A 115,343-nucleotide genomic window follows, 5' to 3' on the forward strand; every position below is an offset into this window, starting at 1 on the left:
TGTTGTTAGTGAGATTGATGGTGTGGTTGCATTTGGTAAGATTAAAAGAGGTAATCGTGAAATAATTGTTACTTCCAAAACTGATGAAGTTAAGAAGTATCTAGTTAAACTTTCTAATCAAATTCTTGTTCAAGAAAATGATTATGTTAGAGCTGGTATGCCTTTATCTGATGGTTCAATTACTCCTAAAGATATTCTTGCTATTAAAGGACCTAGTGCTGTACAGCAATATCTTGTGAACGAAGTTCAGGAAGTTTATCGTTTACAAGGTGTAAAGATAAATGATAAACATTTTGAGGTTGTCGTACGTCAAATGATGCGCAAAGTAAGGATAGTAGATCCAGGTGACGGAGTTTTCTTAGAGAATCAATTAATTCATACAGAAGATTTTATTGTTGAAAATGATAAACTTTACGGTATGAAAGTAGTTGAAGATGCTGGGGATTCTGATTCACTGAAATTAGGTCAATTAATCTCTTCAAGAGAATTAAGAGATGAGAATTCTCTATTACGCCGCGAAGATAAAGCGTTAGTAGTAGCTAGAGATGTAGTCCCTGCTACGGCCGAGCCTGTTTTACAAGGTATTACAAGAGCTTCACTACAAACTAAGTCATTTATTAGTGCTGCTTCATTCCAAGAAACTACTAAAGTACTAAATGAAGCTGCTGTAAGCGGTAAAGTTGATTCTCTAGAAGGTCTTAAGGAAAATGTAATTGTTGGACATAGAATTCCTGCTGGTACTGGAATGCGTAACTATGATGATATCATTGTAGGTTCTAAGGAGGAATTTGAAAAATTAATGGCTTCTAAAGAAGAGCCAACACCTAACTATAATTAAAATGGAGAAACAAGGTCCAAATAAATTGAACATAGAAATTGATGCTGAAGTGGCAGAAGGTCAATATAGTAACCTAGCTATTATTAATCATTCTATGTCTGAGTTTGTTGTAGATTTTGTGAATATAATGCCTGGTAATCCAAAGAGTAAGGTCAAATCGAGAATTGTTTTAACGCCGCAACATGCTAAGCGATTAGCTAAAGCTCTTGCCGAAAATGTTCGAAAATTTGAAAAAGCAAATGGAGATATTAAGGATTATGAACAACCTCCGATCCCGTTAAACTTTGGTCCAACGGGACAAGCGTAAAAAAAAGCCTGATAGTAATATCAGGTTTTTTTATTTTTTAATCAATTCCTTATCAATATTCGTTATAGCACTGTGTTTTTTGATCTATTTTAAGGCGTTGTAGTCTCTAAATAATTATAAAACAATATCTAGGTTGGATTTATATTAAGTGTGCTTGAAAATCTTTAAAATGGTTATTTGTAGATTAGTGCGATTTGATGGTATTTTTGAACTATTCTTTTTAACTTATGATAAATATTTAATTAGGAATCTTGTATTATTGGTCAATAAAATCATTGTAATACAGCGATAAAATATGGGTAATAAACGAATACTTCTTTTTATTCATTAAAATAATCATTCAAGCTGAAGCAATAGAATTATTTTTGCGGCTTAGTATATCTTGACTTTTGATTGTAATTGTTCGATATGCTTGATAATTTAATAAGGTATTTCAATATATGGACATTTTTACCTCCCCAAAAAATTCCAAAAACTTGTTTTTCAGGTTTTTGTCTTTTTCATTTATTCTAATTTTATTTTCAAGTAATTTATTGTATGCCGATGGTACCAAACAGGTAACTCCTTCTGCTACAGGTGTTGAGCCTACTAATGGAACAGCTCTTTATATTACTAATAGTATTAGAGGTTCTTATTTCAATGCGCCCAATTCTAATAGGATAAGATTCACAATTGCTGATAATGCGACTGAAAATTTCTATTTCGGTGTTCATTCTTTGCAACGTCTGGAAGCTGCAAATAATCCAGCTTTGGGTCGTTTTACATATTATCGAATTTATGATGAATCGAATACGTTAGTTCAGCAAGGAAGATTTAATGATGGTTCCGCAAATGATACGGATCCATCTGCTGGCGATTTAGGGTATATCGATACGTATTTAGAGGCGTTCAATGGTCCTAATGGAATAGGTGGTGTTACAAATGGTTATAATCCATTTGTTTTTGATCCAGCTACTAATGGTGACTTTTATATTGAGATTTACGTAAGTACCGATGGTGGTGCGACACCTTTTGTCTTTCCAAGTGGAAATGAGTTGAATTTTTTCATGCCTTATTTTGACTTTACGGTGGGAACAATTGCTGGTCCGATCTTAGGACGAGTGTGGTCTGATAAATGGAGTTTTATAGCTTATCTTTTTGACGATGCAGATCAGAATGCGGGTACTCCAGATGTAATCACACCTAGTTTGGATGCGTCTGTTGAAGGTGAGTTTTTTGCATTTACTGACGATGGTGTGATTGTTAAGGTTGATTTTGCTTCTGATTTTCGACCTTTGGCTTATGAGTTGTCTATGAATAGATTTGGTGTCGTTGAAGATGATACCGATCCAGCTAATGACTTTCTTACTTCTAGAATGTCTACTAATAGACCGTCTAGTACCTCGCCTGGACTTAATAATGGTTATAAAGTTTTTATTACTTCACCTGATCAAAATGTTTTTGTTCCAACTGCTGTTGCTGCCCCAGTGGTGACTGGTAATATATTAGGGTGTCCAGGGGCGTATTATATACCTTATAAGTTAGATGCTGCTGGTGATATTGCAATACTTTTAGATTTAAATGGTATTGCTGGGTATCAACCAAATACTGCAGATGTTGTTGTTGAATCTTTTGAAGAACAGCCTGGTGATAAAGTTTTGTTTTGGGATGGTGTCGATGGTAATGGTACTGTTGTGTCTGAAAATACAAGTGTAAGTGTAACGGTAACTACTTTTAGAGGTCGTACTAATTTACCAATGTATGATGCGGAATTCAATGTAGATGGATTGTCAATTGAGGCTATCGCTCCTGCTTTTTCAACTCAAAGCTTATATTGGGATGATTCGGGTCTTGCCGCTTTTGGATCATGTAATGATGTAAATGATAGTAATGGTAATAATATTACTGTAGGTTCTTATCAGAGAGTGGATTTGTTAGATCCATTATTAGGCCCTACTCATGGTTGGAACGGTTCTAATCCTGATCAAAATGTTCCTGCTGCTTCTGGCGGTCTAGGGAGTGATACTGTTTTACTTTGTGATGATTATGGGAATGATCGTGTAATAAATACTTGGTTTTATGGCTATGTTCAAGAATCTAATCCAGTTTCCTTAAGATTGCCTTCTTGTGATAAGGATGGTGATGGAATTGATGATAGTGTTGATATTGATGATGATAATGATGGTATTGCTGATGTTGACGAACTTTTTGGTGTATCTGGTGGAGATCCTTTAGGAGATGATGATGGTGATGGTCTATTTAACTACTTCGACCCTACCACTGGACCTGGCGATGATGGGCCAGCTAATCCTAATTTTGTAGATGTTAATGGTGACGGCGTTAGTGACCAATATGATGTTGATGGAGATGGTGTTATAGATCAATTTGATTTAGATTCAGATGGTGACGGTATTCCAGATAATAACGAGGCTCAAGGCACCCAGGATTTTACCTCTCAAGGTAGTGTGGTTGATTCTGATAATGATGGACTAGTTAATACATATGATAATGGTGCTACAGGGCTTTCGCCAGTAGATACTGATTCAGATGGGATACCTGATTATAAAGATACAGATAGTGATAATGATGGTGTTGTTGATACAACTGAAGCAGGGCTTACTTTGATTAATGCCGATTTAGATAATGACGGTCTTGATGATGCTGTTGATAGTACTTCTAATGATTACTTAGATCCGGATGGGACGATAAATAATACTTCTGGTTTACCAGATTCTGACGGTGATGTGAATGGAGGTGGAGATGTTGATTTTAGAGATACGGAATCTTCTATTGATTCTGATGGTGATGGAATATTTGATGAGGCAGATCTTGATGATGATAATGATGGTATTTTGGATTCTGTCGAATGTTTAACGCCTTCAACTGTTGTTGGTCCTTTGAACGCAGGTAATACTTCTTTCAATTTTACAGGGACAGGTGGAAATAATGATGCAAATTTAGATTTTATAACTATTAATGGAATTCAGTATTCTGAGTTTATTCTTCCAGACTCTTATGAAGAGAGTTTTTCAACAACAAGTGATAATGTAGTTTATAAAGTGTTGAATAATGTTTCTGGTCAGGGCGATGGTCCGGCTGGTGCTAATATTTCCAATCCTAATTGGAACGATATAATATTAAGCTCATTCAGAGATCCTAATTTTAATCATTTTCAAGGGCTTTCGGGAGCTGTGCTTGATTCTGATTTTTATACTCTAACTTATGATGTTCCAGTTGTTGTTTCAGGAGATTCTTTTTTACTAGTTTCAGAACGTGATGGAAATAATGCGTTTGATATTCAATTTTTTGATACTGCTGGCGTGCTTATTGGAAGTACACTGAATGTAGCTGTTACTGATTATATTAATTCAGGTTTAAATACTTCTGTTGGTCAGCCTATTACTATTGCAGCATTCCCTCTTTCTGATATTGCACCTTCAGGTGCTGTAATTAAAACGATACAAGTGTCACCAGCAGCTAATGGTGATGGAGGAGATGGTAAGGTGTTTATTGTTTCTGAAGCATTTCAGTGTAATGATAGTGATGGTGATGGGGTCATAGATAGTCTAGATTTAGATTCTGACAATGATGGGATTTACGATGCAGTAGAGGCCGGTCATGATCAAGTTAATGCAAATGGCCAATTGACGGGTCCAGTTGGCATGGATGGTGTTCCTGATAGTGTTCAAAACACTGGTGACGAGGATAGTGGTTTAGTAAATTATACTTTAGCAAATTCTGATAGCTTAGATAGTCCTGACTATTTAGATACAGATTCTGATAATGATGGATGTTCTGATGCTAATGAGGCGTATAATGATTCCTCAGCAGATGGTGGCGACTCTGGTGAATATGGTGCAGATCCAGCGACTGTAAATCCTGTTAATGGTTTAGTCGTTGCTGCGTCTTATGCAACCAATACTCCTCAAGACATTGATGGAAATGGTACTGCAGATTATAAAGAGGCAGGTCCTGATTTAAATAATGACGGTGTTTCAGATGCTTGTTTCCCTCCTGTTGATACGGATGGTGATGGAGTTTTTGATAATTTAGATATTGATGATGACAACGATGGTATTTTAGATGCTGTTGAGTCTCAAGGTCTTGGTGATCCTTCGGTAGACTCTGATGGTGATGGTATACTTAACTATCAAGATTCTGATTTCTGTAGCCTTAATGCTGATGGTGTCTGTACAGTTCTAGATCCAGACAATGATGGGGTTCCTAATCATTTAGATTTAGACTCAGACGGTGATGGAATTCCAGATAATAATGAAGCCCAATCTACCGGTGATTATACGGCACCTTTGGATTCAAATGGTGATGATGTTCCTGATGTCACAGCCAATGGTCTTCCTGTCACATATGATTACGGTGAAGAGCAAGGTATTTTGCCTGTAAATACTGATAATGTTGATAATCCTGACTATTTAGATCTTAACTCAGATAATCAAGGTTCTGATGATACTACTGAGGCTGCTCTTGTGCTTGCAAATAATGATGCAGACGGTGATGGACTTGATGATAATATTGATACTACTTCAGGTTACGGTGATCCTAATGGGACAATTAATTTAACCTCACAATTACCGGATACAGATGATGATTTAACTGAAGGAGGAAATGTAGATTTTAGAGATAGGACTTCTCCAGATGATGCTGATGGTGATGGTGTAAAAGATAAAGAGGATCGCGACGATGATAATGATGGTATTGATGATGTTACCGAAGGTTATGGTTTCTTCCCTGATTTTGAAAATGGCGGCGCAAATTGTACCGGTCAAGCTTATAATTTTACAGGAGGAACGTTAATTTCTGGTACAGCTGGTACTGTTGGTGCACAATATAGATTTAATACAACTACTGTAGGTATTGATGCAATTATTCAGATAACGCAACGCAGTACCGGTGTAACACTTAATAATATTGATACTAATGCTACAGATAACCTAGCTTGGCAGCCTGTATTAAATTATGCAAACGGTTCTACAGGAGATTTAACGATGTCATTCCAGGTAAGATTTGTAAATGCAGGAACTACTACACCGGCCGTTGTAAATAGGGTTGGTGGATTTATTCAAGATATTGATAGTAACGGTAATGGTACGGTACGTGAATTCTATCGCTTGCAAAATCTTGTTGGATATAGTATCGGTAATCCTACTCGCGTAGTTGCTCAAGAACTGCCAGCAGGTGTAATTCAATTAAGAGCTGATGGTTCTGGTAGTGCGCCTATTGAACCTATTGATATAGATAACAGGTATAGAGTTTTCTTTCAAAAAAGAGAAGTATCTCAATTTAGTTTTACCATAGGGGTAACTAAGAATACAACGGCAGCGTCTCAACGTTTTTACAGCGTTCGATTTGATGAATGTCGTATAAATTTATATAACGATCCCTCTCATTCTTTCGTAGATGCTCCAGATACTGATGGGGATTTAATACCAGACTATTTGGATTCTGATGCAGATGGTGATGGTTGTAATGATACCTTAGAGGCAGGTTATATTGATGCTTTCGCGAATGCAGATAGAGATGGCATTTTAGGTAATTCAGCACCAGAGACTGTAGATGGAAATGGATTAGTTACGTCAGGAGAAGGTTCTGAGGGTTATTCTGAACCAAATGACGTCGATAATAACGGTGTCTATGATTTTCTTGAGGCCTCATATTCAATGGCCTGTGATGATAATGATAATGATGGAATAGTGGATTCTATTGATATTGATGACGATAATGATGGTATTTTAGATACGGTAGAGAATGATGGCGTGGACCCATTTGGTGATACTGATAATGATGGAATTTTAAATTTTCAAGACGTAACTCCGGCTAATGATGCAAATGGAGATGGTGTTGTTGATAGTTTTGATACTGATAATGATGGTATCATTAATCAATACGATCAAGATGCTGACAACGATGGAATTCCAGATAATGTTGAAGGGCAAACAACTTCAGGTTATATAGCTCCTAGTGGTGTAGATAGTGACTTTAATGGATTAGATGACGTATATGAGTCAACGCCTGGTAGTGGTGATGGAGTGACTCCGGTTAATACAGATGCGTTAGATTCTCCAGATTATCTTGATGATGATTCAGATAATGATAATGTACCCGATTCTACTGAAGGTTTTGATATCAACAATGATGGTGCTCCTGATACTTTTCCTAGTGGAAATGATGTAGATAATGACGGTCTAGATGATGCTTTTGATAGTGACTTGACAGGTTATGGTGATCCTAATGGTATGCCTACTGTATCTGATCCAGGATCAGAACTTAATAATACGGATGGTACAGATGAACCAGATTATAGAGATCAGGATGATGATAATGATGGTCTTCCAACTGTAGGTGCCGGTGAGGATGCTAATAACGATGGGGACCCTACTAATGATGATGATGACTTAGATGGTATACCTAATTACCTAGATTTTCAAGATACGGATGGTGATGGTGTGCCTGATAGTGTAGATATTGACGATGATAATGATGGTATCATTGATACGGTAGAAGGTTGTGGTAATTTAATTATTAATGGGAATTTTGAAGATCAAGATTTTTCAAGTCTTACAGAATTTCCTAATACTACTAATACAGATGCATCAGGTACCTTCATAGGTACAAATCTTAACACTAACACATTAAAAGGTTGGGATTACACTCAAAATTTAGATGGATGGATAGGCAATGAATCTCCAGTTTGGTCTTCAAATAATTTTGCTAGTGCTTATAATGGAAACCAGTATGTTGATGTTTTAGGAAATAACAGTTTGTCAGGTGGTGTTAATAATGTTTTATCTCAAACTATTAATACTGAACCTGGAACAACATATACTTTATCTTTCTTATGGGGTGAAGATGTAGGGCATGCAACTGGACAGGATGTTACATTGGATGTAGGATTGGTGGATTCATCAAATAATGTGATTTTCAGTCAAACCTTAACTGCAATTGCTCAAGGTGAAGTTTCTGGGGTTATTGGTGCCAAAGCTTGGTATTATTTCACTCAAACTTTTACTGCAACTACAGCACAAACTACATTGCGATTTGAGGCAACGCCTCCTTCAGGAAGAACTGCAGATGGTGCTAATATTGATTTTGTTAGTATAACAAAAAATACTTGTACAGATTCTGATAACGATGGTATCCCAGATAGCTTAGACTTAGATGCTGACAATGATGGTATTCCAGATAACGTAGAAGCACAAACCACACCAGGTTACATAGCACCAGATGGTGTAGATAGTGACATGAATGGATTGGATGATGCTTATGAGACGACTCCAGGAAGTGGAGAAGGAATCACACCGGAGAACACAGATGGTGTAGACGAGCCAGATTACTTAGACGATGACAGTGATAATGACGGAGTAATAGATGCTATAGAAGGTTTTGATGTAGACAATGATGGAGTAGCAGACACAGTGCCAAGTGGTAATGACGTAGATAACGATGGATTAGATGATGCCTTTGATGGAGACACGACCGGTTATGGCGATCCAAACGGAACACCAACGACTACGGATCCAGCAACAGATCTGAATAATACAGATGGTACAGATGAGCCAGATTACAGAGATACGGACGATGATAATGATTTAATACCAACGGCAAATGAGATTCCAGATGCAGATGGAAACGGAACACCAGATTACTTGGAGATTCCAGACAATGATGGCGATGGTATCAATGACTTAGTAGATATCGATGATGATAACGATGGTATCTTAGATACGGTAGAGAATGGTGGAGTAGATCCACTAGGCGATGATGACAATGATGGTATTTTGAACTACCAAGATGTTACAGCGACTAATGATGCTAATGGCGATGGCGTAGTAGACAGTTTTGATAGTGATAATGACGGTATTATCGATCAGTTCGATCAAGATGCTGATAATGATGGTATTCCAGATAACGTAGAAGGCCAAGACACACCAGGTTACATAGCACCAGATGGTGTAGATAGTGACATGAATGGATTGGATGATGCTTATGAGACGACTCCAGGAAGTGGAGAAGGAATCACACCAGAGAACACAGATGGTGTAGACGAGCCAGATTACTTAGATGATGACAGTGATAATGATGGCGTAAGCGATCGTATCGAAGGAGATGATGTAGATAATGATGGAGTAGCAGATACTACTGAATTAGGTGATACTGATGGCGATGGTATTGATGATGCCTTTGACCCAGCTAATGCGACAGACCCATACAGCGATCCAAGTGGAGCTACAGTAGATATGGATCCAGCAACTGAGTTGAACAATACGGATGGTACAGATGAGCCAGATTACAGAGATACGGACGATGATAACGATTTAATACCAACGGTAAATGAGATTCCAGATGCAGATGGAAACGGAACACCAGATTACTTGGAGATTCCAGACAATGATGGCGATGGTATCAATGACTTAGTAGATATCGATGATGATAACGATGGTATCTTAGATACGGTAGAGAATGGTGGAGTAGATCCACTAGGCGATGATGACAATGATGGTATTTTAAACTACCAAGATGTTACAGCGACTAATGATGCTAATGGCGATGGCGTAGTAGACAGTTTTGATAGTGATAATGACGGTATTATCGATCAGTTCGATCAAGATGCTGATAATGATGGTATTCCAGATAACGTAGAAGCACAAACCACACCAGGTTACATAGCACCAGATGGTGTAGATAGTGACATGAATGGATTGGATGATGCTTATGAGACGACTCCAGGAAGTGGAGAAGGAATCACACCAGAGAACACAGATGGAGCAGATGAGCCAGATTACTTAGATGATGACAGTGATAATGACGGAGTAATAGATGCTATAGAAGGTTTTGATGTAGACAATGATGGAGTAGCTGACACGGTACCAAGTGGTAACGATGTAGATAACGACGGATTAGACGATGCCTTTGATGGAGACACGACCGGTTATGGCGATCCAAACGGAACACCAACGACTACGGATCCAGCAATGGATCTGAATAATACAGATGGTACAGATGAGCCAGATTACAGAGATACTGATGATGATAATGATTTAATACCAACGGCAAATGAGATTCCAGATGCAGATGGAAACGGAACACCAGATTACTTGGAGATTCCAGACAATGATGGCGATGGTATCAATGACTTAGTAGATATCGATGATGATAACGATGGTATCTTAGATACGGTAGAGAATGGTGGAGTAGATCCACTAGGCGATGATGACAATGATGGTATTTTAAACTACCAAGATGTTACAGCGACTAATGATGCTAATGGCGATGGCGTAGTAGACAGTTTTGATAGTGATAATGACGGTATTATCGATCAGTTCGATCAAGATGCTGATAATGATGGTATTCCAGATAACGTAGAAGCACAAACCACACTAGGTTACATAGCACCAGATGGTGTAGATAGTGACATGAATGGATTGGATGATGCTTATGAGACGACTCCAGGAAGTGGAGAAGGAATCACACCAGAGAACACAGATGGTGTAGACGAGCCAGATTACTTAGATGATGACAGTGATAATGATGGCGTAAGCGATCGTATCGAAGGAGATGATGTAGATAATGATGGAGTAGCAGATACTACTGAATTAGGTGATACTGATGGCGATGGTATTGATGATGCCTTTGACCCAGCTAATGCGACAGACCCATACAGCGATCCAAGTGGAGCTACAGTAGATATGGATCCAGCAACTGAGTTGAACAATACGGATGGTACAGATGAGCCAGATTACAGAGATACGGACGATGATAACGATTTAATACCAACGGCAAATGAGATTCCAGATGCAGATGGAAACGGAACACCAGATTACTTGGAGATTCCAGACAATGATGGCGATGGTATCAATGACTTAGTAGATATCGATGATGATAATGATGGTATCTTAGATACGGTAGAGAATGGTGGAGTAGATCCACTAGGCGATGATGACAATGATGGTATTTTGAACTACCAAGATGTTACAGCGACTAATGATGCTAATGGCGATGGCGTAGTAGACAGTTTTGATAGTGATAATGACGGTATTATCGATCAGTTCGATCAAGATGCTGATAATGATGGTATTCCAGATAACGTAGAAGCACAAACCACACCAGGTTACATAGCACCAGATGGTGTAGATAGTGACATGAATGGATTGGATGATGCTTATGAGACGACTCCAGGAAGTGGAGAAGGAATCACACCGGAGAACACAGATGGTGTAGACGAGCCAGATTACTTAGACGATGACAGTGATAATGACGGAGTAATAGATGCTATAGAAGGTTTTGATGTAGACAATGATGGAGTAGCAGACACAGTGCCAAGTGGTAATGACGTAGATAACGATGGATTAGATGATGCCTTTGATGGAGACACGACCGGTTATGGCGATCCAAACGGAACACCAACGACTACGGATCCAGCAACAGATCTGAATAATACAGATGGTACAGATGAGCCAGATTACAGAGATACGGACGATGATAATGATTTAATACCAACGGCAAATGAGATTCCAGATGCAGATGGAAACGGAACACCAGATTACTTGGAGATTCCAGACAATGATGGCGATGGTATCAATGACTTAGTAGATATCGATGATGATAACGATGGTATCTTAGATACGGTAGAGAATGGTGGAGTAGATCCACTAGGCGATGATGACAATGATGGTATTTTGAACTACCAAGATGTTACACCAGCCAATGATGCTAATGGCGATGGCGTAGTAGACAGTTTTGATAGTGATGGTGATGGTATTATCGATCAGTTCGATCAAGATGCTGACAATGATGGTATTCCAGATAACGTAGAAGGCCAAGACACACCAGGTTACACAGCACCAGATGGTGTAGATAGTGACATGAATGGATTGGATGATGCTTATGAGACGACTCCAGGAAGTGGAGAAGGAATCACACCAGAGAACACAGATGGAGCAGATGAGCCAGATTACTTAGATGATGACAGTGATAATGACGGAGTAATAGATGCTATAGAAGGTTTTGATGTAGACAATGATGGAGTAGCTGACACGGTACCAAGTGGTAACGATGTAGATAACGACGGATTAGACGATGCCTTTGATGGAGACACGACCGGTTATGGCGATCCAAACGGAACACCAACGACTACGGATCCAGCAATGGATCTGAATAATACGGATGGTACAGATGAGCCAGATTACAGAGATACTGATGATGATAATGATTTAATACCAACGGCAAATGAGATTCCAGATGCAGATGGAAACGGAACACCAGATTACTTGGAGATTCCAGACAATGATGGCGATGGTGTCAATGACTTAGTAGATATCGATGATGATAACGATGGTATCTTAGATACGGTAGAGAATGGTGGAGTAGATCCACTAGGCGATGATGACAATGATGGTATTTTGAACTACCAAGATGTTACACCAGCCAATGATGCTAATGGCGATGGCGTAGTAGACAGTTTTGATAGTGATGGTGATGGTATTATCGATCAGTTCGATCAAGATGCTGACAATGATGGTATTCCAGATAACGTAGAAGGCCAAGACACACCAGGTTACACAGCACCAGATGGTGTAGATAGTGACATGAATGGATTGGATGATGCTTATGAGACGACTCCAGGAAGTGGAGAAGGAATCACACCAGAGAACACAGATGGAGCAGATGAGCCAGATTACTTAGATGATGACAGTGATAATGACGGAGTAATAGATGCTATAGAAGGTTTTGATGTAGACAATGATGGAGTAGCTGACACGGTACCAAGTGGTAACGATGTAGATAACGACGGATTAGACGATGCCTTTGATGGAGACACGACCGGTTATGGTGATCCAAACGGAACACCAACGACTACGGATCCAGCAATGGATCTGAATAATACGGATGGTACAGATGAGCCAGATTACAGAGATACGGACGATGATAACGATTTAATACCAACGGTAAATGAGATTCCAGATGCAGATGGAAACGGAACACCAGATTACTTGGAGATTCCAGACAATGATGGCGATGGTATCAATGACTTAGTAGATATCGATGATGATAACGATGGTATCTTAGATACGGTAGAGAATGGTGGAGTAGATCCACTAGGCGATGATGACAATGATGGTATTTTAAACTACCAAGATGTTACAGCGACTAATGATGCTAATGGCGATGGCGTAGTAGACAGTTTTGATAGTGATAATGACGGTATTATCGATCAGTTCGATCAAGATGCTGATAATGATGGTATTCCAGATAACGTAGAAGCACAAACCACACCAGGTTACATAGCACCAGATGGTGTAGATAGTGACATGAATGGATTGGATGATGCTTATGAGACGACTCCAGGAAGTGGAGAAGGAATCACACCAGAGAACACAGATGGAGCAGATGAGCCAGATTACTTAGATGATGACAGTGATAATGACGGAGTAATAGATGCTATAGAAGGTTTTGATGTAGACAATGATGGAGTAGCTGACACGGTACCAAGTGGTAACGATGTAGATAACGACGGATTAGACGATGCCTTTGATGGAGACACGACCGGTTATGGTGATCCAAACGGAACACCAACGACTACGGATCCAGCAATGGATCTGAATAATACAGATGGTACAGATGAGCCAGATTACAGAGATACTGATGATGATAATGATTTAATACCAACGGCAAATGAGATTCCAGATGCAGATGGAAACGGAACACCAGATTACTTGGAGATTCCAGACAATGATGGCGATGGTATCAATGACTTAGTAGATATCGATGATGATAACGATGGTATCTTAGATACGGTAGAGAATGGTGGAGTAGATCCACTAGGCGATGATGACAATGATGGTATTTTGAACTACCAAGATGTTACACCAGCCAATGATGCTAATGGCGATGGCGTAGTAGACAGTTTTGATAGTGATGGTGATGGTATTATCGATCAGTTCGATCAAGATGCTGACAATGATGGTATTCCAGATAACGTAGAAGCACAAACCACACCAGGTTACATAGCACCAGATGGTGTAGATAGTGACATGAATGGATTGGATGATGCTTATGAGACGACTCCAGGAAGTGGAGAAGGAATCACACCAGAGAACACAGATGGAGCAGATGAGCCAGATTACTTAGATGATGACAGTGATAATGACGGAGTAATAGATGCTATAGAAGGTTTTGATGTAGACAATGATGGAGTAGCTGACACGGTACCAAGTGGTAACGATGTAGATAACGACGGATTAGACGATGCCTTTGATGGAGACACGACCGGTTATGGTGATCCAAACGGAACACCAACGACTACGGATCCAGCAATGGATCTGAATAATACAGATGGTACAGATGAGCCAGATTACAGAGATACGGACGATGATAACGATTTAATACCAACGGCAAATGAGATTCCAGATGCAGATGGAAACGGAACACCAGATTACTTGGAGATTCCAGACAATGATGGCGATGGTATCAATGACTTAGTAGATATCGATGATGATAATGATGGTATCTTAGATACGGTAGAGAATGGTGGAGTAGAACCACTAGGCGATGATGACAATGATGGTATTTTGAACTACCAAGATGTTACAGCGACTAATGATGCTAATGGCGATGGCGTAGTAGACAGTTTTGATAGTGATAATGACGGTATTATCGATCAGTTCGATCAAGATGCTGATAATGATGGTATTCCAGATAACGTAGAAGCACAAACCACACCAGGTTACATAGCACCAGATGGTGTAGATAGTGACATGAATGGATTGGATGATGCTTATGAGACGACTCCAGGAAGTGGAGAAGGAATCACACCGGAGAACACAGATGGTGTAGACGAGCCAGATTACTTAGACGATGACAGTGATAATGACGGAGTAATAGATGCTATAGAAGGTTTTGATGTAGACAATGATGGAGTAGCAGACACAGTGCCAAGTGGTAATGACGTAGATAACGATGGATTAGATGATGCCTTTGATGGAGACACGACCGGTTATGGCGATCCAAACGGAACACCAACGACTACGGATCCAGCAACAGCTCTGAATAATACAGATGGTACAGATGAGCCAGATTACAGAGATACGGACGATGATAATGATTTAATACCAACGGCAAATGAGATTCCAGATGCAGATGGAAACGGAACACCAGATTACTTGGAGATTCCAGACAATGATGGCGATGGTATCAATGACTTAGTAGATATCGATGATGATAACGATGGTATCTTAGATACGGTAGAGAATGGTGGAGTAGATCCACTAGGCGATGATGACAATGATGGTATTTTGAACTACCAAGATGTTACACCAGCCAATGATGCTAATGGCGATGGCGTAGTAGACAGTTTTGATAGTGATGGTGATGGTATTATCGATCAGTTCGATCAAGATGCTGACAATGATGGTATTCCAGATAACGTAGAAGGCCAAGACACACCAGGTTACACAGCACCAGATGGTGTAGATAGTGACATGAATGGATTGGATGATGCTTATGAGACGACTCCAGGAAGTGGAGAAGGAATCACACCAGAGAACACAGATGGTGTAGACGAGCCAGATTACTTAGATGATGACAGTGATAATGATGGCGTAAGCGATCGTATCGAAGGAGATGATGTAGATAATGATGGAGTAGCAGATACTACTGAATTAGGTGATACTGATGGCGATGGTATTGATGATGCCTTTGACCCAGCTAATGCGACAGACCCATACAGCGATCCAAGTGGAGCTACAGTAGATATGGATCCAGCAACTGAGTTGAACAATACGGATGGTACAGATGAGCCAGATTACAGAGATACTGATGATGATAATGATTTAATACCAACGGCAAATGAGATTCCAGATGCAGATGGAAACGGAACACCAGATTACTTGGAGATTCCAGACAATGATGGCGATGGTGTCAATGACTTAGTAGATATCGATGATGATAACGATGGTATCTTAGATACGGTAGAGAATGGTGGAGTAGATCCACTAGGCGATGATGACAATGATGGTATTTTGAACTACCAAGATGTTACACCAGCCAATGATGCTAATGGCGATGGCGTAGTAGACAGTTTTGATAGTGATAATGATGGTATTATCGATCAGTTCGATCAAGATGCTGACAATGATGGTATTCCAGATAACGTAGAAGGCCAAGACACACCAGGTTACACAGCACCAGATGGTGTAGATAGTGACATGAATGGATTGGATGATGCTTATGAGACGACTCCAGGAAGTGGAGAAGGAATCACACCAGAGAACACAGATGGAGCGGACGATCCAGATTACTTAGATGATGACAGTGATAATGACGGAGTAATAGATGCTATAGAAGGTTTTGATGTAGACAATGATGGAGTAGCTGACACGGTACCAAGTGGTAACGATGTAGATAACGACGGATTAGACGATGCCTTTGATGGAGACACGACCGGTTATGGTGATCCAAACGGAACACCAACGACTACGGATCCAGCAATGGATCTGAATAATACGGATGGTACAGATGAGCCAGATTACAGAGATACTGATGATGATAATGATTTAATACCAACGGCAAATGAGATTCCAGATGCAGATGGAAACGGAACACCAGATTACTTGGAGATTCCAGACAATGATGGCGATGGTATCAATGACTTAGTAGATATCGATGATGATAATGATGGTATCTTAGATACGGTAGAGAATGGTGGAGTAGATCCACTAGGCGATGATGACAATGATGGTATTTTGAACTACCAAGATGTTACAGCGACTAATGATGCTAATGGCGATGGCGTAGTAGACAGTTTTGATAGTGATAATGACGGTATTATCGATCAGTTCGATCAAGATGCTGATAATGATGGTATTCCAGATAACGTAGAAGCACAAACCACACCAGGTTACATAGCACCAGATGGTGTAGATAGTGACATGAATGGATTGGATGATGCTTATGAGACGACTCCAGGAAGTGGAGAAGGAATCACACCGGAGAACACAGATGGTGTAGACGAGCCAGATTACTTAGACGATGACAGTGATAATGACGGAGTAATAGATGCTATAGAAGGTTTTGATGTAGACAATGATGGAGTAGCAGACACAGTGCCAAGTGGTAATGACGTAGATAACGATGGATTAGATGATGCCTTTGATGGAGACACGACCGGTTATGGCGATCCAAACGGAACACCAACGACTACGGATCCAGCAACAGATCTGAATAATACAGATGGTACAGATGAGCCAGATTACAGAGATACGGACGATGATAATGATTTAATACCAACGGCAAATGAGATTCCAGATGCAGATGGAAACGGAACACCAGATTACTTGGAGATTCCAGACAATGATGGCGATGGTATCAATGACTTAGTAGATATCGATGATGATAACGATGGTATCTTAGATACGGTAGAGAATGGTGGAGTAGATCCACTAGGCGATGATGACAATGATGGTATTTTGAACTACCAAGATGTTACACCAGCCAATGATGCTAATGGCGATGGCGTAGTAGACAGTTTTGATAGTGATGGTGATGGTATTATCGATCAGTTCGATCAAGATGCTGACAATGATGGTATTCCAGATAACGTAGAAGGCCAAGACACACCAGGTTACACAGCACCAGATGGTGTAGATAGTGACATGAATGGATTGGATGATGCTTATGAGACGACTCCAGGAAGTGGAGAAGGAATCACACCGGAGAACACAGATGGTGTAGACGAGCCAGATTACTTAGACGATGACAGTGATAATGACGGAGTAATAGATGCTATAGAAGGTTTTGATGTAGACAATGATGGAGTAGCAGACACAGTGCCAAGTGGTAATGACGTAGATAACGATGGATTAGATGATGCCTTTGATGGAGACACGACCGGTTATGGTGATCCAAACGGAACACCAACGACTACGGATCCAGCAATGGGTCTGAATAATACGGATGGTACAGATGAGCCAGATTACAGAGATACTGATGATGATAATGATTTAATACCAACGGCAAATGAGATTCCAGATGCAGATGGAAACGGAACACCAGATTACTTGGAGATTCCAGACAATGATGGCGATGGTGTCAATGACTTAGTAGATATCGATGATGATAACGATGGTATCTTAGATACGGTAGAGAATGGTGGAGTAGATCCACTAGGCGATGATGACAATGATGGTATTTTGAACTACCAAGATGTTACACCAGCCAATGATGCTAATGGCGATGGCGTAGTAGACAGTTTTGATAGTGATAATGATGGTATTATCGATCAGTTCGATCAAGATGCTGACAATGATGGTATTCCAGATAACGTAGAAGGCCAAGACACACCAGGTTACACAGCACCAGATGGTGTAGATAGTGACATGAATGGATTGGATGATGCTTATGAGACGACTCCAGGAAGTGGAGAAGGAATCACACCAGAGAACACAGATGGAGCAGATGAGCCAGATTACTTAGATGATGACAGTGATAATGATGGCGTAAGCGATCGTATCGAAGGAGATGATGTAGATAATGATGGAGTAGCAGATACTACTGAATTAGGTGATACCGATGGCGATGGTATTGATGATGCTTTTGACCCAGCTAATGCGACAGACCCATACAGTGATCCAAGTGGAGCTACAGTAGATACGGATCCAGCAACTGAGTTGAACAATACGGATGGTACAGATGAGCCAGATTACAGAGATACTGATGATGATAATGATGGATTCCTGACAACAGACTTGGTTGAAGATACTGACGGTGATGGTGATCCTACTAATGATGATGATGATATGGACGGAACTCCTAATTACTTAGAAGTATTTAATCCTAATATAGTCTTAGTTAAAGATGGAATTTATCAAGACACTAACGGTGACGGTTTAGTGAATTTAGGAGACTCTATAATTTACACATTCACAGTTACTAACACTGGAAACTCTATAATTACTGGTTTAACTATTGATGATATAACTATTTCAGCAATGGCTTTAGCTGTTACACCAGATCCTCTTCTTCCTGGAGTAGCGACAACAGTCAATTACACTTATGCATTAACTCAGCCAGATATAAATGCTGGAGGCGTTACTAACAGTGCAGTAGTTAATGGACTAGATGATGGTTCAGGTAGTCCAATTTCTGATATATCTGATTCTGCAAACCCTGTAGATCAAGATAATGATGGTGATGGCGACTTGACAAATGATCCAACTATTACACCGCTAACTCCTACTCCAGAAATTACTCTTATAAAAACTGGAGTATATGTAGATGTTAACATGAATGGTGTGGTAGATGTTAATGACATGATCACTTATACATTTGAAGTTACAAATTCAGGGACTGTTCAAGTGAATTCTTTAGTTATTAATGATGCTACAGTAGGAGCAGTTAATGTTTCTGTTACTCCATCCACGTTAAACCCTTCTGAAATAGGAGTAGCAACGTTTGATTATACATTGACTCAAGCTGATATTGATAATGGTGAAGTTGTTAACACGGCAACAGCATCAGGTTTAGATTCTTTAGGTGATCCTGTGAGCGATGTATCTGATTCAGGTAACCCAGCAGATGAAACAGGCGCTCCAGATGATGATACTACCACAATACTTCCAGTTGAAGATAGTATCTCATTAACTAAAGCAGCAACCTATGTTGATGCAAATGGTGATGGCTTTATTAATGCAGGAGATACAGTTACTTATAATTTTGTAGTAACTAATACAGGAGATACTACAATCATTAATCCATTGATTGATGATTCACGTATAGGTGTTGCCGGTTTAGTAGTTACGCCTACTAGTTTGGCTCCTGGAGATATGGGTACAGCACAAGTAGTTTATACTATTCTTGCTTCAGATATTACATCTGGACAAATTGATAACAGTGCTATTGTGACTGGGCAGGATCCACAGGGTAATAATGTAACAGACACATCAGATGATCCAACTGTAGGAACAGATATTGATCTTAATGGAGATGGTGAACCAGATGATAGAACTGTATTAGACTTAAGTGAACCTAATCTCGCTTTCGCGAAAACGGATGTATACACCGATACGAATGGTAATGGTATAGTAGATGTTGGTGACATGTTGACTTATACATTTACAGTTACCAATTCAGGGAATACGGTTGTATCTAATCTAACAATAGATGATACCGTAATAGGAGTCTCAAATTTATCAGTTGTACCAGCAACCTTGAATCCTGGTCAAATGGGAACGGCTACTTCTATGTACTTGATAACCCAAGCAGATGTTGATGCAGGAAATGTTACTAACTCTGCAATTGTATCCGGTGATACTGTTGATAGTAATGGAGATCCTTTGGCGCAAGTAACCGATGTCTCTGATGACCCAGCAGATCTTACTGATCTAGATACGGACATGGATGGTGATGCAGAGGATCCTACAATATTTGTTATTACTCCACTTTCTGAAATTGAATTAACTAAAGTTGGTTTGTATGTGGATGTAAATATGGATGGTGTTATAAATGTTGGTGATAGAATTGATTACACATTTACTGTTAATAATACTGGTAATTTAGTTGTTTCAGGAACTGTTGTGGATGATACTACAATTGGAGTTACAGGATTGCTAGTGACGCCAGATCCAATTGATCCTGGGATGGCAGGTACAGCAACTGCATCATATGTACTTTCACAAATGGATATCGATAACGGTGGAGTTACTAATACCGCATTAGCAATCGGTACTACTAATGAAGGTCCAGTAAGTGATGTATCAGATAGTGATAACCCAGCCGATGAGGATAATGATATGGATGGTGATTTAACAAATGATCCAACGATCACACCGTTAACACCAAACGATGATATAACCTTAGTTAAAGGTGGTGTTTATGCAGATACGAATGGAGATGGAGTTATAAGTGTAGGAGATATGATCACATATACATTGACAGCGACCAACACAGGAACGACTACATTGACAGGTGTAACAGTAAGCGATGCTTTATTAGGAGTTGTAGCTCAGGCAACAACACCAGATACGTTATTACCAGGCGAGATGGGAACATTCACAGCAATGTATACAATCACTCAAATGGATATTGATAATGGAGAAGTAGAGAATACTGCGACAACAGATGCAACAAGTCCAAACGGTCCAGTAAGCGATGTGTCAGATAGTGATAACGCAGCCGATGAGGATAATGATATGGATGGTGATTTAACGAATGATCCAACGATCACACCGTTAACACCAAACGATGATATAACCTTAGTTAAAGGTGGTGTTTATGCAGATACGAATGGAGATGGAGTTGTAAGTGTAGGTGATATGATCACATATACATTGACAGCGACCAACACAGGAACGACTACATTGACAGGTGTAACAGTAAGCGATGCTTTATTAGGAGTTGTAGCTCAGGCAACAACACCAGATACGTTATTACCAGGCGAGATGGGAACATTCACAGCAATGTATACAATCACTCAAATGGATATTGATAATGGAGAAGTAGAGAATACTGCGACAACAGATGCAGCAAGTCCAAACGGTCCAGTAAGCGATGTGTCAGATAGTGATAACCCAGCCGATGAGGATAATGATATGGATGGTGATTTAACGAATGATCCAACGATCACACCGTTAACACCAAACGATGATATAACCTTAGTTAAAGGTGGTGTTTATGCAGATACGAATGGAGATGGAGTTGTAAGTGTAGGTGATATGATCACATATACATTGACAGCGACCAACACAGGAACGACTACATTGACAGGTGTAACAGTAAGCGATGCTTTATTAGGAGTTGTAGCTCAGGCAACAACACCAGATACGTTATTACCAGGCGAGATGGGAACATTTACAGCAATGTATACAATCACTCAAATGGATATTGATAATGGAGAAGTAGAGAATACTGCGACAACAGATGCAGCAAGTCCAAACGGTCCAGTAAGCGATGTGTCAGATAGTGATAACCCAGCCGATGAGGATAATGATATGGATGGTGATTTAACGAATGATCCAACGATCACACCGTTAACACCAAACGATGATATAACCTTAGTTAAAGGTGGTGTTTATGCAGATACGAATGGAGATGGAGTTGTAAGTGTAGGTGATATGATCACATATACATTGACAGCGACCAACACAGGAACGACTACATTGACAGGAGTAACAGTAAGCGATGCTTTATTAGGAGTTGTAGCTCAGGCAACAACACCAGATACATTATTACCAGGCGAGATGGGAACATTTACAGCAATGTATACAATCACTCAAATGGATATTGATAATGGAGAAGTAGAGAATACTGCGACAACAGATGCAGCAAGTCCAAACGGTCCAGTAAGCGATGTGTCAGATAGTGATAACCCAGCCGATGAGGATAATGATATGGATGGTGATTTAACGAATGATCCAACGATCACACCGTTAACACCAAACGATGATATAACCTTAGTTAAAGGTGGTGTTTATGCAGATACGAATGGAGATGGAGTTGTAAGTGTAGGTGATATGATCACATATACATTGACAGCGACCAACACAGGAACGACTACATTGACAGGTGTAACAGTAAGCGATGCTTTGTTAGGAGTTGTAGCTCAGGCAACAACACCAGATACGTTATTACCAGGCGAGATGGGAACATTTACAGCAATGTATACAATCACTCAAATGGATATTGATAATGGAGAAGTAGAGAATACTGCGACAACAGATGCAGCAAGTCCAAACGGTCCAGTAAGCGATGTGTCAGATAGTGATAATCCAGCCGATGAGGATAATGATATGGATGGTGATTTAACGAATGATCCAACGATCACACCGTTAACACCAAACGATGATATAACCTTAGTTAAAGGTGGTGTTTATGCAGATACGAATGGAGATGGAGTTATAAGTGTAGGTGATATGATCACATACACATTGACAGCGACCAACACAGGAACGACTACATTGACAGGTGTAACAGTAAGCGATGCTTTATTAGGAGTTGTAGCTCAGGCAACAACACCAGATACGTTATTACCAGGCGAGATGGGAACATTCACAGCAATGTATACAATCACTCAAATGGATATTGATAATGGAGAAGTAGAGAATACTGCGACAACAGATGCAACAAGTCCAAACGGTCCAGTAAGCGATGTGTCAGATAGTGATAACGCAGCCGATGAGGATAATGATATGGATGGTGATTTAACGAATGATCCAACGATCACACCGTTAACACCAAACGATGATATAACCTTAGTTAAAGGTGGTGTTTATGTAGATACGAATGGAGATGGAGTTGTAAGTGTAGGAGATATGATCACATATACATTGACAGCGACCAACACAGGAACGACTACATTGACAGGAGTAACAGTAAGCGATGCTTTATTAGGAGTTGTAGCTCAGGCAACAACACCAGATACATTATTACCAGGCGAGATGGGAACATTCACAGGAATGTATACAATCACTCAAATGGATATTGATAATGGAGAAGTAGAGAATACTGCGACAACAGATGCAACAAGTCCAAACGGTCCAGTAAGCGATGTATCAGATAGTGATAACCCAGCCGATGAGGATAATGATATGGATGGTGATTTAACGAATGATCCAACGATCACACCGTTAACACCAAACGATGATATAACCTTAGTTAAAGGTGGTGTTTATGCAGATACGAATGGAGATGGAGTTGTAAGTGTAGGAGATATGATCACATATACATTGACAGCGACCAACACAGGAACGACTACATTGACAGGTGTAACAGTAAGCGATGCTTTATTAGGAGTTGTAGCTCAGGCAACAACACCAGATACGTTATTACCAGGCGAGATGGGAACATTCACAGCAATGTATACAATCACTCAAATGGATATTGATAATGGAGAAGTAGAGAATACTGCGACAACAGATGCAACAAGTCCAAACGGTCCAGTAAGCGATGTGTCAGATAGTGATAATCCAGCCGATGAGGATAATGATATGGATGGTGATTTAACGAATGATCCAACGATCACACCGTTAACACCAAACGATGATATAACCTTAGTTAAAGGTGGTGTTTATGCAGATACGAATGGAGATGGAGTTATAAGTGTAGGTGATATGATCACATACACATTGACAGCGACCAACACAGGAACGACTACATTGACAGGTGTAACAGTAAGCGATGCTTTATTAGGAGTTGTAGCTCAGGCAACAACACCAGATACGTTATTACCAGGCGAGATGGGAACATTCACAGCAATGTATACAATCACTCAAATGGATATTGATAATGGAGAAGTAGAGAATACTGCGACAACAGATGCAACAAGTCCAAACGGTCCAGTAAGCGATGTGTCAGATAGTGATAACGCAGCCGATGAGGATAATGATATGGATGGTGATTTAACGAATGATCCAACGATCACACCGTTAACACCAAACGATGATATAACCTTAGTTAAAGGTGGTGTTTATGCAGATACGAATGGAGATGGAGTTGTAAGTGTAGGAGATATGATCACATATACATTGACAGCGACCAACACAGGAACGACTACATTGACAGGTGTAACAGTAAGCGATGCTTTGTTAGGAGTTGTAGCTCAGGCAACAACACCAGATACGTTATTACCAGGCGAGATGGGAACATTTACAGCAATGTATACAATCACTCAAATGGATATTGATAATGGAGAAGTAGAGAATACTGCGACAACAGATGCAGCAAGTCCAAACGGTCCAGTAAGCGATGTGTCAGATAGTGATAACCCAGCCGATGAGGATAATGATATGGATGGTGATTTAACGAATGATCCAACGATCACACCGTTAACACCAAACGATGATATAACCTTAGTTAAAGGTGGTGTTTATGCAGATACGAATGGAGATGGAGTTGTAAGTGTAGGTGATATGATCACATATACATTGACAGCGACCAACACAGGAACGACTACATTGACAGGAGTAACAGTAAGCGATGCTTTATTAGGAGTTGTAGCTCAGGCAACAACACCAGATACATTATTACCAGGCGAGATGGGAACATTTACAGCAATGTATACAATCACTCAAATGGATATTGATAATGGAGAAGTAGAGAATACTGCGACAACAGATGCAGCAAGTCCAAACGGTCCAGTAAGCGATGTGTCAGATAGTGATAACCCAGCCGATGAGGATAATGATATGGATGGTGATTTAACGAATGATCCAACGATCACACCGTTAACACCAAACGATGATATAACCTTAGTTAAAGGTGGTGTTTATGCAGATACGAATGGAGATGGAGTTGTAAGTGTAGGTGATATGATCACATATACATTGACAGCGACCAACACAGGAACGACTACATTGACAGGTGTAACAGTAAGCGATGCTTTGTTAGGAGTTGTAGCTCAGGCAACAACACCAGATACGTTATTACCAGGCGAGATGGGAACATTTACAGCAATGTATACAATCACTCAAATGGATATTGATAATGGAGAAGTAGAGAATACTGCGACAACAGATGCAGCAAGTCCAAACGGTCCAGTAAGCGATGTGTCAGATAGTGATAATCCAGCCGATGAGGATAATGATATGGATGGTGATTTAACGAATGATCCAACGATCACACCGTTAACACCAAACGATGATATAACCTTAGTTAAAGGTGGTGTTTATGCAGATACGAATGGAGATGGAGTTGTAAGTGTAGGTGATATGATCACATACACATTGACAGCGACCAACACAGGAACGACTACATTGACAGGTGTAACAGTAAGCGATGCTTTATTAGGAGTTGTAGCCCAAGCAACAACACCAGATACGTTATTACCAGGCGAGATGGGAACATTCACAGCAATGTATACAATCACTCAAATGGATATTGATAATGGAGAAGTAGAGAATACTGCGACAACAGATGCAGCAAGTCCAAACGGTCCAGTAAGCGATGTGTCAGATAGTGATAACCCAGCCGATGAGGATAATGATATGGATGGTGATTTAACGAATGATCCAACGATCACACCGTTAACACCAAACGATGATATAACCTTAGTTAAAGGTGGTGTTTATGCAGATACGAATGGAGATGGAGTTGTAAGTGTAGGAGATATGATCACATATACATTGACAGCGACCAACACAGGAACGACTACATTGACAGGTGTAACAGTAAGCGATGCTTTGTTAGGAGTTGTAGCTCAGGCAACAACACCAGATACGTTATTACCAGGCGAGATGGGAACATTTACAGCAATGTATACAATCACTCAAATGGATATTGATAATGGAGAAGTAGAGAATACTGCGACAACAGATGCAGCAAGTCCAAACGGTCCAGTAAGCGATGTGTCAGATAGTGATAACCCAGCCGATGAGGATAATGATATGGATGGTGATTTAACGAATGATCCAACGATCACACCGTTAACACCAAACGATGATATAACCTTAGTTAAAGGTGGTGTTTATGCAGATACGAATGGAGATGGAGTTGTAAGTGTAGGTGATATGATCACATATACATTGACAGCGACCAACACAGGAACGACTACATTGACAGGTGTAACAGTAAGCGATGCTTTATTAGGAGTTGTAGCTCAGGCAACAACACCAGATACGTTATTACCAGGCGAGATGGGAACATTTACAGCAATGTATACAATCACTCAAATGGATATTGATAATGGAGAAGTAGAGAATACTGCGACAACAGATGCAGCAAGTCCAAACGGTCCAGTAAGCGATGTGTCAGATAGTGATAACCCAGCCGATGAGGATAATGATATGGATGGTGATTTAACGAATGATCCAACGATCACACCGTTAACACCAAACGATGATATAACCTTAGTTAAAGGTGGTGTTTATGCAGATACGAATGGAGATGGAGTTGTAAGTGTAGGTGATATGATCACATATACATTGACAGCGACCAACACAGGAACGACTACATTGACAGGAGTAACAGTAAGCGATGCTTTATTAGGAGTTGTAGCTCAGGCAACAACACCAGATACATTATTACCAGGCGAGATGGGAACATTCACAGGAATGTATACAATCACTCAAATGGATATTGATAATGGAGAAGTAGAGAATACTGCGACAACAGATGCAACAAGTCCAAATGGTCCAGTAAGCGATGTATCAGATAGTGATAATCCAGCCGATGAGGATAATGATATGGATGGTGATCTAACGAATGATCCAACGATCACACCGTTAGCTACTCCAGGTAATGTGACAGGATTTGTATATATCGACTTTGATGGTGATGGCATGTATGATCCAACAATAGATATTCTTTTCCCTGCAGGAACTTTAGTGGAATTAACTGATGGGTTCGGTACAGTATTTACTGCTACTGTTGATGCGACAGGAAATTGGACAGCTACTGTTCCAGTCGGTGACTACACTGTTGAAGTAATAGAAACAACATTGCCAGCAGGTTATGTCTTAACAACTATAGGTTCTAATCCAGAGTCTATGGTGACAGTGACAGCCGGGACTACAACCACAACCTTAGATGATGGTTATCAAGGAAGTGGAACCCTTGAAGGATTTGTATATGAAGATGTGGATGGCGATGGTATGTATGATGCGGCCGTTGATATGTTATTCCCTGCAGGAACAGTGATTGATGTGACTGATGAATTTGGAAACGTTACATCTACAACCGTTGATGCTTTAGGTAACTGGGTTGTTACAGTTCCAGCTGGTAATTATACGGTAGATGTTGATGAGGATTCGTTACCATTTGGATATGATCTTACAACCATAGGTTCTGATCCAGAAGCTTTTGTAGTAGTAAGTGTAGGTGTAACAACTACAACAATAAGCGATGGATATATGCTATTAGCAGACAATGATGGTGATGGTATTCCAGATGTAGATGATATCGACGATGATAATGATGGTATATTAGATGTATTAGAAGGTGGTGGTGATTCTGATGGAGATGGTATTCCAGATTGGTTCGATCAAGATTCTGATAATGATGGTATTCCAGACAATGTTGAAGCACAACTTACTGTAGGTTATATTAACCCTAGTGGGGTTGATGCAGACGGTAATGGTTTAGATGATGCTTATGAGTCTGCTCCAGGTGCTGGTGAAGGAATTACACCTGTAAATACAGATGGTGCAGACAATCCTGATTATTTAGACAGTGATTCTGATAATGACGGTGTCCCTGATAGTACGGAAGGATTTGATTTCGATAATGACGGGTTCCCAGACATTACTCCATCTGGAATAGATGCTGATATGGATGGTCTAGATGATGCCTTTGATGGTGATTTAGGAGGCTATGAAGATCCTAATGGTTTAGTAGTAGGTGTGGATCCATTAACAGATCTAAACAATACTGACGGTACGGATGACGTTGATTATCGTGATACAGATGACGATAATGATATGATTGTAACTGGACCAGACGATATTGATGAGGATAACGATAATGATGGCATACCAGATTATCTCGATCCAGATCCTAGAGGTATCAATATTTACAACGCTGTTACTCCTGATGGAGATATGCAGAATGATTTCTTCCTAATTCAAGGAATTGAGAATTTTGATAATAATGTGAGTATCTTTAATCGTTGGGGTGTAGAAGTTTATAATGTTGATAACTATAACAATGCTAATCGTGCCTTTAGAGGTATTTCTGAAGGACGTGTAACTGTCGCTCAAGGAGAGGCTCTTCCAGAAGGGACTTACTTCTACGTTATTGAGTATATCAATGATCAGAACGAGACGAAGCAACTAGCAGGATATCTATATATTAACCGATAAATGTTATTGAACTCACCTAAATTTAATAGGTGAGTTCAATTCTTTATAACATAAGAAGAGATGAATAAATTATTAACGATTATATTATTGTTTGCTTTCGCGAAAGCGGTTACAGCACAACAGGATCCACAATACACACAGTACATGTATAATCCAATAACGATAAATCCGGCCTATGCAGGAAATCGTGGAGTGATGAGTATTGTCGGTCTTCATAGAAGTCAATGGGTAGGATTAGATGGCGCACCACGCACTCAAAGTTTGTCATTACATACACCTATAGAGAACAGTCGAGTAGGTTTGGGATTAAGTGTAGTAAATGATGAGATAGGACCTAGTGATGAGACTTATATAGCTGCCGACTTTAGTTATACTTTACCAGTAGGAGATGAGGCTCGATTAAGTTTTGGATTAAAAGGAGGAGTTCATTTATTAAATGTTGATTTTACAAAGCTGAATATCTTTAATACATCAGATCCTAGGTTGCAGGAAAATATTGATAATAAGTTATCACCTACAGTGGGACTGGGATTGTATTATCATACAGATCGTTTTTATGTAGGATTGAGTACGCCTAATGTGTTACAGACAAATCACTTTGATGATAGTAATGATACTAGTGCAACTACATTCATTGCAGAAGAGCGCATACATTATTTTGCAACCGCAGGATATGTATTTGATTTAAATGACGATATTAAGTTTAAACCAGCAACCTTAGTTAAGATGGTAAATGGATCACCGTTACAGGTGGACTTAACGGCAAACTTTTTATTCAATGAGAAATTGACTTTAGGAGCAGCCTATCGCTGGAGTGCTGCGATAAGTGGACTGGTAGGATTTCAATTAAGTGATCAAATGATGATAGGATTTGCATATGATCGTGAAACGACAGAACTGGGTAATGCCCTATACAATGATGGAAGTTATGAACTCTTTGTGAGGTTTGAACTTTTCAATAGCTACGATAGAATAATAACGCCTCGATTCTTTTAAATATAATCATAATGATGAAAAATATACTAATTACTCTTGTTTGCCTTGTCTCTTTAATAAGTTATGGACAAGTAAAAGATGTAAAAAAGGCAAATAAAGAATTTGAAAAATTTGCATTTATTGATGCACAACAGATTTACCTAAAAGTCGTAGAAAAGGGCTATAAAAATGTTGAAATTCTATCTAAGTTAGGTGATACCTACTACTTTAATGATGAACTTACTGAGTCTTATAAATGGTATAAGGAGTTATTTGATTTAAACTCAGAATCGCTAGCTCCAGAGTATTATTTTAGATATGCGCAATCACTTAAAGCTGTGAAACGATATGCCGAAGCTGACGAATTAATGGCTAAATTTAATTCATATAAAGGATTTGATTCCCGTTCAAAATCTTATAGTGAGCAACCAGATTACCTACAAATTATTGACTTTCAATCTGGTCGATTTGAAGTAGAAAATACTGTGGCTATTAACTCAAGTACTGCAGATTTTGGACCATCTTATTATGGTGGTGCAAATCAGGTGGTATATGCAACAGCTAGAGATACAAATTCATTTGTTAAAAGGACACACAGTTGGAATGATCAGGCATTTTTACAATTATATGTTGCAGATGCAGATGAGACTGGAAAACTTTCTAATGAAAAAAGGTTATCTAAAGTTTTAAATACTAGGTATCACGAGAGTACTCCTACATTTACTAGTGATGGGAATACAGTTTATTTTACCAGAAATAATTATAATGCAGGTGTTTACAGACAAGATATAGATGGTATAAATAAGTTAAAGATTTATAAATCAACAAAAAAAGGTAAATCATGGACTGCTCCAGTAGAATTACCTTTTAATAATGATGAATACTCTGTTGCCCATCCTGCTTTGTCTCCTGACGGCAAATACCTTTATTTTGCTAGTGATATGCCAGGTAGTATAGGTTATGATAGTAATGATGAGTTTACAAAATCAGATCTTTGGGTAGCTGCTATAAATGAGGATGGTAGCTTCGGAGAAATAAGAAACCTTACAGAGATTAATACTGAAGGTAGAGAGTCATTTCCGTTCGTATCTAAAAAAGGAATTTTATATTTTGCATCTACAGGTCATCAAGGCCTTGGTGGTCTAGATATATTTGCAAGTTCTATAAATCCTGATGGAACTTTAAGTTTACCTATTAATATTGGTAAACCTGCAAACACAGAAGACGATGATTTTGCGTTTATCATAAACGATGATACTAATATGGGATACTTTTCTTCTAACAGGCCAGGTGGTCAAGGAGATGATGATATCTATCGATTTGTTCAGCTAGAAGATCTTAAAGACTCTTGTGAAATTATATTAACAGGTACTGTTACTGATGAGAAAACAGGCCTGCCTATGGATAAGGCTACTGTTATGGTGATGGATGCAAATAATAATAAAGTAGATCAATTAATAACCAAAGCAAATGGTAAATACGTTTTCAAATTAGAATGTGGTAAACAATATTTTGTGAGAACCGAAAAGGAGGACTATTCATCAGATGAGGATCTTTTTACAACTCCTACACAAAGTGATTTCTTAGATGTTCCACTAGCTATGGTAAATGAGAAAATCCCTGTTGTAGATTGTGATGACATTGCCCCATTGCTTAATATTAAAGATATTTACTTTGACTTTGATAGGTTCAATATTAGGCCAGATGCGGCACTAGAACTATCTAAGATATTAGCCTTTATGGAACTGTATCCTCAGACCTCTGTAGAGATAAGATCTCACACAGATAGTAGAGCTCCTGATGCTTATAATGATGTGCTGTCAGAGAAAAGAGCACAAAGTACTAGAAAATGGTTGATAGAAAAAGGTATCAACGCTTCTAGACTTACGGCAAAAGGTTATGGTGAACGACAGTTAGTTAATAACTGTTCTAATGGAGTAGATTGTACACCAGAAGAACACCAGTTAAATAGAAGATCTGAATTTATAGTGACAGGTCTAGGTCAATACAGTGATTGTGACTAGTATTCTTTAAATATCAATAAACAAAAAAAGCCTACATTATTGTAGGCTTTTTTTATTTAATAAGTTGAAATGCAGTTAGCTATGCTTCCATAGGTTCAAACTCAGATACAAAATGAAATTTAATGCTAGGATATTTTTGTTGTGTCATTTGTAACGAGAAAGAAGAATCTGCTAGAAAAACTAGTTGATCTCGCTTATCATGAGCAAGAAACTTAGCCTTTACTCTTTTGAAATCTTTAAATTCAGCGCTGTTAACGTCCTTAGTTTCTATCCAGCAGGCCTTGTATACATTTAAGTTTTCATAGCTACAGGATGCGCCGTATTCGTGTTCTAGACGGTATTGTATAACCTCAAATTGCAGTGCGCCTACAGTACCTATTATTTTTCGGCCATTTAGCTCTAGAGTAAAAAGTTGTGCAACACCTTCATCCATTAATTGATCGATACCTTTTGCAAGCTGTTTAGACTTCATCGGGTCAGAATTATTAATGTATCTAAAGTGTTCTGGAGAAAAGGATGGTATTCCTTTATAATGTAACGTTTCACCAGACGTTAACGTGTCACCTATTTTAAAATTACCAGTATCATGCAGCCCTACTATGTCACCAGGGAAAGACTCATCTACAATTTCTTTTTTCTCTGCAAAAAAAGCATTAGGGCTAGAGAATTTAAGGTTCTTATCTAGTCTTATGTGTTTATAGGCCTTGTTTCTCTCAAATACACCACTTACTATTTTAATAAAAGCTAGACGATCTCTGTGCTTTGGATCCATATTAGCATGTATTTTAAAAACAAAACCGCTAAAATCAGATTCGTTAGGTTGTACTAAGCGTTCTTCTGCCTTTTTAGGTCTTGGAGCAGGAGCAATCTCTATAAATCCATCAAGTAATTCCTTAACACCAAAATTATGTAAAGCACTACCAAAAAAGACCGGTTGTAGATCTCCAGCTAGATACTCTTCTCTGTCAAAATCCGGATAAATCCCAGTAACTAGCTCTAGCTCATCTCTTAAAATTCCAGCGGCTTTATCACCTACCAGTTGATCCAGTAACTGGTCGTCTAAGTTCTCAATAGCAGTAGTACTGTGTATGTCTTTAGAAGATGCACCAGTGAATAGATTAATGTTTTGTTTATGAATGTTATAGATCCCTTTCAAATCATAACCCATTCCTATAGGGAAACTTAATGGGGTAACTCTCAAACCTAACTTTTGTTCGATTTCATCCATTAAGTCAAAAGCGTCTTTACCTTCACGATCCATTTTATTTATAAAAACAATCATTGGTATATTACGCATTCTACAAACTTCGACTAGTTTCTCAGTTTGCTCCTCTACACCTTTTGCTACATCTATTACTACAATGACACTATCTACAGCGGTTAGCGTTCTAAAAGTGTCTTCAGCAAAATCTTTGTGACCAGGTGTGTCTAAAATGTTGATTTTAATATTTTTATATTCAAAAGCTAGTACAGATGTTGCAACAGATATACCTCTCTGTCTCTCAATCTCCATAAAATCACTAGTAGCACCTTTCTTAATTTTATTGTTTTTCACGGCACCAGCTTCCTGTATGGCACCACCATATAACAACAGTTTTTCAGTTAAGGTCGTTTTTCCAGCATCTGGGTGAGATATAATACCAAAGGTCCTGCGTCTAGCGACCTCTTTCTCAAATTGTTTTTTATTCATAAGATCACAAAAATAGAGAATACTTCAACTTTAAAATAATTTTTTTTATCACGCTTTCGCGAAAGCGTATAATGGAAACAAAATGGTTGAAATGTTCTAGTTAAAGTTCGAACAATGTATTTTAACCACACTTAACTACAGTTAAACGATTAATGTTTTCTTAATGTTTCTTTTAAGGATATGTTTGCGATATTAATTTAGATTTACTAGTTATATATTCTTACAAAAGAATGTATTCTGATTTTAAATATCTGTTTATGGGAGTTTTTACTTTATTCAATTACCTTTTTAAAGTTTCTTTACAAAAGAGTAACCTTAGATTTTTCTCTTTATTATTATTGATGTTAGTTGGCTTTACTCAAGCCGCAGTTGCGCAGTGTGATATCACTAGTGTATCAACATCTATGATATCGGCATGTAACGATAACGGTACGACTCCAGATGCTAGCGATGATTTTTTCACAGCAGATGTTACCATACTTTTCCAGGCTACACCTGCTTCTGGTTTTTTGCAAATTACAGGTGATAATACTGTCGTTCAATCTGTAGATGTAACTACATTACCATCAGGAGCTACATCATATACTTTTCCCGCTGTGTCCTTTACAGCAGATGGTACTGCTATAGGTATAACAGCTTCATTTATTGGCGATCCTACATGTACGTTTTCTTTGGCAGAGCCATCTGCAGGTCTTGCACCTGCATCTTGTAGTCCTGATTGTGTAGTTTCTAATATAACAGTAAGTGATATTACTTCTTGTAATAATGGCGGTACTCAAGGTGATCCTTCAGACGATACTTTTACCGCAGATGTTACAGTTACTTTTTCAAATCCTCCGTCAGCAGGGACTTTAGCGTTAACAGGTGACGGTACTAATACAGTCGGTGTTGGGGCACTTAACTCTACTACTTCTCACACATTTCAAGATATATTGATGAGTGCTGATGGTGGCGCAATTGATTTAACAGCAACTTTCATAAATGGTACACCAGCATGTTCCATAAATGTGCCTATGGCTGGGACCGCTCCAGCAAGTTGTAGTACAGAGTGTATAATTACTAACATAGTAGAAAGTAATGTGTCCATCTGTAATGATGGCGGCACTTCTGGAGTTGGTCAAGATGGAGATGATACTTTCACAGCAGACATAACAGTGACATTTGATTTTGTTCCGGCTTCTGGGACATTAGATTTAACAGGTGATGGATCAGACTCAGTTGGTGTTTCAGGTTTAGATTCTCCTACATCTCATACATTTGTCGGTGTTGAATTTCCAGCAGATGGTGGACCAGTTAGTTTGTCGGCAGATTTTTCTGATGCATTTACCTCTTGTATTTTTACTTTACCAAATGTTTTTACAGCACAATCTCAATGTAGTGTACCTACAGGAGATGGTGGATTAGAGCTTACTAAAACCCATTGTGATTGGGGTTACACGACTAACGATAGATATAAGTTGCGTTATGAAGGTGTTTTAACAAATAGAGGTTCTAATCCTGTTTATAATGTAAGTATCACTGATGATTTAGGAGGTGCTTTTGGTAATGATGCGTTTATCGTCAATTTTATTTCTCGAACTGTTGGGCCTACCGTTGATGGATGGTCTTTAAATGGAGGTTTTAATGGTACGACAGATGAAGAGCTGTTAAGTGCGGCGGTTCTTAACGAGCTAGGGCCAGGTGAATCTATAGATTACGCTTTTTGTGTTGAAATAGCAGCAGATCCTTCATTAGATCAAACAACAGTGATTAATACAATAACGGCGACAGCAAACGACGCCAGTACTGGAGAGGCTTATTCAATATCTGCTACAGATTCTGAATTTTTTGAAGAGAACACGGTAATATTAAGTGCAGGTTTTGAGGTTAGTGATCCTAACCCAACAATTAATACTGATGGTACTTATGATTTTTCATATACTATCACCATTAGAAACTCAGGAACTAATGATGCTACAAATGTTCAGTACACAGATGTGTTTAATCATTTAGCTGGTGCTGGAGTTCCTATTAACACATTTGTTTTAAATTCTAGCTCTGGAGGTATTACGGCTAATCCTGGTTTTGATGGAGCATCTGGAACTTTAACAGGATCAACTTCAGATCTATTACCTACAGGTACTACACTTGCAGCTGGAGCTGTGGCTCAATGGACCTATGATTTAAATGTCGGACCTACGACAGTCACTTCGACTAGGAATTCTCAAGGTGTGATTACTGGAGTAGATGCTTCTTATACAACTAATAGAACTGTTAGTGATATATCTAGAAGAAATTTAGATGCTGCTCACGATAGTGAGCAATGTGGTTGTGAGCAAACTCCTGTAACTTTTAGATCAACTCCTTTGCCGGCAATTACAAAAACGGTATTAAATAATGACCCAGCTGGCACATTAGGGAATAGAGATATTACATTTCAAATAGAAATAGAGAATGGTCCGTTGTCACCGATTGATTTAAGTAATCTACAAATCACTGATAATATTGGAGCAATGTGTCCGGGTAATATTGTGAGTGTCTCAGCTCCTGTAATTACAACATCAACGGCGCTTACAGATCCAGTGTTAGATCCAACTTTTACAGGATTAGGTTCTAACGATATTTTTCAAAACAATACGGGTGTATTAAGACCTGGTGAAAGAGTAATAGTGCAGTATGAGGTAGAAATCACATTACCATGTACAGGTGATAATACCGCAATATTTAATGCAACAGATCCAGGTAATAATCCAGTGGCTTCTGTGTCATCATCTGTAGGTATTAATAATCCTCCAGAAGCAACAGATGACAATGACACGACTCAGGTGGATACACCAATTACTATTGATGTATTAAATAATGATTCTGATCCTGATATGGATCCTATCATGATAACAGAAGTTGATGGAATGGCTATATCTGATGGAGGATCACCAGTATTGCTTAGTGATGGTACTATTGTTCAGATTGTTTCTGGAGAGTTGGTGATTACACCACCACCAGGTAGTAGCGCTCCAGTTTCATTCCCTTATATAGTAGAGGATACTTTAGGGAATCGAGATACGGCAAATGTTTTTATAACTATAGTACCATGTACGGTTGCTGTGATTTCCTTAGATAATATTTCAGCCTGTAATTCCAATGGTACCTCGGGAGACCCAACGGATGATACTTTTACAGCAGATGTAGTTGTTCAATTCACAAATGCGCCTGGTTTAGGAAATTTAGATTTAACAGGTGCTGGAATTAACACTTTTGTTCCAGTAACTGGATTAGATAGTGCAACACAACATAGATTTACCAATTTAACATTCTCTGCAGATGGTGGTCCTGTTAATTTAACGGCAACGTTTGATAATCCTAGTGGATGTACCGATACACAAAATGCAGGAACTGCTCCAGACTCTTGTAGTGTGGCACAATCTGACATGGGTATTACTAAAACTTTAAATCAATCAGGTCCTTTTGCACCTGGTGATACGGTTTCATGGAACATTGTAGTTAGTAACTTAGGTACAGACTTAGCAACAAATGTTTTTGTAACTGATACTCCTACAAATGTTACAATAACAAATGTTACGGGTGGTGGATGTGTTACTTTCCCGTGTAACTTAGGATCCATAACAGCTAATACACCATTTAGTGACGTTACTATTGTCGTTACCGGTACTATAGACGGACCTGGGGTATTTACAAATATAACTGCAGTATCTGCAGATCAGGTAGATAGCGTTCCTGCTAACGATACGGACGATGGTAGTGATGGAAATAATGATGGGATTGCAGTTGGTAATGCAAACTTGGTGACAGTTAAAACTTTAATGAGCGGAGACAGTACGCCAGCAGAAGGTGATACTGTAGCCTTTGCAATAACGGTAACTAATAATGGTCCTGATGACGCTACAAATGTTTCGTTAGTAGATACTATTCCAGCTGGCCTTACGGCTACAATAAACAATGGAAATACTGGTGGAGATCAACCTTCAACTTATACAGATCCTAACTGGACAATTCCATTTATCGCTAGTGGACAATTTGTAACATTGAATATTGAAGGAGTAGTAGATGCTGGTGAGGATGGAAATACGATTACGAACAGCACAACTGCAGCTACAACGCCTGATCAAACAGATCCAACGACAGCTGGTGATGATTTGAATGAAAGCATTACTGTAGATGGCGCAATACCTGATCCTTGTGATGCTCTTGCTTCAGGGAATTCAGATAGTGATGGTGATGGAGTAAGTGATATTTGTGATGTAGATGATGATAATGATGGTATCTTAGATACGGAAGAATGTGAAGCTCCTATTGGATCAATTACAATGGGTGATGGGACAACAGTTTTAGATGGAAATTATAGCAATTCAACTGGTACTTCTGCTGAAATTACTATTACAAGTGATCACAATACTTCGGAGTTTACAAGTGGCGTTACGAGTGGTCTTCAATTAGTTTGGGATCAAGGTGCTGACGTAATACATAATATGTCATTGTCTATTGAACAACCTGTCTTAGGAACTGTAGGTAGTATAGTCGTGGCTAACAATGCTCCAGGTTCTAACTATGGAGCGGCAAATGCGACAAAAGAGGTGAATATAACGTGGCCTGGAGGTGGCTCTGCGATTCTTAATGATCCTAATGATGAAATTTCTGGATATAGTTCAGGTGACGTCATTACTTCTGGGGAAGTATTTGTCGTAAATACAGGCTCATTGGTGAGAGATTCAAGATGGACATTGTCTATTGATTTAACTGGATTAAATACTTATCCTGTAGTTATAGGTTATAATTCAGATGCTTCAATCGCTACGACGGGTATCGCTAATGAAGGTTTTGCATTCAATTTATTGTTAGATTGTGATTTTGACCAAGATGGTATTCCAAATAGAATAGATTTGGATAGTGATAATGATGGTTGTAATGATGTATTGGAATCAGAAGGAACAGATAATGATGATGATGGTGTACTTGGTGATACTGCTACAATAGTTGATTCAAGTGGGCAGGTGCTAACACCAGGAAGTGGTAACACTACTGGCGGTTATAACGGAGTAGATGGTAATGAATTTAATGCAACAGAAGTAGTTGTTGATTCGCCTCCTTCAGATCAAAGTGTGGAAAGTGGATCCAATGCTACTTTTACCGCAGTAGTGAGAGCAACGAGTACAATAGAATATGATGGATTTGCGCCAAGTACAACACCAGATTTTAACGATCTATCTGCAATAGATATTTCTGGGACTGCAACATACCAATGGTATTTGGGAGATCCTAATAGCGGTGGATCATTGCTAGCAGGTGAAACAGGTTCTTCGCTAACACTGACTACTGATCCTTCAATGGATGGGAATCAATATTGTGTAGTGATTACACATCCAGACAACATATGTTTTGTTCAAACAGAATGTGCTGTTTTAACCGTAACAATTCCTGTAGATCAATGTGATCCTGTTGCTTCGGGGAATCTAGATTCAGATTTAGATGGAGTGAGTAATATTTGTGATTTAGATGATGATAATGATGGGATTTTGGATACAGAAGAATGCCCGCCATTGATTGGTAGTATAACATCTGGTAACATAAGTAATGACTTAGAAGGTATTTATTCAAACGCGCAAAATACATCTATAGAATTTGGAATAACTACTACTCCTTGGCCTGTAAATAGAAACGGAGCTGGTGTTACAGAAGGTTTACAATTAGTTTGGGATCAAGATAGTACAGATCCTATGACTGGTGATAATGCAGTTCAGGACATTCAATTTACTTTGGAGCAACCAAGTAGAGGTTTAATCAGTAATTTCCGATTAGGTTCTTCTGCTCCTGGTTCAACATATACTGCTAATAACGCAGTTAAAGATATAACGGTATCGTGGACTTCTGTTGCTAGTGCTGTATTGGTTGATCCATTAGGTGAAATAACCTCACATAATAATGGTGATGTTATACCTTCTGGAACTACATTGCATCTAGATGGTCAGGCGGTAGGAGTTACCCAAGTAGGTCAATCGCAATGGTATTTGGATATAGATGTTTCTTCTGTTTCCTTTCCATGGATTTTTGATTATAGATCTTTTAATGCTCTAGGAACAGTTCGTTTTGAAGGTTTTGGCTTCTGGACGGTTACTGATTGTGATTTTGATCAAGATGGTGTGCCAAATTCTCAAGATTTAGATAGTGATAATGATGGGTGTAATGATGTAATTGAATCAAATGGTTTAGATAATGATGATGATGGTGTGTTAGGTGATACAGCTACGGTAGTTGATTCTAATGGACAGGTAACAAATGGAAGTGGAGATATAACAGGTGGTTATGATGGTGCAAACGGTAATGAAATATTAGCTACCGAAGTTATTGTAGATCAAGCACCTATGGGTCAAATAGTAAATAGTGGTTCTGATGCCACATTTATGGTAGCAGTTACAGCAACAAGTACAACAAATTATACAGGAGGTGCTCCTAGTACTTTCCCTGATTATACAACAGGTGCTCCGGCACCAGGTACAATGTACCAATGGTATTTAGGAGATCCTACAGTTCCAGCAAATGCAATAGCTGGAGAGACTAATGCCTCTCTTACCTTGACAAGCGTGGACAGCAGTCAAGATGGTAATGAATATTGTGTGGTGATTACACATCCAGACAATGTATGTTTTACACAAACTGAATGCGCTATATTAACTGTAATAACAACAGATTGTTCCCAAGTTATTGATGGAACAGTTGACGTTTGTGCTTTATTAGCTGCTAATCCGGCAGATCCTATAGGTCTAGAAGATTGTGATGGTGATGGAGAAACAAATTTAGACGAATGTAATGCAGGTTCTGATCCTACAGATCCTTGCTCGATTCCTTCAGGAAGTTCAGCAACGGCAGACACGAGTAATCCAATCTGGCAAGCCGCCGATTGTGATGGTGACGGAGAGACCAATGGAACAGAAGACATGAACGGATCCGATCCAACAGACCCATGTGATGTAAGCGGAATATCAACTGTTCCAGATGTAAGTGACTCAAACTATTCTGTATGGGCAGCTGCAGATTGTGATGGAGATGGTGAGACAAACGGAGAAGAAGTAATGAATGGTACAGAGCCATTTGATCCTTGTAGTGTAACAAATGCTACGATACCAACAAATCCAATGATGGCAGGAACTCCAGCTCAAAATGCATATGATGTATGGGCAGCAGCAGACTGTGATGGCGATGGAGACTCTAATGGAACGGATGCAGATCCAACAGATCCATGTGTGTTTACAGCCGGAAGTATAGCAGATACAAGTAATCCAATTTGGCAAGCAGCAGATTGTGATGGTGATGGAGATTCCAACGGAACCGATCCAGCACCAAATGATCCATGTGTGTTTACAGCAGGAAGTACAGCAGATACGAGTAATGCAATTTGGCAAGCCGCCGATTGTGATGGTGATGGAGATTCTAACGGAACCGATCCAGACCCAACAAATCCATGTGTATTTACAGCAGGAAGTACAGCAGACACGAGTAATCCAATCTGGCAAGCTGCCGATTGTGATGGTGATGGTGAGACTAATGGATCAGAAACAGCAAATGGTTCAGACCCAACAGATCCATGTGATGTAAGTGGAACAGCAACAGTACCAGATGTAAGTGATGCGAACTATGCCGTATGGGCAGCCGCTGACTGTGATGGTGATGGCGAGACTAACGGAGAAGAAGTAATGAATGGTACAGAGCCATTTGATCCATGTAGTGTAACCAATGCTACGATACCAACAAATCCAATGATGGCAGGAACTCCAGCTCAAAATGCATATGATGTATGGGCAGCAGCAGACTGTGATGGCGATGGAGACTCTAATGGAACGGATGCAGATCCAACAGATCCATGTGTGTTTACAGCCGGAAGTATAGCAGATACAAGTAATTCAATTTGGCAAGCAGCAGATTGTGATGGTGATGGAGATTCCAACGGAACCGATCCAGCACCAAATGATCCATGTGTGTTTACAGCAGGAAGTACAGCAGATACGAGTAATGCAATTTGGCAAGCTGCCGATTGTGATGGTGATGGAGATTCTAACGGAACCGATCCAGACCCAACAAATCCATGTGTATTCACAGCGGGAAGTACAGCCGATACAACAAATCCAATCTGGCAAGCCGCCGATTGTGATGGTGATGGTGAGACTAATGGAACAGAAATAATGAATGGATCAGATCCTACTGATCCATGTGATGTAAGTGGAACAGCAACAGTTCCAGATGTAAGTGATGAGAATTATGCCGTATGGGCAGCTGCCGATTGTGATGGAGATGGCGAGACTAACGGAGAAGAAGTGATGAATGGTACAGAACCATTTGATCCATGTAGTGTAACCAATGCCACGATACCAACAAATCCAATGATGGCAGGAACGCCAGCTCAAAATGCATATGATGTATGGGCAGCAGCTGATTGTGATGGCGATGGAGACTCCAATGGAACGGATACAGATCCAACAGATCCATGTGTATTTGCAGCAGGAAGTGTAGCAGATACGAGTAATGCAATTTGGCAAGCCGCCGATTGTGATGGAGATGGCGATTCTAACGGAACCGATCCAGACCCAACAGATCCATGTGTGTTTACAGCCGGAAGTACAGCCGATACGAGTAATGCAATTTGGCAAGCTGCCGATTGTGATGGAGATGGCGATCCTAACGGAACCGATCCAGACCCAGAAGATCCATGTGTGTTTACAGCCGGAAGTACAGCAGACACGAGTAATGCAATCTGGCAAGCCGCCGATTGTGATGGAGATGGAGAGACTAACGGAACAGAAATAATGAATGGATCAGATCCTACTGATCCATGTGATGTAAGTGGAACAGCAACAGTTCCAGATGTAAGTGATGAGAATTATGCCGTATGGGCAGCTGCCGATTGTGATGGAGATGGCGAGACTAACGGAGAAGAAGTGATGAATGGTACAGAACCATTTGATCCATGTAGTGTAACCAATGCCACGATACCAACAAATCCAATGATGGCAGGAACGCCAGCTCAAAATGCATATGATGTATGGGCAGCAGCAGACTGTGATGGCGATGGAGACTCTAATGGAACGGATGCAGATCCAACAGATCCATGTGTGTTTACAGCCGGAAGTATAGCAGATACAAGTAATTCAATTTGGCAAGCAGCAGATTGTGATGGTGATGGAGATTCCAACGGAACCGATCCAGCACCAAATGATCCATGTGTGTTTACAGCAGGAAGTACAGCAGATACGAGTAATGCAATTTGGCAAGCTGCCGATTGTGATGGTGATGGAGATTCTAACGGAACCGATCCAGACCCAGAAGATCCATGTGTGTTTACAGCCGGAAGTACAGCAGACACGAGTAATGCAATCTGGCAAGCCGCCGATTGTGATGGAGATGGAGAGACTAACGGAACAGAAATAATGAATGGATCAGATCCTACTGATCCATGTGATGTAAGTGGAACAGCAACAGTTCCAGATGTAAGTGATGAGAATTATGCCGTATGGGCAGCTGCCGATTGTGATGGAGATGGCGAGACTAACGGAGAAGAAGTGATGAATGGTACAGAACCATTTGATCCATGTAGTGTAACCAATGCCACGATACCAACAAATCCAATGATGGCAGGAACGCCAGCTCAAAATGCATATGATGTATGGGCAGCAGCTGATTGTGATGGCGATGGAGACTCCAATGGAACGGATACAGATCCAACAGATCCATGTGTATTTGCAGCAGGAAGTGTAGCAGATACGAGTAATGCAATTTGGCAAGCCGCCGATTGTGATGGAGATGGCGATTCTAACGGAACCGATCCAGACCCAACAGATCCATGTGTGTTTACAGCCGGAAGTACAGCCGATACGAGTAATGCAATTTGGCAAGCTGCCGATTGTGATGGAGATGGCGATCCTAACGGAACCGATCCAGACCCAGAAGATCCATGTGTGTTTACAGCCGGAAGTACAGCAGACACGAGTAATGCAATCTGGCAAGCCGCCGATTGTGATGGAGATGGAGAGACTAACGGAACAGAAATAATGAATGGATCAGATCCTACTGATCCATGTGATGTAAGTGGAACAGCAACAGTTCCAGATGTAAGTGATGAGAATTATGCCGTATGGGCAGCTGCCGATTGTGATGGAGATGGCGAGACTAACGGAGAAGAAGTGATGAATGGTACAGAACCATTTGATCCATGTAGTGTAACCAATGCCACGATACCAACAAATCCAATGATGGCAGGAACGCCAGCTCAAAATGCATATGATGTATGGGCAGCAGCTGATTGTGATGGCGATGGAGACTCCAATGGAACGGATACAGATCCAACAGATCCATGTGTATTTGCAGCAGGAAGTGTAGCAGATACGAGTAATGCAATTTGGCAAGCCGCCGATTGTGATGGAGATGGCGATTCTAACGGAACCGATCCAGACCCAACAGATCCATGTGTGTTTACAGCCGGAAGTACAGCCGATACGAGTAATGCAATTTGGCAAGCTGCCGATTGTGATGGAGATGGCGATCCTAACGGAACCGATCCAGACCCAGAAGATCCATGTGTGTTTACAGCCGGAAGTACAGCAGACACGAGTAATGCAATCTGGCAAGCCGCCGATTGTGATGGAGATGGAGAGACTAACGGAACAGAAATAATGAATGGATCAGATCCTACTGATCCATGTGATGTAAGTGGAACAGCAACAGTTCCAGATGTAAGTGATGAGAATTATGCCGTATGGGCAGCTGCCGATTGTGATGGAGATGGCGAGACTAACGGAGAAGAAGTGATGAATGGTACAGAACCATTTGATCCATGTAGTGTAACCAATGCCACGATACCAACAAATCCAATGATGGCAGGAACGCCAGCTCAAAATGCATATGATGTATGGGCAGCAGCTGATTGTGATGGCGATGGAGACTCCAATGGAACGGATACAGATCCAACAGATCCATGTGTATTTGCAGCAGGAAGTGTAGCAGATACGAGTAATGCAATTTGGCAAGCCGCCGATTGTGATGGAGATGGCGATTCTAACGGAACCGATCCAGACCCAACAGATCCATGTGTGTTTACAGCCGGAAGTACAGCCGATACGAGTAATGCAATTTGGCAAGCTGCCGATTGTGATGGAGATGGCGATCCTAACGGAACCGATCCAGACCCAGAAGATCCATGTGTGTTTACAGCCGGAAGTACAGCAGACACGAGTAATGCAATCTGGCAAGCCGCCGATTGTGATGGAGATGGAGAGACTAACGGAACAGAAATAATGAATGGATCAGATCCTACTGATCCATGTGATGTAAGTGGAACAGCAACAGTTCCAGATGTAAGTGATGAGAATTATGCCGTATGGGCAGCTGCCGATTGTGATGGAGATGGCGAGACTAACGGAGAAGAAGTGATGAATGGTACAGAACCATTTGATCCATGTAGTGTAACCAATGCCACGATACCAACAAATCCAATGATGGCAGGAACGCCAGCTCAAAATGCATATGATGTATGGGCAGCAGCTGATTGTGATGGCGATGGAGACTCCAATGGAACGGATACAGATCCAACAGATCCATGTGTATTTGCAGCAGGAAGTGTAGCAGATACGAGTAATGCAATTTGGCAAGCCGCCGATTGTGATGGAGATGGCGATTCTAACGGAACCGATCCAGACCCAACAGATCCATGTGTGTTTACAGCCGGAAGTACAGCCGATACGAGTAATGCAATTTGGCAAGCTGCCGATTGTGATGGAGATGGCGATCCTAACGGAACCGATCCAGACCCAGAAGATCCATGTGTGTTTACAGCCGGAAGTACAGCAGACACGAGTAATGCAATCTGGCAAGCCGCCGATTGTGATGGAGATGGAGAGACAAATGGAGATGATCCAGCTCCATTTGATCCTTGTGTAGGAATAGAGCTTGCTAACGTTGATTTGTCAGATAATAACACAAATTGGTATAACGCTGATTGTGATGGAGATGGTGTGATTAATGGTTTAGAACTAGATCCAGATATGGATGGTGTTGCTGGTCCTAATGGAACCGATTTAAATGATCCTTGTGATTACAATGATGAGGATGTGGTAGATGGAACTCAAGCGGAGCCATGGTTGTCCGCTGATTGTGATGGAGATGGTGTTCTAAATAGTGAAGAGATAGCAAATGGAACGGATCCAAATGATGCATGTGATTATATAGATGGAGCAGCAACCGTACCAGCTACGAGTATGGGAGACTGTGACGGCGATGGAGTAACGGATGCCGATGAGATTAATGGGCCAGATGGAGATCCAACGACACCAGACGGAACAGATAGTAATGACGCCTGTGATTATGAAGTAGCAGATATAAGTTTACCAGTAACTAGCACAGTAGATTGTGATGGTGATGGAGCAACCGATGCTGATGAAATCAACGGACCAGATGGTGATCCAGCTACAGCAGATGGAACCGATCCAAATGATCCATGTGATTATGATCCAGCAAGTGTGACGTTAGCAGTAACAAGTACCGTAGATTGTGATGGAGATGGAGTAACGGATGCCGACGAGATAGCAGCAGGAACCGATCCAAATGATCCATGTAGTTACAATGTTGCAGCTGTAACCGTAATAGCAACAAGTACAGTAGATTGTGATGGAGATGGAGTAACGGATGCAAATGAAGTAAATGGACCGGATGGAGATCCAACGACACCAGATGGAACCGATCCAAATGATGTATGTGATTATATAGATGGAGCAGCAACCGTACCAGCTACGAGTATGGGAGACTGTGACGGCGATGGAGTAACGGATGCCGATGAGATTAATGGACCAGATGGAGATCCAACGACACCAGATGGAACAGATAGTAATGATGCCTGTGATTATGAAGTATCAGATATAAGTTTACCAGTAACCAGCATTGTAGATTGTGATGGAGATGGAGTTACCGATGCCGATGAAATCAACGGACCAGATGGTAACCCAACTACAGCAGATGGAACAGATCCAAATGACCCATGTGATTATGATCCAGCAAGTGTAACGGTAACTGTAACAAGTACCGTAGATTGTGATGGAGATGGAGTAACGGATGCCGACGAGATAGCAGCGGGAACCGATCCAAACGATCCATGTAGTTACAATGTTGCAGCTGTAACCGTAGTAGCAACAAGCACAGTAGATTGTGATGGAGATGGAGTAACGGATGCAAATGAAGTAAATGGACCGGATGGAGATCCAACGACACCAGATGGAACCGATCCAAATGATGCATGTGATTATATAGATGGAGCAGCAACCGTACCAGCTACTAGCATGGGAGACTGTGACGGCGATGGAGTAACGGATGCCGATGAGATTAATGGACCAGATGGAGATCCAACGACACCAGACGGAACAGATAGTAATGACGCCTGTGATTATGAAGTAGCAGATATAAGTTTACCAGTAACTAGCACAGTAGATTGTGATGGTGATGGAGCAACCGATGCTGATGAAATCAACGGACCAGATGGTGATCCAGCTACAGCAGATGGAACCGATCCAAATGATCCATGTGATTATGATCCAGCAAGTGTGACGTTAGCAGTAACAAGTACCGTAGATTGTGATGGAGATGGAGTTACAGATGCAGATGAAATCGCTGATGGAACTGATCCAAACGATGCGTGTTCATACAACGTAGGAAGCGTAACTGTATCAGTAACAAGTATGGTAGATTGTGATGGAGATGGAGTAACGGATGCAAATGAAGTAAATGGACCAGATGGAGATCCAGCGACACCAGATGGAACCGATCCAAATGATGCATGTGATTATATAGATGGAGCAGCAACCGTACCAGCTACGAGTATGGGAGACTGTGACGGAGATGGAGTAACGGATGCCGATGAGATTAATGGACCAGATGGAGATCCAACGACACCAGACGGAACAGATAGTAATGACGCCTGTGATTATGAAGTAGCAGATATAAGTTTACCAGTAACTAGCACAGTAGATTGTGATGGTGATGGAGTAACCGATGCTGATGAAATCAACGGACCAGATGGTGATCCAGCTACAGCAGATGGAACCGATCCAAATGATCCATGTGATTATGATCCAGCAAGTGTGACGTTAGCAGTAACAAGTACCGTAGATTGTGATGGAGATGGAGTTACAGATGCAGATGAAATCGCTGATGGAACTGATCCAAACGATGCGTGTTCATACAACGTAGGAAGCGTAACTGTATCAGTAACAAGTATGGTAGATTGTGATGGAGATGGAGTAACGGATGCGAATGAGATAGCCGATGGAACTGATCCAAACGATGCGTGTTCATACAACGTAGGAAGCGTAAGTGTGCCAGTAACAAGTACAGTAGATTGTGATGGAGATGGGGTTACAGATGCAGATGAAATCGCTGATGGGACTGATCCTAATGACGCATGTTCTTACACAGTAGGAAGTATTAGTGTTCCAGTAACCAGCACAGTAGATTGTGATGGAGATGGAGTAACCGATGCTGATGAGATCAACGGACCAGATGGTGATCCAGCTACAGCAGATGGAACAGATCCAAATGATCCATGTGATTATGATCCAGCAAGTGTGACGTTAGCAGTTACCAGCACAGTAGATTGTGATGGAGATGGAGTTACAGATGCAGATGAAATCGCTGATGGAACTGATCCAAACGATCCTTGTTCTTACATAGTAGGAAGCGTAACTGTATCAGTAACAAGTATGGTAGATTGTGATGGAGATGGAGTAACGGATGCGAATGAAATAGCCGATGGAACTGATCCAAATGATGCTTGTTCATACAATGTAGGAAGCGTAAGTGTGCCAGTAACAAGTATGGTAGATTGTGATGGAGATGGAGTGACGGATGCAGATGAAATCGCTGATGGAACTGATCCTAACGACCCATGTTCTTACACAGTAGGAAGTATTAGTGTTCCAGTAACCAGCATTGTAGATTGTGATGGAGATGGAGTTACCGATGCCGATGAAATCAACGGACCAGATGGTAACCCAACTACAGCAGATGGAACAGATCCAAATGACCCATGTGACTACGATCCCGCAAGTGTAACGGTAACTGTAACAAGTACCGTAGATTGTGATGGAGATGGAGTAACGGATGCCGACGAGATAGCAGCGGGAACCGATCCAAATGATCCATGTAGTTACAATGTTGCAGCTGTAACCGTAGTAGCAACAAGCACAGTAGATTGTGATGGAGATGGAGTAACGGATGCAAATGAAGTAAATGGACCAGATGGAGATCCAGCGACACCAGATGGAACCGATCCAAATGATGCATGTGATTATATAGATGGAGCAGCAACCGTACCAGCTACGAGCATGGGAGACTGTGACGGCGATGGAGTAACGGATGCCGATGAGATTAATGGACCAGATGGAGATCCAACGACACCAGACGGAACAGATAGTAATGACGCCTGTGATTATGAAGTAGCAGATATAAGTTTACCAGTAACTAGCACAGTAGATTGTGATGGAGATGGAGTAACCGATGCTGATGAGATCAACGGACCAGATGGTGATCCAGCTACAGCAGATGGAACAGATCCAAATGATCCATGTGATTATGATCCAGCAAGTGTGAAGTTAGCAGTAACAAGTACCGTAGATTGTGATGGAGATGGAGTTACAGATGCAGATGAAATCGCTGATGGAACTGATCCAAACGATGCGTGTTCATACAACGTAGGAAGCGTAACTGTATCGGTAACAAGTATGGTAGATTGTGATGGAGATGGAGTAACGGATGCGAATGAGATAGCCGATGGAACTGATCCAAACGATGCGTGTTCATACAACGTAGGAAGCGTAAGTGTGCCAGTAACAAGTACAGTAGATTGTGATGGAGATGGGGTTACAGATGCAGATGAAATCGCTGATGGGACTGATCCTAATGACGCATGTTCTTACACAGTAGGAAGTATTAGTGTTCCAGTAACCAGCACAGTAGATTGTGATGGAGATGGAGTAACCGATGCTGATGAGATCAACGGACCAGATGGTGATCCAGCTACAGCAGATGGAACAGATCCAAATGATCCATGTGATTATGATCCAGCAAGTGTGACGTTAGCAGTTACCAGCACAGTAGATTGTGATGGAGATGGAGTTACAGATGCAGATGAAATCGCTGATGGAACTGATCCAAATGATGCGTGTTCATACAACGTAGGAAGCGTAACTGTATCAGTAACAAGTATGGTAGATTGTGATGGAGATGGAGTAACGGATGCGAATGAAATAGCCGATGGAACTGATCCAAATGATGCTTGTTCATACAATGTAGGAAGCGTAAGTGTGCCAGTAACAAGTATGGTAGATTGTGATGGAGATGGAGTGACGGATGCAGATGAAATCGCTGATGGAACTGATCCTAACGACCCATGTTCTTACACAGTAGGAAGTATTAGTGTTCCAGTAACCAGCATTGTAGATTGTGATGGAGATGGAGTTACAGATGCTGATGAAATCAACGGACCAGATGGTAACCCAACTACAGCAGATGGAACAGATCCAAATGACCCATGTGACTACGATCCCGCAAGTGTAACGGTAACTGTAACAAGTACCGTAGATTGTGATGGAGATGGAGTAACGGATGCCGACGAGATAGCAGCGGGAACCGATCCAAACGATCCATGTAGTTACAATGTTGCAGCTGTAACCGTAGTAGCAACAAGCACAGTAGATTGTGATGGAGATGGAGTAACGGATGCAAATGAAGTAAATGGACCAGATGGAGATCCAGCGACACCAGATGGAACCGATCCAAATGATGCATGTGATTATATAGATGGAGCAGCAACCGTACCAGCTACTAGCATGGGAGACTGTGACGGCGATGGAGTAACGGATGCCGATGAGATTAATGGACCAGATGGAGATCCAACGACACCAGACGGAACAGATAGTAATGACGCCTGTGATTATGAAGTAGCAGATATAAGTTTACCAGTAACTAGCACAGTAGATTGTGATGGTGATGGAGCAACCGATGCTGATGAAATCAACGGACCAGATGGTGATCCAGCTACAGCAGATGGAACCGATCCAAATGATCCATGTGATTATGATCCAGCAAGTGTGACGTTAGCAGTAACAAGTACCGTAGATTGTGATGGAGATGGAGTTACAGATGCAGATGAAATCGCTGATGGAACTGATCCAAACGATGCGTGTTCATACAACGTAGGAAGCGTAACTGTATCAGTAACAAGTATGGTAGATTGTGATGGAGATGGAGTAACGGATGCAAATGAAGTAAATGGACCAGATGGAGATCCAGCGACACCAGATGGAACCGATCCAAATGATGCATGTGATTATATAGATGGAGCAGCAACCGTACCAGCTACGAGTATGGGAGACTGTGACGGAGATGGAGTAACGGATGCCGATGAGATTAATGGACCAGATGGAGATCCAACGACACCAGACGGAACAGATAGTAATGACGCCTGTGATTATGAAGTAGCAGATATAAGTTTACCAGTAACTAGCACAGTAGATTGTGATGGTGATGGAGTAACCGATGCTGATGAAATCAACGGACCAGATGGTGATCCAGCTACAGCAGATGGAACCGATCCAAATGATCCATGTGATTATGATCCAGCAAGTGTGACGTTAGCAGTAACAAGTACCGTAGATTGTGATGGAGATGGAGTTACAGATGCAGATGAAATCGCTGATGGAACTGATCCAAACGATGCGTGTTCATACAACGTAGGAAGCGTAACTGTATCAGTAACAAGTATGGTAGATTGTGATGGAGATGGAGTAACGGATGCGAATGAGATAGCCGATGGAACTGATCCAAACGATGCGTGTTCATACAACGTAGGAAGCGTAAGTGTGCCAGTAACAAGTACAGTAGATTGTGATGGAGATGGGTTACAGATGCAGATGAAATCGCTGATGGGACTGATCCTAATGACGCATGTTCTTACACAGTAGGAAGTATTAGTGTTCCAGTAACCAGCACAGTAGATTGTGATGGAGATGGAGTAACCGATGCTGATGAGATCAACGGACCAGATGGTGATCCAGCTACAGCAGATGGAACAGATCCAAATGATCCATGTGATTATGATCCAGCAAGTGTGACGTTAGCAGTTACCAGCACAGTAGATTGTGATGGAGATGGAGTTACAGATGCAGATGAAATCGCTGATGGAACTGATCCAAACGATCCTTGTTCTTACATAGTAGGAAGCGTAACTGTATCAGTAACAAGTATGGTAGATTGTGATGGAGATGGAGTAACGGATGCGAATGAAATAGCCGATGGAACTGATCCAAATGATGCTTGTTCATACAATGTAGGAAGCGTAAGTGTGCCAGTAACAAGTATGGTAGATTGTGATGGAGATGGAGTGACGGATGCAGATGAAATCGCTGATGGAACTGATCCTAACGACCCATGTTCTTACACAGTAGGAAGTATTAGTGTTCCAGTAACCAGCATTGTAGATTGTGATGGAGATGGAGTTACCGATGCCGATGAAATCAACGGACCAGATGGTAACCCAACTACAGCAGATGGAACAGATCCAAATGACCCATGTGACTACGATCCCGCAAGTGTAACGGTAACTGTAACAAGTACCGTAGATTGTGATGGAGATGGAGTAACGGATGCCGACGAGATAGCAGCGGGAACCGATCCAAATGATCCATGTAGTTACAATGTTGCAGCTGTAACCGTAGTAGCAACAAGCACAGTAGATTGTGATGGAGATGGAGTAACGGATGCAAATGAAGTAAATGGACCAGATGGAGATCCAGCGACACCAGATGGAACCGATCCAAATGATGCATGTGATTATATAGATGGAGCAGCAACCGTACCAGCTACGAGCATGGGAGACTGTGACGGCGATGGAGTAACGGATGCCGATGAGATTAATGGACCAGATGGAGATCCAACGACACCAGACGGAACAGATAGTAATGACGCCTGTGATTATGAAGTAGCAGATATAAGTTTACCAGTAACTAGCACAGTAGATTGTGATGGAGATGGAGTAACCGATGCTGATGAGATCAACGGACCAGATGGTGATCCAGCTACAGCAGATGGAACAGATCCAAATGATCCATGTGATTATGATCCGGCAAGTGTGACGTTAGCAGTTACCAGCACAGTAGATTGTGATGGAGATGGAGTTACAGATGCAGATGAAATCGCTGATGGAACTGATCCAAACGATGCGTGTTCATACAACGTAGGAAGCGTAACTGTATCAGTAACAAGTATGGTAGATTGTGATGGAGATGGAGTAACGGATGCGAATGAAATAGCCGATGGAACTGATCCAAACGATGCGTGTTCATACAACGTAGGAAGCGTAAGTGTGCCAGTAACAAGTACAGTAGATTGTGATGGAGATGGGGTTACAGATGCAGATGAAATCGCTGATGGGACTGATCCTAATGACGCATGTTCTTACACAGTAGGAAGTATTAGTGTTCCAGTAACCAGCACAGTAGATTGTGATGGAGATGGAGTTACAGATGCCGATGAGATAGCAGCTGGGACTGATCCTAATGACGCATGTTCTTACACAGTAGGAAGTATTAGTGTTCCAGTAACCAGCACAGTAGATTGTGATGGAGATGGAGTTACAGATGCTGATGAAATTAACGGTCCAGACGGTGATCCGACAACTCCAGACGGAACAAATCCGAACGATCCATGTAGTTATGATGTTGCTAGTATTAGTCTAACTATTACCAGTATGGTAGATTGTGATGGAGATGGAGTAATTGATGCAGATGAAATCGCTGATGGAACGGATCCGAATGATCCATGTGATTTCAATTTAGCTAGTGTAACTGTTACACAAACGGGAGATTATTTAACCGCAGATTGTGATGGAGATGGTATTTCTAACGGAGATGAACTTGCACAAGGAACAGATCCAAATGATCCTTGTGACTATGATGCTTCAGCACAAAATATTAATAACGTTTCCACTCTTTGGTTAGGAGGAGATTGTGATGGTGACGGCGTATCGAATGGAACTGAAATAGGTGATGGTACGGACCCACAAGATCCATGTGATTTTGATGTGAATAGTCAAGTTATCGCAAATGTTACTAACGCATGGAATAGTTTAGATTGTGATGGTGATGGTGTAATAAATGGTGACGAAATGTTAGATATGACAGATCCACAAGATCCATGTGATTATGTTTTAGCTAGTCAAACATTAACACCTTCATTAGCATGGGAAGCTTTAGATTGTGATGGTGATGGTGTAAGTAATGGTGTTGAGATAATAGATGGTACAGATACGCAAGATCCTTGTGATTTACTGTATACCAGTCAAGATACTATTCCTTCAACGACTTGGAATAACTCTGATTGTGATGGTGATGGTGTTACAAATGGTGATGAAGTTATAGATGGAACAAATCCTATTGACCCTTGTGATTTTATGCTTGAAAATGTAACAGTGCCTCAGACAATGGCATGGGAAGCTTTAGATTGTGATGGTGATGGAGTAAGTAATGGACTAGAAGTTATAGACGGGACAGATCCTTTAGATCAATGTGACCTGAATGTTAGTAGTCAAGACTTAACTCCAAGCGCTGATTGGCAACTTCTAGACTGTGATGGTGATGGTGTTACTAATGCAGATGAAGTTGCAGATGCCACTAATCCAACTGACCCTTGTGAATTTGTTGTCGCTAGTCAAACAACACCAGTTGGTGGAGACTTTAATGATGCAGATTGTGATGGCGATGGTGTGACAAACGGTAATGAAATTATAGATGGAACTGATCCAAATGATCCATGTGATTTCTTAACAACTAGTCAGACAGTAGATACATCAGATGAATATGGTCAATTAGACTGTGATGGTGATGGAGTGTCCAATAGACAAGAGGAAATCGACGGAACAGATCCTCAAGATCCATGTAGTTATGAAGCAATCTCTCAAGATTTAGTTTCCGCAACAGGAGAATGGGATAATTTAGATTGTGATGGTGATGGAGTAAGCAATATTGATGAGCTATTACCACCAAATGGAGGTATTCCTACAAATCCTCAAGATCCTTGTAATGTTGATCTTGATAATCAAAATATGACGCCTGATCAAGCATGGTTAGATGCAGATTGTGACATGGATAATGTATCAAATGGAGATGAGCTAGGTCAAGGAGATACTGATGGTGATGGTATACCAGATGTGTTCGATATTGATGATGATGGCGACGGTGTTGCTACAATCTATGAGGACTATGATGGTGATAACGATCCGACTAATCAAGATTCTGACGGAGATGGAATTCCGGATTATCTAGATGTTGATGATGACGGTGATGGTCTTGCTACTGCAGATGAAGGAGCTAATCCAGATGGCGACCTTAATCCTAACACTGGTAATACTAGTGATATTGATGGAGATGGTATCCCAGATTACTTAGATCAGGATGCTAGAAGAGTTAGAGTTTGGAATGCAGTTACTCCAGATGGAGATGGTCAGAATGACTTCTTCTTCATTCAAGGTATTGAGAATTTTGAAAACACGGTTAGAATATTCAACCGTTGGGGAATTGAAGTTTTCAATGCAGATAATTATGATAACTCTACTAAGCGTTTTGTAGGAGTATCAGATGGAAGGACTACAATAGGTCAAGGAGATAAATTGCCTACAGGTACTTACTACTACGTGGTTGAGTATATCGATGACTTTGGTGGTGTTCAACAAATAGCAGGATACCTTTACGTACGATAAATAATTTCACGTATCCCGATTCGTTTTAACTTATCGGGATACATTAATTGAAACATAAGAAGAGATGAATAAATTATTAACGATTATATTATTGTTTGCTTTCGCGAAAGCGGTTACAGCACAACAGGATCCACAATACACACAGTACATGTATAATCCAATAACGATAAATCCGGCCTATGCAGGAAATCGTGGAGTGATGAGTATTGTCGGTCTTCATAGAAGTCAATGGGTAGGATTAGATGGCGCACCACGCACTCAAAGTTTGTCATTACATACACCTATAGAGAACAGTCGAGTAGGTTTGGGATTAAGTGTAGTAAATGATGAGATAGGACCTAGTGATGAGACTTATATAGCTGCCGACTTTAGTTATACTTTACCAGTAGGAGATGAGGCTCGATTAAGTTTTGGATTAAAAGGAGGAGTTCATTTATTAAATGTTGATTTTACAAAGCTGAATATCTTTAATACATCAGATCCTAGGTTGCAGGAAAATATTGATAATAAGTTATCACCTACAGTGGGACTGGGATTGTATTATCATACAGATCGTTTTTATGTAGGATTGAGTACGCCTAATGTGTTACAGACAAATCACTTTGATGATAGTAATGATACTAGTGCAACTACATTCATTGCAGAAGAGCGCATACATTATTTTGCAACCGCAGGATATGTATTTGATTTAAATGACGATATTAAGTTTAAACCAGCAACCTTAGTTAAGATGGTAAATGGATCACCGTTACAGGTGGACTTAACGGCAAACTTTTTATTCAATGAGAAATTGACTTTAGGAGCAGCCTATCGCTGGAGTGCTGCGATAAGTGGACTGGTAGGATTTCAATTAAGTGATCAAATGATGATAGGATTTGCATATGATCGTGAAACGACAGAACTGGGTAATGCCCTATACAATGATGGAAGTTATGAACTCTTTGTGAGGTTTGAACTTTTCAATAGCTACGATAGAATAATAACGCCTCGATTCTTTTAAAAATAAAGATTATGACTAAAAAACTATTTATACTATTTGTCTTGATTTCCACTGTGGTATTTGGGCAAAAGGAAAAGGTAAAAGAATCTAATCAAGATTATAAAGATCTTGCTTACATCGATGCTCAGAAAATGTATTTGAGTATAGTGAAAAACGGATATGAAAATAAAGAGGTTTTTGAAAAATTAGGTGATACTTATTACTACAATAATGATTATACAAATGCTAATTTATGGTACTCAAAAGTTTTTCAATATGATCCAGAATCAATTGATCGCAATTACTATTTTAAATACATTCAAACTTTAAAAGCCGTACGAGAATATGAAAAAGCTGATCAGATTTTAAACCTTTATGCAGAGGTGAAAGGAGAAGATCAGTATCTAGAGAATTATCTTAATCAGCCTAATTATCTAGAAAAGATTAAAAGGCAATCTGGTAGGTATGAAATTAAAAACCTTGAAATGAATAGTGAGATTCAAGATTTTGGAACGTCTTATTTACCTAATTCTAATAGTATTGTTTATGCAAGTTCTCAAGACACAGCGTCTTTAGTTAAAAGACGTCATAAGTGGAATGAAAGAGTTTTTCTGAATTTATATAAAGCGACTGCAGATTCAATTACACTAGAATTAAGTGATGCTGTAAAACTTAATAAAGCTCTTAACACAAAATTCCACGAGAGTAACGCAGTATTTACAAAGGATGGTAATACCATGTATTTCACTAGAAATAATTACATAAAACGTAACTATAAGACAAGTTCTGATGAAATAAATAAGCTTAAAATTTTAAAAGCAACCAGGGAGAATGCGACTTCTCCATGGGAAAACATCACAGAATTGCCATTTAATAGTGACGAGTTTTCTACGGCACATCCTGCATTAAGTAAGGATGGGAAAAGATTATTTTTTGCTAGTGATCGTCCAGGTAGTATGACTGATGGAAATAATAGATTGACATCAGACATCTGGTATGTTACCATCGATGAAAATGGTGATTTCAGTGAGCCTGTTAATGTGAATTCAGTGAATACAATTGGTAATGATTTATTTCCTTTTATAAGTGATAATGGCGATTTTTATTATTCTTCAACAGGTCATCAAGGTTTAGGAGGTTTAGATGTTTATGTCGTTCAAACTAATGATAAAGGAATGCCAGTCAAAGAAGTAATCAACATAGGTAAGCCAGTAAACAGTTCATATGATGATTTTGCTTTTATAATAAAGGATAGTTTAAAAACTGGATATTTTAGTTCTAACAGGAAATCAGGTAAAGGACTAGATGATATTTACAGTTTCAAACAAACTAAAGATCTGAAATGTGTTGTAGATATTAATGGTATCGTTACTAATGAAGAAAATGGAGAATTAATGCCGTTTGCAACAGTAACTCTATTAGATAAAGACAATAAGAAAATAAAATCTATCGTAGTAGGTGAAGATGCAGCTTACAGCTTTGTGTTAGAGTGTGGACAGAATTATTCAATAAGAGCGCAAAAAGAAGACTTCTCTATTGCTGAAGAGTTTGTTCAAACACCTAAAATTTCTACTACATTAGAGCAACCGCTTGCTGTTGCAAAAGCAGTAGAGGATAAGGTTGTCGATATTAAAGTAGGTGATGATTTAAATGATATACTAGATCTTAATATGATTTATTTTGATTTTGATAAACACAACATTAGGTATGATGCAGAGATTGAATTGCAAAAAGTGCTTGCGTTTATGAAAGCTTATCCTAACTCAATCATTGACATAAGATCACACACAGACAGTCGTGCGTCTGATGGTTATAATATTAAATTAAGTGATCGTAGAGCAAAAAGTACGAGAGCATACCTTATCATGAAGGGTATAAAAGCAAATCGCTTGACAGCTAGAGGCTATGGAGAGTATCAATTGGTAAATGAATGTTCTAATGGTGTGGATTGTACTGAAGAGCAACATCAACTCAACAGACGTTCAGAATTTATAATAATGAAATTGAAATAATAAATTTCTGTTCAACAAAAAAACCGTCAGACGATCTCTGACGGTTTTTTTTGTTAACATGGTGACTAGTAAAAGATATAACGTCATTTCGTAAATTTGAAACTATAATTAAAATAATGGATAATAAAGAGTACGTTATATTAGTAAATCCCGAGGATGAAAAAGTAGGCCTCATGGAAAAGATAGAGGCCCATGAAAAAGCACTTTTGCATAGAGCGTTTTCAGTGTTCATTATTAATGACAAGGATGAGATTTTACTTCAACAAAGAGCACTAAGTAAATATCACTCTCCTGGATTGTGGACTAACACATGTTGTAGTCATCAAAGAGATGGAGAAAGTAATATAGAGGCTGGTAAAAGAAGACTAGTGGAGGAAATGGGTATGACCGCAGATCTTAAAGAACTATTTCACTTTATATATATAGCACCATTTGACAATGGCCTTACAGAACATGAGCTTGATCATGTAATGGTAGGATACTCAAATGATGATCCTGTTATTAATCCAGATGAAGTAGCAAGCTTCAAATGGATGAAAGCAAACGACATTCAAGAAGATATGATCGCGCAACCAGATCTTTACACTGCGTGGTTTAAGATCATTTTTGACAAATATTATAATCATATCTCATGAGAATAACAGCCTATCGTAAAGCGCACTTTAACGCTGCGCACAGACTGCATAGACCAGACTGGAGTGATCAAAAAAATGCAGCTATCTTTGGTAAGTGCAATAACCCAAATTTTCATGGTCACAACTATGATCTTGAAGTAGGTGTGACAGGTGACGTGGATCCAGAAACAGGATATCTTATAGATTTGAAAATTTTAAAAGATGTTATCAAATCTGAAGTAGAGGAAGCCTTTGATCATAAAAATTTAAATATTGAAGTCCCAGATTTCAAAACATTAAATCCCACGGCAGAAAATATTGCTTATGTGATTTATAATAAAATAAAAGCAAAACTCGACTCAAAGTACGACATAGAAATAAAACTCTATGAAACAGAACGTAATTTTGTAGTCTATAAAGGAGAATAATGAAGTTATACCCGTTAAGTTTCGAGCCTATTTTAAAGGATAAAATATGGGGTGGAGATAAACTCAATAAGATAAAAAATATAGAGCCGCCCATATCAAAACTAGGAGAAAGCTGGGAGATTTCAGTTGTCGAAAATGATATAAGTGTCGTGAAATCAGGTGCTTATCGAGGTCTTAATCTTAATGAGTTGATTGAGAAATTCCCACAAGAATTACTAGGTGAAAAGGTTATTGAACAACACGGTAAACAGTTTCCACTACTTATTAAATATATCAATGCGGCACAAGATTTATCGATTCAGGTACATCCCGATGATGCTGTAGCTATGAAAAAGCACAACAGTTTTGGTAAAACTGAAATGTGGTATATTATGGATGCGCAACCAGATTCAAGATTGATTTTAGGATTTAAGGAAGAGAGTAATAAAGACGCTTTCGCGAAAGCGATATCTGAAAACACTGTAATGGATTTATTTAATCAAATCGAGGTTACAGAAGGTGATTCTTTCTTTATTAAACCGGGCTTAGTACATGCCATAGGTGCAGGGATTACCCTTGCTGAAATTCAACAGTCTAGCGATATTACCTATAGAGTATACGATTTTGATAGAAGAGATCATTTAGGGAATGCAAGAGAACTACACATAGACGACTCTATAGAAGTTAGTGATTATAAAGTGTCTCATAATCATGTGATTGATTATAATCCTAATCAATCAGGTGAACAGAATCTAGCCACTAATCAATATTTTACAACAGATTATCTTTTCTTTAAAGGATGCAAGCGTATCGAAGTGAATGTGCATAAAAGTTTTATGGTATTAATGAATGTAGGTAAGTCTTGCGATGTGTACTGTAATGGCATAAGTCATAAACTAGAGCCTGCACAGACTATTTTAATACCTGCTGCGGTACCCTATGTATTAGTAAAATCTAGTAATGAAGCAAAATTGTTGAGCGTTCATCTATAGCGTTTAATTTTGGTGTATTTTTGCACAAAATAATTTACCATGGCAAGTATTAGAGACCTTAAACAAGATATCAACTTTGTAATAGGAGATATTATAGACGCAGCACTAATTCAACAAGATACAAATCCAGATGCAGATGTTGCAGCTACTGAAGCAATTGTAGATGATAGTATCGTTGTATTTGATGAGTTGATCGCAAAAGTGAACGACAAAAGTGTAGAAAACCGTAAAGCTCACTTAAAGAGTGTACGTCAAGACCTTGAAACTAAAGGTGGAGAACTTATTGAGCGTATCAATAAATTATAATTCCTCTTTTCTTTCTTTAATAAATTCAGACAGTTGTTTTCCATAACGACTGCTCTGAATTTTTTTTGGCATCATGTTATAAGCACTATCTAGATATACTGGATTAGCTTCATAACCTTCTTTTAAAAGTATAAATGGGGCAATTTCATAGTCCTTATTAAGCATTGCAAAATTTAATGCATATCCTACTTTTCTTTTTAAATGCTTGTTGATGTCAGTAGATAGAGCATCAATAGAATCTTGATCTCTTACATCAGCTTGACTTAAATTCATACTGCGCTTAAATAAATCTGTATAACGTTCTGATAGTTGCCTATTCACCTCATTAAACTCATTATATAATTTTTGGTTTTTTGAACCAGTAACGACTGCGCTAGTTTCAAATTTATCAAGTGTTGTATTGATTGTGATGATTGTATCCTCTGCAAAAAATGTTAGTCTGTCATCATAGATGGTACCGTCTTTTTTATCTAGATATATGTACATTAATTGTGGTTCATCTATAGTCGCGCTCATTTGAAAAGGCGCTTCTCCATCTACAATAACAGAATCTACGTTTACTAAAGTAGTATCCTGCAATTGTTGCAAGTATAACTTACCTATCTTAAGTCCATCTACGGTACCATTAACAATCAGATTACCACTCTTATCATTACCGCAAGAGGTTAAAATTAATAAAGTGATTATGGCTATAAATGTGTTTTTCATGAGCTTTTTATTGGGCTGCAAATATGATATATAAGTTTGAATTATACCATAAAGTCATTTGAAATAGTTAAGAGAATATCTTTAAGATGTTGCGACAATTTGCATTAATACTGTACAGGCTATAGCACCTATAGTACCGACTACATAGCCAAAAACGGCTAGTAATACACCGACACTAGTCAGTGATGGATGAAACTCTGCAGCAACGATAGGAGCGCTGGCTGCACCACCGACATTTGCCTGTGAGCCTACGGCAAGGAAAAAATATGGAGCTTTAATTAACTTAGCCATAAGGATTAATAATCCAGCATGGATAGCCATCCATACAATACCTACTAGAATTAATAATGGGTTTTCTACGATTTGCGTTAAATCCATTTTCATTCCTATGGTCGCTACTAGTACATAAATGAAAATACTACCTATACTACTGGCGCCAGTACCTTCATAACTCTTTGCTGGTGTAAACGACAACAAGATTCCTATCATTGTCGCTATGGAAATCATCCAAAAGAACTGACTCGTTAAGAAGCTTAAATAGATATTATCAGATATCCCATCCATGTTACTTGTTAAATCAGATAGGTAATTTGCTCCAAAGTGAGCTATGGCGACAGCTCCAAAACCTATTCCTAACATCACCATGGTATCAGTAAAAGTAGCTTCTCGTTTTACACTTGCTGTATAATCAGAAACTCGTTTTTTAAGATCTTCTATCGCACGACTGTCAGCACCAAACCATCGATCTATTTTTGCAGCTTTCCCTATCCCAAAAAGAAGAATTCCCATCCACAAGTTTGCCACCACAATATCTACCAGTACCATACCGCCATATTTTGCTTGATTGAACTCATAAACTTCAAGCATGGCTGTTTGATTTGCACCACCACCTATCCAGCTTCCAGCAAGAGTAGAAAGTCCGCGCCATACTGCGTCAAAACCTTCGCCACCGACTGTTTCTGGAGAAAAGGAACCTATAATTAAAATAGCGATTGGTCCACCTATAACAATTCCTATAGTTCCAGTAAGAAACATAATAAGTGCTTTAGGGCCTAAGTTAAATACGGCCTTTAAGTCTATTGATAAAGTCATCAACACTAGTGCTGCTGGTAATAAGTAACGCGACGCCATGTAATATAGAGATGAGCTATTCTCAGTAACCGTTCCATCCTCATCTATAGTAGTCCATTCTGGAGCAATAATTCCCAGAGAACTTAAGATAGATGGTAATAAATAGCACATTAGTAAAGCCGGAACAATTTTATAAAATCCAGTCCAAAAGCCTTTTTTTAAAGAAGAAGAATAAAATACCAATGTGAGACATATCATCAATAAACCAAAAACGATAGTGTCTTTAGTGATGAAAGGAGTTGTGTCGATGGCATTTTCTACTAGCTCTTGAAAAATCATAAAGTCGTATTTTGAATGATTGCAAAATACGACTTTATATACATTGTGTGGTTGAAATCACGCTTTCGCGAAAGCGTAATTATTAAGAAGTTATCTCTTAATAAAAGCGACCATTTTTTCTATTAAAACAGGATGGATAGGGAAATTTACGTCAGTATAACTTTTTGCAGCTTCGATATCGTCTTTACCTACCTTTTTAAGTACATGATTCAATCCTTCAATGATTTCTAATTGACTAGAAGGTGCAGCAGCATGCAGCATTTTTGCCTGTTCTATAGATACTTGAAAATCACGATCTCCATTAATAATCAAAATAGGTGTTTTTAATTTTGCGATTTCTATGGCTGGATCATAAGCCATCCAGGACTCCATAAAAGGTTGCATTTGCGGACCTTGTAATTGCATCAGATAAGGATTTACATCTTCCACGATTTCTTCTTGGGCACGCATTTTATCAAAAGTAGTTCTCGCGATGGTGTCCAGTCCGGGACTTTGTGCTGCTATTTGAGAGACAATGACGTTATCAATAACTTCTCCGGCACCAGCTAGTGAAATAAACCCGTCAATATTTTTATTAACGGCTAGCATACCTACTAATGAGCCTTGACTATGACCGGCGATGTAAATCTTTGAAAAGCGTTTGTCTTTCTCAAAATAGGCAACGATATCACGCGCATCTTTAACAAAATCGTCAAAGCTAGTATCAGGATCTACTTTTTTCTTTTTCATCTGTGTTACTACACGCTTGTCATATCGATAGGTGGCAATACCTTCCTTTTTTAAAGCAAGAGCGAGTTGTTTATGACTATCGTTTTTAGTCATTACACTATTACCATCTCTGTCATTAGGGCCACTACCAGTTAACATAATTACTAGAGGTGGATTAGACACTCCATCTGGTAACCATAATGTTCCTTGAACATTTTCTGTAATGTTTAATTCTGTAGGGTCTTTTTCTACTTCTTTATTGCCTTTATTAAATAGGTTTTGTGAAAAACATAGTAGAGGAAGTAGTGCTATTAAAATGATTATTTTTTTCATGATTACTGTAGTTTTTTATAAAGTGTGTAACTGTAAATAAAGGTCCATGCCGCTATGACAAATGCTGTGCCAATCGTGGCATAAAAAGCGATTTGAAAATTAAGTAATAACGACGTAGTTAATATTATAACGCCTGATATGATAAATAATATAGCGCCTACACGATGTGTTTTGCGCCATACATTCTCATTATCAAGTGTCCATGGTGTTCTTATACCGACAAAATAGTTAGGTTTCATAGCTGGCATGTAATTGCCTATCACGATAAATAATAGCCCTATAAGCATAAAAATCCATGAAGGTGAACCGGTATCACCATCCTTATAAGTGGTAGACATATATATAATACCTACCGCAAGTGCAGTCTGAAATAAAGTGATGGCAACTCTTAAATGGCCAAATTTATTTCCCATTTTTTTAATTTGACCTTTTGGGTCTAGTTTAGGTACATATTTTAATATAACGTACATCAATCCAGTTAATAAGATGGGAATTAACCACAATTCTTGTTTACTGCCCATGCGGTCCACCTCGCCATTTGCATTCCAGTGCATCGGTAATATGTCTGGTAAGCTACTATAAACGAACCCTAAATATATAAATGGTATAAGAGTGAGGATGATAATAACCGTTTCTTGTAAAGATGAATTTCTCATTTTTTAATCTTTTAGTTTCATAATCCATTGAACTAACTCATCCATAACCGTTGTGTTAATAGAGTAGGTGATGTACTGCCCATTTTTTATAGCCGTTACTAAACCAGCTTGCTTTAATAAATCGAGATGATGCGATATGCTAGGTTTAGAAATATCAAAATGACTTGCTATTTCTCCAGCGTTGAGGTCTTCATCCTTAAGGATTTCAAGAATTTCTCGTCGCGTGTTATCATTTAAAGCTTTAAAAAGGCTGTTCACTTAATTAGGTATTTAGACAAATTTCTAAATAAGTAGATAATAAAACTAATTTGTTACAATTTATTTGATCATTTTTCAGAAAACAACCTAATTGAAAATAATAGCCATAAAAAAATGAGCAAACTTAGTTTGCTCATTTTGCTCCTTAAAATAATATTATAATTATCGTTTTGATACCTTATTATTAGATATATGACGTTGTCTAGAGCAGCGGAAACGGTCCATTTCTGGATCACGTTGTGCGACATGTTTAGTAGAACGACCTTGAACACGAGCTCGCCACATACGGAAACTACTTTCCTTCATCTGGTTGCGCATGATTTTAATGACTTGACTTTCTGTAACACCAAACTGTGCCTCGATAGCATCAAAAGGTGTACGGTCTTCCCAGCCCATTTCTATAATACGGTCTATTGCTCTGTCATCTAGGTCTTTTAAAATATCTTTTGCTCTTGCCATAAGTAAATAGTCGTAAACTAGATTACTAATTTACAATCACTAGATTTTTCTTAACGTTAATACTTATCTAAACTATGGTTTAACAATCTTTCTAAAGGTAAGGTTGATACGTTCATCAATAGGTCTTTTAGTTTTGGCAATTTGATGTTTATAGGTATGTTGTGTTTGACCTGCCATAACTAATAAGCTGCCGTGTTGTAGTGGGAATTTAAATTTCCAGTCTTTATTATTAAGATGTTTTAAATGAAAAAACCTTTCTTGACCTAGACTTATAGAAGCAATTACTGGATTGGTTCCTAGTTCTTTTTCATTATCTGCATGCCAGCCGTTAGAATCTTGCCCATTTCTATATCTATTTATGAGGCAAATATTAAATGTTGCACCTGTAGCATTTTCAACATCTTGCTTAATTTTTTGCAGTGTCTTGGTCCATGGTAACGCATTAAAAGAGATGTTGCTGTAACCGTAATTTATTCCTGGATCTCCATAGAGCTGGGTTAGTCTAGGTTCGTCATATTCTTTACCATAAACCGTAATCTTATTTTGTCTCCATGGTGTTTCTTTGATTAATATGGATAGTAGTTCTTGCGCTTCCGCGAAAGCGTAAAAATTACCATCATAATGCACTAGAGCATCTGGTATATCTGGAAAATCTGTCGGGAACAAATTGTTATGCATGCATATTAAATTAAAGAAAACTTCTAGTACCTTATGTAGGCTAGGTCTTATCTTGCGACCCTTACAAAGATAAATATGTATACTTCTCGCATTACCGGAATGGGAAAATATGTCCCAGAAAATATAGTTACTAACGACGATCTTTCCAAATTAATGGATACTAATGACGCCTGGATACAGGAACGTACAGGTATTAAAGAAAGACGTCATATTAAAATAGGTGATGGAAACTCTACCGCAGTAATGGGCGTTAAAGCAGCAGAGATTGCTCTAGAGCGTGCAAAAGTTTCTAAAGATGATATCGATATGATAGTGTTTGCCACCTTATCGCCAGATTATTATTTCCCTGGTTGTGGTGTACAAGTGCAGGAAATGATGGATATACATACTTGCCCAGCGATAGACGTGCGCAACCAGTGTAGTGGATTTGTATATGCACTATCAGTTGCAGATCAGTTTATTAAAACAGGTATGTATAAAAATGTGCTGGTAATAGGATCTGAGAATCATAGTGGTGGATTGGATTTTACGACTCGTGGTAGATCTGTTTCAGTAATTTTTGGTGATGGTGCAGGTGCTGCAGTTCTTTCAAGAAGTGAAGATGAAGGTCATGGAATTCTTTCTACGCACTTACATAGCGAAGGAAAGCATGCACTTGAGTTATCGCTTAAAGGTCCATCAACTAACCATTGGGTACCTCAATTAATTGAAGAAAACCCACAAGAGGACATTCCTTATTATCCTTATATGAATGGTCAGTTTGTATTTAAAAATGCCGTAGTGCGTTTTAGCGAGGTGATTATGGAAGGTTTAAAGGCAAACAATCTTGAGGTAAGTGATATCGATATGCTCGTACCACACCAGGCAAACTTGCGTATTTCTCAATTTATTCAAAAGAAATTTCAGTTATCAGACAATCAGGTGTACAATAATATCCAGAAGTATGGAAACACCACGGCAGCTTCCATTCCTATCGCATTATGTGAGGCATGGGAAGAAGGTAAGGTTAAGGAAGGTGATACGGTTGTATTAGCAGCCTTTGGTAGTGGATTTACATGGGCTAGTGCTGTGATCAAATGGTAAAATAATTACGATTTCTTATTTTATAAAATCAAAAACCCGAGCCTGCAAGCTCGGGTTTTCTAAATCGTATAATAACACTAACCATTAATTATGAACTATACGATTGTTATCTTGAACTTTTCTTTTTCATAAAATTCAATCTTAATCAAATAAATCAAAAGGTAATCAGCCTCTTCACCTAAAAGACGATACATTTGTATAATTGTTACAGCAATTATCTTAAAATATGTCTAAAAAAACATTAGTACTAGGAGCATCTCTTAAAGAAGAACGTTATTCTAATATTGCCATCTATCGACTACGCAAGTTTAATATTGAGACCGTGGCAATAGGTATGCGCACAGGTATGGTTGACGATGTTAAGATCCATAAGGAACTGTTGCCATTTATAGGTGTTGATACAGTGACGTTATATCTTAATGCACAACGACAACCACAGTACTATGACTATATTATAAGTTTAAAGCCTCAACGGGTCATATTTAATCCAGGAACTGAGAATCCAGAATTCTATGAGAAATTAAATCAAGCTGGTATTAAATCTGAGGTCGCTTGTACATTAGTACTTTTAGGTACAGGACAATACTAGTTTTTTGTAAATAAAGAAGCAATTAGTAAGCCTATAAAAGTGACCGCTCCATTAAGTAATAAGATAAAAAAGCCAAATTCAAATTCAAATATGTCAAGGGCAATCCAACTTAACAAGTAAGCAATAAATGGAGACGCTATAGCTATAAATGGCGTTGCGATATGGTGCACCTTGAGTCTAGTTAAGATTCCAAAAGAAAATAATCCCAGCAGTGGTCCATAGGTGTATCCAGCAAATGTAAATAGCTTGTTAATAACACTGGCGTCTTTTATCAAGTACTCAAAACTTACAATAACTAGTATAAGAACAGCTGAGAAGCCTACATGTATCAATTTACGCAGTAGATTTTGCTTTTTTACACCATAGCGTTCTTCTATTTTTAAGATGTCTACTGAAAATGAAGTGGTAAGTGATGTAAGTGCACTGTCTGCGCTAGAATAAGCCGCGGCAATTAAACCTAGTATAAATACCAGACCTAGACCTATGCCCATTTTAGTCTGTAATGCAATCGTAGGAAACAATGCATCTTTATGAGCATCTATTCCAGTTGATATAGCATACTCTGTTAATAGAACTCCTAATCCTAGAAATAATAAATTTACAAATGTCAATACTATGGTAAACCAGAACATGTTCTTCTGTGCGTCTTTTAAACTACGACAGGTTAAGTTCTTTTGCATCATATCTTGATCTAGTCCTGTCATAACTATAGCGATAAAAGCACCAGCCATAAATTGTTTGACAAAGTGTTGACCACTTTTCCAGTCATCCCAAAAGAATATTTGTGACATCTCACTGTCACTAATAAAAGAGGCAATTTCTCCTATACCATTTAAGCCTAGTCCGTCTGACACAAAATAGATGGCAACACCTACTGCGATAAGCATAAATAAAGTTTGCAAAGTGTCAGTCCAGACAATCGTTTTGATTCCAGATTTGAACGTATATAGCCATATAAGTATAACGGTTAACGTTACCGTTTGCCAGAACTGGATTCCCATACTTTCAAAAACAAAATCCTGTAGCACTCCTGCAATTAAGTATAGGCGGAAACTCGCACCTACAACTCTAGATAATAAAAAGAAACTAGAACCTGTATATTGTGCCGCACTACCATAGCGATCGTGTAAATAACTATAGATAGAAGTAAGATTCATTCTATAATATAGCGGTAGCAGTACTAATCCTATCACCACATAACCTAATATATAGCCCAGTACCACTTGAAAATAATTCATCGCGCCCAGTTCTACCGCGCCAGGAACAGATATAAAAGTCACGCCACTTAATGAAGCGCCTATCATCCCAAAAGCTACTACATACCACGGCGAGCTGCGATTACCTCTAAAAAATGTAGCGCTGTCACCTTTGCGACCTACAATAAATGAAATCAAGATAAGAACGGCAAAGTATACCGCAATAGTTATAAGAATTTGAGTAGAAGTCACAGGAATTATTTTGGCGCTAATGTAGGCATAGAAACTGAAAACACAAATGTAAGTCTCAGTCTAGTCAATAACTGAAATAAGAAAGTAATAAATCAAAATTTACATGTTTAGATCCTGTAAAAAAACCTTTTTCCTCATCGCTTATACCTAATTCCACAACCATTATATTTGTAGCACATGAATTTTTCCTCAAAAATATTAGAAGAAGCTGTTAATCAAGTCTCGCAATTACCAGGTATAGGTAAGCGCACGGCCTTGAGATTAGTATTACATTTAATGCGGCAGCCCGCAAACCAGACAGACGTTTTATCACAAGCGCTTACTAATATGCGTCATGATTTAAAATTTTGTAAGAACTGTCATAATGTAAGTGATGTCGATATCTGTGAGATATGTGCCAGTCATAATAGAGATAAAACCATCGTTTGTGTGGTAGAAGATATACGCGATGTAATGGCGATAGAAAATACCAGCCAGTATAGAGGTTTATACCATGTTCTTGGTGGAAAAATAAGCCCGATGGACGGTATAGGTCCACAAGATTTAAATATTAAGTCTTTGATACAACGCATTCAGAATGATGGAGTTCAAGAACTTATTTTTGCGCTTAGTCCAACTATAGAAGGTGACACGACTAATTTTTATATATTTAAACAGCTCAATGGTTTAGAGGTGAACACATCTACCATAGCCAGAGGAATCGCTGTAGGTGATGAACTAGAATTTGCAGATGAGGTTACTCTAGGGCGCAGTATCTTACATCGTGTTCCTTATGAAAACTCGCTAAAAAACTAAATTTGGATTTATCCATTATCATACTTAATTATAATGCTGCAGCTTTTCTTGAGCAGTGTTTATATAGTGTTCTTAAAGCGGTCAACAATATTGATGCAGAGGTTATTGTGGTTGATAACGACTCTACAGATCACAGTGTTGAAATGTTGCAAAACAATTTTCCACAAGTTAAGTTGGTTACAAATCAAGAGAATCTAGGCTTTTCAAAAGGTAATAATATTGGAGTGCAACACGCGCAAGGTGATTACTTAGGCATTCTTAATCCCGATACCATTGTTGGAGAAACGGTTTTTGATGAAGTTCTCGCTTTCGCGAAAGCGAATCCACAAATAGCATTCACTACCACACAATTGATAGACGGCATAGGATCTTATTTGCCAGAAAGCAAACGCAATGTCCCAACTCCACAAATCGCTAGACAGAAAATCTTAGGTAATGATTCTAAATATTATGCTAGTCATTTAAAAAAAGATGAGAATGGAGAGATAGAAGTGCTGGTAGGAGCGATGATGGTTTGTAAAAAGTCTGTTTACGAGAAGTTAGGTGGTTTTGACCCAATGTATTTCATGTATGGTGAGGACATTGATCTTAGCTACACAGCGTTGCAACATGGTTATCGCAATTATTATTTAGGCAAGCTTAAAGTCATACATTTTAAAGGAGAAAGTACGGTAAAGGATAGAAAATACTTAGAGCGCTTTTATGGTGCTATGGGATTATTTTATAACAAACATTTTAAGAAATCCAAAATAGAAAAAGCACTAGTAGATCTTGCCTTAAAAGGTATTATCGCTGCAAAATCTATAGAAAATGAAAATGTCGTAAATACAAATAGCTCCTATAAAGTCCTTGTTACTAATGATAATACACTTCAATTACAACTATGTGATGAGGTAATTACTTATGAGCAGTTATGTAGTCGTGAGCATAGTGCTCAAACTCAATTTATTTGGGATACGGCGACACTTTCCTTTGATGAAATAATCAATTTTATGGCCGGCAACACATCGTTACAGTATACTTATCGCTTCTTAAATGTAAAACGCAATTTAATTATAGGAAGTGATAGTAGTTCCTCTCGTGGAGAGGTTAAAGAGCTGATGCCTCAGTAGCTGAAACTTAAAATAGTCCTAACGCGAGATAAATTGTGCTTTTCTTTCTTTAGAATTCTTACTTTTGCAACTTCTAAGAAAACGATATAGTTACTATACGATATGGCAAAATTTGAACTTAAATTACCTAAAATGGGTGAATCTGTGGCTGAGGCCACAATTACTTCATGGCTTAAGAATGTAGGTGACACGATAGAGGCCGATGAGGCCATTCTTGAAATCGCAACAGATAAGGTAGATAGTGAAGTCCCTAGTGAGGTGGACGGTACGCTTGTAGAAGTACTTTTTCAAGTTGATGATGTAGTTCAAGTAGGCCAGACGATAGCTATTATTGAGACAGATGGCGATAACGCATCTGTTCCAGCACCAGCTGCAACAGAAACTACTGCACCAGCAGCGACAACTGTTGAGACAGCAAGTGCACAGGTAGAAAAAGGTATGGAAACTGCTGCACCAGTAGATTATACTGATTCAGATAGTTTTTACTCTCCATTAGTAAAAAACATTGCCAAAGAAGAAAATATTTCTTTGCAAGAACTAGAGTCTATAAAAGGTACTGGTAGTAATGGTCGTGTGACTAAAAATGATATGCTTAGTTACGTAGCAGATAAGAAAGCTGGTAAAACAACTACCGCTGCTGCACCACAAGCTAAAACAACTGCGCCAGCCAATGCGCCAGTTCAAAAACCAGCGGCGCCAGTTAGTGTAAACGGTGGTGATGAGATAATTGAAATGACGCGTATGGGAAAACTTATTTCTCATCACATGATTGCATCAGTTCAAACTAGTGCTCATGTTCAAAGTTTTATTGAGTGTGATGTTACTAATATCTGGAACTGGAGAAAGAAACATAAAGACGCCTTTGCAAAAAGAGAAGGAGAAAACCTTACGTTCACACCTATTTTTATGGAAGCCGTTGCTAAGGCTCTCAAGGAATTCCCGATGATGAACATAGCGGTAGATGGTGATAACATTATCAAGCGCAAGAATATTAATCTAGGTATGGCAGCTGCTCTACCAGATGGTAATTTAATTGTACCGGTTATTAAAAATGCTGATCAATTAAATCTTATGGGAATGGCAAAGGCTGTAAATGACCTGGCTAGAAGATCTAGAGATGGTAAGTTAAAACCAGATGATACACAAGGTGGAACTTATACAGTTACTAATGTCGGTACTTTCGGGTCTGTATTAGGAACTCCTATTATCAATCAACCGCAAGTAGGTATTCTTGCGCTAGGAGCAATCAGAAAAGTTCCTGCGGTTGTAGAAACACCACAAGGTGATTTTATAGGAATACGTATGAAGATGTTCTTATCACACAGTTATGATCACAGAGTAGTCAATGGAGCGCTAGGTGGACAATTTGTTCAACGAGTAGCGCAATTATTAGAAGGATTTGATGATAAACGTGAAATCTAGAATTAAATAATTACTTTATCATATTTTTATAGAAAAACCGCTTCAGTATTCTGAAGCGGTTTTTCAATTTACTTAGGTTTCATAACTCATGATTCATAAACAATTACTTAAAAACACCTTACCTTTGTCACATGGAAAAAGATATCTACTTACAGCAAATCGATTACTTTAAAGGTGCTAGGGTACTGCATTATTTTGAGTTTGTAGAGCCACAAGAAGTGAAGGACGAATATTTCAATGTTCATGAAATTCACGCTGTTGTTATCTGTGATTATGAAGGCGAAGAAACCATGTTGTTCTATCTAGATGATGGTCTAGAAGTGGTCTTAGAATTCGAATTTATGATTCCTAAACAGGCAAAAGAACAAGCTGCGACAGATTTTAATGGTATCGATATCCAGTGGAAGAATAGATAATCCACTTATTTTTGGATTTCTTTTTTAAGCGATATATAAAGCCTGATACTTTCTAGCAGTGTCAATAGCATTATGATGTCTCTCTACAAATTCTCTAGCTTCTTTACCTAATTTAAAAATTTCATCAGGATGTTCGATGAGGTTAGATAGTTCTTGCACTAGATAATCAACATCTGGTTTGGCATCTATAAGTGGAGCCTTTTCAAGTTGATAAGCTTTTAAAAATGGTATTCCAGCTCCTGCAAACACAACTTTACCTTGTGCCATTGCTTCTAGTGCATTATAACCTTGATCATAGCTAAGGACTTGATCTAGTAAGATGTGACTTTTTTGATAGGACTTGATGTATTCATCATAAGGCAAGTTTTCGGCAATGGTGATATTTACTTTTTGACTGTATTTAGATTTTAAAATATCAAGGGATTTTTCAAAATAAGGAATCCCTTTTTTAAAATAGTTTCCTCTATTAATCCCCATAAAGATTTCGATAGGTTGCGCGATATGATTTTGATGCAATTCAAGTTGCTCCATAATTACTGCACTGGGAATCATGTCAGCACATTTAGGTTCTTCAGTTAATGCCATTTGAAAATCAGTATGAGATGGTATGATGGCTTTGCACTTGCTTAATAATCGATCATAATTCTCTCGATATCCTTTTTTTAGGTATTTAAAAGTATGGAGATATTGGTTTTTTAGAGAAGTGTCTTCTAGATATGGTGTCAGTATACTGTAGCCTTGATGTTTTTCGGTTAGATACTGTGCATATGGATAGTCATCTCCACAAGCTACTAAAAAAGCTTTGTTATTATTTTTGAGAAGGTAATCAATCATTTGCCACTCGATCGGTGGTTCACAACCCAGCGCGTTTGAATTGATAAATTGAACGATATCATAATCTATCATAAGATGCTCGCTTTCGCGGAAGCGTGCTAAACGAATATTATCCTCAAGATTATGACCGGTAAGTTTCCACCAGGCTACTTTAACTTTTTCTCGCAACCAGTCTCTTCTAAAGTAATCACTACCTACTTCTATGTCTACAGGAAATTTTTTAAAACCATCACCATCGCCCACAAGAGTTACCTCGTGACCTAATTGTTGAAGTCCATATTTAAGAGAATTGTGAAAACCACTGTACTCGCCTATGAGCAAAATGCGCATAAAAGTTATCTTTGACGTAAAGATACACTGTTGAATTCATACACTAATCAAGATTTACAAATCCTTATCGCAACGATGAATAGGAGTGATCTATCTTTTCTTGAGACGATGTTTCAATGTAAGGTAAGTGAGATTAAGTATCGTCTTATTATTGTTAATCAGTCTAAAACGACAACTTTAAGGTCGGATTATCCCAATATACAAGTTTTTAATGAATCAAATTTTGGTTTATCTAGAAGTAGGAACATGGCGATTAGTAAAAGCGATGCTTCATATGCTTGGATACTTGATGATGATGTTCAAATTTTGCCTGGTGCCATTGATACTATTATAGATAGCATCAATATTTATGAAGGTGCTGATCTATTATTTTTTAAAATACGGACTCCAGAAGGATTTGATAAAAGAATATATCTCAACGAAGAGAAAAGTATTACAAGCAGAAGTGAATTAAATCATATACATTCTGTCGAAATGGTGCTTCATGTAAATTTTCTTAGAAAACACAATTTAAATTTTGATTTAAGATTTGGTTTAGGAGCACAATTTGAAATGGGAGAAGAATTCTTACTAGCACAAGAAATTTTTGAGACGAGTAAGCAAATTGTGTTTATACCTAAAGTTGTTGTATTACACGATGAGATGAGTACTGGAAATGATCCAGCAAATAATCGAGTGATTTATGCACGTGGAGCACTAGCGGCTAAAGAAAACCTATGGACTGCACAAATGAAGCAGTTTAAATATGTATTTTTCTTGTGGCGTAAAGGTTATGTGAAAGGTTGGCGCAATTTATATGATAAATACATGGTTTTTAATCACGGCATGAATGATTACTTAACTGGTTTTGAAGGTCATCGTATAGGTCATCCAGACTTATAGTTATATTTACCACATGGACATAAAAATTATCGATATTCCTAAAATTACAGACCCAAGAGGAAATCTTGCGGTCATAGAAGGTGACACCATTCCTTTTAAAATGGAACGCGTCTACTATTTATACGATGTTCCTAGCACCTCACAACGTGGTGGTCATGCGCATAAAGAGTTAAGACAGCTTATTATAGCGTTAAGTGGTAGCTTTGATGTGGTCCTAGATGATGGTAAAGAGCAAAAAACCATCACGTTGAATAAGCCAGATAAAGGTCTGTTAATACCAATAATGGTATGGCGCGAATTAGAGAATTTCTCTAGTGGCTCTGTCTGTATGGTTGTCGCTTCTATGGAATTTAGTGAAGATGACTACATTAGAGACTATAATGAATTTAAAGACTTAGCCAGTTCTTAAATCTAACCCAATTACTTCAAGAATTTTTTTGGTCTTGTGAAGCGCTTTAAGTTGCAAACGACTCATTTTTAATAACTGTAGCTGTTTACATGATAAATGGTCAAGGTCAATTTTTCTTTGATAAAACACCGCTCTTTCTATAAGGCCATGCATTCTATAATTAACAGCAATAGAAAACCTATTAATGTCTAGATATTTTTTTAATCCTTCAACTGCTCCATATTTCTCTTCATAACAGTCAAAGTTGGTTACCGTTCTTTTAAGAATGTGTACAGCATCAGATCTGTTATCTGCTTGTTTGTCAATAATTACAGTAGCTTTATTATTAAAAGCAACAGTTTTTGTTAACCCGACTTTTATTAAAAAATCAGTGTCCTCAGTATGTGTCAGTTCTTCGTTATAATAAATAGGATCGTTTCCTATTAAACGCATGCAGTAACTAGAAGAGCTTAAAATAGAGTTGAGGTAGTTTGCCTTAAAAAAAGGTTTCACTATTTGAGATTCTTGATCTTTAAGGTTGCTGAATTTAGTTCGGTTCCATCGCGATTCACCTATTTTAAGGTGATAGTTATTTGCAAATACAGAAGCTTCAGGAAATTTTTCAATCAGCTGTTCTATTTGCTCAATGTGATTATCTAACCAGTAATCGTCAGCGTCTAGAAATGCTATATATTCATAACCATTTTTTAGGGCAGTTTTAATTCCTCTATTTCTAGTAAAACTCACACCATGATTAAGCTGTGATGTATAGGATAGTCTAGGATTGTTGAATTTTTCAATAACAGATGCGCTATAGTCTGTAGAACCGTCATTTATTACAAGTAAATCACAAGAAACAGTCTGTTCTAAAACTGAATTGATAGCACGTTCAATAGTAGCCTGTTTATTGTATACAGGTATAATAACAAGTATGTTAGGGTTACTCATCGAGTTATTCTTGAAAACATTCCTTTCGTTATATTAAAAACAACTTTTAGTTTACTGTTTCTGTTTATTGCGTTAAGATAATACATTGAAATTAAGTCCTTTCTAAATTGATGATCCTTTGTTCTAGAACTGTAACCACCATCTGCATAATGCGCAATAACTCTGTTGAAATACTGATTTGTTATTTCAGAATTAAAAAACCAATTGATGTTATGAGCCCAGTCTGCGTGAGTTCTATATTTTAAATTGAAATAGCCGGTGAGTTCAAAAATTCTTCTGTGAAAAAAGATAGATTGATGCGCAATGTTTTTGTGAAATATCAATTGATCATCGCATTCACCCATGTAACTGGAGCCTAATGATGGGCTTAGTACATTACCATAAATAACATCTGTACTGGTTATGATGAGTTGCTGGTGAATGTCTGCTAGAACTGTATTGTCGATGAGGTAATCGTCTGCGCCCAAAAAATAAAAGTATAGGCCACGTGCCTTTTTAATTCCATTATTCATAGCATCATAAATTCCATCATCTGATTGAGAGATGATAGAAATAGGATGGTCAAAATTCAAAAAAGACTTAGCAATCTGTACAGTAGTATCGCTGGACTCGCCGTCCATGATTAAAATTTCAAAACTAGTAAAGGTTTGAGAAAGAATACTGTCTATAGCTTTAGCAAGAGTTGAAGACGCGTTATATGTTGGTATAATGATGCTAAAAAATGGGCGAATTTCTTGCATCTGTATGAACTTATAGTGTTTTTTGAACTACTTCAAAAACTTCGCCGCCATCACATTTTAAAGTTTTTGACGGATATTTCAATAGCAATGCATAATCATGTGTCGCCATAAGAATGGTATTCCCATTTTTATTGATTTGTTGTAGCACTTCCATAATCTCGACACTAGTTTGTGGATCTAGGTTTCCTGTAGGCTCATCTGCAATGATAAGTTCTGGGTCATTTAAAAGCGCTCTTGCAATGGCAATGCGCTGTTGTTCTCCACCAGATAGTTCATGTGGATATTTAAATCCGGTCGTTTTCATACCTACTTTATCCAGTACTTGATCTATTTTCTCTTCCATCTCTGCCTTTTTCTTCCAGCCAGTGGCCTTTAAAACAAATTTGAGATTGTCCTTAATGGTACGATCAGTTAAGAGTTTAAAATCTTGAAAAACCACACCTAGTTTACGTCTCAAATACGGTATGTCACGCTCTTTTAAGGTGGATAAATTATGTTCTACGATGGTTCCTTCGCCCTTTTTAAGTGGTATATCGCCATAAAGTGTCTTCATTAAAGAACTTTTACCACTACCTGTTTTACCTATTAAATAGACAAACTCACCTTTCTTAATACTCAAGTTAACGTCCTTAAGTATCAGATTTTCTTGCTGGTAGATGTCTACATGGTTCAATGATAAAACGTGGTCTGACATAAGTATAGGTTTTGCTGTAAAGTTACACAATGCTGTGAATAAGATTATGAATAATTAAACAGACTTTATGACGTTATAGTATCGTAAGATTTTAACTTTACTTTCCTATAAATAACATAACCCGTTATGAAAAAAATCGTGCTTACTCTGTTGCTGGCTGCTACTTCTTTTATAGAGGTTAACGCACAACAGTCCAAAATATTTACAGATGACCTGCGCACTTATAATCAGGCGATTGATTTATATCAAGAGCAGCAATACATTGCAGCGCAACGTTTATTTGAAAAAGTAAAAAATCAGGTAGAAGATGATGCCATTCAAGGTAATGCGGCATATTACATCGCAAATTGTGCCGTGCGTTTGAACCAGCGCAATGCAGACGCGCTTATGGAATCTTTCGTTGAAGAGTATCCTACTTCTACAAAACGCAATACGGCTTTTATTGATGTGGCAGATTTCTATTTTGATAATGGTAAATACAACCAGGCGGCAAAATGGTATGAAAAGGTTGATGAGAGCACGCTTTCGCGAAAGCAAAAAAGCAGATACTATTTCAATACTGGATATACTCTTGTGCAAAGCAAAAAGTATGAAGAGGCAAAACCTTATCTAAATCGAGTAAGTGATGATCCAGAATATGGATCGCAGGCAAAATATTATCTAGGGTACATCGCTTATGAAGGAGACGATTATCAAGAAGCTAGCGATTTATTTGATGAAGCTGGAGAATCACCTGATGAGGATGAAAAGCTTTCTTACTATCAGGCAGATTTAAATTATAAGTTAGGGAATTTTGATAAAGCTATTACTCTTGCAAATGAGCAACTATCTCGCTCTACACCACAAGAACAGTCTGAATTAAATAGAATCATAGGACAAAGTCTTTTTAATCAAGGTAAATATGATCAAGCACTACCTTATTTACAAGAATATAAAGGTGTGCGCGGCAGGTTGAATAATAATGATTACTATCAGTTAGGATATGCTTATTACAAACAAGGCGATTTTGAAAAGGCTGTAGAGACTTTTAATAAAATCGTAGATGGTGAGAATAAAACGGCACAAAATGCATACTACCATCTAGCGCAGAGCTATATTAAACTTAATAAAAGCGAAGATGCATTGACTGCTTTTAAGAAAGCGAGTGAGATGGATTTTGACGCTCAGATCCAGCAAGATGCTAGTTACAACTATGCTAAGATCAGTTATGAATACGGCAATCCATATGATAGTGTGCCTGCTGTAATACTGGCTTATCTAGAAAAATATCCAAACACTGATAAAAATGCAGAGATGAATGAATTCTTAATAGATTCATATTTCTCTTCAAAAAACTATACTGAGGCATTGCGTCTTATGGAAGATGGACGTATTGCTGGCAATGAAGATGTGTATGGTAAAGTGGCGCTTTATGAAGGTTTGAGTCAATTTAAATCAGGAGATTATAAAAAATCTATAGAGAACCTTAATAAAACCATTCAATATGCGCAGTCTGCAGATTTAAAAAAGAAAGCAACTTTTTGGAAGGCAGAAAGTTATTATGAACTCAATGATTTTCCGGCAGCACTTACTGCTTTTAATGCTGTAAAGAAAATGAATAATAGTATTGAAGAAGATGATTTATTGAACTATGACCTAGCTTATACACAGTTTAAACTTAAAAATTACACTAATGCCATCAATACATTCACCGCTTATACAAAGCAATCTGGTATTAATAATGAGCCAGCTAGATTGAATGATGCTTACCTGCGAATAGGTGATGCAAACTTTGTAAGTAAGCAATACTGGCCAGCAATGGAGGCTTATAATAAATCCATTTCAATGAATGGTTTTAATGCAGATTATGCGGCATTTCAAAAGGCTATTTCATATGGTTTTGTAGGTAAGAATGATCGTAAGATTGAAGACCTTAACGGGTTTTTAAATAAATTCAATAAATCTGCTTATCGCGATGACGTGTTGTATGAATTAGGTAATACATACATTAATACAAATAATGTTGATAAAGGTATACAGACCTATGACCGATTAATTAATGAATTTCCACAAAGTAGTTACACCTCGCAAGCGATGATGCGTAAAGGGTTACAGCTTTATAACGATTCAAAACTAGATGATGCATTAGTAGTGTTTAAAGATGTTGTAGCAAGATATCCAGGCACGCCACAAGCAAATGAAGCTGTAAGTAGTGCACGATTGATTTATGTGGATCAAAACCGTACTAATGACTATGCCGCATGGGTGCGCACACTGGACTTTGTAGATGTGAGCGATTCTGAGTTGGATGATACGGCTTATGAAAGTGCAGAGCAGCCTTATCTACAAAATGATATGTCTGGAACAACACGTTCTATGAGAAAATATCTAGCAGAATATCCTAATGGTAAACACACATTACAAGCACACTTTTATCTAGCACAAGCATTGTTTTCTCAAGATAAAAAACAAGAGTCTATCGCTAGTTATGAATATGTGATTAATAAAGAACGCAGTGAGTTTACAGAACAAGCTTTGGCACGTTTAAGTGAGATTTACTTGGGCGATAAAGCTTATGCAAAAGCGATTCCAGTGCTCACTCAATTAGAACAACTAGCAGATTTTCCTCAAAATGTGATTTATGCACAGTCTAACCTGATGAAAGCATATTATGAGCAAGAAAATTATAACCAGTCTGTGAGTTATGCAAATAAGGTGTTGTCAGACCTTACTATAAGTGATAATGTAAGATCAGATGCAAACGTGATTATTGCTCGCTCAAGTTGGAAAACAGGAAACGAAGCTGCTGCAAAAACAGCTTATGAAGCGGTAAGATTGAATGCAAGTGGTACACTAGCGGCAGAGGCTACTTACTTTAAAGCTTATTTTGAACATAAAGCAAGTAATTATGACGCTGCCATCGCTACTGTGCAAAGTCTTACTAAAAACTATGCTGGTTATAAATTATGGACTTCAAAAGGTTTAGTAATTATGGGTAAATGTTATAACGCACAAGGGCAAACATTAAATGCAACTACTATACTAGAATATGTCGTTGGTAATTTTGCTCAATACCCAGAAGTAGTCGCTAGCGCTCAAGCAGAATTAGACGCTATAAAAACTAACGCTGCCAAAACAAATTCATCAGTAGTTCCTGCAGGAAATTAATAAGAAGCATTATGAAATTATATCAATCATATATATCAGTTGTCATCGCATTAATAGCTTTTAGCAATGCGCAGGCACAAGTAGAAGAAGAAAGTGAATTGAATGGTGGAACCATTACGGTTGTAAAACCTTATGATCCTACCATTAGTGATGCCTTTAAAGTAAAAAGCACACCATCAGTAAATGACACGACCAAGGTTAAGAAAAAGCCAGTTACCTATAGCATTTTCTCTGTGCCGGTAGCATCTACTTTTACACCAGCCAAAGGAAAATTGTCTAGACGCAAAGCTCCTAAAAGAGCAAAATTCTTTGATAATTATGCACGATTAGGTGTTGGTAATTACGTGAACATCTTAGGAGAGTTTGCAGGTAATTTTGAGATAGATAGAGACTCAGACGTAGGCGTGTTTTTTAATCATAACTCATCGCAAGGTGGTATCGATGACATTGCTTTTGACGATGATTTTTCAGATACGTCTCTAGACATATCTTATGGAAAACGCAATCGCGATTCAAATTGGGGAATTACCGCTGGTGGTAGGTATCAAACCGCAAACTGGTATGGTGTAGCACCAGTAGCGTTATCTAGTGTTCCTACCGGTATAGAGGTAGATGCTGGGACTTCTTATTTAACCATAGGCCTGTCTGGTAAAGCACAGTTCTTTGATTCTGTTTTAGAAAAGGTTGAGGTAGGACTTTCTAATATAAGTTCTGGTAATGATGGTTCTGAAACTCGAGTAAGATTACAACCACAACTAGCATTTGAAGTACTTGAAGAAGAAATTGCACTAGGAGTTGAGGTAGATTACTTAACCGGTTCTTTTGATACACAAGGATCACTACCAGCGCCAGACGCTTATTCTTATTTAAACATAGGAGCAAATCCTAGTATCAATCTTTATGGCGATAAGTATAAAGTAGAATTAGGAGCTCGATTAAATTATATCACAGACAGTGAGAATTCTGAAAGTAACTTTTATGTCTATCCAGATATTAATGCCAGCTATATATTGATGGAAGAAAAAGTGATTGCTTATACGGTCATCGGTGGTGGATTAGATATGAATACATTACAAAATTTTGCAGATGAGAACGTATTTATCGCTCCAGCAATAACCGTAGCGCCTACTAATCGTCAGGTAGATGCACAATTAGGGATCAAAGGAAAGCTGTCTTCTAATTTTGGTTACAAGCTTTATGGAGGTTATAGCCTAGAAGAAAACAGATATTTCTATACTAAAGATAATAATGCCATTTTCACAGGAATCGGAGTTGAGCGACCATCCTACAATTATGCAAATACATTTGCGACTCAATATGGTGATTTAAACACATTGACTTTTGGAGGATCTGCAAGTGTGGATTTAAATACTCAATTCAATCTTACCTTAAATACTCAGTTCATGAGTTATGACGTCACTAATGGCGACGATTTTGATAACGTAGCATCGCAGTTACCAACCTTTACTGCAGATATTGTCGGTAACTATGATATCAATGATAAATGGAACATCGGGACAACGCTATACTTCGTCGGAGAGCGTGATGTTTTCAGAATCGGTAACACAACGGCAACAGAAACTTTAGATTCCTTTATAGACTTGAATCTAGATATCAATTATAAAATTAACCCTAAGTTGACCGCTTTCTTAAGAGGTCACAATCTTACTGGCGGCAACTACCAGTATTATCTAGACTATCCTGTACAGAATTTACAGATTTTAGGTGGTGCAGTCTATAAGTTTGATTTTTAAAATTTCGCTTTCGCGAAAGCGTATGACATATAATTAAGATGTTTTTATATAGTTAGTGGTATGAATGAAATATTTGAGTTAAGACATCAACCAGAATTGAAGTTCATTATAGGTGAAGACAGTTTTCAAATTATCGACGGCTATGATCTTGGGAATAATGGTGAATATCCATTTGAAATTTTCAAAAGCGCCTTGTTAAATAATGACAGAACGAACTGGTGGATTTCTATCGCAAGTATTGTTGTCGACCTATTTTCAGGAAGTGCTGTTGGTGGTAAGTTTAAGGATAAAGCAAACCTTATTCTTGAAATGAAAAATCAAAAAAATATCATCTATTTAATGGATGCTGATTTTGAAAAAGCAAAACAAGTTACTGAGCTTCTTAATTCTAAAAGTAAAATTTAATCTGGTATTATGAGATTGCTGTTTGTTTTATTATGTTCTACTTTCTTTCTATTTTCTTGTGAGGAGAAAATAGAAGGGTCAGAAGAGATGAGTTCGTATCTACGGCAGAGCTTTGAGTTTAATAATAGGATTCTAAATAAATATAAAGCCGAATACTGTCAATTAACCGAAAGTCAGCCTTCAAGGGAAATCGTAAGGTTAAATGAGTTGGATGCTAAGTTTAAGTCGCTCATTATTAAAATAGATGAAGCGATTTTGAATGACGCATACAATCTGAAAAATATAACTTCTGAATCTAAAGAAATTTTTAATGAACTTCCAAAAATTGTAGATAATAGAAAAGACTATTTGTTGAATCAATTAATAGAACCAAAAAACAATTCTCATGAATTGAGATTAAGGTATTTGAAGAATAGACTCGTGATTGCCATGGCTTATGCTTTTGAATATGGAAGTAGAAAAACACTCTCGGTAGACAGTTTTTATAAAGTAGAAATAGATAGTATCATTTCCAGAAAAATCGAAAATGGAATAAAACTAACCTTCACTTCTGAATATGGTCAAGCAATTAAAGAAAATAGACATATTATTATTAATCAAATGGAATTGAATGGTCAGCAAAAAATGATCGATTACAAATTGAAAGATAATTACTCTTTTGCCGATATTGAATTTCAATCGTTGCAAAAAGGCACATATGAAATCGACGGAGCTTTAAGGTTTTATGGAAGAGATGGAGAAATAGATATTCCATTTCACAAAACGATGGAAGTGAAATAAGTTGAGTGGTAATAATATTTAACTTTTTGATGTTAGGCATAAGAGAACTCAAAAACTTTCACAGCATTTTATATTTCTGTTCGTTTTCTATGGCTTAATTTTCGGTCATGAAAAAAATTTACCTACTCGCGCTATCTATTATTTTAATTTCTTGTAATAAGGAGCAACAAGCAACTGCTGACTTAATTATTACCAATGCAAAAATTTATACCGTAGATAATGACTTCTCTGTGGCAACAGCAATGGCTGTAAAAGATGGTAAAATACTCGCTACAGGAACTAATGCTGAGGTGCAAGTTTATAGCGCAACACAAACCATAGATGCACAAGGAAAAGCCATCGTTCCAGGATTAATCGATGGACATTGTCATTTCTATGGATTAGGACAACAGTTACAACGCGTAGATCTAGTAGGAACTAAAAGCTATGATGAGGTCCTAGAAAGAATCTCTAGTTTCCAAAAAGAGAAAAATAAATCTTTTATCATAGGTCGTGGTTGGGATCAAAACGACTGGGAAATTCAAGAATTCCCTTCAAATCAAGAGCTTAATGAAATGTTTCCTAACACACCAGTCGCCATTACTCGTATAGATGGTCACGCCATGATTGCAAATCAAGCAGCACTAGACGCAGCCGGAATAACCATAACTACAGACGCATCTGGCGGAGCTATTGAAATTAAAAATGGCGAACTCACAGGGATTTTAGTTGATAACCCTATGGAATTAGTAGAGGCTGTTTTTCCTAAAGAAACAACTCAAGAATCTATCGCATCGTTAATGGCGGCACAAGACATTAATTTGAGCTATGGATTAACCACCGTTGATGATGCGGGATTATTTAAAGAAACGATTGAATTAATAGATAGTTTGCAACAAGCTGGTGATTTAAAAGTTAAGATGTATGCGATGATTAGCAACACGCCAGAGAATCTAGACTATTACCTCAATAAAGGAATCATAAAAACAGATCGTTTAAATGTAAGATCTGTTAAGTTTTATGCAGATGGTGCTCTGGGAAGTCGTGGTGCAGCGATGAAAGAACCTTATTCTGATAGACACGATCATTATGGAGCGCTACTTAGCCCTATAGAAACCATTAAAGAAACCGCAGCTCGTATAGCAGCAACAGAGTATCAAATGAACACGCACGCCATAGGTGATAGTGCCAACTATGTGGTACTTAAAACTTATCAAGAATTATTAAAAGATAAAACAGACAGACGCTGGAGAATTGAGCATGCTCAAATCGTTGACTCTGCAGATTTCAATCTTTTTGACGAGCAAAATATTCTGCCATCTGTACAGCCTACACATGCGACCAGTGATATGTACTGGGCACAAGATCGAGTAGGAGCAGACCGAATTAAAGGTGCTTATGCTTATCAAACTCTTTTGAAACAATCGAAGAGAATCGCACTAGGAACAGATTATCCAGTAGAACAAGTAAATCCATTCTTGACATTTTATGCAGCCGTAGCTCGTCAAGATACGAGTGGTTATCCAGAAGGTGGCTTTTTACCAGAGCAAGCCTTGAGTAGAGAAGATGCCTTGAGAGGTATGACTATTTGGGCGGCTTATTTCAATTTTGAAGAAACAGAAAAAGGAAGTTTAGAGCCAGGAAAGGCTGCAGACTTTGTGATTCTTAATGATAACATTATGGAGATTCCAGTAACTCAATTACATCAGGCTACCGTAAAATCAACCTTCATAAATGGAGAACAGGTTTATGAGTCTAAGTAGCAAATACCTGACTCATATCCTTAAAGGCTTTGAATTCTAAGGCGTTTCCGCTTGGATCTTTAAAGAACATAGTGGCCTGCTCGCCTGGTAATCCTTCAAATCTTATGTACGGTTCTATGATGAACTCGATGCCTTTTTCTTGTACCGCTTTCGCGAAAGCGTGAAAAACATCCCACTCTAGCACCACACCAAAGTGAGGAACTGGCACCGCTTTTCCATCTACGGCATTTGTTGCGTTTACAGGAGCATTATCAGAAATATGAATCACTAGTTGATGACCGAAGAAATTAAAATCTACCCAATGGTCTGAACTGCGTCCTTCTTCACAACCTAAGGTGTCTCGATAAAATGCTCGTGTGGTAGTGATTTCTTTTACTGGGATAGCGAGGTGAAAAGGTGTGAGTTTCATAATTGCATATATTTAAAAAGCCACCCTAAAGATAAGGTGGCTTTTTAAAATATGTTGAATTGTTTTTAAACGATTCCGTCTACGATTCCGTATTCCACGGCTTCATCTGCGCCCATCCAGTAATCACGATTAAAGTCTTTCATTACCTTTTCAAATGTCTGACCACAATTGTCTGCAAGAATGTGAGCACTTAGTTCTTTAGTTTTAAGAATTTCGGCCGCTGTAATTTCTATATCTGCACTGGTTCCGCGTGCTCCACCACTAGGTTGGTGTATCATTACACGACCGTGTTTTTGAATAAAACGGCGTCCTTTTTCTCCTCCTGAAAGTAAAAGAGATCCCATAGATGCGGCAAGACCAGAGCATACAGTGCTTACTGGACTTTTAATTTGCTGCATCGTGTCATAAATGGAGAAACCTGAAGTCACATAACCACCTGGGCTATTGATGACAAATGTAATTTCTTCATGGTTTAATGAATCTAGATATAATAATCTATCTACACAATGCTTTGCAGTTTGATCATTAACCATTCCCCATATAAAAATTTTACGTTGTTCTATATGGACATTATCTATCTTATCTTGAAGTTTAGATGTTTTGCTCATTCAATTTTATTTAAGTGTTAAAAATAAGGAATCTAAAAAAATAATTACCGATTTAACAAGACTATATGGTCTCACCTTCTTTTCCGTATTCGTTTTTATAAATTTTTAGAAGTAGCAAAAATAAGCTAACTAAAAGTGGACCAAAAATTAAACCTATGAATCCAAATAAAGGTACACCTACAATGACACCTATCAATGTAACCAGTGGATGAACATCAGCTAATCGTTTTTGAACAACTAGCCTGAACAGGTTGTCAGTAGATCCTACCACAATCACACCGTATATTAATATACCGATTGCCGCTGCAGTTTCTCCTTGAGAAAATAATAATATGGTCACAGGTAATATACCCAATGCTGTTCCTACAAAAGGTATCATACTACCTATAACTGTAATTACAAACCAGAAAAACGGATTTTCAACTCCAAAAATGAAATAACCAATCAGTGCAACTATACCTTGCAATAAGGCTACTAAAGGGATGCCGATGGCATTAGATTTTACTAGATCAATACTTTCTTTTCCTATTATTTTTAAATTCTTTTCTTTTAATGGCATATAAATTAATGCTGCTTCAAGCCATTTTTTACGATCTACCAGCATAAAGTATAATAAGAAAAACATGATACCAATAGAAATGGAAACGGTAAGACTTGAGTTGGCTAGATTTTGCACGTTGCTCGATACCCAACTGCTCACTTCTTCTGTGTTAATGTTTTCGGATACATTAACTCCTATAAGATTTTCTGTTTCGGCAACTTTTGATTTTATAGTTTCTGTGATTTGTGTACTATTTTCAATTGCCGTTTTTACTTTTGAACTCATCATCAATCCTATTCCAACTATAGGTAATAGTATAATAACAAAAGAAAATGCGATAAGAAACGAAGAGGCTACAGACGGTTTCCATTTTTTTGCTTCTAACCATTTTTGCATTGGTTCTAATAGCACGTATAAAGTAATCGCACCTAGCAAACCACCTAAGTATGGTGCTAGCTCTTTACCAATAAGGTAAAGGATATACATTATCACAATCAGAATAAATATCTGACGTATTTTAATAGTTGGGATTTGATGGGACATAGGTTAGTTATTACGCAAGGCGTTTATAAGTTCTTGTTTATTCATATTTGACCTACCATCTATCCCTATTTCTTTAGCTTTTTGGTAGAGTTCATCTTTTGTTCTAGACTCATAGTTACTAGCTTTTCCACCCTTTTTGCCAGCGTTTTTAGTATTAGCTATGCGAGCGGCTTTTTCTTTAGAATATCCTTGATCGCGCAAAGCCTCATATTGATCTCTATTTTTAATTGAATCCATTTTTATTTTTAAGATAATTCAATCTCAATAATAAATCTGTTAAAATGACTCTAATTAAGCTTTTGATAAGAAATCGAGAATGTGCTTAGTGTTTTCTTCGGTATGCAAACTATGACCACCTGTTTGTGTCTCAATATAGATAGCATTTTTCATGCGTCCTGCAATAGCTTTACTCGCTGAGCATGGTACTATTGCGTCTTGTTGAGCATGTAATAACAAAGTGTTAGCCTCTATATTTACAGCAAAATCTGCCGCGTTAAATTTCTCTATTTCATAACCAAATTTCTCTTTTAGCGTTGCGTTTAACCCATTATAAACACGGTTATTGAAACTGAGTAACCTTTGATAGTCTTGCATGATCGTCTCTAGAGAATTAGGACCACCTAATAGAATTAATTTTTTGAGGCTAGGAGAAGGATGGTGATATTCATTATAAATGGTAGCCATCGCGCCTACACTATGAGAAATGATTATTTCTGGTTCATACAATTCAATGGTTGATTTGATAACCTTTGAGTACTTAATAGCGGTAAATAATTTGCCGCTAGAATTACCATGAGCAGGTCCATCTACAGCAATAATGTTTAAATCTAATCTCTTTAAATCATCAAATAGATATTTCCATCTAAAAGCGTTTGATTCCCATCCATGGTTTAATAAGACAGTAGGACCATTACCTTTCCAATGATAAAGCATATAGAGACAATCTTCAGACGTGATGCGCTGTTGACGTGCCGTGTTTAAAAATGGAGCTTGATGTTCTAGAATACGACCTCTACGTGGAGTACTGAAAACTTCTAGAGCTAGTTGTGCTGCCTTTTTCTTTGAGAATAGGCTTATGACGTTAAAATAAAAGCCATACAGTTTAGGTATGGCTTTTTGTAAAAATTGTTTCATGAAATAATTTTACCAGCTTACAAAAACAAATTTAGGTGTCGCTGTGTCCGGGATCATAGTTTTTTCAATAGGTGCTGCCATATCAAATCTGATTTCTGGTGGCAACAAGTCTTTACTGATGGTAAAGTAAAAATTTTGATCGTCTATTCTTACGACAGCATCTTTAATCATATTGTCAATACTAGATACTTTGTATGCTGTACTTATAGTCTTATAATCACTTTCAATCGTAATGCCTTTTTCAGTTGTAAAACGATTGTCTCTTATACGCACGTACTCGATTGTAGAAGTACTGTCTTCTTCTACAGGCGTAAGTGTTAATAAATGTTTGCCACCTTTTTCATAAATTTCAATAGCACTTGGGCCATTACTAAATTCATCACCTTTAATGTTTTTTACAATACTATCATTTGCATACAGACTATCTAATTGATAAACCATCATATCTTTAGTAAGGTGTCCTACACGATCCTTATTCCATTCAAATGGATTTTGTTTTTTAGTACAAGACGTTATAATGATAACCAGGATAAGTAATAAGAAAGTATTTTTCATATAGTGTGTTTTATGAGGTTGCAAAACTACTTTTAGTTATGATAACAAACGATTAAAATGATGATAAATTTTACTTGAGAGCTTTTCCTAGAATCCCCATGACTCCTCTTATAAAACTAGCGCTGGTAAGAACTTTAATTATAGGATTTTGTCTAGTGCTGGAGCGTCTGGATGTGCTTTTATTAGCTTTAGCTTTTTCTGCTTTGGCTTTCTCTTTTATTTCGTCTTCGTTTGCTTTTTCTATTTTCTCTTGAAGAATTTCCTCTGCGCTTTCACGATTGATTTCTTCATTGTACTTGTCAGTCAGTTCAGAGTCTGCGATGAGGTCGCTTAACTCTCTGTCGGTTAATACATCCATTCTACTCGCTGGTGCTCTTAAAAGAGCTGCCGCAAGTGGACTAGGTCTTCCTTTTTCATCTAGAGCAGATATTAAAGCTTCTCCAATTCCTAAAGAAGTTAATACTTCGGCAGTATCATAAAATTCTGTTTCAGGATAGTTTTGAGCAGTCAGTTTGATAGCTTTACGGTCCTTGGCTGTAAATGCACGTAATGCATGTTGAATTTTAAGACCTAACTGACTCAAAACACCTTCAGGTATATCTGTAGGATTTTGAGTTACAAAATATAGTCCTATACCTTTTGATCGTATTAACTTTACAATACTTTCTATTTGATCTAATAATGCACCGCTCGCTTGATCAAAAATCAAATGCGCTTCATCAATAAACATAATCAGTTCTGGTTGATCTGCATCGCCTTGCTCAGGGAATGTGCTGTAAATCTCGGCCAGTAAGCTCAACATAAACGTAGAAAATAATTTAGGTCTATCTTGTATATCTGTAAGACGTATTACATTTACATAACCACGACCTTCTCTGTCTCTACGTACTAGATCTTTTACTTCAAAACTGCGTTCTCCAAAGAATTGATCTGCGCCTTGTTGTTCTAGTTCAATAATTTTTCTTAAAATCGCTCCAGTTGAAGAGGTCGATATACGTCCATATTCTGCTTGAAATTCTTCTTTTCCTGCTCCTGTAGCATACTGTAATACCTTTTTTAAATCATCTAAATCTAGAAGTGGTAATTTATTGTCATCACAATATTTAAAAACCACAGATATTATTCCTGCTTGGGTTTCAGTTACATCTAATATTCGCGAAAGCAAAACTGGCCCGAACTCACTAACGGTTGCTCTCATTCTTATACCAGCTTGCTCAGAAATAGTCATGATTTCAACCGGTGAATTATGTGCAGTATATTCTAGGCCTATCTTTTCATGACGTTCATCAATCTTGGGATGTCCATCACTAGTGGCTGCTATTCCAGATAAATCACCTTTAATATCCATTAATAATGATGGAATTCCTTTTTGAGAAAGCTGTTCAGCTATGATTTGCAGTGTTTTAGTTTTTCCTGTTCCAGTAGCACCAGCAATAAGACCATGTCTATTCATGGTTTTAAGTGGGATTTTTACATGTGCACCAGTTAAGGTTTCCCCATTAAGCATTGCAGCGCCCATAATGATAGAGTCGCCTTTAGGGTTATAACCTTCAGTAATTATTTTATGTAAAGAATCTTTATCTGACATTATTAGTTGATTTAAAATCAAAAATAATCAAATTAAGACGTAACAAAGTTAGCCCGTACGGGAATTTGTAAATTTATAAGGTAGTGTCCTAGTTGATTTAATTCAGTTTTACGATACTGATATTACAAAAGTCTAGGGTTTCTGTACTGCCGCTATTTAACCAAAATTCTACTGTGATGGTTTGATTAGCATTAAGTTTAAGCGTTACTGTACCTGATGTGCCCCAGTAATCTGAACTAGGTAATGTGGTGTAACCTCTACTTAAATAACCTGATCGAGTTCCATTAATAAATGCTGCCAAAATATACTTATGAGTTCCCGCACTCATGTTGCGTATAGAGATACCGCCAGATATTTGATAAACGCCACTTTTTAAAACTGTAATGCTACCATCACCATTTACGGTAAAATCGGCAGTGTCTGTTTCAACAATTTCTGATGTAGATGCTCCTATAGGTAAAGAGTTGAAGGTGCTATTTGATGGAATCGTTTCAGAGCCAGCAAAACTCCTATTAAGTACAACACTAGAATTATTTTTATTTGATTCCCAACTTCCATTTTTAAAAATAAAAAGTACAGATTCTGTCGTGTTGAAAACAATACTGCCCTCGAGTGGTGTAGGTATAGAAAGCATTTGAGAGGTGTTCATTCTGGGAGGTACTAGACCGCCAGTGGTACTATCTATTTGTAAGGCACTACCATCATCAGGTGTGTCTGTATTAATTCCAACCTGCGCGGCACTCAAAAAACTCAATAATAATAAAATGTGTAACAGTAAATTTCTTTTCATTTTGCAAAGAAAAGATAAAAAAATGTATTTAAAAAAGCAGAACTAAAATTTAACTAGAATATAAATGGTCGCCGATTATATATAAGTCTTATTTTTGCAGCATGTTAGAAAAATCAATTTCTCAGGCGGTTGAAAAAGGTGAAATGCTTCCATTAATGGAAGAATTTTATACAATTCAAGGTGAAGGTAGTCATACAGGAAAAGCAGCTTATTTTATAAGGGTAGGAGGTTGTGATGTAGGTTGTCACTGGTGTGATGTGAAGGAAAGCTGGGATCCAGAAAAACATCCGCCTACGGCGGTTGATGCGATAGTTGCAAATGCTGCAAAGTATAGTAAAACCATTGTTGTTACAGGTGGAGAACCTTTAACATGGGATATGGGTCCTTTAACTACAGGGCTTAAAAATGAGGGAATGCAGGTTCATATTGAAACTAGCGGTGCATATCCACTTTCTGGTACATGGGACTGGATTTGTCTATCTCCTAAAAAAATGAAAATGCCACTGCCGGAAGTCTATGAGGCTGCGCACGAGCTTAAGGTAATTGTATTTAATAGACATGATTTCGCTTTCGCGAAAGCGGAAGCCGAAAAAGTTTCATCAAACTGTAAATTGTATTTACAACCAGAATGGTCTGTACGTGAAAAAATGATTCCTATGATTACAGAGTTTGTAATGGATAATCCAGAATGGCACGTTTCACTTCAGACGCATAAGTATTTAAATATACCTTAAAGTTGGGCTACCTGAATAGGTAAGTTTACAAGTGTGTTGTCCCATCCCATAAATAAAATTAATCCGTCTGGATCTTCAACAAAACTAATAGAGAATTCTTCAATAGTTTGTGGAGATGGCATGCTATCCATCGTTACTTTAAGAATATCTTTAGAAGGGTCGTGTTTTGTTCCCCATTGATTAGTTTGTGAATTAAGAATAAAGGTCCATTCTTCTTCTCCAGGTATGGTGTAGATTGAATATGCGCCAGCTTTCACTAAATTTCCATTAATAGTAACGTCGTAAAAAAAGTCTATTTCTGTAGCTTCATTTGCGCCAGTACGCCATACTTCCCCATATTTAACTAATTCGCCAAAAATCTTGCGATCTCTTTTAGCAGGTCTGCTATAAATTACACGAGCGATTGCTTGATTATTGTTATCTCTATGAATGACTACGTCTAGTGGGCTTTTATCTATTTTAGAGAAAGCTATTTCTTGAGCTTGAACAGCGCTAGTTGCTATAAATAAGGAAAATATAAAAATGAAGTATTTCATGTGATGTTGTTTAAATGACTGTAAGTTATAAAAGTCTGCAATTAAAAAGAGATTTGATATTAATAATTTGTTAATAACTTAGAGTCATAAACAAGGCTCAAAAGCCTATAAACCTTGATGGTTCCTTATATTTGTTTGTTACGGAATTTAAGTAAAATTTACACTCAAATTATGAGCGAAGAAAACGATAAAAGTGGATATGGTGCTGATCAGATTCAGGCACTAGAAGGTATGGAGCACGTACGTATGCGTCCATCGATGTATATCGGTGATGTAGGAGTGCGTGGATTGCACCATCTAGTGTATGAGGTTGTAGATAATTCTATTGATGAAGCGCTTGCCGGTCATTGTAATAACATTACAGTGGCAATTAATGAAAATAATAGTATTACCGTTACTGATGATGGTCGTGGTATTCCGGTAGGAATACATAAGAAAGAAGGTGTTTCAGCCCTACAGGTTGTAATGACTAAGATCGGTGCTGGTGGGAAATTTGATAAAGATTCTTATAAAGTATCTGGTGGATTACACGGTGTAGGTGTTTCTTGTGTTAATGCACTTTCTGATCATTTAAAAGCAACTGTTTACCGCGATGGGAAAATATGGGAGCAAGAGTATGAGCGTGGTAAAGCTATGTATCCTGTTAAAGCAATAGGTGATACTGATAAAAGAGGTACAGATGTAACCTTCTTACCAGATAGAAGCATTTTTACACAAACTACTCAGTTCAGCTATGAGACTTTAGCAAATCGTTTAAGAGAACTAGCTTTCCTTAATAAAGGAATTAAGATCATCCTTACAGATAAACGTCATAAGGATGAGGAAGGGAATTTTGTGACTGATGTTTTTCAATCTGAAGAAGGATTGAAAGAATTTATACGTTTCTTAGATGATACTCGTCAACCTATCATTGCAGATGTTATCTCAATGGAAGGTGAGAAAAACGGTATTCCTGTTGAGGTAGCAATGATTTATAATGATAGTTATGCAGAGAACCTTCATTCTTACGTAAATAATATCAATACACATGAAGGAGGAACTCACCTAGCAGGTTTCCGACGTGGATTAACTTCTACATTAAAGAAATATGCAGATGCATCTGGTCTTCTTGATAAATTAAAATTTGATATTGCTGGTGATGATTTCCGTGAAGGTTTAACAGCTATTATCTCAGTAAAAGTTCAAGAACCGCAATTTGAAGGTCAAACTAAAACTAAATTAGGTAACCGTGAGGTTACTAGTGCAGTATCTCAGGCAGTATCTCAAATGCTTGAAGCGTACTTAGAAGAGAATCCTAATGATGCCAAAACAATTGTCCAAAAGGTTATTCTAGCCGCACAGGCACGTCATGCAGCACGTAAAGCCCGTGAAATGGTACAGCGCAAGACCGTTATGAGCGGTGGTGGATTACCAGGTAAATTATCTGACTGTTCTGAGACAGACCCTACATTATGTGAGGTGTTTCTTGTTGAGGGAGATTCTGCAGGTGGAACGGCTAAACAAGGTCGTGACCGTGAATTCCAAGCAATAATGCCGTTGCGTGGTAAAATTCTAAATGTAGAAAAGGCCATGACTCATAAGGTTTTTGAAAATGAAGAAATTAGAAATATTTATACTGCGTTAGGTGTTACCATAGGAACTGAAGAGGATTCAAAAGCTCTTAATATGGAGAAGCTTAGATATCATAAAGTAGTCATCATGTGTGATGCAGATATTGATGGTTCTCACATTGCTACTTTGATTTTGACGTTCTTCTTCCGTTATATGCGTGAGATGATTGAAAAAGGTTATATATACATCGCAACGCCGCCTTTATATCTTGTAAAAAAAGGTGCAAAAAAGCGCTATGCGTGGTCTGATAAAGAGCGTGATGAAATAGCAGATAGTTTTGGCGGTGGAGTAAATATCCAGCGTTATAAAGGTTTAGGAGAGATGAATGCTGATCAATTATGGGATACCACAATGAATCCAGAGTTCAGAACCTTAAGACAGGTGACGATCGACAGTCTTCCAGAAGCAGATCGTATTTTTTCTATGTTAATGGGTGATGAAGTGCCGCCGCGTAGAGAATTTATTGAAAAGAATGCTATTTATGCAAATATCGACGCATAATAGCTTCTAACTTATATTTTGATAAAAGGCCCTTTATATTTAAAGGGCCTTTTTTATTAAATAAACGATTAACTCATTACTTTCGTAGATATTAAACAAATTTTGATTCTTATGAAAAATCTTTATTACTATATGGTTTTTTAGTGGGTTCCTTAACGGTGACCGCTCAAGATGGATTTTCAGATATATTAGCTGCTGGAGTAGAGGCAGGTGAGCGTTATTCAAATTCGTACATGGCGCCCGCAGGTGAAGCGTTAAGTTTTAACTTAAGTTCTGGTTGGTATGATGATGCAAGGGTATTAAAGCCAGGTAAATTTAAAATTCAAATTAAAGCTCAAGGTACTTTTGCGCCAGATGATAAAAAAAGTTTTATGCTTGATCCCGAAGAGTATGAAGCGATTATTCAAGAGAGCTATGATAACACTAATAATCCGCCAGCAAATATAGAGGTGAGTTTTGGAGATGGGTCTACAGCACCGCGATCAATTGCAACTGCTTTAGGAGAAAATGTGATGGATCAACAGTTGGTTATAAGCAGTAGAGAGGCTACCAGTGGGATTTTATTACAAGAAGATATCATTAATTTGCCTAATGGTTTAGGTAATGAAGGTTTAGATTTAGTTCCTACGGCTTTTTTACAAGCTGGTGTTGGGATAGGTGCAGGACTAGAATTAAAAGGAAGGTTAGTGCCTAAAATAACCTTTGATGAGGCAGAAACTAGTTTGTATGGATTAGGCTTGCAATGGGAATTTACTCAGTTATTACAGTCAGACGATAAAAAATTGCCTGTAGCAGCTTCATTTCTAGCAGGCTATACACGTCTTGATGCTTCATATGACTTTGAGGATGGTGTAGTGGTAGATGGAGCAAATCAATCTATAGAAACTCAAATAAGCAGTTTAAATCTATCTGCAATAGTTAGCACTAATTTTAAAACGCTCAACTTTTATGGTGGTTTGAATTATAATAGAGGAACTACTCAAACAGATCTATTGGGGACCTATACTTTTGCCTCTAATACAGTAATATTTCCTCTTGCTGCGACAGTAGAGGATCCTATATCTGTAGAAACAGACGTTAATGGTTTTTTAGGTACGGCAGGTTTAAAGCTATCGCTAGGAGCATTTAATATTAATGCAGACTATACTTTTGGAGAATATAGTACCGCAACAGCCAGTATCTTTTTCAGAATTTAATCATGTTAATATATTCTTTATTTCATAAGTTCTAATCTTAAAATGTGGTCCTCATTTTGTATTTTTACAATCTGCTGGAAGTCCAACAGATAGACCTTTTAATTCAATAAATTTAAAATATAATATAATGAAAGTAACCGTAGTAGGGGCAGGCGCAGTAGGCGCAAGTTGTGCAGAGTATATCGCGATTAAAGACTTTGCAAGTGAAGTAGTCATCTTAGATATTAAAGAGGGATTTGCAGAAGGTAAAGCCATGGATTTAATGCAAACGGCTTCTTTAAACGGTTTTGATACTAAAATTACTGGTTCTACTAGTGATTATTCTAAAACAGCTGGTAGCGATATCGCAGTAATCACTTCAGGTATACCGCGCAAGCCTGGAATGACTCGTGAAGAATTAATAGGTATTAACGCTGGTATTGTTAAGTCTGTAGCGGCTAGCTTAGTAGAGCATTCTCCTAACGTCATTCTAATCGTGGTTTCTAATCCTATGGATACCATGACATATCTAGCTCACAAGGTAACTGGTTTACCTAAAAATAGAATTATAGGTATGGGTGGTGCTTTAGATAGTGCACGTTTTAAATATCGTCTAGCAGAAGCTCTTGAGGCTCCTATATCAGATGTTGACGGTATGGTAATCGGTGGTCATAGCGATAAAGGAATGGTGCCATTAACACGTCTTGCTACACGTAACTCAGTGCCTGCGAGTGAATTTTTAAGTGAAGAGCGTCTTAATCAAGTGTTAGAAGATACTAAAGTAGGTGGTGCGACATTAACAAAATTATTAGGAACTAGTGCATGGTATGCGCCAGGTGCTGCCGTGTCTGGATTAGTTCAAGCAATCGCTTGTGATCAGAAAAAAATCTTCCCGTGTAGTGTAATGCTAGATGGAGAATATGGTCTTTCTGACCTTTGTATAGGTGTGCCAGTCGTTTTAGGTCGCAACGGTATTGAAAAAATTGTCGAAATCAATTTAAGTGACGCAGAAAAAGCAAAGCTTCAAGAAAGCGCAGAAGGTGTAAAGGCAACTAACGGTCTTATCTAGTATATCCCTTACATATAAATTAAAAACCGCTCTAATTATAGAGCGGTTTTTTTATTTAAAACTTTTACTGTTTATATGGTCACGCTTTCGCGAAAGCGTAGGTTAAAAAACGTCTCTAATTACCACAACGTTGATATGAAAAAGAGCTTTGAGCGCAATATTCTTGGAATGTTCTATTTTGTTATATTTGCCGCATGAGTGTGAAGTGGTACATAAGTATATTCATAGGTCTTATTTCAATTTTTGTTGTTCAGCAACAGGAATCTGTCGTACCTAATCAAGAAATTGTTTTACATTTTAACAGTAATGCCATTTCTATAGAAGACGTTCAGTGCTCTCTTAGTTTATTAAATAAACAATTATCAGACGCTGGAGTATTATCTGTTAAAACAGAGCTACAATCTAGTGGCGTTTATAAAATTAGCTACCACAGTGATCTTAGCGTTAATAGTATTAAAAAGCATATTAATGTTAAAGCCTTTACTGGTTTTATAAATAATCAATCACCTCTTTCTAACGTACCTGTCTCTGACGATGAAGTGGTCTTAAAGATGGATGTTTATGACATTCAACAAGATAAAAGTGGGTTTGCAGACACAAATAATGCACTTCTACTTGAAATTAAACAAGATTATCATCGCGGTTCTCAGGTAAGTTATCCATTTCTACCTAAAGAAGTGTGCTCTAAACTAGATGCTGTTTTTATAGATTCTATAAGGTGTTCTAAAACAGTTTTAGGCCTTACGATTGCTAGTCGTTCATATGCAGTTCCAGCTGTACGAGCTGGTCCGGTTTTATCTTAGAAAAGGACAACTTCCTTATATGTTAAGATCTTTCATTAGGGTCTATTTTCTTTAACTATTTCTAACTGTTAAAGAATACTTCTATTTATATCAAAAAAAACACATACAATCCTATGGCTCACTATATATTTGCCGGATTGAAAAATTTTATTAAAAACTAATAATTATGCAAAATAAAGGACTGATCAGAGTTTTTGCGATCGTTTTTGCACTGGTAAGTATTTACCAATTAACCTATACTTTTATTACAAATAAAGTAGAAGGAGATGCAGATGCTTATGCAAATTCAATTGTAAATTCAGAAGATCAAAATGCGGCCGCATTAAGAGATGAGGCAACAAAATCGTACTTAGATTCTATCGCATCTAAAGACGTGTGGGGTGGATATACTACTTATGCAGATGCAAAAGAACAAGAACTTCAAAAAGGACTAGATCTTAAAGGAGGAATCAATGTAATCCTTCAAATTTCTGTAAAGGATTTATTAATAGGTATGGCAGATGGATCAAAAGATCCTGATTTCCGTACGGCCTTAGAACGTGCAGATGAGCGTGTTAAAGATGGTCAGGCAGACTATTTTGATTATTTTATAGAAGAGTTTAATGCTATAGATGGTGCAAAATTAGGTTCTCCAGATATATTTTCTAATCAAGAAATGGACGGAGTAATAGATTTTAATATGTCTAATTCTGAAATTGAGCCTAAATTAAGAGTTAAGCTTAAGGAATATATGGTTAGTGCTTTTGAAGTACTAAGAAAACGTATTGATAAATTTGGTGTTACTCAACCTAATATCCAACGTTTAGGTGATTCTGGACGTATTTTAATTGAATTGCCAGGTGCAAAAGATATTAAGCGTGTAGAAGATATTTTAACCAGTACGGCTCAATTAGAATTCTGGCACGTCTATAAAGCTTCAGAGGTTTCACAATTTGTGATTGAAGCAGATACTTACTGGGCAGAAAAACTTGCTGCTAAAAATCAAGAATCTCAACCAGCTGATTCTAAGGAAGCTGACGCTGTTGCAGACGCTGCTCAAGATGCTGCAGATGAGGCTGTAGACGCAGTAGGTGATATATTAGGAAATGACGCAACGACAGATGTTGAAGGTGAAGATGCAGAGTTTAATTATGACCAAAATCCAATCTTATCTAGAATGCTTGCGCCAGGTAATGGTACAGGTCCAGTTATCGCAACTTTTAAAGCATCTGATAAGGATTTAATAGTAAGTTATTTAAATGATGCTCAAGTACGTTCTAAATTACCTGCAGAGTTGCGCAATGTTAAATTTGCATGGGGCTTACCAGTATTGAATGATGAGTTAGGATATGAAATCACTGATTTATATGCTATACGTTCTAATCGTGAAGGTGAAGCACCTTTAGGTGGAGCAGTGATTACTGATGCACGTCAAGATTTTGAATTAAGTGGTCAGGTAGTGGTAAGTATGTCAATGAATTCTGAAGGAGCAAAGATCTGGGAGGATATGACTACTGAGGCTTATCAAAATGGATCTCAAATAGCAGTAGTGTTAGATGATACGGTTTACAGTGCACCAGGAATTACTAATGGACCTATTACAGGTGGAAGCAGTCAGATTTCCGGAAACTTTACAGTTGCTGAAGCTGAGGATCTTGCAAACGTATTACGTGCTGGTAAATTACCTGCAGGAGCTGAGATTATTCAAAAAGCGGTAGTTGGACCATCATTAGGTAAAGAAGCAATAAACAGTGGTCTTTGGTCATTCGGTATTGCATTATTACTTGTATTAGTATGGATGGTGTTTTATTATGGTAGAGCTGGTCTATACGCAGACATTGCCTTAGTGGTAAACATTTTATTCATATTTGGTGCTTTAGCATCATTAAAAGCAGTATTAACATTACCTGGTATTGCAGGTATTGTATTAACAATAGGTATTTCGGTAGATGCAAACGTTCTTATTTTTGAACGTATTAGGGAAGAATTAGCAAAAGGTAAGTCTCAAGCAGACAGTATTAAAGATGGATTTAATAATGCATTAAGCTCTATTCTTGATGCAAACATTACAACCTTCCTTACGGCATTGATTCTTTTCATTTTTGGTACAGGTCCAATTCAAGGATTTGCAACAACTTTAATGATCGGTATCCTTACTTCATTATTTACGGCAATTTTCATCACTAGATTATTTATTGATGGTTATGGTAAAAATGGTAAGTCTCTTGCGTTCTCAACACCACTTACTAAAAACTGGTTCAGAAATGTGAACATTGATTTCTTAAAGAAGAGAAAAGTGGCATACATGATATCTCTTGCTTTTGTTTTGATTAGTGCTATTTCATTATTTACAAAGAGTTTGAACTTTGGTATTGACTTCTCTGGTGGTCGTACGTATACAATACGTTTTGAGCAACCAGTTAACGCTACTGAGGTGACTAAAATGTTGTCTGCCGAAGATGTTTTCGGAAGTGCAGAGGCTAAAACTTATGGTTCTGATAATCAATTGAAAATTAGTACTAAGTATGGTATTGATGGTGTCGATGCTGAGGTAACTAAAGAGATCGAAGACAAATTATTTACAAATCTTAAGCAATACATGCCAGCCGATATGGATATGGCTACGTTTGTAGATGTAAGTAAAGATGACAAGCAATATGGTATTATGTCTAACTTCCAGGTTGGGCCTACTATTGCAGATGATATCTTAACAGGATCACTATATGCTATTTTTGGATCTCTAATTGTAGTATTCCTTTATATCTTAATTCGTTTCCGTAAATGGCAATTCTCTTTAGGAGCGGTTATAGCGGTATTCCATGATGTATTAATAGTATTAGGTATATTCTCTTTAACTTATGATTTATTACCATTTAATATGGAGATTGATCAAGCCTTTATTGCGGCTATACTAACGGTAATTGGTTACTCACTGAATGATACTGTAGTTGTATTTGATAGAATTCGCGAATTTATTAACGAGAGAACAAACTGGGAATTTGCACGTACGGTAAATGCAGCAATAAGCAGTACTATCTCTAGAACATTGAATACATCGTTAACAACATTAATTGTACTTCTTGCAATTTTCACATTTGGTGGTGAATCTATACAAGGATTTATGTTAGCATTAATTATAGGTGTTTTAGTAGGTACCTATTCCTCTGTATTTATTGCAACTCCTATCATGTTTGATACAATGGAGAAATCAAATGGTAAATTACTTCCTAAAGAGCCTAAACCGGCTAAGGAAGAATTATAATACCGTTTCTCTTTAAATTTAAAACCGCTGTGATTTTTCACAGCGGTTTTTTTATACCCATTAATAGAGTTTAATTACTTTATATCCAAAACAAATAAGATTTCTTAATAATAGGTTAATAGAATTATGCATGTTATAGCGTGATGTAATACTATTTTATTATTTTGCATGGTGTTTTAGCAAGAGCAAGAACACTCTATTACTAACTGAGATTAAACTCTAACCCATGAAAAAACTATTATTATTAACCTTAAGCTTGTTGTTTACAGCCACGATAGCAGCAGCGCAAGAGTATGCTATGACTGATGGTAGCTTTGTAACCTGTAGTGGAGATTTTACTGATTCAGGTGGTCTTGCAGGTGATTATGCAAATGGAGAAGATTTTACGATTACATTTTGCTCACCTTTCCCTACAGATGACGTTCAGGCTACATTTACTCTTTGGAATGTAGGAAGTGGAGATATTCTTTTAGCTTATGATGGAGATACAGCTACCGGTTCACCAATCGGTGTATTTAATTCTGCAATAACACCGACGGTTATTACGGCATCAGCAGCTAACACTTCAGGTTGTCTAACATTTAGATTTATCTCAAATACAACGAGTACAGGACCAGGATGGCAAGCAACTATGGCTTGTATTGATAGTTGTCAAACTATTTCTAATGTAGTGACTACAGTTCCTGCTCCAGATGGTGATGGTATCTTGAGAGTTTGTCAAGGAGACACTGTTTCATTTAGTGCTACTTCAACTTACAGTGTTGACGGTACAGGTGCAACACATGAGTATAGATTAGCAGATGGTACAGTTGTTTCTGGAACGACTGCTTCAGAAACTTTCTCGGGTCCTGGTATATATGAAATTGATTATGTGACTTTTGACTCTACAGGATGTAGAGATAGGTTGTTAGTTGATGTTACTGTTTTAGTGTCTACTACTCCAGATTTTACAGGAACACTTGCTGCAGATACGTCCTTGTGCTTTGGAGAATCTACCACAATATCAGGTCAGGTAGTTACGACTCAATTTATTGCTGATGTTGCTCCACCGGTGACAGGTCAGACATTCTTACCAGACGGTAGTGGTGTAGCTTATCAAACTTGTATTGATGTTACTGGTTTTAATCCAGGGACGACTTTTCAAAGTGCTTCAGACTTAGTTGATATTTTCATCAATATGGAGCATTCCTATATGGGTGATTTAGATATAACTCTTACAGCACCCAATGGCGCTCAGGTTGAACTATTAAACTTCCCTAACAGTGGTGGAGGAATATTTTTAGGTAATGCTTTAGATGATGGTACAACAACTCCTGGTATTGGATTCGACTATGTGTTTACAGAATCTGCAGGGGCAACATTAGATGCTTCTACTCCTGGAGTAGGTGGCGGAACCTCTATGCCAGCAGGTAACTACGCACCAGAGACTCCTTTTTCTGCTTTGGTAGGTACTACTTTAAATGGTTTATGGTGTTTAGATATTGTAGATAATCTTCAAATTGATAATGGATATATATTTTATTGGGGTCTTAACTTTAATCCTGCAATCATACCTACAGCAGGTTCTTATCAGCCAGGTGAAGTAACAGAACTATGGTTGACTAATCCTGATATAACAAATACTAATGGTTCAGACATTACAGTAACACCGACTACAGCAGGACAAAATTGTTATGATTTTGAATTAACAGACAGTTTCGGTTGTACATACATAGAGACAGTTTGTATCGATGTGGCACCAGAAATTACAAGTGTTCAACCAGCAGATATTATTGTTTGTCAAAATACGGGAACCGTTACAGTAGACTTAACAACCAAAGATGATGAAATCAGAAATGGCCTAGTTGCTACAGATTATGATGTAACCTATTTCAATAGTGATGCAGATGCACAAGCAGACATGAATCCTATTGTAACGCCAGATGCTTTTGCGGTTACAGCTAGTACTACGGTTTGGGCAAGAGTATTTGATAATGTAAATTCTTGCTTTAAAACAGAACAAGTAAATGTTACTTTCCAAGAAGTGAATTATAATACTGTTGCAGATCTTGAACTTTGTGATGATTTATCTGCAGATCAAGTAGAGACATTTGACTTAACATCTCAAATTGCAGGCATATTAGGTTCACAGTCATCTGCAGACTTTAATATTGCCTTTTTCAATAGTCAGGCAGATGCAGATGCTAATACAGGAGCGATTACAACTCCTGCAGCATATGATAATGTTTCTAATCCAGAAACCATATACGTTCGTATTTCAAACGCTCAAGATCAAGATTGTTACCAGACAGGACAATTTAATATAGAAGTATTAAGCGCTCCGGCGATAGGAGCCGTGTCTGACGTGTCTGATTGTGCTACTAATCCTATCACAAATCAATTAGATCTAGTACTTGCAGACTATGACGCAGCAGTATTAAATGGACTGAGCGCAGCAGCCTACACTATTACTTACTACAACAGTGAGGCAAATGCACAAAGTGGAGCAAGTGCATTAAGCTCGCCTTATGCATCAACAGATCAAGAAACGATCTATGCACGTATAACAGATAACGCTACAGGATGTTTTGACTACACCTCTTTCAACATTACTGTTGAAGTATGTGAAGTAGTGATACCAGAAGGATTCTCACCTAATAATGATGGAATCAACGACACGTTCTCTATTCCTAATTTACAGCAATATCCTAATTTTGAATTAACTGTATTCAATAGAAACGGTAGTACTGTTTATGAAACTAAAGCTTCTAATTATGAAGAGTTTGCTGGAGTGCCTAATAAAGGAGCATTAGCAGGTGACGGACTTCTTCCTGTAGGAACCTATTTCTATGTAATTAAGTACAACGATGCAGAAACAGAAGATGTAGCTAGTTGGGTTTATATCAACTATTAATAATGTAGTAATACGCTTTCGCGAAAGCGTATTACAGACATCTGAATTTTTAAAAAGAGCCTTTCATTTGAGAGGCTCTTTTTTTATACTGTCATTCTGAACTCGTTTCAGAATCTACTAATGATGGAAAACAAAGAAATATTTTAAACGATTATCAAGCGTCGCTGTAATATGAGATGCTGAAATAAATTCAGCATGACAGGTGTTATGTCTTTTTTAGTAAATTTAAAGTTTATGCCAAAAAGAGCTCACCATAATTATACTGTTTATATCTTAACCAATAAAAAATTAGGAGTACTATATACAGGCATGACTGGAGGATTAGATGATAGATTATTGAGGCATCGTTTAGGGGAAGGATCAAAATTTACTAAAAAATACAACGCTAGTAAGTTGGTCTATTTTGAAGAATTTCAATATGTTAATGATGCTATTACCCGTGAAAAACAAATTAAAAACTGGCATCGACAGTGGAAAATAAATCTTATTGAAAAGGATAATCCTAATTGGGATGATTTTTCTGAAAATTGGGTATTATAATATTAAAATTAGATCTGTCATTCTGAACTCGTTTCAGAATTTGTTGGTTACAGAAATCAAATAAATCTTTTAAACGACGATCAGAGGACGTTGTAAAATGAGATGCTGAATCAAGTTCAGCATGACATGATTAATTCTTTTCTCCACGTCGCGCACGTTTGCAACGCGTTCGTTATAACGTAGCATTTGTAATGCGCTAAATACTAATCGCAACAGAATTTGCTGGCTATAGAAAACAAAGGAATATTTTATACGATAATCAATCGTCTTTGTAAAAAGAGATGCTGAAATAAATTCAGCATGACAGAATATTTCTTAGAATGACGTGATTATTTCTATTCCCAAACAAAAACATCACCTACATCCAGTCCCCATTTTTCTGCAAGGCCAGCTTTTATTTCTAAGGCATATTGTGCAGGTCCAGCACTAGGTAACAGTGTTTCGTCCATAGGTTTTGCGTTCTCAACAAAGCTTACAATTGTACCATCTGCTTTAAGATAGATAATGTCAAGAGCGATTTGCGTATTCTTCATGTAAAAAGAAAGTTCTTGTTCTTCTTTAAAAACAAATAACATCGCTTGATCATTATTCATGCTGGTGCGGTACATCAATCCTGTTTGAATATCATAATCCGTATCGGCAATTTCAACCTCTAGAGTTTGTATAGTATCTCGAGTAGCTTTTTTGATCAAGTAACCTGTAGCTTCTTTGGAGAAAGAGATTTCGTCAGTACTTAAGGAAGTAGATTTTTCATCGCGACAACCTGTAAGTGCTATAGCAGCAATAAGAATAGTAAAGATGGAATTACGCATGGGCTTTAGGTTCTGGGTTTTTGAATAGCCCTTTAGGACTAAACATTAAAAAGAGTCCGATCAGTATAAACGGAATACTCAATAATTGTCCTGTATTGAAATGCATGCCTATTAAGGTAAAGCTATCAGTCTCGGTCTGAGGTTCTTTGATAAACTCAATAAAGAAACGCACCGTAAATAGTAAGACAAAAAATAATCCTAATAAGTAACCTAATTTATGACGTTTCTCAGTTTTCCAATAAACCAGAAATAAAATCACAAATACACCGACATAACATATGGCTTCATACAACTGTGCAGGATGTTTAAAAGGTATAGACTCTAGAACTTCCGTAAATTGCGGATTATTTACAACTGTATCAATTGCTTTATCCGTATCGGTATAGCCCGTTTTTTGTAAAGCGGCAGCCACATGTGGATCTGATGTATCTCTTACAAATTTAAATCCAGCCCAGAAATCTCCACTTTCCTTTCCGTTAATCTCACTATTGAATAGGTTTCCTAATCGTACAAAAGTTCCTCCTATTGCGGTAGGGATTACAATACGGTCCAATACCCAAAACATATGTTTTTTTAAATGTTTTCTACTGTAAAAAAACATGGCTATGATGATTCCTAATGCTGCACCATGGCTAGCCATACCAGCAAATCCAGTCCATTCAAATGGATCTAAAGAAAAAGGTAGTAAAACGTGTAATGGGTCATTAAAAAGTACTTTTGTCTCATAAAAAAGATAATGCCCGATACGCGCACCAGCAAGGCAACCTATAACGGTATACATAAACAATGGATCTAACTTATCCATTCCTACACCATCACGTTTAAAAATTGGTTTAATGATATACCAGCCCAGTACAAAGGCAATGACATAAGATAAACTGTAAAAATGAATGGTAAAAAATCCTAGATCAATCCCTTCTAATGGGTTCCAGATAACTTTTAATGAATACATATGCTTTTATTGAGTGGCTAAATTAAGGATTTTAGTCGTGAGGTTTTAGTTTTTGAGTAGTGAGTTTGTCTAGCAGTAAGAATGAAAATGTGAGCTAAGATATTTTCGGATTTTAAAATTGTTATATAATATGATAATTATAAAAGTAAAATCCATGTCAGGTTTAGCGACATTCGAGACCTAGATATATTTCTATTTTATGGTATAATAACTTGTTGGTGAGTAAAAAGAAAATCTGTAGCTTTTAAACTTAAACTTAAACTTAATCTTAAATCAGGGAACCGGATCATAACCACTGCCGCCCCATGGATGACAGCTCAGTATTCTTTTAAGGGCTAGCCAGCCACCTTTAAAAGCACCATGTTTTTTTAAGGCACCGACAGCATAATGAGAGCAAGTAGGCGAGTACCGGCAACTCGCTGGTGTGAAAGGAGATATCGCAACTTGATAAAACCTTACAATCCACAATAACGGATATGCCAGTATCGAATACTTCATTTTTATTTTACAGTATAAGTAGTGCCATCTGCACCATCTTTTAATTGAATACCTGCAGCAACTAATTGGTCTCTAATCTGGTCACTAGTGGCCCAATCTTTATTAGCCCTTGCTTGTGTTCTTAAATCTATAATTAATTGCATCGCTCCATCCAGGTGTTTAGAGTCTGTAGAGCCCGTTTTTGAACTGGTTTCTAGACCCAACACATCATAGAAAAAGGCATTAAATGTTTCCTTAATCAATTCTATGTCAGCAGCTGTAGCCGTTTGTTTACCTTCTTTAACCGCATGAATCATTTTGGCACCTTCAAAAAGCTCGGCAATAAGAATAGGCGAATTAAAATCATCATTCATGGCTGCATAACAACGCTCTACCCATGCAGGCACGTCTATGCTACCTTCTTTACTTGACGTTAGGTCAGCGATGGTTTTAATGGCTTCACTTAGTCTATTGAAACCTTTTTCTGCAGCTAGGATCGCATCGTTACTAAAGTCTAATACACTTCTATAATGCGCTTGCATCATAAAGAAACGTACGACACTAGGTGAAAATGCCTTTTCCATAAAGTCATTATCACCAGTAAAGAGCTCTTCTGGTAAAATAGAATTACCAGTAGATTTAGACATCTTTTTACCGTTAAGTGTTAACATATTAGCATGCAGCCAGTAGTTAACTGGACTGTGACCATGCGCTGCCTCACCTTGTGCAATCTCACACTCGTGATGTGGGAATTTTAAATCCATTCCGCCACCATGTATGTCAAAAGTCTCTCCTAGATATTTTGAACTCATTACAGTACACTCTAGATGCCATCCTGGAAAACCGTCGCCCCATGGACTAGGCCATCGCATGATGTGTGCTGGACTTGCTTTTTTCCACAATGCAAAATCCTGTGGATTATCTTTTTCACTCTGCGCATCTAGCGCTCGAGTATTAGCAATCATATCTTCTAACTTACGGCCACTTAATTTACCATATTCATGGTCTTCATTAAATTTAAGAACATTGAAATAGATGGATCCATTACGTTCATAAGCATATCCGTTATCAATAATTGTTTTGATAATTTCTATTTGTTCAACGATATGACCAGTTGCTGTAGGTTCAATATTAGGCGGTAGATTGTTGAATTTATTTAAAACGTTATGAAAATCTAGCGTGTATTGCTGTACGATTTCCATAGGTTCTAGTTTTTCTACACGAGCCTTTTTTGATATTTTATCTTCACCTTCATCAGCATCATCAGTTAGGTGACCAGCATCAGTAATATTACGTACATAACGTACTTTATAACCTAGATGCTGTAAATAACGATAAATCATGTCAAAAGAAATGAACGTACGACAGTTTCCTAAATGTACATTGCTATATACTGTAGGACCGCAGACATACATACCTACTAGACCTTCGTTTATAGATTTAAAAATTTCTTTTTCTCCCGTAAGAGAGTTGTACAATTGGAGCTTTTGATCTTGATATCGCACCATGATTTATATATTATTTGAAGTAGTTGTAGGTAGTTTGGTCTTTAAAAATACGCTTTCGCGAAAGCACATAAAGAAAAGATGAATGCCTAATTCATCATATTAGGTAAAACTATCTACAGACTTGTGATTCTATACTAATTAAAATTTTGTTTCCATTTTAATGTAATCGAGAAATTCTCGACGTACAATAGGATCTTTAAACGCACCGCCAAATTCACCGGTCACCGTACTGCTTTCTATATCGCGTATACCACGACTATTAACACATAGGTGTTTTGCATCGATAACGCAGGCTACATCTTCTGTATTCATGACTTGTTGCAGTTCACGTACAATCTGTATGTTTAATCGTTCTTGAACCTGTGGACGTTTTGCATAATAATCTACTATACGGTTCATTTTAGAAAGTCCAACGACAGATCCGTTTGAGATATAAGCGACGTGTGCTCTACCTACAATAGGAAGTAAGTGGTGCTCACATGTTGAGTAAAGAACAATGTTCTTTTCTACCAGCATCTCGCCGTATTTATACTTGTTGTCAAAGGTTGATGCACTAGGTTTTGCATCTGGACGTAAACCGCCAAAAATTTCTTTTACAAACATTTTTGCAACACGATTGGGTGTGCCCTTTAAACTATCATCTGTCATGTCCATTCCTAGCGTTTCAAGGATGTTGTGGACATCTTTTTTGATGAGTTCTATTTTTTCTGCATCGCTTTTTTCAAAAGCGTCAGGTCGTAAAGGTGTTTGTTCATTTGATGATAAATGATCGTGATCATCTACATTATTAATTAAGTCTTCTATTTTCATGTGCACATTTGCTCTAAAAGGAGCCATAAATATTAAAAAGCAAAGGTATGGAATACGGATGTAATACGAGTGTTTTAAGGGATTTAGACTAAAGAAAAGTGATGTAGCGTTAAGATGATGTTAAGGATTTTCTGCATATTTGTAGAAGCAGATGAAAAAGTGAAAAAAGCAAATTTAAAACGATGAAACATTTATTAACAATTGCGATAATCTTTATAGGGTTATTTGCCACTGGTCAAGGAATTATTAATATGCCCGATAATAACGGCGTTCCTACTAGGTTTGTAACCTGTAGTGGTTCCTTTAATGATGATGGTCAAAATGGAGATTATAGTAATAACATGAATGGTTATGCCGTTTTTTGTCCAGGTATACAGACCGATAGGATGCAGCTTAACTTTATCCAAATGATTATCCAAACCGGAGATGTGTTAACTATCTATGATGGTGATTCTACCGCGGCGCCGCAGTTAGGGACTTTTACTAATACGACCACAGCGCCAGGAATGTTTCAGGCTAGTGCAGGAAACCCAACGGGTTGTTTAACCGTGACCTTTACTTCTAATGGTAGTGGAACTGGTGCAGGATGGAGAGCTGGGATAAGCTGTTTTGATCCTTGTCAAGCTATAAGTACCACAATCTTAACAACACCGGTACCGGATGCAGATGGTATTGTACGTATTTGTCAAGGTGATACTGTAAACTTTGATGGATCTGCAACCTTTAGTGTCGACGGAACTGGTGCTACCTATGAATGGGATCTAGGAAATGGTGGAGGATTAAATCCTGGAGCTATTCAAAGTGAAACTTATACCACTTCTGGTATTTATTTAATAGATTTTGTTGTTACTGACGCAACGGGTTGTTCTGATCGAGAATCTAGAGATGTTGTCGTTCACGTATCTACAGATCCGGATTTTACAGGAACTGCAGCGGTAGATAATACTATCTGTTATGGAGAATCCACTGATATTAATGGTAATGTAACGCCTATAGAATTTGCAATAACGCCATCACCACCCATTACTGGTAGAACATTTTTACCAGATGATAATGGGACGACTAGTTATCAAACTTGTGTTAGTGTTGATTTGTTCCCGCCAGGAGCGACGATGACTAACGCATCTGATCTAGTAGATATCTTCTTAAATATGGAGCACTCCTATCTTGGTGATTTAGATATATCAGTTACAGCACCTAACGGAGCAACTGTTTCTTTACATACCTATGGAAGTGGTGGTGGAAATACTTTCTTAGGAGTACCTATCGATGTTGATACTGATTTAAATCCAGGTACCGGATTTGATTATGTTTTTACAGAAAGTGCAACGCAAACTTGGGCGCAAGCTCAGGCTGGTGTAACTACTTTGCCAGCAGGTGATTATTTGCCAGTTGATCCTTATAGTACTTTTGTAGGTACGCCGCTTAATGGACAATGGTGTATTAATATTACAGATAATTTGTCGTCTGATAATGGTTATATATTTTATTGGGGACTTAATTTTAATCCGGCAATTATCCCAGCAGATTTATCATTTACACCTAACGCGACTAGTGAGCAATGGTTACCTGATCCGTCTATTACAAATACGGTAGGTAATACGATAACAGTAACTCCTACCGCCGAAGGTGTGAATTGTTATACCTATGAGTTTATAGATAACTTCGGTTGTACTTATACAGAGGTTGTTTGTATAACAGTACTTCCAGAAATAACTAATGGTGTTCCATCTGGATTTGTAATTTGTGATCCTACAGGAACAGCCGCTACGGTAGATTTAACGACTCGTGATGTAGAGATATTAAACGGTCTCGCAGCAACGGATTTTCCTATTACTTATCATTTGACACAATCAGATGCAGAAAATGGAGTAGGAGCGATAACAACACCTACAGCATTTACAAACTCTTCAAATCCACAAACGATTTATGCAGCAATAACAGATAGCACAACTATGTGTGTAGTTGTTGAATCATTTGATATCTCTGTAGGCAGTGCTACTTATAATACAGTTCCAGATATTGACTTATGTGATGATCCTAGTAGTAATGGGTTTGAGGCATTTGATTTAACATCACAAGAGGCTGGTATCTTGGGTAGTCAATCTGCTATGGATTTTACAGTTACCTATCATACTAGTCAGTTAGATGCTGATGCTGGTATGAATGCTATTCCTAATCCTGCTAATTATATAAACGTACAGACACCAGCAGAAACGATTTATGTACGTGTCGAAAGTGCCACGGACGCCACATGTAATGATACAGGAAGCTTTGATATCACAGTTTCACCTACACCAGTCGCAAATGTTCCTATGGATATGATTGCTTGTGATGATGTGTCTAATGATGGGATAGCAACCTTTATTCTTTCATCTAGAAGTAGTATGGTATTGGGAGCGCAAAACCCAGCAGATTTTAATATTTCATATCACAGTACTCAAGCTGATGCAGATTCAAATACAGCAGCTTTGACTAGTAGTGGATATATGAATGCTGGTACGGGACCTGAAACGATTTATGTGCGTATAGAGAGCATACTTAACGATGCATGCTATAACACAACTTCATTTTTAATTAGAGTAGATCCTCAAGCTGTATTTAATACAGCTCAAACTATCACTTTGTGCGATGATGTTTCTAATGATGGGTTTGAAATCTTTGATATTACCAGTAATGAAGCAGATATTTTAGGAACTCAAAATCCAGCAGATTTCACAATTTCCTATCATAATACTCAGATGGATGCAGATATGAATACGGCGTCCATTCCTAATCCAGGAAGTTATACTAATATTTCAACACCTGTTGAAACGATTTATGTTAGAATTTCTCCTAATGGAAACGTGAATTGTTATGCAACGGGTACCTTTGACATTGAAGTGAGTCCTACGGCTGTTGCAAATCCTCTTACTGATATGACATTGTGTGATGATTCTTCAAATGATGGTACTGAAGTATTCGACTTATCTACACAAACAGCAACGGTATTAGGAACACAATTACCTGCTGATGTTGAGGTGACTTATCATGCATCACAAGCAGATGCTGATGCGGACACAGGTTCTTTAGCCTTAAGCTATGGAAATACTTCAAGTCCACAAACGATTTATGTTCGAGCAGAAAATGTTAATAATACTGATTGTTATACAACGACAAGTTTTGATTTAATTTTGAATCCTGCGCCTATAATTGCAGTTGCTGCAGATTTACAATTATGTGATGATCCTAGTGGTGATGGTGTAGAGAATTTTGATTTAACGGTTAATGAAACTGCAATTCTTAATGGTCTAGCGCCAGCAGATTTTATCTTTACCTATCATACTAGTCAAGCAAATGCTGATGCTGATGCACCATCAATTGCTACTGCTTATGATAATACAGTCTCACCAGAAACTATTTATGTACGAGTAGAAAACATTAATACAGGATGTTATAACACAACTAACTTTAATTTAATAGTAGAAGCTATTCCTTCTATAGCGACAGTTTCTAATTTAGAAGAGTGTGATGAAGATGGAGATACGGTAGCGATATTTTCTTTAAGAGATCGTGAGTCTGAAATTATAAATGGCCAGACAGGTGTCACGGTGTTGTATTATGCTTCTAATGCAGATGCTTTAAATAATAACAATGCTTTAGATGAGAATTCTTACTCTAATACAGCAAACCCTCAAACCATAAGTTATAGACTTACTAATGCCTCTGGCTGTTATGCGATAGGTGATTTTATCATAGACGCTGTTGCTGCGCCAGTGGTTGTAATGCCAATGGATGTTAATAATTGTGATGATGGTACTGGAAATGCTATCGCAGATTTAGCGCCAGTTACTATCCAAGTTATAGGTGCTCAAACAGGAGTTACTGTGAGTTATCATGAGTCACAAGCCGATGCTGACACTGATTTAAATGCAGTAGCTTCCACTTATGCTTACAGTTCAGATACCACTTTATTCATAAGAGTAGAAGACGATAATACGGATTGTGTAAGTTTTACCACTGTAAATTTAATTATCGATCCTTTACCACAGCCTAACTTGTTATCTCAATACGTTTTGTGTATTGATAATAATGGAGTTTTATTAAATGGTCCAGAGGTTCTAGATACGGGATTGAATAATACAGACTACACCTATGAATGGTATTTAGACGGAACGATTATAACAGGTTCTAGTAGTGCATCACACGATGCAATTGAACCTGGTGATTATGAAGTAGTCGTTACTAACATTGCAACTGGTTGTGATAATTCAACAACGACTAATGTGAGGCAATCAGGTATTCCTATAGCGTATAGTGTCGACATATCAACAGATACCTATGCAGTAGATCATCAGATAATCGCTACAGCTACAGGACCAGATGAATACTGGTTTAGACTTGATGATGGGCCATATGTAAACAATGGAGTGTTTAATAACGTATCACCAGGATTACACAATGTAACGATAGCTGAACGTTCTGGTTGTGGTGAATTAATCGTTGAGGTGTTTGTATTTGGTTATCCAGACTACTTTACGCCTAATAATGATGGTTATCATGATACTTGGAATATCATCGGTGCAGATCGACTACCCGTCACAACGCTATATATCTTTGATAGATATGGTAAATTGTTAAAACAACTAGATACCTTAGGGCCTGGATGGGACGGGAATTATAACGGGCAGCCATTACCTAGCTCAGATTATTGGTTTAAGATAGAGTATGTGCAAGATGGAAGAAAAGGTGAGGCAAATGGTCACTTTGCATTGAAGCGATAAGGAAAATAGTATTACGCTTTCGCGAAAGCGTAACTCGCATAGCAACGGAATGCTTTACATTTTATATTAAAAAAAGCCTTTGAGGATATCCTCAAAGGCTTTTTAATTTATTAATAAGAATCGCTTAAAAATTGAATCCAATCGTGGCGATGATGTTGTTTTGAACATTGTTAATTGCTGCGCTAGAAGTTAAGCCAGATTCAAATAATTGCTGGCTATAGTCTCTTTCAGCACGATCGTAAGAGATGTCTAGCGTAGTTTGTCCCCATGTGTATCCTAAACCCAAGCTATATCCGGTAAGATCATCCATGATATCTTTGTTTTTATAAGGAGACTGTTCATTGCGATAACCTGCTCTTAATGACCAATTGCTAACTCGGTATTCTCCACCTATACGCAATGTTCCAGCGTTAGTTAATTCTTCAGTAATTTGTTGATTGTTTTCTGCAAAAAGAGGATCACTAGAAGGCTTAAATTTTAAATTAGAATAATTTTTAGAGCTGTAGTCTAAACTTATTAATCCTTTTTTACCAAAAATGTAAGCAAAACTTCCACTTATACTTCCTGGTGTTCTTAAATCATAAGGGGCAAAAACATTTACCACATTAGGGTCGATGATTTCTGTTATAGTACCACCACTACCATCAGCACGTCTTGCAGATACAGATTGTGTGATTGACTCTTCAACATCGTACCAAGTAGGTGATTCATAAGCTGCTCCTACTCTTATAGCGTCTGTTAACTTTGCTATAGCTCCTACTTGAAGAGAAATACCAGAGGCCTGAACATCTAGATAATTATTGAATCTTACAGCATCTACTAATGCTCCATTATTATTCTGTTCTGAAAATGATGTAGAACGCTGATAATCTATGTAGTGAGTATTAATGTTAAGACCTAAACTTAATTTATTTTTTATCACTAACGCTCCATTAAAAGATAGTTTACTCTGATATCCCGAGGAATTTTGTGATAATTGTTGTTCAAACGTACCACTACCAGTATTAGAGATATAAGCAGTATTGAATTCATCGTTATTATCAACGGCATCAATAACAAATGATTGATATCCCAAAAAGCCCTGTTGAGTGCCAAATCCTTGGTCTTCACCTAAAAATCGATAAAGACCAGACACGGTTTCGTCGGGTCTCAATTGAAAGTTGTCTAGCTCAACACCATTCGCAAAACTCAAGAAATATTCCGATATAGAAATATTATTTGATCCTGCTATAAATAAGTTATTGTCATAATTGCGAGTGTCATCATAATTAAGTCCAAAAGAGAATTTAGTAACAGCTGCGTTCTCGTTTTGATTTTTATAAACTAGAACTGC

Annotated in this window: 62 protein-coding genes and 1 pseudogene (2 of these 63 cut by a window edge); 35 read left to right on the forward strand and 28 right to left on the reverse strand. The window is 38.0% G+C overall.

Going from position 1 to position 115,343, the window contains the following annotated elements; all coding sequences use genetic code 11:
- The 5 genes from rpoC to BST92_RS08475 form a co-directional block, all read left to right on the forward strand.
- A protein-coding gene (gene rpoC, locus BST92_RS08455; RefSeq protein ID WP_105071054.1) for a DNA-directed RNA polymerase subunit beta' crosses the window boundary here: on the forward strand, positions 1-838 show its final stretch. The gene continues 3,470 nt to the left of window position 1, outside the view; 838 of the gene's 4,308 nt are visible here — the last part of the coding sequence; the start codon falls outside the window, past its left edge; its stop codon occupies positions 836-838.
- 1 nt (position 839) lies between these two features.
- Entirely contained in the window at positions 840-1,145 is a 306-nt protein-coding gene (locus BST92_RS08460) for a DUF3467 domain-containing protein (protein ID WP_105071055.1), read from the forward strand.
- Between the two features lie 491 nt (positions 1,146-1,636).
- A complete protein-coding gene (locus BST92_RS08465; protein WP_146105129.1) occupies positions 1,637-28,921 on the forward strand; it encodes a DUF7507 domain-containing protein in 27,285 nt (9,094 codons plus the stop codon).
- A gap of 60 nt (positions 28,922-28,981) precedes the next feature.
- On the forward strand, positions 28,982-29,917 hold the full coding sequence (locus BST92_RS08470; RefSeq protein ID WP_105071057.1) for a PorP/SprF family type IX secretion system membrane protein: 936 nt from the start codon (positions 28,982-28,984) through the stop codon (positions 29,915-29,917).
- Between the two features lie 11 nt (positions 29,918-29,928).
- Positions 29,929-31,920, forward strand: coding sequence for an OmpA family protein (locus BST92_RS08475; protein WP_105071058.1), 1,992 nt, complete (start codon positions 29,929-29,931; stop codon positions 31,918-31,920).
- A 79-nt stretch (positions 31,921-31,999) separates the two neighbouring features.
- On the opposite strand, the gene BST92_RS08480 is transcribed toward BST92_RS08475, so the two are convergent.
- Positions 32,000-33,610: a peptide chain release factor 3 gene (locus BST92_RS08480; RefSeq protein WP_105071059.1), complete on the reverse strand. Its 1,611-nt coding sequence runs from the start codon at positions 33,608-33,610 to the stop codon at positions 32,000-32,002.
- A gap of 257 nt (positions 33,611-33,867) precedes the next feature.
- Here BST92_RS08480 and BST92_RS08485 point away from each other — a divergent pair, with 257 nt between their 5' ends.
- The 8 genes from BST92_RS08485 to BST92_RS08520 all read left to right on the forward strand — a co-directional run bounded on the left by BST92_RS08485 (position 33,868) and on the right by BST92_RS08520 (position 60,698).
- Entirely contained in the window at positions 33,868-51,597 is a 17,730-nt protein-coding gene (locus BST92_RS08485) for a DUF11 domain-containing protein (protein ID WP_170061726.1), read from the forward strand.
- On the forward strand, positions 51,552-55,388 hold the full coding sequence (locus BST92_RS08490; protein ID WP_425437392.1) for a T9SS type B sorting domain-containing protein: 3,837 nt from the start codon (positions 51,552-51,554) through the stop codon (positions 55,386-55,388). Before BST92_RS08485 ends, BST92_RS08490 begins: the two co-directional genes overlap by 46 nt.
- Positions 55,389-55,452: 64 nt before the next feature.
- The gene (locus tag BST92_RS08495) at positions 55,453-56,388 is read left to right on the forward strand and encodes a PorP/SprF family type IX secretion system membrane protein (protein WP_105071057.1); all 936 of its coding nucleotides are present in this window, start codon (positions 55,453-55,455) and stop codon (positions 56,386-56,388) included.
- 11 nt (positions 56,389-56,399) lie between these two features.
- Positions 56,400-58,379, forward strand: a complete 1,980-nt coding sequence (locus BST92_RS08500) for an OmpA family protein (RefSeq protein ID WP_105071062.1) — start codon at positions 56,400-56,402, stop codon at positions 58,377-58,379.
- Between the two features lie 116 nt (positions 58,380-58,495).
- On the forward strand, positions 58,496-59,014 hold the full coding sequence (gene idi / locus BST92_RS08505) for an isopentenyl-diphosphate Delta-isomerase (protein ID WP_105071063.1): 519 nt from the start codon (positions 58,496-58,498) through the stop codon (positions 59,012-59,014).
- On the forward strand, positions 59,011-59,421 hold the full coding sequence (locus BST92_RS08510; RefSeq protein ID WP_105071064.1) for a 6-pyruvoyl trahydropterin synthase family protein: 411 nt from the start codon (positions 59,011-59,013) through the stop codon (positions 59,419-59,421). The genes idi and BST92_RS08510 overlap by 4 nt, the downstream gene beginning before the upstream one ends.
- A complete protein-coding gene (locus BST92_RS08515; RefSeq protein ID WP_105071065.1) occupies positions 59,421-60,392 on the forward strand; it encodes a type I phosphomannose isomerase catalytic subunit in 972 nt (323 codons plus the stop codon). Before BST92_RS08510 ends, BST92_RS08515 begins: the two co-directional genes overlap by 1 nt.
- 39 nt (positions 60,393-60,431) lie before the next feature.
- Complete coding sequence (locus BST92_RS08520) at positions 60,432-60,698, forward strand: hypothetical protein (protein ID WP_105071066.1); 267 nt, start codon at positions 60,432-60,434, stop codon at positions 60,696-60,698.
- Here BST92_RS08520 and BST92_RS08525 read toward each other — a convergent pair.
- From BST92_RS08525 to BST92_RS08555, 7 genes are all read right to left on the reverse strand, one after another.
- Positions 60,693-61,406: a DUF4369 domain-containing protein gene (locus tag BST92_RS08525; protein WP_105071067.1), complete on the reverse strand. Its 714-nt coding sequence runs from the start codon at positions 61,404-61,406 to the stop codon at positions 60,693-60,695. The two genes, BST92_RS08520 and BST92_RS08525, sit on opposite strands and share 6 nt — an antisense overlap.
- Before the next feature lie 81 nt (positions 61,407-61,487).
- Complete coding sequence (locus BST92_RS08530) at positions 61,488-62,816, reverse strand: DUF819 family protein (protein ID WP_105071068.1); 1,329 nt, start codon at positions 62,814-62,816, stop codon at positions 61,488-61,490.
- A 90-nt stretch (positions 62,817-62,906) separates the two neighbouring features.
- Entirely contained in the window at positions 62,907-63,857 is a 951-nt protein-coding gene (locus BST92_RS08535) for an alpha/beta hydrolase family protein (protein WP_105071069.1), read from the reverse strand.
- A 2-nt stretch (positions 63,858-63,859) separates the two neighbouring features.
- The gene (locus BST92_RS08540) at positions 63,860-64,513 is read right to left on the reverse strand and encodes an SdpI family protein (RefSeq protein ID WP_105071070.1); all 654 of its coding nucleotides are present in this window, start codon (positions 64,511-64,513) and stop codon (positions 63,860-63,862) included.
- 3 nt (positions 64,514-64,516) lie between these two features.
- Positions 64,517-64,771 carry an autorepressor SdpR family transcription factor gene (locus BST92_RS08545; protein WP_105071071.1) on the reverse strand — a complete coding sequence of 85 codons (255 nt, stop codon included), beginning with the start codon at positions 64,769-64,771 and terminating at the stop codon, positions 64,517-64,519.
- A gap of 162 nt (positions 64,772-64,933) precedes the next feature.
- Complete coding sequence (locus BST92_RS08550) at positions 64,934-65,230, reverse strand: TIGR03643 family protein (protein WP_105071072.1); 297 nt, start codon at positions 65,228-65,230, stop codon at positions 64,934-64,936.
- 72 nt (positions 65,231-65,302) lie between these two features.
- Entirely contained in the window at positions 65,303-65,908 is a 606-nt protein-coding gene (locus tag BST92_RS08555) for an alpha-ketoglutarate-dependent dioxygenase AlkB family protein (protein WP_105071073.1), read from the reverse strand.
- A 75-nt stretch (positions 65,909-65,983) separates the two neighbouring features.
- On the opposite strand from BST92_RS08555, the gene BST92_RS08560 reads away from it, so the two are divergent.
- Together BST92_RS08560 and BST92_RS08565 are read left to right on the forward strand one after the other, a co-directional pair.
- On the forward strand, positions 65,984-66,991 hold the full coding sequence (locus tag BST92_RS08560) for a 3-oxoacyl-ACP synthase III family protein (protein ID WP_105071074.1): 1,008 nt from the start codon (positions 65,984-65,986) through the stop codon (positions 66,989-66,991).
- Between the two features lie 226 nt (positions 66,992-67,217).
- Positions 67,218-67,580 carry a CoA-binding protein gene (locus BST92_RS08565; RefSeq protein ID WP_042248115.1) on the forward strand — a complete coding sequence of 121 codons (363 nt, stop codon included), beginning with the start codon at positions 67,218-67,220 and terminating at the stop codon, positions 67,578-67,580.
- On the opposite strand, the gene BST92_RS08570 is transcribed toward BST92_RS08565, so the two are convergent.
- Positions 67,577-69,028 (reverse strand): sodium:solute symporter, encoded by a 1,452-nt coding sequence (locus BST92_RS08570; RefSeq protein ID WP_105071075.1) that lies wholly within the window; start codon positions 69,026-69,028, stop codon positions 67,577-67,579. The two genes, BST92_RS08565 and BST92_RS08570, sit on opposite strands and share 4 nt — an antisense overlap.
- 177 nt (positions 69,029-69,205) lie before the next feature.
- Here BST92_RS08570 and recR point away from each other — a divergent pair, with 177 nt between their 5' ends.
- From recR to BST92_RS08590, 4 genes are all read left to right on the forward strand, one after another.
- A complete protein-coding gene (gene recR / locus BST92_RS08575) occupies positions 69,206-69,823 on the forward strand; it encodes a recombination mediator RecR (RefSeq protein WP_036581944.1) in 618 nt (205 codons plus the stop codon).
- A 2-nt stretch (positions 69,824-69,825) separates the two neighbouring features.
- Positions 69,826-70,935: a glycosyltransferase family 2 protein gene (locus BST92_RS08580; RefSeq protein ID WP_105071076.1), complete on the forward strand. Its 1,110-nt coding sequence runs from the start codon at positions 69,826-69,828 to the stop codon at positions 70,933-70,935.
- Between the two features lie 102 nt (positions 70,936-71,037).
- Positions 71,038-72,357, forward strand: a complete 1,320-nt coding sequence (locus BST92_RS08585) for a dihydrolipoamide acetyltransferase family protein (protein WP_105071077.1) — start codon at positions 71,038-71,040, stop codon at positions 72,355-72,357.
- A 131-nt stretch (positions 72,358-72,488) separates the two neighbouring features.
- Entirely contained in the window at positions 72,489-72,773 is a 285-nt protein-coding gene (locus BST92_RS08590; protein WP_042248123.1) for a hypothetical protein, read from the forward strand.
- Between the two features lie 24 nt (positions 72,774-72,797).
- Here BST92_RS08590 and BST92_RS08595 read toward each other — a convergent pair whose 3' ends face one another.
- Entirely contained in the window at positions 72,798-73,937 is a 1,140-nt protein-coding gene (locus tag BST92_RS08595) for a glycosyltransferase (RefSeq protein WP_105071078.1), read from the reverse strand.
- Positions 73,938-73,967: 30 nt separating this feature from the next.
- On the opposite strand from BST92_RS08595, the gene BST92_RS08600 reads away from it, so the two are divergent.
- Together BST92_RS08600 and BST92_RS08605 are read left to right on the forward strand one after the other, a co-directional pair.
- Positions 73,968-74,819, forward strand: coding sequence for a glycosyltransferase family 2 protein (locus BST92_RS08600; RefSeq protein WP_146105130.1), 852 nt, complete (start codon positions 73,968-73,970; stop codon positions 74,817-74,819).
- 13 nt (positions 74,820-74,832) lie between these two features.
- Positions 74,833-75,228, forward strand: coding sequence for a sugar 3,4-ketoisomerase (locus tag BST92_RS08605; protein WP_105071080.1), 396 nt, complete (start codon positions 74,833-74,835; stop codon positions 75,226-75,228).
- Here the strand turns inward: BST92_RS08605 and BST92_RS08610 are convergent.
- From BST92_RS08610 to BST92_RS08620, 3 genes are read right to left on the reverse strand one after another with little or no spacing between them, the layout of a single operon-like run.
- Positions 75,214-76,155, reverse strand: coding sequence for a glycosyltransferase family 2 protein (locus BST92_RS08610; RefSeq protein WP_105071081.1), 942 nt, complete (start codon positions 76,153-76,155; stop codon positions 75,214-75,216). The two genes, BST92_RS08605 and BST92_RS08610, sit on opposite strands and share 15 nt — an antisense overlap.
- Positions 76,152-76,895, reverse strand: a complete 744-nt coding sequence (locus BST92_RS08615; protein WP_105071082.1) for a glycosyltransferase family 2 protein — start codon at positions 76,893-76,895, stop codon at positions 76,152-76,154. The genes BST92_RS08610 and BST92_RS08615 overlap by 4 nt, the downstream gene beginning before the upstream one ends.
- Before the next feature lie 10 nt (positions 76,896-76,905).
- Positions 76,906-77,589 (reverse strand): cell division ATP-binding protein FtsE, encoded by a 684-nt coding sequence (locus BST92_RS08620; RefSeq protein ID WP_036581927.1) that lies wholly within the window; start codon positions 77,587-77,589, stop codon positions 76,906-76,908.
- Between the two features lie 126 nt (positions 77,590-77,715).
- Here BST92_RS08620 and BST92_RS08625 point away from each other — a divergent pair, with 126 nt between their 5' ends.
- From BST92_RS08625 to BST92_RS08645, 5 genes are all read left to right on the forward strand, one after another.
- A complete protein-coding gene (locus tag BST92_RS08625; protein WP_105071083.1) occupies positions 77,716-80,736 on the forward strand; it encodes a tetratricopeptide repeat protein in 3,021 nt (1,006 codons plus the stop codon).
- 11 nt (positions 80,737-80,747) lie between these two features.
- Positions 80,748-82,490 carry a TonB-dependent receptor gene (locus BST92_RS08630; protein ID WP_105071084.1) on the forward strand — a complete coding sequence of 581 codons (1,743 nt, stop codon included), beginning with the start codon at positions 80,748-80,750 and terminating at the stop codon, positions 82,488-82,490.
- 60 nt (positions 82,491-82,550) lie between these two features.
- Positions 82,551-82,895 carry a hypothetical protein gene (locus tag BST92_RS15210; RefSeq protein WP_245910891.1) on the forward strand — a complete coding sequence of 115 codons (345 nt, stop codon included), beginning with the start codon at positions 82,551-82,553 and terminating at the stop codon, positions 82,893-82,895.
- A gap of 9 nt (positions 82,896-82,904) precedes the next feature.
- Positions 82,905-83,675 (forward strand): hypothetical protein, encoded by a 771-nt coding sequence (locus tag BST92_RS08640; RefSeq protein ID WP_105071085.1) that lies wholly within the window; start codon positions 82,905-82,907, stop codon positions 83,673-83,675.
- A gap of 107 nt (positions 83,676-83,782) precedes the next feature.
- On the forward strand, positions 83,783-85,417 hold the full coding sequence (locus BST92_RS08645; RefSeq protein ID WP_105071086.1) for an amidohydrolase: 1,635 nt from the start codon (positions 83,783-83,785) through the stop codon (positions 85,415-85,417).
- Here BST92_RS08645 and BST92_RS08650 read toward each other — a convergent pair.
- From BST92_RS08650 to BST92_RS08685, 8 genes are all read right to left on the reverse strand, one after another.
- Positions 85,410-85,826: a VOC family protein gene (locus BST92_RS08650; RefSeq protein ID WP_036581921.1), complete on the reverse strand. Its 417-nt coding sequence runs from the start codon at positions 85,824-85,826 to the stop codon at positions 85,410-85,412. The genes BST92_RS08645 and BST92_RS08650 overlap by 8 nt on opposite strands.
- Positions 85,827-85,891: 65 nt before the next feature.
- A complete protein-coding gene (locus BST92_RS08655) occupies positions 85,892-86,434 on the reverse strand; it encodes a ClpP family protease (protein WP_105071087.1) in 543 nt (180 codons plus the stop codon).
- Between the two features lie 61 nt (positions 86,435-86,495).
- Positions 86,496-87,518 (reverse strand): AI-2E family transporter, encoded by a 1,023-nt coding sequence (locus BST92_RS08660; RefSeq protein ID WP_105071088.1) that lies wholly within the window; start codon positions 87,516-87,518, stop codon positions 86,496-86,498.
- A 3-nt stretch (positions 87,519-87,521) separates the two neighbouring features.
- Positions 87,522-87,755, reverse strand: coding sequence for a DUF7218 family protein (locus tag BST92_RS08665; RefSeq protein ID WP_105071089.1), 234 nt, complete (start codon positions 87,753-87,755; stop codon positions 87,522-87,524).
- Between the two features lie 54 nt (positions 87,756-87,809).
- The gene (locus tag BST92_RS08670) at positions 87,810-88,652 is read right to left on the reverse strand and encodes an alpha/beta fold hydrolase (protein ID WP_105071090.1); all 843 of its coding nucleotides are present in this window, start codon (positions 88,650-88,652) and stop codon (positions 87,810-87,812) included.
- A gap of 9 nt (positions 88,653-88,661) precedes the next feature.
- On the reverse strand, positions 88,662-89,207 hold the full coding sequence (locus tag BST92_RS08675) for a hypothetical protein (RefSeq protein ID WP_105071091.1): 546 nt from the start codon (positions 89,205-89,207) through the stop codon (positions 88,662-88,664).
- A 70-nt stretch (positions 89,208-89,277) separates the two neighbouring features.
- On the reverse strand, positions 89,278-90,795 hold the full coding sequence (locus tag BST92_RS08680; RefSeq protein ID WP_105071092.1) for a helicase HerA-like domain-containing protein: 1,518 nt from the start codon (positions 90,793-90,795) through the stop codon (positions 89,278-89,280).
- A gap of 97 nt (positions 90,796-90,892) precedes the next feature.
- On the reverse strand, positions 90,893-91,585 hold the full coding sequence (locus BST92_RS08685; protein ID WP_105071093.1) for a hypothetical protein: 693 nt from the start codon (positions 91,583-91,585) through the stop codon (positions 90,893-90,895).
- 101 nt (positions 91,586-91,686) lie between these two features.
- Between BST92_RS08685 and BST92_RS08690 the strand changes: the two genes are divergently transcribed.
- Positions 91,687-92,319 carry a 7-carboxy-7-deazaguanine synthase QueE gene (locus BST92_RS08690; protein WP_105071094.1) on the forward strand — a complete coding sequence of 211 codons (633 nt, stop codon included), beginning with the start codon at positions 91,687-91,689 and terminating at the stop codon, positions 92,317-92,319.
- On the opposite strand, the gene BST92_RS08695 is transcribed toward BST92_RS08690, so the two are convergent.
- Complete coding sequence (locus tag BST92_RS08695) at positions 92,316-92,855, reverse strand: DUF2911 domain-containing protein (RefSeq protein ID WP_105071095.1); 540 nt, start codon at positions 92,853-92,855, stop codon at positions 92,316-92,318. The genes BST92_RS08690 and BST92_RS08695 overlap by 4 nt on opposite strands.
- Before the next feature lie 171 nt (positions 92,856-93,026).
- Between BST92_RS08695 and gyrB the strand changes: the two genes are divergently transcribed.
- From gyrB to BST92_RS08730, 7 genes and pseudogenes are all read left to right on the forward strand, one after another.
- Positions 93,027-94,967, forward strand: coding sequence for a DNA topoisomerase (ATP-hydrolyzing) subunit B (gene gyrB, locus BST92_RS08700; protein WP_105071096.1), 1,941 nt, complete (start codon positions 93,027-93,029; stop codon positions 94,965-94,967).
- A gap of 140 nt (positions 94,968-95,107) precedes the next feature.
- Positions 95,108-96,163 (forward strand): annotated as a pseudogene (locus tag BST92_RS08705) (DUF6588 family protein); the annotation flags it as partial.
- A 127-nt stretch (positions 96,164-96,290) separates the two neighbouring features.
- Positions 96,291-97,211, forward strand: a complete 921-nt coding sequence (gene mdh, locus BST92_RS08710) for a malate dehydrogenase (protein WP_105071098.1) — start codon at positions 96,291-96,293, stop codon at positions 97,209-97,211.
- 194 nt (positions 97,212-97,405) lie between these two features.
- Entirely contained in the window at positions 97,406-98,014 is a 609-nt protein-coding gene (locus BST92_RS08715; protein ID WP_105071099.1) for a hypothetical protein, read from the forward strand.
- Positions 98,015-98,180: 166 nt separating this feature from the next.
- The gene (gene secDF / locus BST92_RS08720; RefSeq protein ID WP_105071100.1) at positions 98,181-101,255 is read left to right on the forward strand and encodes a protein translocase subunit SecDF; all 3,075 of its coding nucleotides are present in this window, start codon (positions 98,181-98,183) and stop codon (positions 101,253-101,255) included.
- A gap of 226 nt (positions 101,256-101,481) precedes the next feature.
- Complete coding sequence (locus BST92_RS08725) at positions 101,482-104,148, forward strand: T9SS type B sorting domain-containing protein (RefSeq protein WP_105071101.1); 2,667 nt, start codon at positions 101,482-101,484, stop codon at positions 104,146-104,148.
- Between the two features lie 234 nt (positions 104,149-104,382).
- The gene (locus tag BST92_RS08730) at positions 104,383-104,688 is read left to right on the forward strand and encodes a GIY-YIG nuclease family protein (RefSeq protein WP_170061727.1); all 306 of its coding nucleotides are present in this window, start codon (positions 104,383-104,385) and stop codon (positions 104,686-104,688) included.
- A 335-nt stretch (positions 104,689-105,023) separates the two neighbouring features.
- Here BST92_RS08730 and BST92_RS08735 read toward each other — a convergent pair whose 3' ends face one another.
- The 5 genes from BST92_RS08735 to folE all read right to left on the reverse strand — a co-directional run bounded on the left by BST92_RS08735 (position 105,024) and on the right by folE (position 109,247).
- Positions 105,024-105,500 (reverse strand): DUF192 domain-containing protein, encoded by a 477-nt coding sequence (locus BST92_RS08735; protein ID WP_105071103.1) that lies wholly within the window; start codon positions 105,498-105,500, stop codon positions 105,024-105,026.
- Entirely contained in the window at positions 105,493-106,452 is a 960-nt protein-coding gene (lgt, locus tag BST92_RS08740) for a prolipoprotein diacylglyceryl transferase (protein WP_105071104.1), read from the reverse strand. Before lgt ends, BST92_RS08735 begins: the two co-directional genes overlap by 8 nt.
- Before the next feature lie 273 nt (positions 106,453-106,725).
- Positions 106,726-106,950 (reverse strand): membrane protein insertion efficiency factor YidD, encoded by a 225-nt coding sequence (yidD, locus tag BST92_RS08745; RefSeq protein ID WP_036581885.1) that lies wholly within the window; start codon positions 106,948-106,950, stop codon positions 106,726-106,728.
- A 2-nt stretch (positions 106,951-106,952) separates the two neighbouring features.
- A complete protein-coding gene (cysS, locus tag BST92_RS08750; RefSeq protein ID WP_105071105.1) occupies positions 106,953-108,437 on the reverse strand; it encodes a cysteine--tRNA ligase in 1,485 nt (494 codons plus the stop codon).
- A gap of 138 nt (positions 108,438-108,575) precedes the next feature.
- Positions 108,576-109,247: a GTP cyclohydrolase I FolE gene (gene folE / locus BST92_RS08755; protein ID WP_036582137.1), complete on the reverse strand. Its 672-nt coding sequence runs from the start codon at positions 109,245-109,247 to the stop codon at positions 108,576-108,578.
- Between the two features lie 182 nt (positions 109,248-109,429).
- On the opposite strand from folE, the gene BST92_RS08760 reads away from it, so the two are divergent.
- Positions 109,430-114,010, forward strand: coding sequence for a T9SS type B sorting domain-containing protein (locus BST92_RS08760; RefSeq protein WP_105071106.1), 4,581 nt, complete (start codon positions 109,430-109,432; stop codon positions 114,008-114,010).
- A gap of 124 nt (positions 114,011-114,134) precedes the next feature.
- Here the strand turns inward: BST92_RS08760 and BST92_RS08765 are convergent, their stop codons facing one another.
- Positions 114,135-115,343, reverse strand: partial view of an OmpP1/FadL family transporter gene (locus BST92_RS08765; protein WP_105071107.1) — the 3' portion only. The gene runs 312 nt beyond the window's last position; the window shows 1,209 of its 1,521 coding nt (coding positions 313-1,521); its start codon lies beyond the right edge, outside the window — the gene reads right to left on this strand; it ends in the stop codon at positions 114,135-114,137.

It is taken from the genome of Nonlabens arenilitoris, assembly GCF_002954765.1.
Lineage (GTDB): Bacteria > Bacteroidota > Bacteroidia > Flavobacteriales > Flavobacteriaceae > Nonlabens > Nonlabens arenilitoris.

Excerpts from the sequence above, each read along its gene's own strand:
- BST92_RS08675 (WP_105071091.1), bottom strand. The coding sequence starts at position 89,207 with ATGAAAAATACTTTCTTATTACTTATCCTGGTTATCATTATAACGTCT.
- BST92_RS08680 (WP_105071092.1), bottom strand. The coding sequence starts at position 90,795 with ATGTCAGATAAAGATTCTTTACATAAAATAATTACTGAAGGTTATAAC.
- BST92_RS08520 (WP_105071066.1), top strand. The coding sequence starts at position 60,432 with ATGGCAAGTATTAGAGACCTTAAACAAGATATCAACTTTGTAATAGGA.
- yidD (WP_036581885.1), bottom strand. The coding sequence starts at position 106,950 with ATGAAGTATTCGATACTGGCATATCCGTTATTGTGGATTGTAAGGTTT.
- BST92_RS08690 (WP_105071094.1), top strand. The coding sequence starts at position 91,687 with ATGTTAGAAAAATCAATTTCTCAGGCGGTTGAAAAAGGTGAAATGCTT.
- BST92_RS08530 (WP_105071068.1), bottom strand. The coding sequence starts at position 62,816 with ATGATTTTTCAAGAGCTAGTAGAAAATGCCATCGACACAACTCCTTTC.
- BST92_RS08730 (WP_170061727.1), top strand. The coding sequence starts at position 104,383 with ATGCCAAAAAGAGCTCACCATAATTATACTGTTTATATCTTAACCAAT.
- BST92_RS08495 (WP_105071057.1), top strand. The coding sequence starts at position 55,453 with ATGAATAAATTATTAACGATTATATTATTGTTTGCTTTCGCGAAAGCG.
- BST92_RS08565 (WP_042248115.1), top strand. The coding sequence starts at position 67,218 with ATGTCTAAAAAAACATTAGTACTAGGAGCATCTCTTAAAGAAGAACGT.
- BST92_RS08660 (WP_105071088.1), bottom strand. The coding sequence starts at position 87,518 with ATGTCCCATCAAATCCCAACTATTAAAATACGTCAGATATTTATTCTG.
- BST92_RS08715 (WP_105071099.1), top strand. The coding sequence starts at position 97,406 with ATGAGTGTGAAGTGGTACATAAGTATATTCATAGGTCTTATTTCAATT.
- BST92_RS08615 (WP_105071082.1), bottom strand. The coding sequence starts at position 76,895 with ATGCAAGAAATTCGCCCATTTTTTAGCATCATTATACCAACATATAAC.
- BST92_RS08480 (WP_105071059.1), bottom strand. The coding sequence starts at position 33,610 with ATGAATAAAAAACAATTTGAGAAAGAGGTCGCTAGACGCAGGACCTTT.
- gyrB (WP_105071096.1), top strand. The coding sequence starts at position 93,027 with ATGAGCGAAGAAAACGATAAAAGTGGATATGGTGCTGATCAGATTCAG.
- mdh (WP_105071098.1), top strand. The coding sequence starts at position 96,291 with ATGAAAGTAACCGTAGTAGGGGCAGGCGCAGTAGGCGCAAGTTGTGCA.
- BST92_RS15210 (WP_245910891.1), top strand. The coding sequence starts at position 82,551 with ATGAATGAAATATTTGAGTTAAGACATCAACCAGAATTGAAGTTCATT.
- BST92_RS08535 (WP_105071069.1), bottom strand. The coding sequence starts at position 63,857 with ATGAAAAAAATAATCATTTTAATAGCACTACTTCCTCTACTATGTTTT.
- BST92_RS08460 (WP_105071055.1), top strand. The coding sequence starts at position 840 with ATGGAGAAACAAGGTCCAAATAAATTGAACATAGAAATTGATGCTGAA.
- BST92_RS08685 (WP_105071093.1), bottom strand. The coding sequence starts at position 91,585 with ATGAAAAGAAATTTACTGTTACACATTTTATTATTATTGAGTTTTTTG.
- BST92_RS08760 (WP_105071106.1), top strand. The coding sequence starts at position 109,430 with ATGAAACATTTATTAACAATTGCGATAATCTTTATAGGGTTATTTGCC.
- BST92_RS08630 (WP_105071084.1), top strand. The coding sequence starts at position 80,748 with ATGAAATTATATCAATCATATATATCAGTTGTCATCGCATTAATAGCT.
- BST92_RS08550 (WP_105071072.1), bottom strand. The coding sequence starts at position 65,230 with ATGGCAAGAGCAAAAGATATTTTAAAAGACCTAGATGACAGAGCAATA.
- BST92_RS08560 (WP_105071074.1), top strand. The coding sequence starts at position 65,984 with ATGTATACTTCTCGCATTACCGGAATGGGAAAATATGTCCCAGAAAAT.
- recR (WP_036581944.1), top strand. The coding sequence starts at position 69,206 with ATGAATTTTTCCTCAAAAATATTAGAAGAAGCTGTTAATCAAGTCTCG.
- BST92_RS08695 (WP_105071095.1), bottom strand. The coding sequence starts at position 92,855 with ATGAAATACTTCATTTTTATATTTTCCTTATTTATAGCAACTAGCGCT.
- BST92_RS08670 (WP_105071090.1), bottom strand. The coding sequence starts at position 88,652 with ATGAAACAATTTTTACAAAAAGCCATACCTAAACTGTATGGCTTTTAT.
- BST92_RS08735 (WP_105071103.1), bottom strand. The coding sequence starts at position 105,500 with ATGCGTAATTCCATCTTTACTATTCTTATTGCTGCTATAGCACTTACA.
- BST92_RS08610 (WP_105071081.1), bottom strand. The coding sequence starts at position 76,155 with ATGAGTAACCCTAACATACTTGTTATTATACCTGTATACAATAAACAG.
- secDF (WP_105071100.1), top strand. The coding sequence starts at position 98,181 with ATGCAAAATAAAGGACTGATCAGAGTTTTTGCGATCGTTTTTGCACTG.
- BST92_RS08540 (WP_105071070.1), bottom strand. The coding sequence starts at position 64,513 with ATGAGAAATTCATCTTTACAAGAAACGGTTATTATCATCCTCACTCTT.
- cysS (WP_105071105.1), bottom strand. The coding sequence starts at position 108,437 with ATGGTGCGATATCAAGATCAAAAGCTCCAATTGTACAACTCTCTTACG.
- BST92_RS08620 (WP_036581927.1), bottom strand. The coding sequence starts at position 77,589 with ATGTCAGACCACGTTTTATCATTGAACCATGTAGACATCTACCAGCAA.
- BST92_RS08645 (WP_105071086.1), top strand. The coding sequence starts at position 83,783 with ATGAAAAAAATTTACCTACTCGCGCTATCTATTATTTTAATTTCTTGT.
- idi (WP_105071063.1), top strand. The coding sequence starts at position 58,496 with ATGGATAATAAAGAGTACGTTATATTAGTAAATCCCGAGGATGAAAAA.
- BST92_RS08555 (WP_105071073.1), bottom strand. The coding sequence starts at position 65,908 with ATGCATAACAATTTGTTCCCGACAGATTTTCCAGATATACCAGATGCT.
- BST92_RS08725 (WP_105071101.1), top strand. The coding sequence starts at position 101,482 with ATGAAAAAACTATTATTATTAACCTTAAGCTTGTTGTTTACAGCCACG.
- lgt (WP_105071104.1), bottom strand. The coding sequence starts at position 106,452 with ATGTATTCATTAAAAGTTATCTGGAACCCATTAGAAGGGATTGATCTA.
- BST92_RS08640 (WP_105071085.1), top strand. The coding sequence starts at position 82,905 with ATGAGATTGCTGTTTGTTTTATTATGTTCTACTTTCTTTCTATTTTCT.
- BST92_RS08655 (WP_105071087.1), bottom strand. The coding sequence starts at position 86,434 with ATGAGCAAAACATCTAAACTTCAAGATAAGATAGATAATGTCCATATA.
- BST92_RS08510 (WP_105071064.1), top strand. The coding sequence starts at position 59,011 with ATGAGAATAACAGCCTATCGTAAAGCGCACTTTAACGCTGCGCACAGA.
- BST92_RS08590 (WP_042248123.1), top strand. The coding sequence starts at position 72,489 with ATGGAAAAAGATATCTACTTACAGCAAATCGATTACTTTAAAGGTGCT.
- BST92_RS08595 (WP_105071078.1), bottom strand. The coding sequence starts at position 73,937 with ATGCGCATTTTGCTCATAGGCGAGTACAGTGGTTTTCACAATTCTCTT.
- BST92_RS08470 (WP_105071057.1), top strand. The coding sequence starts at position 28,982 with ATGAATAAATTATTAACGATTATATTATTGTTTGCTTTCGCGAAAGCG.
- BST92_RS08485 (WP_170061726.1), top strand. The coding sequence starts at position 33,868 with ATGGGAGTTTTTACTTTATTCAATTACCTTTTTAAAGTTTCTTTACAA.
- BST92_RS08500 (WP_105071062.1), top strand. The coding sequence starts at position 56,400 with ATGACTAAAAAACTATTTATACTATTTGTCTTGATTTCCACTGTGGTA.
- BST92_RS08625 (WP_105071083.1), top strand. The coding sequence starts at position 77,716 with ATGAAAAAAATCGTGCTTACTCTGTTGCTGGCTGCTACTTCTTTTATA.
- BST92_RS08605 (WP_105071080.1), top strand. The coding sequence starts at position 74,833 with ATGGACATAAAAATTATCGATATTCCTAAAATTACAGACCCAAGAGGA.
- BST92_RS08585 (WP_105071077.1), top strand. The coding sequence starts at position 71,038 with ATGGCAAAATTTGAACTTAAATTACCTAAAATGGGTGAATCTGTGGCT.
- BST92_RS08665 (WP_105071089.1), bottom strand. The coding sequence starts at position 87,755 with ATGGATTCAATTAAAAATAGAGATCAATATGAGGCTTTGCGCGATCAA.
- BST92_RS08475 (WP_105071058.1), top strand. The coding sequence starts at position 29,929 with ATGATGAAAAATATACTAATTACTCTTGTTTGCCTTGTCTCTTTAATA.
- BST92_RS08650 (WP_036581921.1), bottom strand. The coding sequence starts at position 85,826 with ATGAAACTCACACCTTTTCACCTCGCTATCCCAGTAAAAGAAATCACT.
- folE (WP_036582137.1), bottom strand. The coding sequence starts at position 109,247 with ATGAAAATAGAAGACTTAATTAATAATGTAGATGATCACGATCATTTA.
- BST92_RS08515 (WP_105071065.1), top strand. The coding sequence starts at position 59,421 with ATGAAGTTATACCCGTTAAGTTTCGAGCCTATTTTAAAGGATAAAATA.
- BST92_RS08525 (WP_105071067.1), bottom strand. The coding sequence starts at position 61,406 with ATGAAAAACACATTTATAGCCATAATCACTTTATTAATTTTAACCTCT.